Origin of the sequence: Streptomyces sp. NPDC006691, from assembly GCF_042869955.1 — a bacterium.
Classification (GTDB): domain Bacteria; phylum Actinomycetota; class Actinomycetes; order Streptomycetales; family Streptomycetaceae; genus Streptomyces.
The window spans coordinates 1-112,386 of the sequence record NZ_JBIAGW010000001.1; the positions used below are offsets into that span (position 1 = coordinate 1).

At 72.8% G+C, this 112,386-nt stretch carries 104 protein-coding genes, 2 pseudogenes and 1 CRISPR repeat array (1 of these 107 only partly in view); of the genes and pseudogenes, 50 read left to right on the forward strand and 56 right to left on the reverse strand.

What is annotated here, in order from left to right:
• Positions 1-499: 499 nt before the first annotated feature.
• From ACFYNP_RS00005 to ACFYNP_RS00015, 3 genes are all read left to right on the forward strand, one after another.
• Entirely contained in the window at positions 500-2,725 is a 2,226-nt protein-coding gene (locus ACFYNP_RS00005; RefSeq protein ID WP_388781102.1) for an acetate--CoA ligase family protein, read from the forward strand.
• A 125-nt stretch (positions 2,726-2,850) separates the two neighbouring features.
• A complete protein-coding gene (locus ACFYNP_RS00010) occupies positions 2,851-3,735 on the forward strand; it encodes an enoyl-CoA hydratase/isomerase family protein (protein ID WP_388781104.1) in 885 nt (294 codons plus the stop codon).
• Positions 3,736-3,833: 98 nt separating this feature from the next.
• Positions 3,834-4,424, forward strand: a complete 591-nt coding sequence (locus ACFYNP_RS00015) for a flavin reductase family protein (protein ID WP_388414932.1) — start codon at positions 3,834-3,836, stop codon at positions 4,422-4,424.
• 86 nt (positions 4,425-4,510) lie between these two features.
• On the opposite strand, the gene ACFYNP_RS00020 is transcribed toward ACFYNP_RS00015, so the two are convergent.
• The 3 genes from ACFYNP_RS00020 to ACFYNP_RS00030 all read right to left on the reverse strand — a co-directional run bounded on the left by ACFYNP_RS00020 (position 4,511) and on the right by ACFYNP_RS00030 (position 7,985).
• Positions 4,511-4,822 carry a hypothetical protein gene (locus ACFYNP_RS00020; RefSeq protein ID WP_388781105.1) on the reverse strand — a complete coding sequence of 104 codons (312 nt, stop codon included), beginning with the start codon at positions 4,820-4,822 and terminating at the stop codon, positions 4,511-4,513.
• 472 nt (positions 4,823-5,294) lie between these two features.
• Positions 5,295-6,605 (reverse strand): MFS transporter, encoded by a 1,311-nt coding sequence (locus tag ACFYNP_RS00025; protein WP_388781107.1) that lies wholly within the window; start codon positions 6,603-6,605, stop codon positions 5,295-5,297.
• A 48-nt stretch (positions 6,606-6,653) separates the two neighbouring features.
• Entirely contained in the window at positions 6,654-7,985 is a 1,332-nt protein-coding gene (locus ACFYNP_RS00030; protein WP_388781109.1) for an MFS transporter, read from the reverse strand.
• Between the two features lie 73 nt (positions 7,986-8,058).
• Here ACFYNP_RS00030 and ACFYNP_RS00035 point away from each other — a divergent pair, with 73 nt between their 5' ends.
• The gene (locus tag ACFYNP_RS00035) at positions 8,059-9,060 is read left to right on the forward strand and encodes a GlxA family transcriptional regulator (RefSeq protein WP_388781111.1); all 1,002 of its coding nucleotides are present in this window, start codon (positions 8,059-8,061) and stop codon (positions 9,058-9,060) included.
• A 25-nt stretch (positions 9,061-9,085) separates the two neighbouring features.
• Here the strand turns inward: ACFYNP_RS00035 and ACFYNP_RS00040 are convergent, their stop codons facing one another.
• The 3 genes from ACFYNP_RS00040 to ACFYNP_RS00050 form a co-directional block, all read right to left on the reverse strand.
• Positions 9,086-10,135 carry a Zn-dependent alcohol dehydrogenase gene (locus ACFYNP_RS00040; protein ID WP_388781113.1) on the reverse strand — a complete coding sequence of 350 codons (1,050 nt, stop codon included), beginning with the start codon at positions 10,133-10,135 and terminating at the stop codon, positions 9,086-9,088.
• Positions 10,132-11,289 carry an acyl-CoA dehydrogenase family protein gene (locus tag ACFYNP_RS00045; RefSeq protein ID WP_388781115.1) on the reverse strand — a complete coding sequence of 386 codons (1,158 nt, stop codon included), beginning with the start codon at positions 11,287-11,289 and terminating at the stop codon, positions 10,132-10,134. Before ACFYNP_RS00045 ends, ACFYNP_RS00040 begins: the two co-directional genes overlap by 4 nt.
• 90 nt (positions 11,290-11,379) lie before the next feature.
• Positions 11,380-11,576: a CRISPR direct-repeat array (repeat unit 21 nt; unit sequence TCGCGCAGTTCCCCGCGCCCC).
• 168 nt (positions 11,577-11,744) lie between these two features.
• Complete coding sequence (locus tag ACFYNP_RS00050; RefSeq protein WP_388781116.1) at positions 11,745-12,656, reverse strand: SDR family NAD(P)-dependent oxidoreductase; 912 nt, start codon at positions 12,654-12,656, stop codon at positions 11,745-11,747.
• Between the two features lie 87 nt (positions 12,657-12,743).
• Between ACFYNP_RS00050 and ACFYNP_RS00055 the strand changes: the two genes are divergently transcribed.
• Entirely contained in the window at positions 12,744-13,670 is a 927-nt protein-coding gene (locus ACFYNP_RS00055) for a cyclase family protein (protein ID WP_388781118.1), read from the forward strand.
• Positions 13,671-13,962: 292 nt separating this feature from the next.
• On the opposite strand, the gene ACFYNP_RS00060 is transcribed toward ACFYNP_RS00055, so the two are convergent.
• The 3 genes from ACFYNP_RS00060 to ACFYNP_RS00070 form a co-directional block, all read right to left on the reverse strand.
• Positions 13,963-14,484, reverse strand: a complete 522-nt coding sequence (locus ACFYNP_RS00060) for an ATP-binding protein (RefSeq protein ID WP_388414342.1) — start codon at positions 14,482-14,484, stop codon at positions 13,963-13,965.
• Positions 14,485-14,921: 437 nt separating this feature from the next.
• Entirely contained in the window at positions 14,922-15,782 is an 861-nt protein-coding gene (locus ACFYNP_RS00065; protein ID WP_388781120.1) for an acyl-CoA dehydrogenase family protein, read from the reverse strand.
• Positions 15,782-16,936, reverse strand: a complete 1,155-nt coding sequence (locus ACFYNP_RS00070; RefSeq protein WP_388781122.1) for an acyl-CoA dehydrogenase family protein — start codon at positions 16,934-16,936, stop codon at positions 15,782-15,784. Before ACFYNP_RS00070 ends, ACFYNP_RS00065 begins: the two co-directional genes overlap by 1 nt.
• A 240-nt stretch (positions 16,937-17,176) precedes the next feature.
• Between ACFYNP_RS00070 and ACFYNP_RS00075 the strand changes: the two genes are divergently transcribed.
• Together ACFYNP_RS00075 and ACFYNP_RS00080 are read left to right on the forward strand one after the other, a co-directional pair.
• Positions 17,177-18,712: a class I adenylate-forming enzyme family protein gene (locus tag ACFYNP_RS00075; protein ID WP_388781124.1), complete on the forward strand. Its 1,536-nt coding sequence runs from the start codon at positions 17,177-17,179 to the stop codon at positions 18,710-18,712.
• Between the two features lie 38 nt (positions 18,713-18,750).
• Positions 18,751-19,695: a phosphatidylinositol-specific phospholipase C gene (locus ACFYNP_RS00080; protein WP_388414353.1), complete on the forward strand. Its 945-nt coding sequence runs from the start codon at positions 18,751-18,753 to the stop codon at positions 19,693-19,695.
• An 18-nt stretch (positions 19,696-19,713) separates the two neighbouring features.
• Here the strand turns inward: ACFYNP_RS00080 and ACFYNP_RS00085 are convergent, their stop codons facing one another.
• Both ACFYNP_RS00085 and ACFYNP_RS00090 read right to left on the reverse strand, forming a co-directional pair.
• Positions 19,714-20,244 carry an EF-hand domain-containing protein gene (locus ACFYNP_RS00085; RefSeq protein WP_388414355.1) on the reverse strand — a complete coding sequence of 177 codons (531 nt, stop codon included), beginning with the start codon at positions 20,242-20,244 and terminating at the stop codon, positions 19,714-19,716.
• Positions 20,245-20,333: 89 nt separating this feature from the next.
• Positions 20,334-20,708 carry an STAS domain-containing protein gene (locus tag ACFYNP_RS00090; RefSeq protein WP_100573969.1) on the reverse strand — a complete coding sequence of 125 codons (375 nt, stop codon included), beginning with the start codon at positions 20,706-20,708 and terminating at the stop codon, positions 20,334-20,336.
• Between the two features lie 211 nt (positions 20,709-20,919).
• On the opposite strand from ACFYNP_RS00090, the gene ACFYNP_RS00095 reads away from it, so the two are divergent.
• Complete coding sequence (locus ACFYNP_RS00095; protein WP_388414357.1) at positions 20,920-21,501, forward strand: sigma-70 family RNA polymerase sigma factor; 582 nt, start codon at positions 20,920-20,922, stop codon at positions 21,499-21,501.
• An 8-nt stretch (positions 21,502-21,509) separates the two neighbouring features.
• A complete protein-coding gene (locus ACFYNP_RS00100) occupies positions 21,510-22,931 on the forward strand; it encodes a zf-HC2 domain-containing protein (RefSeq protein ID WP_388781126.1) in 1,422 nt (473 codons plus the stop codon).
• A gap of 97 nt (positions 22,932-23,028) precedes the next feature.
• Here the strand turns inward: ACFYNP_RS00100 and purU are convergent, their stop codons facing one another.
• Both purU and ACFYNP_RS00110 read right to left on the reverse strand, forming a co-directional pair.
• Entirely contained in the window at positions 23,029-23,880 is an 852-nt protein-coding gene (purU, locus tag ACFYNP_RS00105; protein ID WP_388781128.1) for a formyltetrahydrofolate deformylase, read from the reverse strand.
• Between the two features lie 56 nt (positions 23,881-23,936).
• Entirely contained in the window at positions 23,937-24,383 is a 447-nt protein-coding gene (locus tag ACFYNP_RS00110) for a hypothetical protein (RefSeq protein WP_388414935.1), read from the reverse strand.
• 173 nt (positions 24,384-24,556) lie between these two features.
• On the opposite strand from ACFYNP_RS00110, the gene ACFYNP_RS00115 reads away from it, so the two are divergent.
• Positions 24,557-25,918 carry an ABC transporter substrate-binding protein gene (locus ACFYNP_RS00115; RefSeq protein WP_388414364.1) on the forward strand — a complete coding sequence of 454 codons (1,362 nt, stop codon included), beginning with the start codon at positions 24,557-24,559 and terminating at the stop codon, positions 25,916-25,918.
• 23 nt (positions 25,919-25,941) lie between these two features.
• Here the strand turns inward: ACFYNP_RS00115 and ACFYNP_RS00120 are convergent, their stop codons facing one another.
• Both ACFYNP_RS00120 and ACFYNP_RS00125 read right to left on the reverse strand, forming a co-directional pair.
• Complete coding sequence (locus ACFYNP_RS00120) at positions 25,942-27,501, reverse strand: hypothetical protein (RefSeq protein WP_388414366.1); 1,560 nt, start codon at positions 27,499-27,501, stop codon at positions 25,942-25,944.
• A gap of 100 nt (positions 27,502-27,601) precedes the next feature.
• Positions 27,602-28,984 (reverse strand): transcriptional regulator, encoded by a 1,383-nt coding sequence (locus ACFYNP_RS00125; protein WP_388781130.1) that lies wholly within the window; start codon positions 28,982-28,984, stop codon positions 27,602-27,604.
• Positions 28,985-29,243: 259 nt separating this feature from the next.
• On the opposite strand from ACFYNP_RS00125, the gene ACFYNP_RS00130 reads away from it, so the two are divergent.
• From ACFYNP_RS00130 to ACFYNP_RS00140, 3 genes are all read left to right on the forward strand, one after another.
• On the forward strand, positions 29,244-29,933 hold the full coding sequence (locus ACFYNP_RS00130; RefSeq protein ID WP_388414371.1) for a bifunctional DNA primase/polymerase: 690 nt from the start codon (positions 29,244-29,246) through the stop codon (positions 29,931-29,933).
• Between the two features lie 133 nt (positions 29,934-30,066).
• A complete protein-coding gene (locus tag ACFYNP_RS00135) occupies positions 30,067-30,891 on the forward strand; it encodes an ABC transporter ATP-binding protein (protein WP_388414374.1) in 825 nt (274 codons plus the stop codon).
• Positions 30,888-32,516: a transporter gene (locus ACFYNP_RS00140; RefSeq protein ID WP_388781132.1), complete on the forward strand. Its 1,629-nt coding sequence runs from the start codon at positions 30,888-30,890 to the stop codon at positions 32,514-32,516. The genes ACFYNP_RS00135 and ACFYNP_RS00140 overlap by 4 nt, the downstream gene beginning before the upstream one ends.
• Positions 32,517-32,804: 288 nt before the next feature.
• On the opposite strand, the gene ACFYNP_RS00145 is transcribed toward ACFYNP_RS00140, so the two are convergent.
• The 3 genes and pseudogenes from ACFYNP_RS00145 to ACFYNP_RS00155 form a co-directional block, all read right to left on the reverse strand.
• Positions 32,805-33,668, reverse strand: a complete 864-nt coding sequence (locus tag ACFYNP_RS00145) for an alpha/beta fold hydrolase (protein WP_388414378.1) — start codon at positions 33,666-33,668, stop codon at positions 32,805-32,807.
• A gap of 414 nt (positions 33,669-34,082) precedes the next feature.
• A pseudogene (locus ACFYNP_RS00150) lies at positions 34,083-34,313 on the reverse strand (hypothetical protein); the annotation flags it as partial.
• 25 nt (positions 34,314-34,338) lie between these two features.
• Positions 34,339-35,031 carry a metal-dependent transcriptional regulator gene (locus ACFYNP_RS00155; RefSeq protein WP_100573958.1) on the reverse strand — a complete coding sequence of 231 codons (693 nt, stop codon included), beginning with the start codon at positions 35,029-35,031 and terminating at the stop codon, positions 34,339-34,341.
• A gap of 203 nt (positions 35,032-35,234) precedes the next feature.
• On the opposite strand from ACFYNP_RS00155, the gene ACFYNP_RS00160 reads away from it, so the two are divergent.
• A complete protein-coding gene (locus ACFYNP_RS00160) occupies positions 35,235-35,990 on the forward strand; it encodes an SIS domain-containing protein (protein WP_363030218.1) in 756 nt (251 codons plus the stop codon).
• Positions 35,991-36,264: 274 nt separating this feature from the next.
• Here the strand turns inward: ACFYNP_RS00160 and ACFYNP_RS00165 are convergent, their stop codons facing one another.
• Positions 36,265-37,629 carry a PAS domain-containing protein gene (locus ACFYNP_RS00165; RefSeq protein ID WP_388781135.1) on the reverse strand — a complete coding sequence of 455 codons (1,365 nt, stop codon included), beginning with the start codon at positions 37,627-37,629 and terminating at the stop codon, positions 36,265-36,267.
• Positions 37,630-37,750: 121 nt separating this feature from the next.
• Here ACFYNP_RS00165 and ACFYNP_RS00170 point away from each other — a divergent pair.
• Positions 37,751-37,981: pseudogene (locus tag ACFYNP_RS00170) on the forward strand (VOC family protein); the annotation flags it as partial.
• A 313-nt stretch (positions 37,982-38,294) separates the two neighbouring features.
• Here the strand turns inward: ACFYNP_RS00170 and pdxH are convergent.
• On the reverse strand, positions 38,295-38,951 hold the full coding sequence (pdxH, locus tag ACFYNP_RS00175) for a pyridoxamine 5'-phosphate oxidase (protein ID WP_388781137.1): 657 nt from the start codon (positions 38,949-38,951) through the stop codon (positions 38,295-38,297).
• A 277-nt stretch (positions 38,952-39,228) separates the two neighbouring features.
• Here pdxH and ACFYNP_RS00180 point away from each other — a divergent pair, with 277 nt between their 5' ends.
• The gene (locus ACFYNP_RS00180) at positions 39,229-40,338 is read left to right on the forward strand and encodes a citrate synthase 2 (protein WP_388414388.1); all 1,110 of its coding nucleotides are present in this window, start codon (positions 39,229-39,231) and stop codon (positions 40,336-40,338) included.
• Positions 40,339-40,461: 123 nt separating this feature from the next.
• Entirely contained in the window at positions 40,462-40,668 is a 207-nt protein-coding gene (locus tag ACFYNP_RS00185) for a hypothetical protein (RefSeq protein WP_159030244.1), read from the forward strand.
• 83 nt (positions 40,669-40,751) lie between these two features.
• On the opposite strand, the gene ACFYNP_RS00190 is transcribed toward ACFYNP_RS00185, so the two are convergent.
• From ACFYNP_RS00190 to ACFYNP_RS00200, 3 genes are all read right to left on the reverse strand, one after another.
• Positions 40,752-41,045 (reverse strand): hypothetical protein, encoded by a 294-nt coding sequence (locus tag ACFYNP_RS00190; protein WP_388414391.1) that lies wholly within the window; start codon positions 41,043-41,045, stop codon positions 40,752-40,754.
• Between the two features lie 265 nt (positions 41,046-41,310).
• Positions 41,311-41,943: a hypothetical protein gene (locus ACFYNP_RS00195; RefSeq protein ID WP_388781139.1), complete on the reverse strand. Its 633-nt coding sequence runs from the start codon at positions 41,941-41,943 to the stop codon at positions 41,311-41,313.
• Positions 41,944-41,987: 44 nt separating this feature from the next.
• Entirely contained in the window at positions 41,988-42,488 is a 501-nt protein-coding gene (locus tag ACFYNP_RS00200; protein ID WP_388414395.1) for a hypothetical protein, read from the reverse strand.
• 169 nt (positions 42,489-42,657) lie between these two features.
• Between ACFYNP_RS00200 and ACFYNP_RS00205 the strand changes: the two genes are divergently transcribed.
• From ACFYNP_RS00205 to ACFYNP_RS00230, 6 genes are all read left to right on the forward strand, one after another.
• Entirely contained in the window at positions 42,658-42,936 is a 279-nt protein-coding gene (locus ACFYNP_RS00205) for a hypothetical protein (RefSeq protein ID WP_100573950.1), read from the forward strand.
• 76 nt (positions 42,937-43,012) lie between these two features.
• Positions 43,013-44,293, forward strand: a complete 1,281-nt coding sequence (locus ACFYNP_RS00210; protein WP_388781141.1) for a cytochrome P450 — start codon at positions 43,013-43,015, stop codon at positions 44,291-44,293.
• A 49-nt stretch (positions 44,294-44,342) separates the two neighbouring features.
• Positions 44,343-44,576, forward strand: a complete 234-nt coding sequence (locus tag ACFYNP_RS00215) for a hypothetical protein (protein ID WP_388781143.1) — start codon at positions 44,343-44,345, stop codon at positions 44,574-44,576.
• 86 nt (positions 44,577-44,662) lie between these two features.
• Entirely contained in the window at positions 44,663-45,595 is a 933-nt protein-coding gene (locus ACFYNP_RS00220) for a glycoside hydrolase family 26 protein (protein ID WP_388781145.1), read from the forward strand.
• A 235-nt stretch (positions 45,596-45,830) separates the two neighbouring features.
• Positions 45,831-46,073: a hypothetical protein gene (locus ACFYNP_RS00225; RefSeq protein WP_388781147.1), complete on the forward strand. Its 243-nt coding sequence runs from the start codon at positions 45,831-45,833 to the stop codon at positions 46,071-46,073.
• A gap of 136 nt (positions 46,074-46,209) precedes the next feature.
• On the forward strand, positions 46,210-46,479 hold the full coding sequence (locus tag ACFYNP_RS00230; RefSeq protein ID WP_388414406.1) for a chaplin: 270 nt from the start codon (positions 46,210-46,212) through the stop codon (positions 46,477-46,479).
• 105 nt (positions 46,480-46,584) lie between these two features.
• Here ACFYNP_RS00230 and ACFYNP_RS00235 read toward each other — a convergent pair whose 3' ends face one another.
• The 9 genes from ACFYNP_RS00235 to ACFYNP_RS00275 all read right to left on the reverse strand — a co-directional run bounded on the left by ACFYNP_RS00235 (position 46,585) and on the right by ACFYNP_RS00275 (position 52,205).
• Positions 46,585-47,457, reverse strand: a complete 873-nt coding sequence (locus tag ACFYNP_RS00235) for a tyrosinase family protein (protein ID WP_388781149.1) — start codon at positions 47,455-47,457, stop codon at positions 46,585-46,587.
• Entirely contained in the window at positions 47,441-47,959 is a 519-nt protein-coding gene (locus ACFYNP_RS00240; RefSeq protein ID WP_388414411.1) for a tyrosinase family oxidase copper chaperone, read from the reverse strand. Before ACFYNP_RS00240 ends, ACFYNP_RS00235 begins: the two co-directional genes overlap by 17 nt.
• Before the next feature lie 309 nt (positions 47,960-48,268).
• Positions 48,269-48,922, reverse strand: a complete 654-nt coding sequence (locus ACFYNP_RS00245) for a vitamin K epoxide reductase family protein (RefSeq protein WP_388781151.1) — start codon at positions 48,920-48,922, stop codon at positions 48,269-48,271.
• Positions 48,923-48,961: 39 nt separating this feature from the next.
• Positions 48,962-49,462, reverse strand: a complete 501-nt coding sequence (locus ACFYNP_RS00250; protein WP_388414416.1) for a DUF5949 family protein — start codon at positions 49,460-49,462, stop codon at positions 48,962-48,964.
• 236 nt (positions 49,463-49,698) lie between these two features.
• Positions 49,699-49,941 (reverse strand): chaplin, encoded by a 243-nt coding sequence (locus tag ACFYNP_RS00255; protein WP_100574270.1) that lies wholly within the window; start codon positions 49,939-49,941, stop codon positions 49,699-49,701.
• Between the two features lie 158 nt (positions 49,942-50,099).
• Complete coding sequence (locus ACFYNP_RS00260) at positions 50,100-50,408, reverse strand: hypothetical protein (protein WP_388781153.1); 309 nt, start codon at positions 50,406-50,408, stop codon at positions 50,100-50,102.
• Positions 50,409-50,674: 266 nt separating this feature from the next.
• On the reverse strand, positions 50,675-51,304 hold the full coding sequence (locus ACFYNP_RS00265; protein ID WP_388781155.1) for a hypothetical protein: 630 nt from the start codon (positions 51,302-51,304) through the stop codon (positions 50,675-50,677).
• Between the two features lie 226 nt (positions 51,305-51,530).
• Complete coding sequence (locus ACFYNP_RS00270) at positions 51,531-51,770, reverse strand: chaplin (RefSeq protein ID WP_100573938.1); 240 nt, start codon at positions 51,768-51,770, stop codon at positions 51,531-51,533.
• Between the two features lie 195 nt (positions 51,771-51,965).
• Complete coding sequence (locus ACFYNP_RS00275) at positions 51,966-52,205, reverse strand: chaplin (protein WP_388414425.1); 240 nt, start codon at positions 52,203-52,205, stop codon at positions 51,966-51,968.
• A 298-nt stretch (positions 52,206-52,503) separates the two neighbouring features.
• On the opposite strand from ACFYNP_RS00275, the gene ACFYNP_RS00280 reads away from it, so the two are divergent.
• From ACFYNP_RS00280 to ACFYNP_RS00315, 8 genes are read left to right on the forward strand one after another with little or no spacing between them, the layout of a single operon-like run.
• On the forward strand, positions 52,504-53,670 hold the full coding sequence (locus tag ACFYNP_RS00280) for a glycosyltransferase family 4 protein (RefSeq protein WP_388414428.1): 1,167 nt from the start codon (positions 52,504-52,506) through the stop codon (positions 53,668-53,670).
• 50 nt (positions 53,671-53,720) lie between these two features.
• Positions 53,721-55,145: an exopolysaccharide biosynthesis polyprenyl glycosylphosphotransferase gene (locus ACFYNP_RS00285; RefSeq protein WP_388781157.1), complete on the forward strand. Its 1,425-nt coding sequence runs from the start codon at positions 53,721-53,723 to the stop codon at positions 55,143-55,145.
• Between the two features lie 2 nt (positions 55,146-55,147).
• The gene (locus ACFYNP_RS00290) at positions 55,148-56,467 is read left to right on the forward strand and encodes an O-antigen ligase family protein (protein ID WP_388781159.1); all 1,320 of its coding nucleotides are present in this window, start codon (positions 55,148-55,150) and stop codon (positions 56,465-56,467) included.
• Positions 56,464-58,080: a murein biosynthesis integral membrane protein MurJ gene (gene murJ, locus ACFYNP_RS00295; protein ID WP_388781161.1), complete on the forward strand. Its 1,617-nt coding sequence runs from the start codon at positions 56,464-56,466 to the stop codon at positions 58,078-58,080. The genes ACFYNP_RS00290 and murJ overlap by 4 nt, the downstream gene beginning before the upstream one ends.
• On the forward strand, positions 58,070-58,855 hold the full coding sequence (locus ACFYNP_RS00300) for a polysaccharide deacetylase family protein (protein ID WP_388781163.1): 786 nt from the start codon (positions 58,070-58,072) through the stop codon (positions 58,853-58,855). Before murJ ends, ACFYNP_RS00300 begins: the two co-directional genes overlap by 11 nt.
• Positions 58,852-60,132: a glycosyltransferase gene (locus tag ACFYNP_RS00305; RefSeq protein ID WP_388781165.1), complete on the forward strand. Its 1,281-nt coding sequence runs from the start codon at positions 58,852-58,854 to the stop codon at positions 60,130-60,132. Before ACFYNP_RS00300 ends, ACFYNP_RS00305 begins: the two co-directional genes overlap by 4 nt.
• Positions 60,129-60,809: a lipopolysaccharide biosynthesis protein gene (locus ACFYNP_RS00310; protein WP_388414444.1), complete on the forward strand. Its 681-nt coding sequence runs from the start codon at positions 60,129-60,131 to the stop codon at positions 60,807-60,809. Before ACFYNP_RS00305 ends, ACFYNP_RS00310 begins: the two co-directional genes overlap by 4 nt.
• Positions 60,809-61,948, forward strand: coding sequence for a GNAT family N-acetyltransferase (locus ACFYNP_RS00315; protein ID WP_388781167.1), 1,140 nt, complete (start codon positions 60,809-60,811; stop codon positions 61,946-61,948). The genes ACFYNP_RS00310 and ACFYNP_RS00315 overlap by 1 nt, the downstream gene beginning before the upstream one ends.
• Here ACFYNP_RS00315 and ACFYNP_RS00320 read toward each other — a convergent pair.
• The 4 genes from ACFYNP_RS00320 to ACFYNP_RS00335 form a co-directional block, all read right to left on the reverse strand.
• Positions 61,934-63,319 carry a glycoside hydrolase family 26 protein gene (locus tag ACFYNP_RS00320; protein WP_388781169.1) on the reverse strand — a complete coding sequence of 462 codons (1,386 nt, stop codon included), beginning with the start codon at positions 63,317-63,319 and terminating at the stop codon, positions 61,934-61,936. The genes ACFYNP_RS00315 and ACFYNP_RS00320 overlap by 15 nt on opposite strands.
• A 447-nt stretch (positions 63,320-63,766) precedes the next feature.
• Positions 63,767-65,335 carry a chaplin family protein gene (locus ACFYNP_RS00325; protein WP_388782189.1) on the reverse strand — a complete coding sequence of 523 codons (1,569 nt, stop codon included), beginning with the start codon at positions 65,333-65,335 and terminating at the stop codon, positions 63,767-63,769.
• A gap of 170 nt (positions 65,336-65,505) precedes the next feature.
• The gene (locus ACFYNP_RS00330) at positions 65,506-65,733 is read right to left on the reverse strand and encodes a chaplin (RefSeq protein ID WP_100574269.1); all 228 of its coding nucleotides are present in this window, start codon (positions 65,731-65,733) and stop codon (positions 65,506-65,508) included.
• A gap of 301 nt (positions 65,734-66,034) precedes the next feature.
• Positions 66,035-66,448 (reverse strand): rodlin, encoded by a 414-nt coding sequence (locus ACFYNP_RS00335; RefSeq protein WP_388414453.1) that lies wholly within the window; start codon positions 66,446-66,448, stop codon positions 66,035-66,037.
• A gap of 344 nt (positions 66,449-66,792) precedes the next feature.
• On the opposite strand from ACFYNP_RS00335, the gene ACFYNP_RS00340 reads away from it, so the two are divergent.
• Complete coding sequence (locus ACFYNP_RS00340; RefSeq protein ID WP_388414456.1) at positions 66,793-67,206, forward strand: rodlin; 414 nt, start codon at positions 66,793-66,795, stop codon at positions 67,204-67,206.
• 150 nt (positions 67,207-67,356) lie between these two features.
• Here the strand turns inward: ACFYNP_RS00340 and ACFYNP_RS00345 are convergent, their stop codons facing one another.
• Positions 67,357-67,551 carry a hypothetical protein gene (locus ACFYNP_RS00345; RefSeq protein ID WP_388414459.1) on the reverse strand — a complete coding sequence of 65 codons (195 nt, stop codon included), beginning with the start codon at positions 67,549-67,551 and terminating at the stop codon, positions 67,357-67,359.
• Positions 67,552-67,710: 159 nt separating this feature from the next.
• Here ACFYNP_RS00345 and ACFYNP_RS00350 point away from each other — a divergent pair, with 159 nt between their 5' ends.
• Complete coding sequence (locus ACFYNP_RS00350; RefSeq protein WP_388414461.1) at positions 67,711-68,121, forward strand: rodlin; 411 nt, start codon at positions 67,711-67,713, stop codon at positions 68,119-68,121.
• 160 nt (positions 68,122-68,281) lie between these two features.
• Here ACFYNP_RS00350 and ACFYNP_RS00355 read toward each other — a convergent pair whose 3' ends face one another.
• The 8 genes from ACFYNP_RS00355 to ACFYNP_RS00390 form a co-directional block, all read right to left on the reverse strand.
• The gene (locus ACFYNP_RS00355) at positions 68,282-68,869 is read right to left on the reverse strand and encodes a TetR/AcrR family transcriptional regulator (RefSeq protein ID WP_388414464.1); all 588 of its coding nucleotides are present in this window, start codon (positions 68,867-68,869) and stop codon (positions 68,282-68,284) included.
• Positions 68,857-69,591 (reverse strand): enoyl-CoA hydratase family protein, encoded by a 735-nt coding sequence (locus ACFYNP_RS00360; RefSeq protein ID WP_388781171.1) that lies wholly within the window; start codon positions 69,589-69,591, stop codon positions 68,857-68,859. The genes ACFYNP_RS00355 and ACFYNP_RS00360 overlap by 13 nt, the downstream gene beginning before the upstream one ends.
• Positions 69,592-69,628: 37 nt before the next feature.
• Positions 69,629-71,260, reverse strand: a complete 1,632-nt coding sequence (locus ACFYNP_RS00365; RefSeq protein WP_388781173.1) for a 4-coumarate--CoA ligase family protein — start codon at positions 71,258-71,260, stop codon at positions 69,629-69,631.
• A gap of 104 nt (positions 71,261-71,364) precedes the next feature.
• A complete protein-coding gene (locus ACFYNP_RS00370) occupies positions 71,365-72,498 on the reverse strand; it encodes an acyl-CoA dehydrogenase family protein (protein ID WP_388414470.1) in 1,134 nt (377 codons plus the stop codon).
• The gene (locus ACFYNP_RS00375; protein WP_388782192.1) at positions 72,495-74,405 is read right to left on the reverse strand and encodes an acetyl/propionyl/methylcrotonyl-CoA carboxylase subunit alpha; all 1,911 of its coding nucleotides are present in this window, start codon (positions 74,403-74,405) and stop codon (positions 72,495-72,497) included. The genes ACFYNP_RS00370 and ACFYNP_RS00375 overlap by 4 nt, the downstream gene beginning before the upstream one ends.
• A 47-nt stretch (positions 74,406-74,452) precedes the next feature.
• Entirely contained in the window at positions 74,453-76,054 is a 1,602-nt protein-coding gene (locus ACFYNP_RS00380; RefSeq protein WP_388781175.1) for an acyl-CoA carboxylase subunit beta, read from the reverse strand.
• Positions 76,055-76,547: 493 nt separating this feature from the next.
• On the reverse strand, positions 76,548-78,260 hold the full coding sequence (locus ACFYNP_RS00385; protein ID WP_388781177.1) for an acyclic terpene utilization AtuA family protein: 1,713 nt from the start codon (positions 78,258-78,260) through the stop codon (positions 76,548-76,550).
• Positions 78,257-79,081 (reverse strand): TIGR03084 family metal-binding protein, encoded by an 825-nt coding sequence (locus ACFYNP_RS00390; protein ID WP_388414478.1) that lies wholly within the window; start codon positions 79,079-79,081, stop codon positions 78,257-78,259. Before ACFYNP_RS00390 ends, ACFYNP_RS00385 begins: the two co-directional genes overlap by 4 nt.
• 431 nt (positions 79,082-79,512) lie before the next feature.
• On the opposite strand from ACFYNP_RS00390, the gene ACFYNP_RS00395 reads away from it, so the two are divergent.
• Complete coding sequence (locus tag ACFYNP_RS00395; protein ID WP_388781179.1) at positions 79,513-80,214, forward strand: DUF4232 domain-containing protein; 702 nt, start codon at positions 79,513-79,515, stop codon at positions 80,212-80,214.
• 738 nt (positions 80,215-80,952) lie between these two features.
• Here ACFYNP_RS00395 and ACFYNP_RS00400 read toward each other — a convergent pair.
• Both ACFYNP_RS00400 and ACFYNP_RS00405 read right to left on the reverse strand, forming a co-directional pair.
• Entirely contained in the window at positions 80,953-81,903 is a 951-nt protein-coding gene (locus ACFYNP_RS00400; RefSeq protein WP_388781181.1) for a DMT family transporter, read from the reverse strand.
• 171 nt (positions 81,904-82,074) lie between these two features.
• Positions 82,075-85,089: an FAD-binding and (Fe-S)-binding domain-containing protein gene (locus ACFYNP_RS00405; RefSeq protein ID WP_388781183.1), complete on the reverse strand. Its 3,015-nt coding sequence runs from the start codon at positions 85,087-85,089 to the stop codon at positions 82,075-82,077.
• Between the two features lie 239 nt (positions 85,090-85,328).
• On the opposite strand from ACFYNP_RS00405, the gene ACFYNP_RS00410 reads away from it, so the two are divergent.
• The 10 genes from ACFYNP_RS00410 to ACFYNP_RS00455 all read left to right on the forward strand — a co-directional run bounded on the left by ACFYNP_RS00410 (position 85,329) and on the right by ACFYNP_RS00455 (position 95,389).
• Positions 85,329-86,855, forward strand: coding sequence for a sensor histidine kinase (locus tag ACFYNP_RS00410; protein ID WP_388781185.1), 1,527 nt, complete (start codon positions 85,329-85,331; stop codon positions 86,853-86,855).
• Positions 86,852-87,253 (forward strand): roadblock/LC7 domain-containing protein, encoded by a 402-nt coding sequence (locus tag ACFYNP_RS00415; RefSeq protein WP_388414490.1) that lies wholly within the window; start codon positions 86,852-86,854, stop codon positions 87,251-87,253. Before ACFYNP_RS00410 ends, ACFYNP_RS00415 begins: the two co-directional genes overlap by 4 nt.
• Positions 87,250-87,597 carry a DUF742 domain-containing protein gene (locus tag ACFYNP_RS00420; protein WP_100573912.1) on the forward strand — a complete coding sequence of 116 codons (348 nt, stop codon included), beginning with the start codon at positions 87,250-87,252 and terminating at the stop codon, positions 87,595-87,597. The genes ACFYNP_RS00415 and ACFYNP_RS00420 overlap by 4 nt, the downstream gene beginning before the upstream one ends.
• Positions 87,578-88,177, forward strand: a complete 600-nt coding sequence (locus ACFYNP_RS00425) for an ATP/GTP-binding protein (RefSeq protein WP_388414493.1) — start codon at positions 87,578-87,580, stop codon at positions 88,175-88,177. The genes ACFYNP_RS00420 and ACFYNP_RS00425 overlap by 20 nt, the downstream gene beginning before the upstream one ends.
• A complete protein-coding gene (locus ACFYNP_RS00430; RefSeq protein ID WP_388781187.1) occupies positions 88,174-89,403 on the forward strand; it encodes a cytochrome P450 in 1,230 nt (409 codons plus the stop codon). The genes ACFYNP_RS00425 and ACFYNP_RS00430 overlap by 4 nt, the downstream gene beginning before the upstream one ends.
• On the forward strand, positions 89,400-90,677 hold the full coding sequence (locus tag ACFYNP_RS00435) for a cytochrome P450 (RefSeq protein WP_388414499.1): 1,278 nt from the start codon (positions 89,400-89,402) through the stop codon (positions 90,675-90,677). Before ACFYNP_RS00430 ends, ACFYNP_RS00435 begins: the two co-directional genes overlap by 4 nt.
• Positions 90,678-91,432: 755 nt before the next feature.
• Positions 91,433-92,551 (forward strand): phosphoserine transaminase, encoded by a 1,119-nt coding sequence (serC, locus tag ACFYNP_RS00440; protein ID WP_388781189.1) that lies wholly within the window; start codon positions 91,433-91,435, stop codon positions 92,549-92,551.
• 331 nt (positions 92,552-92,882) lie between these two features.
• Positions 92,883-93,614: a hypothetical protein gene (locus ACFYNP_RS00445; protein ID WP_388781191.1), complete on the forward strand. Its 732-nt coding sequence runs from the start codon at positions 92,883-92,885 to the stop codon at positions 93,612-93,614.
• Positions 93,615-93,618: 4 nt separating this feature from the next.
• On the forward strand, positions 93,619-94,278 hold the full coding sequence (locus tag ACFYNP_RS00450; protein WP_388781193.1) for a class F sortase: 660 nt from the start codon (positions 93,619-93,621) through the stop codon (positions 94,276-94,278).
• A gap of 451 nt (positions 94,279-94,729) precedes the next feature.
• Positions 94,730-95,389, forward strand: a complete 660-nt coding sequence (locus tag ACFYNP_RS00455) for a DUF4360 domain-containing protein (protein ID WP_388414509.1) — start codon at positions 94,730-94,732, stop codon at positions 95,387-95,389.
• 104 nt (positions 95,390-95,493) lie between these two features.
• Here the strand turns inward: ACFYNP_RS00455 and ACFYNP_RS00460 are convergent, their stop codons facing one another.
• Entirely contained in the window at positions 95,494-96,468 is a 975-nt protein-coding gene (locus ACFYNP_RS00460) for a WD40 repeat domain-containing protein (RefSeq protein ID WP_388781196.1), read from the reverse strand.
• A gap of 90 nt (positions 96,469-96,558) precedes the next feature.
• On the opposite strand from ACFYNP_RS00460, the gene ACFYNP_RS00465 reads away from it, so the two are divergent.
• Positions 96,559-97,239 carry a GDSL-type esterase/lipase family protein gene (locus ACFYNP_RS00465; RefSeq protein WP_388781199.1) on the forward strand — a complete coding sequence of 227 codons (681 nt, stop codon included), beginning with the start codon at positions 96,559-96,561 and terminating at the stop codon, positions 97,237-97,239.
• A 100-nt stretch (positions 97,240-97,339) separates the two neighbouring features.
• On the opposite strand, the gene ACFYNP_RS00470 is transcribed toward ACFYNP_RS00465, so the two are convergent.
• Complete coding sequence (locus ACFYNP_RS00470) at positions 97,340-98,266, reverse strand: MBL fold metallo-hydrolase (protein ID WP_388781202.1); 927 nt, start codon at positions 98,264-98,266, stop codon at positions 97,340-97,342.
• 139 nt (positions 98,267-98,405) lie between these two features.
• Between ACFYNP_RS00470 and ACFYNP_RS00475 the strand changes: the two genes are divergently transcribed.
• Complete coding sequence (locus ACFYNP_RS00475) at positions 98,406-99,320, forward strand: AraC family transcriptional regulator (RefSeq protein ID WP_388781204.1); 915 nt, start codon at positions 98,406-98,408, stop codon at positions 99,318-99,320.
• Here the strand turns inward: ACFYNP_RS00475 and ACFYNP_RS00480 are convergent.
• The gene (locus tag ACFYNP_RS00480; protein WP_388781207.1) at positions 99,310-100,218 is read right to left on the reverse strand and encodes an NADP-dependent oxidoreductase; all 909 of its coding nucleotides are present in this window, start codon (positions 100,216-100,218) and stop codon (positions 99,310-99,312) included. The two genes, ACFYNP_RS00475 and ACFYNP_RS00480, sit on opposite strands and share 11 nt — an antisense overlap.
• A 151-nt stretch (positions 100,219-100,369) precedes the next feature.
• Here ACFYNP_RS00480 and ACFYNP_RS00485 point away from each other — a divergent pair, with 151 nt between their 5' ends.
• Together ACFYNP_RS00485 and ACFYNP_RS00490 are read left to right on the forward strand one after the other, a co-directional pair.
• Complete coding sequence (locus tag ACFYNP_RS00485) at positions 100,370-101,998, forward strand: LuxR C-terminal-related transcriptional regulator (protein ID WP_388781210.1); 1,629 nt, start codon at positions 100,370-100,372, stop codon at positions 101,996-101,998.
• A 106-nt stretch (positions 101,999-102,104) separates the two neighbouring features.
• Positions 102,105-103,823, forward strand: a complete 1,719-nt coding sequence (locus tag ACFYNP_RS00490; RefSeq protein ID WP_388781213.1) for a bifunctional 3'-5' exonuclease/DNA polymerase — start codon at positions 102,105-102,107, stop codon at positions 103,821-103,823.
• A gap of 34 nt (positions 103,824-103,857) precedes the next feature.
• Here ACFYNP_RS00490 and ACFYNP_RS00495 read toward each other — a convergent pair whose 3' ends face one another.
• Positions 103,858-104,553 carry a histidine phosphatase family protein gene (locus tag ACFYNP_RS00495; protein ID WP_388781216.1) on the reverse strand — a complete coding sequence of 232 codons (696 nt, stop codon included), beginning with the start codon at positions 104,551-104,553 and terminating at the stop codon, positions 103,858-103,860.
• Between the two features lie 319 nt (positions 104,554-104,872).
• Here ACFYNP_RS00495 and ACFYNP_RS00500 point away from each other — a divergent pair, with 319 nt between their 5' ends.
• Both ACFYNP_RS00500 and ACFYNP_RS00505 read left to right on the forward strand, forming a co-directional pair.
• Entirely contained in the window at positions 104,873-106,285 is a 1,413-nt protein-coding gene (locus tag ACFYNP_RS00500; RefSeq protein WP_388781220.1) for a GH1 family beta-glucosidase, read from the forward strand.
• Between the two features lie 34 nt (positions 106,286-106,319).
• The gene (locus ACFYNP_RS00505) at positions 106,320-107,579 is read left to right on the forward strand and encodes an MFS transporter (protein WP_388781223.1); all 1,260 of its coding nucleotides are present in this window, start codon (positions 106,320-106,322) and stop codon (positions 107,577-107,579) included.
• Between the two features lie 154 nt (positions 107,580-107,733).
• Here the strand turns inward: ACFYNP_RS00505 and ACFYNP_RS00510 are convergent, their stop codons facing one another.
• From ACFYNP_RS00510 to ACFYNP_RS00530, 5 genes are all read right to left on the reverse strand, one after another.
• Complete coding sequence (locus tag ACFYNP_RS00510) at positions 107,734-108,165, reverse strand: DUF5994 family protein (RefSeq protein WP_388781226.1); 432 nt, start codon at positions 108,163-108,165, stop codon at positions 107,734-107,736.
• Positions 108,166-108,592: 427 nt separating this feature from the next.
• Entirely contained in the window at positions 108,593-109,222 is a 630-nt protein-coding gene (locus ACFYNP_RS00515; protein WP_388781228.1) for a DUF5994 family protein, read from the reverse strand.
• Positions 109,223-109,768: 546 nt separating this feature from the next.
• Positions 109,769-110,266, reverse strand: a complete 498-nt coding sequence (locus ACFYNP_RS00520) for a hypothetical protein (protein ID WP_388781231.1) — start codon at positions 110,264-110,266, stop codon at positions 109,769-109,771.
• Positions 110,267-110,694: 428 nt separating this feature from the next.
• Complete coding sequence (locus tag ACFYNP_RS00525; protein WP_388781234.1) at positions 110,695-111,129, reverse strand: hypothetical protein; 435 nt, start codon at positions 111,127-111,129, stop codon at positions 110,695-110,697.
• An 18-nt stretch (positions 111,130-111,147) separates the two neighbouring features.
• Positions 111,148-112,386, reverse strand: the 3' portion of a protein-coding gene (locus tag ACFYNP_RS00530) for a restriction endonuclease fold toxin-2 domain-containing protein (protein WP_388781236.1). Its footprint extends 378 nt past the window's final position; the window shows 1,239 of its 1,617 coding nt (coding positions 379-1,617); its start codon lies off the right edge, out of view — the gene reads right to left on this strand; the stop codon is at positions 111,148-111,150.

A 112,386-nucleotide genomic window follows, 5' to 3' on the forward strand; every position in this document is an offset into this window, starting at 1 on the left:
CAGGGGGCAGAGCCCCCGCAGGGGTCTGGGGCACAGCCCCAGGGCCCGAACCCATCAACCCCGCCGCACGGGCGGGAGGGCGGGCAAACCCCCAGGGGGCGCAGGGGGCAGAGCCCCCGCAGGGGGTCTGGGGCGCAGCCCCAGGGGCCGGAACCCATCAACCCGGCCGCACGGGCGGGAGGGTGGGCAAACCCCCCGGGGCCAGGGGCGGAGCCCCAGGGGGCCCGGAACCAACCAACCCCGGGCAACGGGCGGGCGGGTGGGCAAACCCCCCGATGGCCGATCGGAATGCGCCAGGGATCCGCCATGGGGGTTTGGGAGGGCCAGGGAAAGGGGGAGGCCCAGCCCACACCCCCCGACCCCCGCCCGCCCCGCAGGGTTCAGGCTTTGCCCGCAGAGCCATTCCTGACAGACCGTCAGGTCTGTAATCTGACTGTGCGTCAGTTAACACCGCGCACGGCTCAGTCAGGCAGGCCAACGACCAGGAGCGGGCGGAACGATGCTTGGATCGACTCACGGCACCCTCACCACCGACTTCCGCGCGCGCGTGGTCGCCTGCGGCGAGCAACCCGCCCCCGGCGCCGTCCACGGCAGAGCCGCGGGCGAGGGCGACCTGGACGTCAGCGGGCGCCCGCTGTACGCCGACGTACCCGACCTGGACCGCTTCTTCCGGCCCGAGTCCGTCGCCGTCATCGGCGCCTCCGACGCCGAGGGCCGCCCCAACACCGGCATCACCCGCCAGCTCCTGGACTGGGCCGAGCGCGTCGGCGCCCGTATCCACCCCGTCCACCCCACCCGGGACACCGTCTTCGGGCTGCCCTGCGTCGCCTCCGTCGCGGACCTGCCCGAACAGGTCGACCTGGCGGTGCTCCTGGTCGGCGACCCGATCCCCGTCATCGAGGAACTCGCCGAATCCAAGGTGAAGTTCGCCGTCGCCTTCGCCTCCGGCTTCGCCGAGACCGGCGAGCAGGGGGCCGCCGCACAGGAGCGGCTCGCCGCCGCCGTCAAGCGCTCCGGGCTGCGGCTGCTCGGCCCCAACACCAACCTCAACGCCTTCGAGCGCTTCCGCGACGACCTCGAAGGTCCCGCCATCGCGCTCATCACCCAGTCCGGCCACCAGGGCCGGCCCGTGTTCACGCTCCAGGAGCTGGGCGTGCGGCTCTCCCACTGGGCACCCACCGGCAACGAGGCGGACCTGGAGACCTCCGACTTCATCTCCTACTTCGCCGAGCGCCCCGAGGTCGGGGCCATCGCCTGCTACGTGGAGGGCCTCAAGGACGGCCGCGCCTTCCTGCTCGCCGCCGACCGCGCGGCCCGCGCCGGCGTCCCCGTAGTGGCCGTCAAGGTCGGCCGCACCGAGGCGGGCGCGCGCATGGCCGCCTCACACACCGGCAAGCTGACCGGCGCGGACGACGTCGTGGACGCCGCCATGCGCCAGTACGGCGTCATCCGCGTCGACGGCCTCGACCAACTCCAGGACACCGCAGCTCTGTTGGCCCGAGCGCGCAAACCGCAGGCGGACGGCGTCGTCGTGTATTCGATCTCCGGCGGCACCGGCGCGCACTTCTCGGACCTGGCCACCGCCGCCGGGCTGCGCCTGCCGCCCCTGTCCGCCGCCAAGCAGGCCGAGCTCCACGAGTGGATACCGCCCTACCTCAACGTCGCCAACCCCGTCGACAACGGCGGCCACCCCGTGGGCGACTGGCGCGGACGCAAGATCATCGACGCGATCCTCGCCGACCCGTCCGTCGGCGTCCTCATCTGTCCGATCACCGGCCCCTTCCCACCCATGAGCGACAAGCTGGCCCAAGACCTGGTGGACGCGGCGGAACGTACGGACAAGCTGGTATGCGTGGTGTGGGGCTCCCCGCTCGGCACCGAGGCGGCCTATCGCGAGACCCTGCTCGGCTCGGACCGCGTCGCCACGTTCCGTACGTTCGGCAACTGCATCGGCGCCGTCAAGGCCTACCTCTCCCACCACCGGTTCACCACCGGCTACCGCTCCCCCTTCGACGAGGCGCCCCGCGTCCCCTCCCCGTCCTTCCGCAAGGCGCAGGCCCTGATGCGCCCGGGCCAGCAGCTCAGCGAGCACGCGGCGAAGCAGCTCCTCCGGGCGTACGGGATCCGGGTGCCGCGCGAGCAGCTCGTGACCAGCGCGGCCGCCGCCGTGCGTGCGGCGGGGCTCGTCGGCTACCCCGTCGTCATGAAGGCCTCCGGCGCCCGCCTCGCCCACAAGACCGAACTCGGCCTGGTCAAGGTCGGGTTGACCTCGGCCAGCCAGATCCGGGACGCCTACCGCGAACTCACCGACATCGCCCGGTACGAGGGCGTCGACCTCGACGGCATCCTGGTCTGCCAAATGGTGGAGCGGGGCGTCGAGATGGTGGTCGGCGTCGGCCACGACTCGCTGTTCGGGCCGACCGTGACCGTCGGGCTCGGCGGTGTCCTGGTCGAGGTGCTCGGCGACGCGGCCGTCCGCGTGCCCCCCTTCGGCGAGGGCCAGGCCCGGGACATGCTGGGCGAGCTCCGGGGACGGGCGCTCCTCGACGGCGTACGCGGCGGACCCCCGCTGGACGTGGATGCCCTCGTCGAGGTCGTCCTGCGCGTCCAGCGCATGGCCCTCGAACTGGGCGACGAGCTCTCCGAGTTGGACATCAACCCGATCATGGTGCTGCCGCGCGGCCAGGGCGCCGTCGCGCTCGACGCGCTCGCGATCTGCCGCTGAGCCCCACCTCCGCCACCGTCCCCTCCGCCACCGTCCCTTCCGCCATCGTCCCGGCCGGCACCGTCCCAGCCGGCCCATCCGCCCCCTCCCCCGCACGCGCCCCCGCCGCAGCCCTGGAGCCCCGCATGGACCCCCTGGATTCAATGGACCCCCTCGACTCATGGGTACTGCACGCCACTGACAACGGCGTCTCCTGGATCACTCTCAACCGGCCCGACGCCATGAACGCCGTCACCTGGGACCAGCGGGAACGGATCATCTCGCTGCTCGCCGAAGCCTCCGCCGACCGCGCCGTCCGGGCCGTCGTGATCACCGCCACCGGCCGGGGCTTCTGCGCGGGCGCCGACCTGCGGGGCGCCCCCACGACCAGGACCGGTGCCGGTGCCGATACCGGTGCCGATGGCGGTGGCGGTGGCGGTGGCGGTGGCAGTGCCGATGGCGAGCGCGTCGCGGGCGACATCGCCCGCACCATCCGCCAGGGCGCCCAGCGGCTCATCACCGCCGTACTCGACTGCGAGAAACCGGTGATCGCGGCGGTCAACGGCACCGCCGCCGGCCTCGGCGTCCACCTCGCGCTCGCCTGCGACCTGGTGCTGGCCGCGGAGTCGGCCCGGTTCATCGAGGTGTTCGTCCGCCGGGGCCTGGTGCCCGACGGCGGGGGCGCCTATCTGCTGCCCCGCCTGGTGGGGCCGCAGCGCGCGAAGGAGCTGATGTTCTTCGGGGACGCGCTCGCGGCCACCGACGCCGAGCGCATGGGCCTGGTCAACCGGGTCGTCGCGAACGCCGAACTCGCCGCCACCGCGAAGGAGTGGGCCGAACGCCTCGCGGCCGGCCCGACCCGCGCGCTCGCCCTCACCAAACACCTGGTGAACGCCTCCCTGGACGCCGACCGCACCTCCGCCCTCGCCGCCGAGGCATGGGCCCAGGAGATCAACATGAGCACCCGGGACGCGAACGAGGGAGTGGCCAGCTTCGTCGAGCGCCGCACTCCCAAATACCGTGGCCTCTAGGCTGGTTGAGGCTCGCCCCGTCCGTACTGACCACCCTTCGAGGCTTCCTATCTGACATACCGTCAGGTTCAATGGATTACGTGATGGGACACGCAGGGATGGCGGCCACCGTCGTCCGATACCTCAGGTCCGTCGGCGCCGCCACGGCTGCCGAGCCCGTCGAATTCCTGCCCCGGCCGGACCTTCGGGCCGTACGGGACGACGAGCGGGCGCCGGTCGATCCGGGCGAGTTCCGGCGGGTGCTCGGAGCCTTCGCGAGCGGGGTCACCGTCATCACCGCCGAGGACGCGGCCGGGCCCACCGGCTTCGCCTGCCAGTCCTTCGCCTCGCTCTCCCTCGACCCGCCCCTGGTCGCCTTCATGGTGGCCCGCACCTCGACGACCTGGCCACGCATCGCGCGCGCCGGGGTGTTCTGCGTGAACGTCCTCGGCGCCGAACAGGGGCCGCTGTGCCGGGGGTTCGCGGTCAGCGGGGCCGACAAGTTCGCCGGGGTCACCCACGACGCGGCACCCGCGACCGGCTCGCCCCGGCTCGACGGCGCACCGGCGTGGATCGACTGCCGCATCCACGCCGTGCACACGGGAGGGGACCACCTCATCGTGGTCGGACGCGTCGAGGCCCTGGGCGCCACCGAGGGCGCGGATCCACTCCTCTTCCACCGGGGCAGGTTCGGCCGCTTCGGCGAATGACGCCGCCGGCCCGGAACCGTACGCACTGAATCGAGCCGTACGCACTGAACCCGAGCCGTCCGCACTGAACCCGAGCCGCGCCCGGGTCACCACGACCCGTCGACGACCAGACCCCCGCTGCGGGTCTCCACGCGGAGGGTGCCCCGGTCGTCGTACGCCGCGCGCCGCCAGTCGGCGAAGACCTCGGCGACCCTGCGGCCCTCCCAGTCGCTCCCGCCGGGCGGGACGACGAAGTTGACCGTCACCACGGCCCGTTCGGCCCCGCCGTGCCGCTCCTTGCGCATGCGTACCCCCACGATCGACGGCCACATCCCGTCGTCGGCCTTGGTCAGGTGCTGGGAGTAGTAGCCGACGAAGTCCCGCGTCAGGTCGAACCACCCGGCGGGAAGGCAGGGCATCGCGGACCCGTCGGTGGGCGGACCGGGCGTCCCGGGATCGGCGTCCGTGGGCGGACCGGGCGTCCCCGGATCGGCATCCGTAGGCGGACCAGGAGTCCCCGGATCGGCATCCGTGGGCGGACCGGGCGCCCCCGGATCGCCATCCGTAGGCGGACCGGGACTGCCGGGGCCGCCCGTCGTGGCCGACCCGTCGTCAGGGGTCGGCCCGTCCGCGTCGGTCGTATCGCCGCCGCACGCCCGTTCAGCCGTCGCGGACGGCTTCGCCGCCGGGGCCACGGACGCCGGGCCGCCCGCTCCGGCCGTGCCGCAACCGGTCACGGCGGCGCACAGCAGGGCCCCGACCAGCGCGGCGCGCGGCACCGCACCTCGTACGCCCCTCGCCCCGATGGCGTTCACGGCACTCCCCCTCCGCCCCCGGGCGGAACCCGGGCCCCACCCCGTACGGGCAGTTCCCCCGCACAGGAAGAGGGCATCAGGCGACCAGCGGTTCCCCCGCGGGGCTCCGGCGCCGGATGACCAGGGCCATCAGCGCCGCCGCCGCGCACATCGCGCCCGAGGCGTACCAGACGACGTCGTAACTGCCGAAGACATCCCGGGCCACCCCGCCGAGGAACGCGATGACGGCCGCGCCGACCTGGTGCGAGGCGAGCACCCAGCCGAAGACGATCGCGCTGTCCTCGCCGTAGTGCTGGCGGCACAGGGCGATGGTCGGCGGCACGGTGGCCACCCAGTCGAGCCCGTAGAAGACGATGAAGAAGATCATCGGCGGGTGGACGGTGGGCGCGAGCAGCATCGGCAGGAAGAGCAGCGAGATGCCGCGCAGCGCGTAGTACGTGGCCAGCAGCCGGCGGGACTCGAAGCGGTCGGTGAGCCAGCCGGAGAAGACCGTGCCGACGACGTCGAAGACGCCGACCACCGCGAGCAGCCCGGCCGCCGCCGTGACGGGCATGCCGTGGTCGTGCGCCGCCGGCACGAAGTGCGTCTGGACCAGGCCGTTGGTGGTGGCGCCGCAGATCGCGAAGGTGCCCGCGAGCAGCCAGAACGGTCCGGTGCGGGCGGCCTTCACGAGGACGGTGAGGGTGCGGCGGGCCGCGCCGACGACCGGGGGCGGCTTGGGGACGTGCGTGGTCGCGCCGTACGGCGTGAGGCCCACGTCCGCCGGGTGGTCGCGCAGCAGCAGCCACACGAACGGGACGACGGCGAGGGCGGCGAGGGCCACGGTGACGGCGGCGGGGCGCCAGCCGTGCGCCTCGACCATCCAGGAGAGCAGCGGCAGGAAGATCAGCTGGCCGGAGGCGGAGGCCGCGGTCAGGACGCCGGTGACCAGGCCGCGGCGTTCGGTGAACCAGCGGTTGGTGACGGTCGCGGCGAACGCGAGCGCCATCGAGCCACTGCCCATGCCCACCAACAGACCCCAGTAGAGCATGAGTTGCCAGGCGGAGTGCATGAAGACGGTGAGGCCGGAGCCCACCGCGATCACGGTCAGGGCGACCGCGACGACCTTGCGGATGCCGAAGCGGTCCATGAGGGCGGCGGCGAAGGGCGCGGTGAGGCCGTAGAGCGCGAGGTTCACCGAGACCGCGGCCCCGATCGTGCCGCGCGACCAGTGGAACTCGTTGTGCAGCGGGTCGATCAGGAGTCCGGGCAGCGAGCGGAAGGCCGCCGCGCCGATGATCGTGACGAAGGCGACGGCCGCCACGTACCACGCGCGGTGGATCCGGGGCGCGGCCGCGCGCCGCCGCGACGCGGGCCCGGCCTCGGGTCTGTTGGTTGTCTGGGTCACGTCATCAAGACTGGCCGGGCGCCCTCTCCCGTACGAGTGGCCCGGAGGTCACCCTTCGCAGGGATCGGGCCACGGCCCCGGCCGGATCCGGCGCAGCCGGCTGATCGCGGGGACCGCGAGCAGTACGGCCACCGCGACCACGTTGAGCCCGGCCCCCACGAGCAGCACCTTCTCCGCGCCGATCGCCTCGGCGACCGGCCCGGCGAGCGCGCGTCCGGCGGCGAGCATCAGCAGGGACCCGGCCACGTCGTAGGCGTGCAGGCGGTTCAGGGCCTCCGGCGGGATGTGGGTCTGGACGGTGGTGGACCACATGACGAGCCAGAAGGCGAAGGCCGCGCCGGTCGCGAACTGGCCGATCCCCAGGGCGAACACGGGCAGGTCGAGGCCGAGCGAGAGCAGCGCGAGCGAGACGCCGAGCAGGGCGAGCGCGCCCGTCGCGAGCGGCCGGGCGGGGCGCAGCCGCAGGGCGAGCAGTCCGCCCGCGACGCTGCCCGCGCCGTTCACCGCCATGAGCGCGCCGTACGTTCCGGCGCCGTGGCCCTCGGTCACCAGGACGGCGGTGAGCGGAGTGGCGGGGCCGAGCACGGTGAGTCCGTACACCGTCCAGATGGAGATGACGCCCCACAGCCAGGTGCGGGCCCTGAACTCCCGCCAGCCACCCACCAGTTCGGCGAAGAGGCCGCCCCTCCTCACTTCGCTCCCGGCGCCGCCGCGCAGCTTGAGCAGGAAGAGGCAGACGCCGCTGACGCCGAAGGTCGAGGCGTTCACCGCGAAGACGGCACCCGCGCCCCAGAACCCGGCGACGACCCCGGCGAAGGCGGGGCCCGCCATGCCCGTGAGCGCCTCGGAGACACCGAGCACGGCGTTGGCACGCTGCACGTCGGCGCAGATGCGCGGCACGGTCGAGGCGACACCGGGCTGGAAGAGCGCCGCGCCGACACCGGACACGGCGCTCAGGGCGTACACCTCCCCCAGCGGCGGCCCGCCCTCGATCACCAGGAACGACGCGGCGAGCACGCTCGCGCCGGCCAGGCGCAGTGCGTCCGCGATCACCATCATGCGCCGGGGTGTGAAGCGGTCGGCGAGCACGCCCCCGAACAGGACGAACGCGGCGAACGGCCCCATCCAGGCACCCAGCGCGTAGCCGACCGAGGAGGCGGACCGGCCAGCCCCGAGCAGCCCGGCGGCGAGTGCCACCGGAACCATGCCGTCGCCGAACAGGGCGACGGTGCGGGCGGCGAAGAAGAGCCGGAAGTCGTGGTTCCAGAGGGACGCCCCGGCCGGGGCCGGCCGCGGCGGAACCCGCGTGCCGAGAGCGGCCGGGGGGAGGATTTCGTGGGCGGCCTCGGGAATGCCCTGGCCTGTCGGGGACTTGTCCATCACAAGACGGAAGGTCTATCAGCATCACCGGCCGGTGGTCTATACCACCGGCCCTTTGTCGCGGAGGGACGAGATGAACCCGGACCACGGACGGGACGGCAGCCGGCTCCACCGGGTCGTCGTGCTCGCGCTCGACGGGCTGCTCCCGTTCGAACTCGGCATCCCCCAGCGCATCTTCGGCCGCGCCGTCGACCCCGTGCGCGGGCCGCTCTACGAGGTGGTGACGTGCTCGGTGCGCCCGCCCGGCCCGGTGCGTACCGACGCGGACTTCGCGATCCTGGTCGAGAACGGCCCCGAGGCGCTGGCCACCGCCGACACGGTCGTCGTCCCGGCCTCGTACGAGCTCGGGCCGGTCTTCGAGGAGGGCGTGCTCACTCCCGAACTCACCGCCGCGCTCGCCCTCGTACGCCCCGGGACGCGCCTGGTGTCCATCTGCACCGGCGGCTACGTCCTGGCGGCGGCCGGCTATCTGGACGGCCGCCCGGCCGCCACGCACTGGGCCTCCGCCGAGCACTTCCAGCGGCTCTTCCCGGCCGTCGCGGTGGACCCGGAGGTCCTGTTCATCGACGACGGGGACGTACTGACCTCGGCCGGGGTGGCCGCCGGGATCGACCTCTGCCTGCACATCGTGCGCCGCGACCACGGGACGGCCGTCGCCAACGACGTGGCCCGGCGTACCGTCGTGCCGCCGCACCGCCCCGGAGGTCAGGCGCAGTTCATCCAACGCCCGGTCCCCGAGCCGCAGTTGGCGACCACCACGGCCGCGCGCGCCTGGGCCCTCGGCCGGCTGCACGAGCCGATCCAGCTGCGCGACCTGGCCGAGCGGGAGGCGATGTCGGTCCGCACCTTCACCCGCCGCTTCCGCGAGGAGGTCGGCCTGAGCCCCGGCCAGTGGCTGACCCAGCAACGCGTCGAGCACGCACGCCAGTTGCTCGAATCCAGCGACCTCTCGGTGGACGCGATAGCCCGCGCGGCCGGCTTCGGCACGGCGACGTCCCTGCGCCAGCACCTCCAGTCCGCCCTCGGCGTCCCGCCGACCGCCTACCGGCGCGCGTTCCGGGCGGGGGCGTCCTGACGGGCCTCGCGCGTGCCGTACGGGGCTAGAAGGTCAGCACCCCCCGGGCCACCCGCCCGTGGTGCAGATCGTCCACCGCCTTGGCGAAGTCCTCGACCGGGTACGTCCGGGTGACCAGTTCGTCGAGGAGCAGGGCGCCCTCGCGGTACAGCTCGGCGTAGCGCGGGATGTCGCGCTGGGGGCGTGAACTCCCGTAGCGGCAGCCGAGGATGGACTTGTCCAGGAACAGCGCGGCGGGCAGGAAGGACGCCTCCACGGTGGGCGCGGTCATGCCGAGCAGGATCGCCTGGCCGTGCCGGTCCAGGAGGTCGACGGCCGCGCGCACCAGGGCGGGATGGCCCACGCACTCGAAGGCGTGGTCCGCGCCGGACGGCAGGATCTCGCGGACGCCTTCGGCCGAGGCCAGGAAGTGGGTCGCGCCGAACCGGCGGGCCAGCGGCTCCTTGGCCGGGTTGTTGTCGACAGCGACGATCACCGAGGCGCCCGCGATGCGCGCGCCCTGGATGACGTTGAGGCCGATGCCGCCGGTGCCGATGACCACGACCGTGTCACCGATGTCCACCCGGGCCCGGTTGAGTACCGCGCCCACCCCGGTCAGCACCCCGCATCCGATCAGCGCCGCCGAGGTCAGCGGTACGTCCTGGGGGATCCTCACCGCCTGCACGGCTTTGACCAGAGTGCGTTCCGCGAAGGCCGAGTTGGAGGCGAACTGGTACAGCGGGGAGCCGTCCCGCGAGAACGGGCGGCCCGGCATCCCGATCGCCTTGCGGCACATCGTGGGCCGGCCCCGGTCGCACTCCGCGCACGCCCCGCAGTTGGCGAGCGTGGACAGCGCGACGTGGTCGCCCGGCGCCACATGGCCGACGCCCGCGCCCACCGCCTCCACCACGCCCGCACCCTCGTGCCCGAGGACCACCGGCACCGGGAACGGGATCGTCCCGTCGATGACGGACAGATCGGAGTGGCACAGGCCCGCCGCCGCGACGGCCACGAGCACCTCCCCCGGCCCCGGGTCCCGTATCTCCAGATCGTCCACGACCTGGCTCTGCTTCCCGTCGAAAAGGACACCTCTCACGGAACGCGGACCTCCCTCGGCAGGCCGAGCACGCGCTCGGCGATGATGGTGCGCTGGATCTCGTCCGAGCCGCCGTAGATCGTGTCGGCCCGGCTGAACAGGAACAGGTGCTGGAGCGGATCGAGTGCGTACGGGCTCGCGCCGTCCCAGTCGTACGGTCCGACGGTGGCGGCCGCGCCCCGCACGGCCATCGCCAACTCGCCGAGCCGGCGGTGCCAGCCGCCCCACAGCAGTTTGGCCACACTGGGCGCGCCCGCGTCCCCCGAACTCCCCAGCGTGCGCAGGGCGTTCCAGCGCATGACCTTCAGCTCGGCCCACTGGGCGACGAGCCGGGCGCGGAGGGCGGGATCGAGGACCCCACCTCCGGCCCCCGACACCGCGAGTGCGACGACCCGCTCCAACTCGGCCGCGAAGCCGACCTGTTGGGCCAGCGTGGACACCCCGCGCTCCAGGGCCAGCAGGCTCATCGCCACCTGCCAGCCGTTGCCCTCGCCGCCGACGAGGTGCTCGGCACGGGCCTCGGCGCCGTCGAAGAACACCTCGTTGAACTCACTGGTCCCCGTCATCTGCCGGATCGGCCGGACCTCGATCCTGCCGGGCTGGTCCATCGGAACGAGCAGGAACGAAAGCCCACGGTGGCGCCGGGAGCCCTCCTCGGTGCGGGCGAGCACGAAGCACCAGTGGGCCTCGTGGGCCAGCGACGTCCAGACCTTCTGGCCCGTGACGCGGTACGTGTCGCCGTCGCGGCGGGCCACGGTACGGATGCCGGCCAGGTCGGAGCCCGCGCCGGGTTCGCTGTAGCCCTGGCACCACAACTCCTCGCCGCGGGCTATCGGGGGGAGGAAGCGCTGCTTCTGGGCGGGGGTGCCGTGGGCGATGAGGGTGGGGGCGAGGAGGTTCTCACCGATGTGGCTGGTGCGGGGCGGGGCTTTGGCGCGGGCGTACTCCTCGGCCCAGACGACCTGCTGGGTGAGGCCGGCGGTCCGGTTCCCGTAGGCTCCCTCCCCCTCCTCCCACCCGATCCCGATCCAGCCGCCTCGGCCCAACTCCCGCTCCCAGTCGCACGGTTGTGCATCATGCCGCACATGCTGGGCCAGCCAGGTACGGGCGTCCTCGCGAAACGCGGTGTCGGCGGGGCCGAAGCTGAAGTCCACGGTGCCTCCTGTTTTCGGGGGTGGGTTTTCCCCGCCCCGCCCCTTCCCGCAACCCTCCGGGGGAGAGTTCGCCGGGCGCGGACCGTGCGTGGTTGCTCGCGCAGTTCCTCGCGCCCCCAAAGCTCCGTTTTCGTCTGCGGGCCGCGGGGGCCGTTCGCGCAGTTCCCCGCGCCCCCAACCCCCTTCCGGGTGCGAACCGTGCCCGCTTCTCGCGCAGTTCCCCGCGCCCCTTGCCCCGCTTTCGTCTGGGGACCGTGGGTGGCTGGTCGCGCAGTTCCCCGCGCCCCTGTAGGTGGCCCCGATTGTCTTGGTACGGGCCGGCATCGGGCATTTCAGCCCGTCCGGCGTTTGAGGACGAGCGCCCTTAAGGCGCGATACGGGGTCCGGGGCGGAGCCCCGAACCGGGGGTGCAGGGGGCGCAGCCCCCTGCGGGGGTCCGAGGGGCACAGCCGGCCCTAGGCGTTCGGGCGGGACGCGTTCGCGGCCGCCGCCGCCATCGCCTCCAGCTGGGCCAGGAGGGGCATGGGGTCCACCCCCACCGTCCCGGGCAGGAAGTCCGCGATCCGCTCCGGCGTCCAGGCACCCTCCGCGTACCCCGCGCGAAGCTCCCGCGGCTGCGCCCACACCGCGATCTTCGGCCCGGCGATCGTGTACACCTGGCCGGTGATGCCCTCCTCCCGGGCCCGCGCGGACAGCAGGTAGACCACCAGCGCCGCCACATCCTCCGGCGAGCCGATCTCCTTCAGCTCCATGGGGACGTTCGCCGACATCCGGGTGCGGGCGACCGGCGCGACCGCGTTCGCCGTGACCCCGTACTTGTGCAGGCCGAGCGCCGCGCTGCGCACCAGCGAGATGATCCCCCCTTTCGCCGCGCTGTAGTTGGCCTGCGCCACGCTCCCCTGGTGGTTGCCGCTGGTGAAGCCGATCAGCGTGCCGGAGCCCTGCTTGCGCATGACCGCCGACGCCGCCCGGAACACGGTGAACGTGCCCTTCAGATGGGTGGCGACCACCGGGTCCCACTCCTCCTCGGACATGTTGAACAGCATCCGCTCGCGCAGGATCCCGGCAACGCACACCACCCCGTCGATCCGCCCGTACCGGGCGAGGGCCGTGTCGACGATGCGCTGGCCGCCCGCCATCGTCGAGATGTCGTCGGCGACGGCCACCGCCTCGCCGCCCGCCGCGACGATCTCCTTCACCACCGCGTCGGCGATCTCGCTGCTCGGCTCGCCGCCCTCGATCGAGACGCCGTAGTCGTTGACGACGACCTTCGCTCCCTCGGCGGCCGCGGCGAGCGCGACGGCCCGGCCGATGCCCCGTCCCGCCCCCGTCACGGCGACGACCTTGCCTGCCAAGAAGTTCCCCACGTCCGGCCCCTTCCCGCGGTTTCTGACGGACCGTTAGATTCTATGACCCGTCGGATGCTTCACCACAAGCCCCCGGGAGGGACGGGTATGTCACTGCCGCCCGAGTTCCACGAGATCGCCAAACGCGTCAACAATTGGGGCCGTTGGGGTGCCGACGACGAACGCGGCACGCTCAACCACATCAGCGACGAGGTGGTGCGGGAGGCGGCCGGCGAGATCCGCTCCGGACTCCGCGTTCCGCTCGCGCTGCCCCTCCAGCAGGACGGGGTGCAGACCGGGGTCATACCCGGGCGGGTCAATCCGCTGCACACCATGGTCCAGATCAACCAGGAGATCTTCGGCCCCGGCACCATCGCGTGCAGCGACGACGCGGTGACCTTCGGCCTCCAGTCGGCCACGCACTGGGACGCCCTGACCCACGTCTCGCACTCCGGGAAGATCTACAACGGCCGCCCGGCCGCCACCATCACCGCGCACGGCGGGGCCGAGTTCAGCGGCATCGACAAGCCCGGCCACATCGTCTCGCGCGGGGTCCTGCTGGACGTGGCCCGCGCCAAGGGCCTCGACCGCCTACCGGGCGGCCACGCGGTCACCCCGGAGGACCTGGCCGAGGCCGAGGAGTTCGCGGGGGTCACCGTGCGCGCCGGCGACATCGTCCTCGTACGCACCGGGCAGATCCAGGTCTATCTGGCCGGGGACAAGCACGGCTACGGCTATCCGTCGCCGGGCCTGTCCGTGCGGACGCCCGAGTGGTTCCACGCGCGGGACGTCGCGGCGGTCGCCAACGACACCCTGACCTTCGAGATCTTCCCGCCCGAGATCGAGGACCTGTGGCTGCCCGTGCACGCCCTGGACCTGGTGGAGATGGGCATGCTCCAGGGCCAGAACTGGAATCTGGAGGCCCTGTCCACCGCCTGCGCCGAGGCGTCGCGGTACGCGTTCCTGCTGAGCGCCATGCCGGAGCCGTTCGTCGGCGGCACCGGCACCCCCGTCGCCCCGGTGGCCGTCCTCTGACCCGGACCCCGGGCCGGACCCGGCCTCCAGGGCCCACCCGGTCCTGAACCCAGGGGTGGCGGCCACGCGTACGCGCCCCGAGCGCGACACCGTCGCCGCCACCCCGGCACCGGCGTACCGGCGCTGCTCCTCGGGTGCCCTGAGAGGAGCAGCGCCCTGCTGCTGCTGACGCCGTGCCGCGATCCGCACTCGCCGAGGCGTGCAGTTCCTCGGCGTCCCCTCGCGACGAATCGCTCATCCCAGGGTGATCAGGCAGACACCACGCGTCAACACCGCGTTAACCTTTCGCGCCTTATGCCGTATTGGTGACAGCGCGCGGGGGCTCATACGCCCCGTTCCCGTACGCCCCGCCCGTGCGCCCCGGACGCTCCTTGCGCCCCGAGTGATCCGAACGCTCCGGTGCGCAGGGCGCTGCGGGCGCGTCGCGGTCCACCTCGCACCAGATGGACTTGCCCGCGCCCTCGGCCCGCCAGCCCCAGCGATCCGCGAGCCCGTCGACGAGTTCCAGACCGCGCCCGTTGGTGTCGTCGCCCTGCGCGTGGCGGGGCTTGGGGGGACAACAGCTGCGGTCGGCCACCTCGACCCGTACGGTGCCGCCCTCGGCCGGGCCGAGCAGCATCCGCAGCACCGCCGGACAGCCCGTGTGCACCACGGCGTTGGTGACGAGCTCCGAGATCAACAGGATCAATGTCTCGGCGAGTGGCTCATCGAGCCCTATGCCGCAGCCGACCAGCCGCGAGCGTGCCCACTTCCGGGCCCGGCCCACCTCGGCGGGATCCGGCCCGACCTCCAACTGAACCTGAAGCACCTGCACCGTTCACACCATCCGAACCGGCGGACACATCGCCTCGCGCCTCACAGGGACCCTCATCGGGGTCACGGAACGTGATTCCCTTGGGAGACAGCATGGTTGACGTACAGTCACCGCAACAAGCGCTTCGGGCATATTCCAGCGCGAAGGAGTATGCGTGGTGCATACTGTGCGGCTCACCTTGCGAGAAACCGAACGGGAGCGCGTACGACGCCTCCGTGCGGTGCGAGCGGCATGCGGCCCAGGACCCGGAGCCACCGCACTGGCAACACCGGGAGAGCCGCTCCACACCACCACTCGCATCCCACGGAGAGTACCCGAGAGCGCCCCCCGCTCCGGCTCGCGGCGAATGCGCCGGGCCGCCGATATCGACGCATAGTGACCACCGCCGGCCCGGTCCAACTCCCCCGTTCTGCCCGGAGGGCCGCCCCGGGGAACGCCTAGAGCGCCGCCGCCAGCAGCTCGCACGCCTCCTCCGCCGACTGCCACTGCCCGGCCCGCACCCAGGCCCGTTTGAGGTGCAGATGCACATCGGCCTCCCAGGTGAACCCCATCCCGCCGTGCACCTGGAGGCAGTCCCGTGCGCCGCGCACGGCCGCCTCGTCGGCGAGCAGTTTGGCCCCGGCGATCTCGCGCGTGTCCCCCGTCACGGCCGCCGCGTACACCGCGACCCGCGCCACCTCGGTCCGTACCAGCATGTCGGCGCAGAGGTGCTTGACCGCCTGGAAGGATCCCACCGGCCGCCCGAACTGCTCTCGCTCCTGGGCGTGTTGAACCGCCATCTCCGTGCTGCGGGCCGCACTGCCGAGCTGTTCCGCCGCCGTCAGGAGGACGGCTTCGGGGGCTTCGGCCGTACGGGTTCCGTGGGTGCGGTGGAGGGGCGTCAGCGGGTCGACCGAGCGCAGCGGCGTCGCGCCCGAAGCATCTCCCTGGACGTGGTCGGCCTCCGCGAGCCAGCCGACGAGCCCGCCGTCGACCCGGGTCACGACCGTCTCGCCGCTCGCCGCGCCCTTCACCGCGCCGGCCGCCAGATGGGTGGCCACCAGCGGGCCGGGCAGCAGCGCCCGGCCCGCCTCCTCGAAGAGCAGCACCGCTTCGGGCAGTCCGAGCCCGACGCCGCCCTCGTCCTCGGGCAGCCGCAGCGCGAAGAACCCGGCCTCTCCCAAAGCCCGCCACAGCGCCCGGTCGAGCCCGGGCCGCTCGACCGCCGCCCGCAGCGCCGCGCGGTCGAACCGCGCCGCCAGCAGCTCCCGCATGCCCGCCTTCAACGCCTTTTGGTCAGAGGTGAGTTGGAAGTCCATCAGCGCCCCTTGGGCAGGCCGAGGATGCGCTCGGCGACGATGTTCCGCTGGATCTGCGAGGTGCCGGCGGCGATGGTGTACGACAGCGACGAGAGCCGGTCCAGGGCCAGATCCCGGTCGAGGTCGAGCGCGTCGGGGCCGAGGACCCGGGCGGCAGTGTCGAACAGCTCCTGACGTGCGTGCGAATAGCGCAGTTTGAAGACGGATCCGCCGACACCGGGCACCCCGCCGCCGCGCTGCGCCTCGCTCACGTTCCACTGGGTTAGTCGCCACAGTGCGGTGAACTCGGCGTTCAGCAAGCCGAGTTGGCGGCGCAGCGCGCTGTCGTCCCAGCTTCCGTTCGCCTTGGCCGTCTGCGCGAGTTCGGCGAGGGTGCGACGGCAGGCCACCACTTCTCCCACGAAAGCGGTACCCCGTTCGAAGGACAGCGTCACCATGGTGACCCGCCAGCCGTCGTTCTCCGCGCCGACCCGGTTGGCCACCGGCACCCGCACCCCGTCCAGGAACACCTCCGCGAACTCGGCGGACCCGGCCAGGGTGCGCAGCGGCCGGACGGTGATGCCGGGCGTGTCCATCGGCAGGGCCAGCCAGGTGATGCCCCGGTGCTTGGGCGCGTCCGGGTCGGTGCGCACCAACAGCTCGCACCAGTCGGCGACTTCGGCGTGCGAGGTCCAGATCTTCGAGCCGGTCACGACGTAGTCGTCGCCGTCCCGGACCGCCCGGGTGCGCAGGGCCGCGAGGTCGGAGCCGGCGTCCGGCTCACTGAAGCCCTGGCACCAGATCTCGTCGCCGCGCAGCACCGGCGGCAGCCAGCGGGCGCGCTGTCCGGGGGTGCCTTCGGCGGCGATGGTCGGGCCCGCGTGCAGCAGCCCGACGAAGTTGGCGCCCACGTAGGGCGCGCCCGCCTTCTCGGTCTCCTCCAGGTAGATGAGGTGCTGGGTGGGCGTGGCACCCCGGCCACCGGCCGCCTCGGGCCAGTGCAGGCCCGCATATCCGGCGTCGTACAGCATCCGCTGCCAGGTGGTGTCGTAGGCGCGCCGCCCCGGCCAGTCCAACGGATGCGGTTTCGGCGGCAGTTGGGGAAGGGCGCGGCTCAGCCAGGCGCGCAGCCCGGCCCGGAAGGCCTCTTCCTCCTCGGTGTACGTCAGATCCACCGGCACTCCCCGGGATGAGCGGCTTCCGCCGGCGGCCCCGGTCGGGGCCGGGCCTTCGGACGGCGCCGCCCGACGATCCGCGGCCGTTCGGTCATGGGCCCCTCCCATGCATCTGATGCTCCGTCAGATCGCAGGCTAGCGCCCGCACCTCTGGACCAGCAAGGACCGGGGGCCTACGCTCTCCGCCATACCTGACTGCCCGTCAGTTACGGAGCTCGGCAGGACCCCGGGGGGCTCGGCATGACCGACACCGCACACGCACTGGACTCCTCGGGCACGCTCTGGGAGCTGATCGCGCGCCGCGCCGACCTCACCCCGGACCGCCCGGTCCTGCTCCAGGGCGACCGCACCCTCACCTTCGGCGCCCTGCGCGAGCGCTGCGAGCGGGTGGCGGCGGGCCTGTACGCGATGGGGGTGCGGCCCGGGACCGTGGTCGCCTGGCAGCTGCCGACCCGCATCGAGACGGCCGTCCTGTCCTTCGCCCTGGCCCGGCTCGGCGCCGTCCAGTCGCCGGTGATCCCGTTCTACCGGGACCGCGAGGTGGGCTTCGCGCTGCGCGAGTCGAAGGCGGAGTTCTTCGCCGTACCGGGCGTGTGGCGGGGCTTCGACCACACCGCGATGGCCCGCCGCCTCGGCGCGCGCGGCATCTTCGAGGCGTACGACGAACTGCCCGACGGCGACCCGATGTTGCTGCCGCCACCGCCGTCCGACGGCACCTCCGTCCGCTGGATCTACTGGACGTCGGGCACCACCTCCGACCCCAAGGGCGTGCTGCACACCGACCGTTCGCTGATCGCGGGCGGCTCGTGCCTGGCGCACGCCCTGCACCTGTCGGACGCCGACGTCGGCTCGATGGCCTTCCCGTTCGCCCACATAGCCGGCCCCGACTACACGGTGATGCTGCTGCTCTACGGCTTCCCCGCGGTGATGTTCGAGCACTTCGCGCTGCCGGACGCCCTCGCGGAGTACCGGCGCCACGGCGTGACGGTGGCCGGCGGCTCGACCGCGTTCTACTCGATGTTCCTGGCCGAGCAGCGCAAGCGGCCCGGCCAGAAGGTCGTCCCCACCCTCCGGCTGCTCGCCGGCGGCGGGGCGCCGAAGCCGCCCGAGGTCTACCACGCGGTCGTCCGGGAGATGGGCGTCCAGCTCACCCACGGGTACGGCATGACCGAGGTACCGATGATCACGATGGGCGCCCCCGACGACACCCCCGAGCACCTGGCCACCACCGAGGGCTGCCCCCCGCCCGGCATGGAGATCCGCATCACCGACGAGTCGGGCGCGCCGCTGCCGTACGGGGTGGACGGCGAGGTGCGGCTGCGCGGCGAGGCGGTGTGCCAGGGGTATCTCGACCCGGCCCAGTCGAAGACCGTCTTCGACGCGGACGGGTTCCTGATCACCGGCGACGTGGGGCACGTACGCGAGAGCGGGCACCTCGTCCTGACCGGGCGCATCAAGGACATCATCATCCGCAAGGGCGAGAACATCTCCGCCAAGGAGATCGAGGACCTGCTCCACACCCATCCGGCCGTGGGCGACGCGGCCGTGGTCGGCCTGCCCGACCCCGAGCGCGGCGAGCTGGTCTGCGCGGTCGTCGAACAGCCGCCCGGGGCAGCCGGGTTGACGCTTCCGGAGCTCACCTCGTACCTGCGTTCCCAGGGGCTCTCGGTGCACAAGTTGCCCGAGCGGCTTGAGGTGGTGGAGGCGCTGCCGAGGAACGAGGCGCTGCGGAAGGTCCTGAAATACAAGTTGCGCGAGCGGTTCGGCGGGGCATGACCTCAGCGCCCCGCCACTCCCCCACGAGGACGTGACCGATGGAACTCTCCCGCCGCCGCCTCATACTCGGCGCCGCCGCCCTGTCCACCACGGCGCTGCTCCCGGCGACCGCCCACGCGGCCGTACCGCCGCGGGCGGGCGCGGACCCCGCGAACTGGATGGCCGCGCTGCCCGACAGCCGCTCCCTGCTGCGCATGACGATCCCCGGCACGCACGACTCCTGCTGTACGAACCCGAACAACGGCACCGAGTGGTCGCACACCCAGAACTGGGGTCTGACCCAGCAGTTGCAGCAGGGCATCCGCTTCTTCGACATCCGCGCCAACGGGCTCGAAGGCCATCTGAACGACGCGTTCGGGATCTACCACGCCGCCTTCTACCAGGGCATGACGTTCGGCGACGTCCTCACCCAGAGCGCGGCCTTCCTCGACAGCCACCCCGGCGAAGTCCTCCTGATGCGGCTCAAGAAGGAGAACGGGACCAACAACGACGTCGGCGCGAACTTCAAGAACGTGCTCAACGTGTACCTCGACCAGAAGGGCTGGCGCTCGCGCTTCCTGCTGACCGACCGGGTGCCCACCCTCGGCGAGGCACGCGGCAGGATCGTGCTCCTCGCCCAGTTCGACAACGACTGGCCGGTGCTCCAATGGCCCGGCGGCGACAACGACTTCCTGTCCAACCAGTACATCCGGCTCCAGGACATCTACCAGGGCCTGTCCTGGCCGTCGAAGAAGACGGCCAAGGTGACCCAGCAGTTCGACAACGCCTTCTACGACCAGGACTCGGCGCAGCTCTACATCAACTTCACCAGCTACGCGGGCGGCGGCTGGCCCAAGGTCAACGCGGACGCCATCATGCCGGGCGTCCAGAGCTATCTGAGCGCGCGCGTGAGCCAGCGGACCCACCTCGGCGTGGTGCCCATGGACTTCCCGGACTTCCACTCGGACACCCTGCGCACCCTGATCGACTGGAACTGGCACTGAGCGCCGGGCGGGCCCCGGCTACGGCATCGTCGTGAAGTAGGCGGCGAAGGCGGCGACCGCGTCCGGTTCCGTGATGCGGCCGTCGCCGTCCCGGTCCAGGGTCACGGCCGCTTCGGCCGCGGCCCGGGGCGAGACGCCGAGGGCCCGCAGCGCGCGCTCGCAGTCGGGCACGGCCACCGTGCCGACGCCGGCCGTGTCGGCCACCGCGAACGCGGCGTGCAGGAACGGGCGGGCGATCTCGGTGAACCCGGTGGTGCGGTCCCGCAGCCGTTTGAGGGCTCCGCCCACGAACTCCTGCCGGGTCACCCGCTGGTCCCCGTCCACATCGGCGATTCCCGCGAGGCCCTGCCACATCGCCTCCGCGCCGCCGTACAGCGCCTGCCCCCGGTCGCAGCGGGCGGTGGTGCCGAATTCGGCGAGCAACGCCTTGGCCGCCATCGAGAAGTCCTCGCGGTCGATCCAGCCGTTGCCGTCCTGGTCGAAGGAGGCGAACCGGGCGGCCACCCTGCGTTCGTATTCCGCACTCTCGGGACTGTCCATACTGTCCATGTCGGGAGCGTACGACTCGCGGCGCCCGTACGAGGGGGTTACGGCCAGGCGTGCCTCCGGGTGCGCGGCCGTGCCGGGCGGGTGCGCGACTATGCCGAGATCGGTTCGGCCAGGTCGTCGGCGGCCGAACCCACATCCCCGTACACCTCGAAGAGGCGGCGCACGCCGAGCGCGGCGAGCACCTTGTTCACATGGCTGCCGTCCAGGGCTCCGCGCGCGGGCAGGATGAGCCGCAGCCGGCCCTGGCAGGAGCGCATCAGGCGGCGCGACGCGATCAGCACGCCCACCCCGATGGAGTCGCAGAACAGCACCCCGGAGAGGTCGAGGACCAGATCGCGGCGGCCGTCGGCGACCACGGCGTGCACCTGGCGGCGCAGGCCGGGCGAGGTCACCAGGTCCAGCTCGCCACTGACCCGCAGCACCGTCCACGTGCCCTGTACGGACTCGTCCACTCTCAGCGTCACGCCACCGGTCCCTCTCTGTGCTGCCGTGCCCCCATCCTGCGCGGCTGCCCATGCCCACCCTCGCGAAACACCGCCCTTATCACCTGCCGAAGCGGCGGGGGCGTACTTGGTGCAAACCTCCGTGCATTGTCAGCCCGTCGCATTACATTCGTAGGTACGCAGAGACGGGCGCACAGGGGCACACACGGGGAACGACAGGGTGGGGGAGCCTATGCCGAAGGACGCACCACCTCGGTGGGACCGCCGGATGCAGCAGCGGCTCGCGCGCGGCGAGGCCGCCGCCCTCGGCGAGCTGTACGACCGGTTCGCCTCCCTGGTGCACAGCCTCGCGCACCGCGTGCTCAGCGACGAGGGCGCGGCGGACGCGATCACCCGCGAAGTCTTCGGCTACGTCTGGGAGAATCCGGACGCCTACGACCCCAAGCAGGGCTCGATGCGCTCCTGGGTCGCCAAGCTGACCCAGCGCCAGGCCGTGCAGCGGCTGCGCCAGGACGAGACGTCCTCGTACGAGGAGCGCGGCGGGGGCTCGACCGAGGAACTGGAGCAGAAGGTGCGCCGCGCCTCGGCGGCCGCCCGCGCCGACTACATCGTGACGTCGATGCCCGCCCCGCTGCGCGCCGCCCTGGAGCTGGCGTATTTCCAGCGCCGGGACTACCGCCAGGCCGCCGCCGACCTCAGCATCACCGAGGACGAGGCGCGCCGGCGTCTGCGGCTCGGCCTGCAACTGCTCTCCTCGGCCAACATCCGGCCGCCGGAGGGAGCCGCGCCGCCCGGATACGGGCGGGCCTGGTGACCGGGCCCATGGAGCAGGGCGAGCCGGCGCCCGACGACGAGAACACCCCGCGCATACCCTCGCCGCGCGCCGCGGGCGACGACCTGGCGGGCGGCCCGGGCGGCTCCGGCCCGTTCGTGCCCGCGCCGCGCGAGGGTAACCGTTTCGGCCCGCCGGACCCCGACCGCCGGGCCGGTCCGAACCCCGAGCCGGAGACCCCGCCCCCGCCGGACCCCGGACCGTCATCCACGTCGCCGTCGCCGCTGTCGCCGTCGCCGTCGTCAGCAGAACCGGAAGCCTCGGTGCCCGAACCCGTTCCACCAGACCGCGCGCCCGGTACGGAGCCGCCCTCGCACACCGTGCTCAAGTCGCTGCTCGGCGCCTGGGCGCTGGCCGCGTGCTCGGCCGAGGAGACCGACGCCGTCGAGGCGCACCTCACCGAGTGCGCGCCCTGTGCCGACGAGGCGCTGCGGCTGCGGGACGCGGTGGGTCTGCTGCACACCGAGCGCAGCCTCGATCTGGACCCGATGCTGCGCACCCGTGTCCTGGAGAACTGCCTCGGCCGTCGCCCGGCCCGCATCCCGGTGCCCGGGTGGGCTGCCCCGTACGACGCGGAGGCCGCGCGGCTCGACGCCCTGCTCAATGACTTCGGGGACGCCGAGTGGCACGCGCCGGTGCGCCTGAAGTGGTTCGAGGAGGAGCGGCGGGCCAGTCGCCGCACCACGGTCGCCGGGGTGATCGGGCATCTGATGGCCGTCGACGCACTGGTGGCGACCGCGCTCGGCCTCGACGAGCCGGTGCCGCTCGACCCCGAGGAGGCGGCGGGCGGCCCCACCGCACGCACCGAGGCCCTGTGGCGGGCCGGGCGTTACCCGCTGACGCGTACGGTCCGCGAGCCGTGGCGCGAGCAGTCCCACACCCTGATCCGCACGGTGTCGTTCGCGGGCCGCGGCGCGGCCGAACTCGCGGTGCCCTACGGGGAGTTCGCACTTCCGTTGCAGGACGCGATGCTCGACCGGGCCTTCGAGTGCTGGATCCACGCGGGCGACATCGCCGAGGCGGTGGACTACCCGTACGACCCGCCGTCCGGGACCCATCTGCACGGCATGATCGACCTGGCCGCCCGCATCCTGCCCGCCACCCTGGCCGGCCGTCGCCGGGCGGGGCTGGCCTCGCCGCCGCGCGGTCTGGTCACGGCGGGCTCACCGGGGCGCTCGCTGCGGCTGGAGATCGAGGGCGTGGGCGGCGGGGACTGGCTGATCGCGCTCGACTCGCCGGCCGCCCTCGCCTCGGCCGACCACGAGGTGGCCCATGTGGCCCTGGACGGCGTGGAGTTCTGCAAGCTGGCGGCGGGCCACGTCTCACCGCAGGAGGCGGCCGTCGGCCAGCTCGGCGACCGCGAGGCCATCAGCGATGTGCTGTTCGCGGCCGCGTCACTGAGCAGGCTGTGACCCCGAGGGGCTGTGGCCCCGAGAGGCCGTGACACCTGGAGGCGGTGAGACCGAGAGGCCGTGACACCGAAGCGGTGACGCCGCAGGGGCGTACGGGCTAGGCGAACACGACCGTGCGGCGCCCGTTGAGCAGGATGCGGTGTTCCGCGTGCCACTTCACGGCCCGCGCCAGCGCCTGGCACTCGACGTCCCGGCCGATCGCGACGAGCTGGGCCGGGGTGACGTCGTGGCCGACGCGCTCCACCTCCTGCTCGATGATCGGCCCCTCGTCGAGGTCGGCCGTCACGTAGTGGGCGGTCGCGCCGATCAACTTCACGCCGCGCGCGTGCGCCTGGTGGTAGGGCTTGGCGCCCTTGAAGCTCGGCAGGAACGAGTGGTGGATGTTGATGATCCGCCCGCTGAGCTCCTTGCACAGGTCGTCCGAGAGCACCTGCATGTACCGGGCGAGCACCACCAGTTCGACGCGCTCCTCGCGCACCAGCTCCAGCAGGCGCGCCTCGGCCTCGGCCTTGGTGTCCTTGGTGACCGGGATGTGGTGGAAGGGCACGTCGTAGGAGGCGACGAGCTCGGCGAAGTCGGTGTGGTTGGAGACGACCGCCGCGATCTCCACCGGCAGCGCGCCGGACCGGGAGCGGAACAGGAGGTCGTTCAGGCAGTGGCCGAACTTCGACACCAGCAGGACGATCCGCATCCGCTCCTCGGGGCGGTGGATCTGCCAGTCCATCTGGAAGGAGTCGCCGACGGCCGCGAAGCTGGCGCGCAGCTTGTCCACGGTCACCGGGGCCTCGGCCGAGAAGTGCACCCGCATGAAGAAGAGACCGGTGTCGCGGTCACCGAACTGCTGACTGTCCTCGATGTTGCAGCCCGTGATGAACAGATAGCTCGACACGGCATGCACGATGCCCTGTTTGTCCGGGCAGGAGAGCGTGAGGACGTACTGGTCGGTCATCCAGGCAGGATGCCACAACCGGGCGCCCCGGCGGCCCCCGGCCCAGGATCCGGACCTCAGGCCGTGCGGGTCAGGATGCTCAGCACCTCCAGGGAGCGCGGCGGCGCGTCCGGGTCCTCGCCGTCACTCTGCGCGAGCCGGACATGCGCTTCGCGCGCCGCTCGCACCGCCTCGGGCCAGGCGTGGTGGGCGAGGTAGGCGGAGACGGGGGCGTCGGCGCCGACCTGGTGCATGATGCGCAGCACCCGCAGCACCGCGAGGTCGACCAGGGCGGCCTCGCCGGAGTCCCGGAAGATCGTGCCGACGTATTTCTCGGCCGACCAGTTGTCCAGCCAGGTGTCCTCGACCAGGCGGTACACGGCGTCCGTGACGTCCCCGTACCCTTCGCGCCCGGCCACCCAGGTCTCCTCGTGGAAGACGGGGTCGGAGAGCATGTGCAGCGCGGACCGTACGTTCGTACGCCAGCGCCACCACGGCATGTCATTCAACGGCATGCCGCCCATGGTGGAGGAGCGACGGCCGCGACGGGAAGGGCTTGCTGAACCTTGCTGCACGTTTTCGATCGTACGTTCCCCAAGGCGGCCGCCCGACCGGCCCCCGCAATTCACTCGGCCGTCACCCTCAGTTGAAGCGTGCCCACTTCCCCGTTACCCGTGAGGCGGAAGTGTGTGGGCACATGACCGGTTACGGAGGGCAGCGTCCCCGGGGCTCGACCCGGCCCCGCCGCTCGATCAGTTCGATCAGCACGACGGCCACCGTGTTCGCCGCGTGTTCGGCGGTCGGAGCGAGCCTGCTGACCGGCTGCGGTGTGCTCCCTGGAGTCGCGGGGGGCTCCAGGGAGCCCATCACCGTCATGACCTGGGCGCCCGACGGCACCTCCGCGACCAACGTGCCCGGCATGCCCGCCATGGCCAAGGCGTTCGCCCGCTGGGTCAACGCGAGCGGTGGCATCGACGGCCACGAGCTGAACGTCCTGACCTGCAACGAGCACAACACCCCGGCCGGCGCCTCGGACTGCGCGCGGCGGGCGGTGAAGGAGAAGGCGGTCGCCGTCGTCGGCTCCTACAGCCAGTACGGCAGCGCCTTCCTGCCCCCGCTCGAAGTGGCCGGCATCCCCTATCTCGGCGGATACGGCATATCCGACCAGGAGTTCACCAGCGCCCTGTCCTACCCGGTCAACGGCGGCCAGGCCGCCCTGATCGCGGGCAGCGGCCGGCAGCTGGCCCAGGACTGCGCACAGGTCTCCCTGGTGCGGCCCGACACCATCGCGGGCGACGTCCTGCCGACCGTACTGAACGCCGGGCTGCTCGCCGCGCACCGCGGGCCGGTCGCCGACATCCGTACGACCGAGGACGCCGGCGACTACACGGCCGAGGCCCGGCGCGCACTCGCGGGGGCCGGGGCCGACCCCGCGCTGGTCGGCCGGATCGGGCCGAAGGCCGCGGCGCAGAAGGCCGGCAGGGGCTGTGTGACGGCCGTGCTCGGCGACCGCACCGAGACGTTCTTCGACTCCTTCCGGCGGGTCGAGAGCGACGAGCAGAAGGTGCGGGTCGCCTCCGTGATCGGCTCGATCGGCCAGCCGCTGATCGACCGCACCGGCGGCAAGGACGGCCCCTTCGAGGGCGCGTACGTCACCGGCTGGTATCCGGAGGGCGACGATCCGCGCTGGGACCCGATGAAGAAGGTCATCCGCGAGCAGGCCTTCGGGGACAACGCGATCGACGCGGCCGACGCGGCCGTACAGACCACATGGATCGCGTACACGGTCCTGAAGAAGCTCATCGAGTCGATCGGGCAGGACTCGGTCCGCGCGGTGGACGTGGTGCGCACCCTCAACAAGGGGGTGATCGTCAACACCGGCGGGCTGACGCCCGATCTGCGCTGGCGCTTCGAGGACATGCTGGCGGCGCCGGACTTCCCGCGCATCGTGAACCGTCAGGTCACCTTCCAGGTGGTGCGCGAGGGCCGCCTGGTCTCCCTCAAGAAGGGCTTCACGGACGTCGGTTCAACCCTGGAGACGTCCGCGGCCAACGGCTGACCCGGACGCTCCGGGACGGCCGCTCAGAGCTGGGTGGCCGCCCGCTTGGTCAGGCCGTACTTCGTCGCGATCGCGTTCCACAGACCGGACGCCTCCTGCTTGGACCTGGTCGCCTCTCCGCTGGCCTTGTCGCCGGCACCCGCGTCCTTGGTCCGCTTGGCGTGCCCGTCCTTGCAGTTCTTGCCCTTGTCCCCGGCCAGCGCGTCCGACCAGGCCGCGTAGTGGCTGTCGGCCGACGCCGAGGACTGCCAGGCCTTGGTGAGGGCACTGGAGAGCCGGTCGTGGTCGGGCAGTTTGTCGAGGCCGAGGCCGCCGAGCCGGGTCACCAGGTCGGCGCGCTGCTTGGCGGCGCCGCGCAGGGACGCGGAGGCCTGGTCGAGCTTGTCGCAGCGCCGTATGTCGGCGACCGCGCCGATCACCGTGTCCCGGCTGCTGCCGCTGTCGGCGAGGAGCTTGTCGAGCGCGTCGGCCTGCGCCTTGGCGGGGTCCGCCGCGGCGTCCTTCTTGTCGCCGCCGCCGTCACCGGTGGCGGGCGAACTGGCCGCCGCGGGCTGCTTGTCGTCCTTCTTGTCGTCACCGCCACCGCTGAGCAGCGCGCCCGCGCCGAGCCCGATCACCGCACAGCCCACCACCACGGCCGCGATGAGCCCGACCGGCGACTTGCGCCGCCGCGGCTCCGGCTCGTACCCGGACTGCTGCGCGGGCGGCTCCTGGTAGGGCGGCGGCGCCTGGAACTGCCCGGCCGTGCCCTGTCCCGACTGCGTCGGCTGGTACGGCTGCTGCTGGGAGCGGTTCAGCGGTACGGACGGCTGGAAGCGGGGCAACTGCGCGCTGCCGGTGGCCTGTTGGGGCCCGCCGTCGGCACGGAAGAGGCTGTCGAACTCGGCGGGCGGCGGCCGGTCCCCCGGCGCGCCCGGGCGTATCCCGTACGGGGCGTCCTGCGGGGCCGGGGGCACCGGCGGCAGCACCTGGGTGGGGTCGGCGTTCTGTCCGGGGCCCTGCGCCCCGGGGAAGCGGGCCGGCTCACCGGTGTGCTCGGGCGGCAGCGCGCCGGGCCCGCCGGTCACGGGCGCGATGTACTGGGTCGCCTCACTGCCGGAGTTCCCCGGGCCGCCGGGCGCGGCAGCCATGTACTGCGTAGCCTCGCTGCCGAAGCCCCCCGCACCGCCCGGCACGGGCGCGATGTACTGGGTCGCCTCACTGCCGGAGTTGCCCGGGCCGCCCGGCACCGGGGCGAGGTACTGGGTCGCGTCGGAGTCCCCGTTCCCGGCCGGTACCGGGGCCAGGTACTGGGTGGCCTCGCTGCCCGAGTGGCCCGGCACCGGCGCGATGTACTGGGTCGCCTCCGCGTCCCGGCCGTCGCTCTCGGGCGGCAGTGGCTGCCCGAAGGTGGCCGGGCCCTGCGGTGGCGCGGCCTGCCCCTGCGGGCCCCAGGGCTGCCCCCACGGCTGGGCTCCGGGCGGCGCCGGCAGCGGCTCCCCGGCGCGGGGGCCGCTTCCGTCGGCGGGCAGCACGACGCCCTCGTGCGCGGGCCGTACAGCCGGAAGCTGCGGCTCGTCACCCTGTCGGCTCTGCTGCGTCACCGGAACTCCTGTACGTGGACCTACGGAATCGTCGGTTCACGCTACCGGGTCCCCCCACGCCCTTGCCAAGCCCTCCCTCAACCCTCCACGTTCGGGCCGCTCAGGCCGCCTGGACCTCCAGACGCTCGCCGAACTCGCGGACCGCGGGCTCGTCCCCGTACGGCTCCAGGCGCGCCTGCAGGTCCTCCAGGTAGTCCGCGCCGCGGTGGGAGCGCAAGGTGGCCAGGAGCTCGACCGCCCGGGTGCCCGTCGCGCACGCCTCCTCGACCTCGCGCTGCTGGACCTGTGCGGTGGCGAGCAGGATGAGCCCGATGGCGCGGCGCCTGGCCCGGGTCTCGGGGTGCCCGGCCAGCGACTCCTCGGCCCGCCTGGACGCCGCCTCGGACTGGCCCAAGTCCCGGTGGCAGTGGGCGAGTTCGTCGGCTAGGTAGGCGTGGTCGAAGTGCGCGATCCAGCTGGGGTCGTCACCGGAGCCGGGGTCCGCCGCCTCCAGGGCGGTCAGCGCGCGGCCCGCCACCGCCTGGCAGGTCCGGGCGTCGCCGAGCAGGGCGTGGCCGCGCGCCTCGGCCGCGTAGAACATCGCCTCGGCGCGCGGGGTGACCCGGCCGCGGGCGCCTTCCTGTGCGGCGCGCGCCAGTTGGGCGATCTCGCGCGGGTTGCCGAGCTGGGCGGCGAGGTGGCTCATGGACGCGGCGAGCACATAGCCGCCGTATCCCCGGTCGTCGGCGGCCTGGGCGAGCCGCAGGGCCTGGATGTAGTAGCGCTGGGCCAGGCCCGGCTGGCCGGTGTCGACGGCCATGTATCCGGCGAGCTCGGTGAGCCGGGCCACCGCCGCGAACAACTGCCGCCCCACGGACTCCCGGTAGGACCCGGCGAGCAGCCCGGACACCACGCTGTTGAGGTAGTGCACGACGACGGGCCGCACATGGCCCGCCCCGAATTGGTGGTCGAGCCGCACCAGCGCGTCCGTCATCGCCTTGACGGCCTCGACGTCGGCGGCGCCGACCCGCTGCCCGGCGTTGCGCGCGACCTGCGCGTCGGCCCCGGTGATCAGCCAGTCCCGGCTGGGCTCGACGAGCGCGGAGGCGGCCACGGTGGACCCGGTGAGGAAGTCACGGCGGCCCACATCGCTGCGCCACAACTCACAGACCTGCTCGATCGCGCCGAGCACGGTGGGCGAGAACTGAAGGCCCACGCCCGACGCCAGGTTCTTGCCGTTGGCCATCCCGATCTCGTCGATCGTGACCGTGCGGCCCAGTTTTCGGCCGAGCGCCTCCGCGATGATCCCGGGCGCCCGCCCCCTCGGCTGCTGGCCGCGCAACCAGCGGGCGACGGACGTCTTGTCGTAGCGGAGGTCGAGACCGCGCTCCGCGCCGACCATGTTCACCCGACGGGCGAGCCCGGCATTGGAACACCCGGCTTCCTGAATGAGCGCCTGGAGCCTTTCATTGGGCTGGCGGGCGACGAGAGGCCTGGCTGCCATGTGAACCCCCTGGAGCGGCAGTGATCAGCACCCTGATCACTGCCCTGCGAATATGCAGAGAAACGAGCTTTATCCGGAATATGGCGGCATTGCCAGCATTCCTGTGTGCTTCCCCCGCATATGGCTACCCTGCCGCCGCAGCACAGCCGCACGCGCGCCCCCGCCCATGCACCCATGCGCCCCATATGCAGGACCGATACCGCCGATCCCACGGACGCCGCGCCCGTAACCGTCGGTGGTGGGCACAGTTGAGACCGTCGTGGAAGAAACCATCACAGGCACGGGCACGGACACGGAATCCGCACAGATCCCCAAGCAGCGGGGCGAACAACTCCTGGACAGCGCCGTCCGGTACGCGGAGGAGCGGCACTGGGACGTCTTCCCGGGCACGTCCCTGGAGGCCGACGAGGGGGTCGAGCGCTGCTCGTGCGGTGACACGGCGTGTCCGAAACCGGGTGCGCACCCCGCCCGGCCGGACTGGGCGACCCAGGCCACCGGCAGCGCGGTCGCCGCCCGCCGGCTGTGGTCCAAGAGCCCCCGGGCCTCGATCCTGCTTCCCACCGGGCGCACCTTCGACGCCATCGACGTACCGGAGTCGGCCGGGTTCCTGGCCCTCGCGCGCATGGAGCGGATGGAGCTCACGCTCGGCCCGGTCACCTGCACCCCCGACCGCCGGATGCTGTTCTTCGTGCTGCCGGGCGCGGGGGCCAAAGTGCCGGATCTGGTACGGAAGTTGGGGTGGGTGCCCGCCTCGGTGGACCTGATCACCCGGGGCGAGGGCGACTACGTGGCGGCCCCGCCGACCCGGATCGGCGGCTCGGGCGCGGTGCAGTGGGCCCGCCGCCCCACCCCCGCCAACCGCTGGCTGCCCGACGCGGAGGAGCTGATCAGCCCCCTCGCCTACGCCTGCGGCCGCGAGGCCGCCGACGCGAGGGACCGCCGCCCCTAGGTTCCGCCCGGCGGATCCCGCCCCGGGTTCCGCCTTGCGTATCCCGCACGGGACGCAAGGCCCTGGCGCGGCGCCCACCCCCGCCTCCTATGGTGTCCAGGTAGGCACCATCACGGGGATGAGAGGCACGGCCATGCCGGACCAGGCATTCGAAGGAACCGCGGACACGGCGGGCGGAGCGCGTACGGCGCCGCCCGCCGTCCGCGTACAGGGGCTGTGGAAGCGGTTCGGCGAGCAGATCGCCGTCGCGGGGATCGATCTGGAGCTGCCCGCGGGCAAGTTCATCGGTCTGGTCGGCCCGAACGGGGCGGGCAAGACCACGACCCTGTCCATGGTCACCGGGCTGCTCCGGCCCGACCAGGGCACGGTCGAGGTCGCCGGGCACGACGTGTGGCGCGACCCGGTCGCGGTGAAGTCCCGCATCGGTGTACTCCCGGAGGGACTGCGCCTGTTCGAGCGTCTGTCGGGGCGCGAACTGCTCGGCTACTCGGGCCGGCTGCGCGGGCTGCCCGGCGCCGAGGTCGACAAGCGGGCGTCCCAACTCCTGGACGTACTGGACCTCGCGGGCTCCCAGCACAAACTGGTCGTCGACTACTCGACCGGCATGCGCAAGAAGATCGGGCTCGCCGCGGCCCTGCTCCACAACCCCGAAGTCCTCTTCCTGGACGAGCCGTTCGAGGGCGTCGACCCGGTGTCCGCCCAGACCATCCGCGGCGTCCTGGAGCGCTACACCGCCTCCGGCGCCACCGTCGTCTTCTCCAGCCACGTCATGGAGCTCGTCGAGTCGCTGTGCGACTGGGTCGCCGTGATGGCGGCGGGCCGCATCCGCGCCCAGGGCACCCTGGCCGAGGTGCGCGGAGACGCGCCCTCGCTCCAGAACGCCTTCCTCGAACTCGTCGGCGCCGGCGGGCGCAGCACCGGGGACTCCCTGGACTGGCTCGGCGGCGGTGCCCGGTGACCGCGGCCTCCGGGAGCGCCCCGGCGACTTCTCCGAGCGCCTCCGTCCTGACCCCCGTCTTCGTACGCCTCAAGCTGTCGCTGCTCAGGAACGGGCTGCGGCAGTCGGGTGGGCGCCGGGCCGCCTACATCACCTCCGCGGTGATCGTGCTGCTCTTCGCGGCGCTGCAACTGCTCGGCCTGATCGCGCTGCGCGGCAACGCACACGCCGGCACCGTGGCGGTCCTCGTCGTGGCGCTGATGGCGATCGGCTGGACCGTGATGCCGCTGTTCTTCCCCAGCGGCGACGAGACGCTCGACCCGACCCGGCTCGTCATGCTGCCGCTGCGGCCCCGGCCGCTGGTCGGCGCGCTGCTGGTTGCCTCCCTCGTGGGCATCGGTCCGCTGTTCACGCTCTGCCTGGTCCTCGGCGCGGCGATCACCTCGGCCCACGGGACGGGCGCGGCCCTGGTCGCCGTGCTCGCCGTGCCGCTCGCGCTGCTCGTGTGCCTGGCACTGGCCCGCGCGGTCGCCGCCGCCAACACCCGCCTGCTGACCTCCCGCAAGGGCCGCGACCTCGCGGTCCTGAGCGGCCTGGTCATCGCGGTCGGCATCCAGTTCGTGAACTTCGGCGCCCAGCGGCTCGGCGACTCCGGCGGCCTGTCCGCGCTCGACCCGGTGGCGCGCGTGGTGCGCTGGCTGCCGCCGGCCTCCGCGATCGGCGCGGTGGACTCGGCGGGCGAGGGCGCGTACGGCCGCGCGATCGCCCAACTCCTGCTCAGCGCGGGCGCGTTGGGGCTTCTCCTGTACGCCTGGCAGCGCTCCCTCGTGAAGCTGATGACCACGCCGGACGGATCCACGCTCGCCGCGTCCGACGCCTCCCGCAAGGAGTCCTCCGGCAAGGGCCTCACCGCGCTGCTCCCCGAGGGCCGTACCGGCACCGTGATGCTGCGCACGCTGCGTTACGTCTGGCGGGATCCCAAGACCAAGGCGGCGTGGGTGACCTCACTGGCGATCGGCCTGATCGTGCCGGTGTTCAACGCCCTCCAGGGCAACGGCACCGTCTACTTCGCCTGCTTCGCCACCGGCATGCTCGGCGTGCAGATGTACAACCAGTTCGGGCAGGACACCTCGGCGTTCTGGATGGTGCTCCAGACGATCTCCTCGACCCGGGACGCCTATCTGGAGCTGCGCGCGCGGGCGTTCGCGCTGCTGCTCGTGACGCTTCCGTACACGCTGCTCGTGGCCGCCGTGACGGCCGGCATGCTCGGCGACTGGGCGAAACTGCCCGAGGTCATCGGGCTCGCCCTTTCGCTGCTCGGCGCGATGCTGGCGACGGGTTCGGTGGCGTCGGCGACGCTCGCGTACTCCATCCCGCAGGACAGCCGCAAGAACGTGGCGCCGGGGCAGGGCGGCATCGCGGCCCTGTCGATCTTCGGCGGGATGGTGTCGGGCGCGGTGCTCTGCGCGCCGATGATCGCCCTGGCGATCTGGCTGCACGTGTCCGGCCATCACGCGAGCCTGTGGCTGCTGTCTCCGCTGGGGGCGGTGTACGGGGCGCTCCTGTGCTGGGCGGGCCTGAAGGTGGCCGCGCCGCGTACGGCGGCCCGCCTGCCGGAAATCCTCTCGGCGGTCAGCTCGGCCTGAGCCGCAGGCGGGGCCGGGGTCGGCGGTTCGGGCTTCCTGGGGCTCGGCCCCGACCCCGTTCGCGCCTTGAGGGCGCTCGTCCTCAAACCCCCCAAGGCCTCACGGACCGGGGCTCCATGACGGGCTGACATGCCTGGTCCGGGCCCGCATCAGTGCCGCTGAGGGGCGCGGGGAACTGCGCGAACGGGCCCTACGGTCCGCACCCAGATACCGGCGGAGCCACGCCCTGGGGAACTGCGCGGGCAGCCACACTCGGCCCGCACCTCACAGTCCGGCGGAGCCGAGGGGTCACGGGGTGAGGACCCCGTCGAGGAACGGCTCGATCGCGGTGCGCCAGCCCTCGGGCTGGTCGTAGTGGACGAGGTGACCCGCGTCGGCCACCTCCGCGTACTGCCCGCGCGGCAGCACCCGCACCATCTCCTGGGCCTCCGCGCGGCCGAGCTCGCCGTCCAGGCCCCGCACCACCAGCGCGGGGCAGCCGACCAGGGCCAGCTCCTCCCAGTGCGCGTCGTACACCCACGTCTCGCGGGAGATCAGCATCTGGCGGCGGGAGAACACCGGGCGCCAGCCGTCGGCCCGCTCGGCCATGACCTCGGCGAAGAACTCGCCCCGGGCGGGGCTGGGCCGCTCGACCCAGGGGTCGTCCTCGCCGAACCACTTGCGTACGTCGGCGAGCGTGGCGAAGGGCAGCGGCCAGGCCTTGAACCAGTCCTGCCATTCGCGCTGGGAGGCCGCTCCGAGCGGGGAGGCCCGCATGTCGCAGATGACGAGCGCGCGGACCAGATCGGGCCGCTTCGCGGCGAGCTGCCAGGCGGTGAGGGCGCCCATGGAGTGGCCGATGAGGGTGACGGGAGCCAGGCCCAGCTGCTCGACGGCCGCCTCCGCGTCCGCCACATAGACCTCGCGGGTGAACGGGCCGTCCGCCGGCTTGTCGCTGCGGCCGTGGCCGCGCTGGTCCAGGGCGACCGCCCGGTGCTTCTCGGTGAGCCAGCGGGCGGTGGAGGCCCAGTGCGAGGCCCGGCCCATCAGACCGTGCAGGAGTAAGACCCCCGGGGCCGGTTCGACCTCCGCGCGGGCCTTGGGCTGCTCCGCGAACTCCCAGGCGGCGAGGCGAACCCCGCCGGTCCCCGTCACATCGATGCGTCGCACCATGCGCCCTGGCACCCCCTTCAGCCCCCGAGTGGTCGGTTCATGGCAGAGTATCGAACCCCTATTCGAAAACTCGCGTCTCTCGCGCAACACCCCTCGTTCGAGTGACCACGCTCAAGGATTGACGGAACGTGCCGAGGGGAGATCTTCTCCGGGAGGCGGGCCGCTCGGGGAAGACGGTCCGCGGGGGTCGACCCTGGGAGCTCGGGGCTCCGGGTCGACACCGGGGAGGACAGGCCCCGGCGCCGCGAGGCGCCGGGGCCCTGGTCTTCCCCAGGCACTTGGCGAAGCGCCCGCCGGAGCGGAGGCCGGGCGCGAGGGCCCGGACAGGGCGGGGTGCCGACGGTGGTGCGAGTGGTTCGAACGGCATCATGCTGCCGCCCCCTCCCGTGCCGCGGGCCTCTGCGGTCATATGCCTCAAGCCACAGCCTCGCACGCGATCCGCCCGGCCGCTGCTATTCCGCCCGGAAACCGGCCTTCCCCGCAAGCTTCCCTCGCCCTTGGCCCGGGAGTCCCAACTCCCCCAAGGGAAAAGGGCGATGACGTTCCGTCACCGCCCTTCGGCCGCGCGCCCGACCCGGTACTCGGCCCGACGCTCGGCCCCGCCCTCGGCCCGGCGCTCGGCCCCGCGCTCGGCTCAGCGCTCGGCGCGACGCTCGGCCCGACGCTCGGCTCAGCGCTTGGCGACGAAGACGTGCGAGGCGACGTCCGCGCCGAGCTCGGCGGCCTCGCCGCTGCTGCCCACCAGGACCCCGCCCGGCGACTGCGTCACGCTCACCACGGAGCCGGGCTGCACGCCCGCCCGTCGCAGCGTGTACATCAGCTGGGCGTCGGTCTGGATCGGCTCGCCGATGCGGCGCACGATCACCGTCTTGCCCTCGGGGCCCGGGTCGAGCTCACCCAGACTGATGATGCCGTCCTCCAGGAAGGCGTCCGCCTCGGCCTTCTCGCCGAGCTCTTCGAGGCCCGGGATCGGGTTGCCGTAGGGGGACTCGGTCGGATGGCGCAGGAGCTCCAGGACGCGGCGCTCCACCGCCTCGCTCATGACGTGCTCCCACCGGCAGGCCTCCGCGTGCACCTGCTCCCACTCCAGGCCGATCACGTCGACCAGCAGGCACTCGGCGAGCCGGTGCTTGCGCATGACGCGGGTCGCCAGGCGGCGGCCCTCGTCGGTCAGCTCCAGGTGGCGGTCGCCCGCCACCTGGACCAGGCCGTCGCGCTCCATGCGCGCGACCGTCTGGCTCACCGTCGGGCCGCTCTGGTCCAGGCGCTCGGCGATGCGGGCCCGCATGGGGACCACACCCTCCTCTTCCAGTTCGAGGATGGTGCGGAGATACATCTCCGTGGTGTCGATCAGTCCGGACATACGTGCCCCTCGATGCTGTGACATAAAACGTCGTACCGCTGGCCCTGCATCCAATTCTGACGCATAGCGCTGACAACCGTTCCTCGGCGGCCGTTCCCCATCTTGACCGAATGCCCGCGCGCCCCGTATTGACAGGGGAAAGGTCCAGACCGCACCGTGATCGGCGCACGGTCGTTACCCCACCCCGGAAAGGGTCCTCGGCGATGAGCGAGAGCAAGCTGGCCGGTCAGTTCTTCGACGCCGCGATCGGACTTCTGGGGCGGGTGCGGGACGAGGAGTCGCTGAACGTCGCGGCCGCGGGATCACTGATCGCCGACACGGTGGAGGCGGGCGGCCGGCTCTTCGCCTTCGGCGCCGGGCACTCCTCGCTCGCCGCCCAGGACGTGGTCTACCGGGCGGGCGGGTTCGCCCTGATGAACCTGCTCGCGGTGCCCGGGGTGGTCGGCGTCGACGTCATGCCCGCCACGCTCGGCTCCGCACTTGAGCGGGTCGACGGCCTCGCGGGCGCGGTGCTGGACTCCAGCCCCGCCAAGGCCGGGGACGTCCTCGTGATCATCTCCCTGTCCGGGCGCAACGCGCTGCCGGTGGAGATGGCGATGAACGCGCGGGCCCTCGGGCTCAAGGTCATCGGGGTCACGTCGGTGGCGTACGCCGAGGAGACCAGGTCCCGGCACGTGTCGGGGACGTTCCTGCGGGACCACTGCGACATCGTGCTCGACAGCAAGATCGCGGTGGGCGACGCCGAGCTGACCCACGACGGCATCGAGGCGCCCTTCGCGCCGGCGTCCACCGTGGTCACCAGCGCGCTGATGCAGGCCACGATGGCGGCGGCGGCCGAGTCCCTGGTCGCCCGGGGCATCGAGCCGCCGCTGCTTCGTTCGGGGAACGTCGACGGGGGCCACGAGTGGAACGGGCGGGTCATGGCGGAGTACGGCGACCGCATCTTCTTCCGGCACTGAGCCCCGGCCCCTCCCGGGGGGCTCCGCCCCCAGACCCCCGTTCGCGCCTGAACGGCGCTCGTCCTCAATCTCCCCCAAGGCCTTGAGGGCCAGGGGGGACCCCCATGACCGGCTGAAGGTGCCCCCGCACCGAGGCTTTCAGCGGGGCTGTGACATCGCGCGGCTTCCGCCGCGGTGGGCACGACCGGGGCTTCCGGGTCCCCTACAGGGGCGCGGGGAACTGCGCGACCAGCCACGCACGGTGGACCCGCACCCCACCCCGCACCGCGGCGGGTCAGGCGTTCAGGACCCGGGCGAGGTCCAGCACGCCCGCCACCCGCACCGCCACGCTCTCCGCGTACGCCGCGTCGGGCCGCTCGAAGGCGGGGCGGGCCGGGCCGCGCAGGAAGGTGAGGACGCCCAGGGTGCGGCCGCGGCTGCGCAGTACCGCGCACAGGGCGTGGGCCGCGTCCGGCGGCCACTGGCGCTCGGCCGCCCACTCCTCGTCCCCGGCGCCCGCGCTGGCCCGTACCGAGCCGATCCGGTCGACCGCCTGGAGCGCCGGGTGGCCCGCCGGATAGCGGACCGGGATGCCGCCGCCCGCCACCGTCGCGGCCGGGCCGGGGGCGCCGGCCGGAGTGGCCGTGACCCGTACGAGCCGCTCGCCCACCGCCAGGTCGACCAGGGCGTGGTCGGCGAAACCGGCCAGCGCGAAGTCCAGGTGCGAGGCCACCGCCTCCATCGGGTCCTCGCACTCGGCGGCGATCCGCGAGGCGCGGTGCAGCTGGTTGGAGCGGAAGCGGAGCCGGTCGGCGTCCTGTTCGGCGAGCCGGGCGTCCGTCACGTCCTGGAAGAGCCAGCCGACCCCGAGCGGAACGGGTTCCTCCGTCAGCGGGGACGAGAGCCGGAGGAAGCCGCTGCGCCAGCAGCGCCGACGCTCGCCCTCCGCCGTGCGCAGCGTCACCCACACCTCGGTGGGCGCGGTCGGGGCACCCTCGGCCAGGACGTGCTGGAGCGCGCCCTCCAGGTCCTCGACGCCCCGCACGATGAGCTCGCCGAGCGGGCGGCCGAGCAGGGTCGCGCGCCCGGTGCCGAGGGCGCGGGCGGCGTAGGCGTTGACGACGGTGGGCCGCAGGTCGACGTCGACCAGGACGACGCCCCAGCTCCCGTCCTCGGACAGGGCCTCGCTCAGCGCGATGGAACGTTCCAGGTCGATCTGCGCGTGGACTTCGCTGAACGCGCAGTAGACCCCGGCGGGGCTGCCGTCCGCGCCCCGCACCCCCGCCGACTGCGTACGCACCAGGACGCGGCTGCCGTCCTTGCGCAGCAGGGCGAACTCGTGCACCTGGCGGCCGGGCGCGTCCATGACGGCCATGATCCGGCCGCGCACCTCGTCCGCGTCGGCGGCCCGCACGGCCCAGCCCGCGAATCCGTGCCGCCCGACGGCCTCCTCGGCCGGCCAGCCGAGGATCCGCTCGGCCTCGCGGTTCCAGTGGGTGACCACGCCGTCCGCGTCGAACGCGCAGAGCGCCGCGTCCATCCCGTCGAGCAGCGCCGCGAGGAGGTCCCCGCCGGGCTCCGGCGCGGCCGCGCCGGCGGGCCCGCCGCCGGGTCCGTCCGGAACCGGAGCACTGGTGGTCTCACTCCGGGACGTACTCATCCTGGCACCCCCTGCAGGACGTGGTCGCCGCATGTGTCGCGGCTGACGCGCGGAACTGACGCACGTCGGATCATTCAACTCGAACGTGACGCATCCCACACCGACTTCGGGGAAATCCCTTCCGGCCAACGTCGGTTACCGGCCGCGTCTGGACGCCGCCATCCGGCGTCCCCAGGACCGCACCCGCGACGAGGAGGCCGACCGGCTCGTCGCCCTGGGCGCCACGCCGGTCGCCGACCACCGCCGCCCGGACGGCACGGGACGGCTTCTGCCGGCGGACATCGAGGGCAATGAATTCTGTGGGGAGCGCAGTGCCGGGGAGCGGGCCCGCACCGGGAAACAAATGGGTTGAGGGGTGCCGGGAGGGTGCCTAATGTGTGGTGCACACGAGAAGGGAGGTGGTTTGACAGATGTATGCAAACCGGACGCGTGAGGTGACTGCGGGCTAACGGCCTGCCAGTCGCACTCCAAGTGCCGTGCCGGCATGACGTCGGCCGAATTCCCAAGCAGTCACCGACCCGCGGGCTCGCCGGTACGTCCGGCCGGCTCCTCTCCGGAGGAACCCGAGCCCGCGGGTTTCTGCATGCCCGGTCCGGTCGGCCGGACCGGGCACCCGGGCCGGCGGTTCCGCGGGCCCGGACCCGCCGCCCACCGGCCCGTCCGGGTCAGGGCGCGAGCCGCTCCACGCGCCAGCCGCCGCCCTCCGCCGCGTACCGGAGCCGGTCGTGCAGCCGGTTCTCGTGGCCCTGCCAGAACTCGACGGCCTCGGGCGCGACCCGGAACCCGCCCCAGCCCTCGGGCACCGGAACGTCGCTGCCCTCCGGGTAGCGGGCCGCCAACTCCTCGTAGCGGACAGTCAGTTCGCCCCGGGAGGCGATCACCGAGGACTGCGCGCTGGCCCAGGCACCCAGCTGCGAGCCGTGCGGGCGGCTGCGGAAGTAGCGCTCGGTCTCGGCGCGCGGGACACGGGACGCGGTGCCCGTGACGATGACCTGGCGGGCCAGCTGGTGCCAGGGGAAGAGCAGCGAGGTGTACGGGTTCGCGGTGAGCTCGGCGGCCTTGCGCGAGGCGTAGTTGGTGAAGAAGACGAAGCCGTGCTCGTCGTAGGACTTCAGGAGCACCGTGCGGGTGGAGGGGCGCCCGTCGGGGGTGGCGGTGGCGACGACCATCGCGTTGGGCTCGTGCAGGCCGCCGGCCACGGCCTCCTTGAACCAGCGGGCGAACTGCCCCAGGGGCGTGGGGGCCAGCTCCTCCTCGGCGAGGAGGGTGGTGCGGTACTGCTCGCGCATCGCTGCGGGGTCCAGGTCGGTCACCCGGCCCATCCTGCCGCACCGGCGGCGGGGCCCGGGGCCGGGCGGCGGCGCAGTTTGCCCGCGACGGCGGGGCGTTAACCCTGCGCCGCCGAATTGGGGCAGTGTGCCGGATGTCACGCTTCCCCGCATCGGCGGAACCCGCCAAACTCTCGGCTGGGCCACTGTGGCCTCCATACACGCGTGAGCCCCCGGCGGGATTCCTGACCGCCGTACGGGGCATGACCGAGGGACCCGGGGCGGCACGGCCCGCCCGCAGCCCGTCGCACACATCCTGAGGAGCCGCCAGATGTCCGACTTCGTACCCGGACTTGAGGGAGTCGTCGCGTTCGAGACGGAGATCGCCGAGCCGGACAAGGAGGGCGGCGCCCTTCGCTACCGGGGCGTCGACATCGAGGACCTGGTCGGACACGTCTCGTTCGGGAACGTGTGGGGCCTGCTGGTGGACGGGGCGTTCAACCCCGGCCTGCCGCCGGCCGAGCCGTTCCCGATCCCGGTCCACTCCGGGGACATCCGGGTGGACGTGCAGTCCGCGCTCGCCATGCTGGCGCCGGTGTGGGGCCTCAAGCCGCTGCTGGACATCGACGAGGCCACCGCCCGCGACAACCTGGCACGCGCCGCGGTCATGGCACTCTCCTACGTCGCCCAGTCGGCGCGCGGGCAGGGCCTGCCGATGGTGCCGCAGGGGGAGATCGACAAGGCGGAGTCCGTCGTCGAGCGCTTCATGATCCGCTGGCGCGGCGAGCCTGATCCCAAGCACGTCAAGGCGGTGGACGCGTACTGGACGAGCGCCGCCGAGCACGGCATGAACGCCTCGACGTTCACCGCCCGGGTGATCGCCTCGACCGGCGCCGACGTCGCGGCCGCGCTGTCCGGCGCGGTCGGCGCGATGTCGGGCCCGCTGCACGGCGGGGCGCCCTCGCGGGTGCTGGGCATGATCGAGGAGATCGAGCGGACCGGGGACGCGACGGCGTACGTGAAGCAGGCCCTCGACAAGGGCGAGCGCCTGATGGGCTTCGGCCACCGCGTCTACCGCGCCGAGGACCCGCGCGCCCGGGTGCTGCGCCGCACCGCCAAGGAGCTGGCCGCGCCGCGCTTCGAGGTGGCGGAGGCCCTGGAGAAGGCCGCCCTTGAGGAGTTGCACGCGCGGCGGCCCGACCGGGTGCTCGCCACGAACGTGGAGTTCTGGGCGGCGATCGTCCTGGACTTCGCGGAGGTTCCGGCGCACATGTTCACGTCGATGTTCACGTGCGCGCGTACCGCGGGCTGGTCGGCGCACATCCTGGAGCAGAAGCGGACGGGTCGTCTGGTGCGGCCCTCCGCCCGCTATGTGGGCCCCGGTTCGCGCGAGCCGCAGGCCATCGAGGGATACGCGGACATCACCGACCTCGGGAAGTGACCGACGGGCGGCGAGCGGGGCACCCTCGCGTGGAGTAGCCGGGCGGTCACTCGGCGCGACAGGGTGCGGTGGTCGACCTAGCGTTCGGGGTGTCAGGTTTGTCCACCGACTGTGGAGTTCAACGTGAGCATCATCCGCCGCGCCGCCGTTGTGGCCGCGCTTTCCGCCGCCGTCATAGTTCCCGCCGCCGCGACCGCCCAGGCCGCCCCGCAGGCGACCCCGCGCGTCGCGGCGCACGACCGTGACGACGACGGTGGCCGCGAGCATCACCACCACCATCACCACTGGCACGACCACAGCCTGCTCGGCCTCGGTCTGCACCTGCTCTGACCGAAGCCAACCGCACGGGCACGCGCCCGGAACACCTCGTTCCGGGCGCGTGCCCGTGTCGCGTCGGGTCCGGCGGCGTACGGTCATTCCACCGCGGGCACGAGGCCCATCAACGGGGCGACCGGGTCGGTGAGCTGGGAGAGCTGGCCCAGGTCGTTGAGGTGGCTGAGCCCGGCCAGCTGGTTCTTGACCTTGGGCAGCTGGGCCGCGTACGGGGCCGGGATGTTGCTGGTCGCGAGGGTGTCGAGCTCGCTGACCGGGTTGATCGGCTTGACCAGGGTGTCGAGGGGGCCCGCGGCGCTCGCGGTCGTCGCGGCGATGCCCGAGACACCGGCGGCGACGGCAAGGACTGTGGCGATTCGTCGTGTTGAGATCACGCCTGCACAACGGGGAGCGGCAGCACCGGACACGGCCGACCCCCGCTCTCACCCGACAGGCCTACCTACTCGAACGGGCCCCCCGGACGGCCGGGCCGAAGGCAGCAGTTCCTGCCCGGGGGGAGTAGAGCCCCGGGCAGGAGCTGCCGGCGCACCGTCCGCGCCGCGACACGGATCCTGTTCCGCGCGGTCCCGCCGACGAACCGTGCGGAGAAGCGTTCTGGCGGGCGGCCGCCGCCCGTCGGCGCCGGCGGCCCGGGCCGTACTACAGGCCGTTCGACCAGGCGTAGGTCTTGGGGACCGGGTGCTTGTCCCCGTCCCGGGCGAAGACCAGGGCGATCTCGTCGTGCTCGCGCAGCACGAGCGCCGCGGGGTCCCCGGCGGCCCTGTGCCCGTTGACGTACGCCGAGAGATGCCGGCCGCCGCCCGCGTGCAGGCCGCCGATGCGCTTCGCGTCGAGCGGGACCCGCCATTCCGCCATGAACTGACCGAGGGTGAACGTGGCCCGCCGGGGCGACTCGACATGGATCACGCCGCTGGTGTCGTGGGTGTGCAGCGGGCTGATCCGGCGGCGCGGCTCGTCGATGCCGATGGCGGCGGGGACGGTGACGGGCCGGCCGTCGACGAGGACGTCCAGATGGGTGTGGGTGTGCTGCACCACGCCCTCGGCGGGGAGCATCTCAAGACCGGCCGCAGCGACCGCGGCCGACGCGTCCGCCGGCGCCGGCCACGGCGGCAGCGCGTCCCGACCCGCGTCCACGCCGTGCGGGTCGGGTCGTACGGACGCGGCCTTGGCGCCGCCGGCCGCGAGGGCCGTGACGGCCGCTACGGCGAGCAGCGCGGTGAGCGCCCGGCCGAGCGGGGCCACGGCGAGGACGTTCCTGGGCGGACGGGGCAATGCCAACTCCTGGGCGTGAGGGGCGAATCGGGGCCGGCCGGGGCTCAGAACGTCGCGGTGGCGGCGGGCGCGCCCTGGACGGCGGGGGCGGTCACTCCGGCCGCCGGCAGCACGACGGCGGGCAGCCCGAACAGGGCGGTGCGCGGCTCGCTGAGCGGGGCGCCGAGGTCCGCGCCCGGGGTGATGGCGTGCAGCGTGGTGTCCGGGCTGACCAGGGCGGGGGTGCCGAGGTTGCGGCCGCTCAGCGGGTCGGGCACGGGCGTGTCGATCTGGGTGTTCGGCAGCGCGGACTCGACGGGGATCGCGGGGACCATGTTGTGCGGCAGCAGGTTGCCCTTCACGTAGCGCGGCCCGTCCGGGGCGCCGGGGACGGGCAGCGGCATGCCGGTGTGCAGGGTGGGGGCGTCGAACGGCAGGACCGTGTTGAGGGTGCCGAGGGGGACGGTGACCGGCACGGCGGCTGCCGCGGCGGCCGGTGCCACGGCGGCCGCGGTCGCCATGCATGCCATGATGCCCGCCAGGCCCGCGCGCGAAGTGATTCCCATGGGTGTTCTCTTCCTTCCCTGGTGGCCTACTCGGCCGTGTCTTTCAGCAAGAACGATCCCGGCGGCGGTATCACTGCAAAGTTCCCCTGCTTGCAGCAACGCGGCCCCCGTGCGCGGCGCATGGCGGCACGGGGCGTGCCCTCCGCCCGGCTCGTGCGTTGTAGGCGGCATGAACGTACGTCGATACCTCGCGGCCGCCGCGGCCGGAACCGCCCTCGCCGCCGTCATCGCCCCCTCCGCGCACGCCTTCGACCTCGGCGGCACCCTCAGCGGTGCGGCGCGCACCACCAGCGCCGCCGGTGCCCAGCTCAAGCCCGCCGCCAACAGCGTCGTCGGGGACAAGGTGGGCCAGAAGGTGACCGCCGTGAAGGACGGCGTCAAGGCCGGCGGCGAGGCGGTGAAGGCCGCCAACGACGCGGTCAAGGCCGGTCACGCCCTGGTCGGCTGACAGCCCGTCACCACCTCGACTCCCCGTGTCCGACAGTGTTGTTCGACAGCCGCACGGCGGCCAGGACGGTGCGAGCGTGACCCACCCCCGGACGGTCCCGGCCCCCCGCGGCGCCGCCACCGACCTCGCCGATCCGGCGTTCTGGAAGCAGCCCCAGGCCCAACGCCTGGCGCGCTTCGCCGAGTTGAGGCAGGAGCCGCGCCCGGTGTTCTTCACCGAACGCCGGGCCGGCCGCCGCCGCCCCGAGCAGGGCTTCTACGCCCTGGTCCGGCACGCCGACGTACTGAAGGCGAGCCGCCTTCCGCGGGTGTTCGCGAGCGCGCCCGGCGTCACATCGCCCGAGCCGGCGCGCTGGGTGCGGGCCGTGTTCGGCGACTCGATGGTCAACCTCGACGGCGCCGACCACACGCGCCTGCGGCGCATCGTGCAGCAGGCGTTCACCCCGCGCCTGCTCGCCGCCACCGAGGTCAGCATCCGCGAGCTGGCCGTACGCATCGTGGACGACATGGTCGCCGAGCGGCCCGACGAGTTCGTCTCGGCGGTCGCCTCCCGGATGTCGTTCGAGGTCATCTGCGCGATGCTCGGCGTGCCCGACGCCCATCGCCGCCGCATCGCCCGCCAGATCGACCGGGCCTCCGAGCACGCCGGGGTGCGGCGCGGCATCGGCGCCCGCCTCCGGAGCCCCGGCAAGGGCCTGCGGGCGCTGGCCCGGATGCAGCTGACGGTGGCCCGCCTCGGGCGCGAGCGGCGCCGCAATCCGACCGGCGACCTCATCTCGGCACTGGTGTGCGCCGATGTGGACGGACAGCGGCTGACGTATCGTCAACTGGGTTCTTTCTTCTCCCTGTTGCTGGTGGCGGGCGTCGAGACGACCCGCAACGCCATCGCCCACGCCCTGTCCCTGCTGACCGACCACCCGGAGCAACTGAACTTGCTGCGCGCCGACTTCGAGCGGTACGCGGACGGCGCGGTCGACGAGATCGTCCGGCACTCCACGCCCATCATCCAGTTCCGCCGGACCGTCACCTCGCGCTACGTCCTGTCCGGCCACACCTTCCTGCCGGGCGACAAGGTGATGCTCCTGTACGCGTCGGCCAACCGGGACGCCGACGTCTTCACCGACCCGGACGCCTTCGACATCACCCGCGACCCCAACCCGCACCTCGGCTACGGCGGCGGCGGCCCGCACTACTGCCTGGGCGCGCATCTGGCCCGCCTGGAGATCAAGGCCGTACTGCGCGAGCTGCTGACCCGGCCGCTGGCCGTACGCACGCTCGGCGAGCCGGAGCTGGGCACGTCCAACTTCGACCACCGGGTGCGCAGGCAGCCCTTCGCCTTCGACCTGCCCACGGCGTGACCGCCCGCCCGCCGCGCACCCTCACCGGGCGCGCGGCGTTGTACCGGGCATGAACACTCACCACCGCCTCAAGGCCGCCACCGTCGCCGCGTCCCTCCTGCTCCTGGCCTCTCCCGGCATCGCCGCCGCCGCCGACGGGGTCGCCGGCCGCGCCAGCGTCAGCGAGTTCGGGCAGCCCAAGGTCCTCGGCGGCCGCGGCAAGATCGGCGAGACGCTGACCTCCGGGGTCGCCTCGCTGAGCGGGGCGCTCCAGCGCGGCGGCTCCCCGTCCGCGGGCCACTGACGCCCAGGACCCGCCGCACCCCCGCCGCCCGGGGCTCCGCGCACCCGCCACCCACCGCCCGCAGCGCGTGGAAGCCCGCGCTGTGCGTGCTGGCGCTGCTGTTCGCGGCCCTCGTGCCGCTCGCCTCCGACAGCGGGCGGCAGGGCCCGGTGCCTCCCCCGTCCGGCAACGCGGCGAGCATCTTCACGGGCTCGGACGGGGACGGCGTCGGCAGGCTCGCGGCGGCCGAGGAGTGGCGCGGCCGGGGTCCGCTGCGCGTGGCCCACACCTATCTGCCGGGCGGCACCTGGAGCGACATCGAGGGCTCCCCCGCCCTGCTCGCCCCGTGGGCCCGCTGGCGCCACCAGCGCGCGGACCGCAGCCTCGTCCTCAACGTACCGATGCTCGACCACAACGAGGACGGCGTGCCCGACGCGCGGGTCGCGGCCCTGCTCGGGCAGGGGGCGCGGGGGGCCTTCGACGCCCACTTCCGGGCCCTGGCCGAGCGCCTGACGGGTCTTCGACTCCCGGACACCGTCGTGGTGTTGGGCTGGGAGATGAACGGGATCACCTATACCCACCGGTGCGCTCCCGATCCCGCCGCGTGGCGGACGTACTGGCGGCGCGTCGTGACGGCGATGCGGTCGGTCCCCGGGCAGCGCTTCCGCTTCGACTTCGCGCCGAGCCGGGGGCGGGACGCGGTGCCGTGGACGGACTGCTATCCGGGCGACGCCTACGTGGACATCCTCGGCATGGACGCCTACGACCAGCCCGCCGGCATGCCGTTCGCCCAGCAGGTCGAGGAGCCGTACGGGCTGCGGGCCCAGGTGGACTTCGCCGCCCGCCACCACAAGCCGGTCTCGTACCCGGAGTGGGGTCTGTTCCGCAACGGGGACGATCCGGCGTACGTGCGCGGGATGGCCGCCTGGTTCCGCCGGTACCGGCCCGTCTACCAGACCCTGACCGACTACTGCCCGCACGGCCTGTGGGAGTGCGGCATGAATCCGCGGGCGGCCCGGGCCTATCTCGGCACCGGGTGAGGCGGCCCGCCTGCCCGGCCGCGCGCTGGGCCGTGCGGGGGCCGCGGGCTGCGCCGGACGGGTTGTCCGTCGGCCGCCGCGCGCGTGGCCGGGAGACCGGGGCGGGGCGGATACGACCCAATGCATTACGCGTATCAGCATCTGATTCCCCTCCTCCCACCGTTTCCCCCTCCCTCCCTTTGTTTCTCCCTCCCCCGAATCCCCTCCCCCGTCTTCCTTGTGAAGGGTCGCAGGCATGTACAAGTTCTCGGGTCCCGTGGCGCGGGGCGCCCTCGTCGCGGCTCTGGTCTCCGTGCTCGGCACGGGATACGCGGCGCACGCCGCCGGCCACCCTGCCCCGGCCCCGCCGCAGCTCGCCCACGCCGGTGCCGACTCGCGGGCCTCGCTGCTCGGCGCCCTGAGCGCGAGCGCGGTCGTCACGGGCACGGCGGCGGTCGCGCTCTCCCGGCGCGCCTCGCGCAGCCGCTACGGCAAGTAGCGGCGGGGCCCTGCGCCGATCGGCCGTGCAGAACCGTTTTGGGCGCAGGTGTCCGTTACTTATGCCCGCTCGGCACGTTGAAGTGAAATGACGACTGCGTGTCTGCGGTCGCGTGTCCATATCAAGGAGAACTTTGATGTCTCGTATCGCGAAGACGGCCGCCGTCGTCGCCGGAGCAGGCGCCATGGCGCTGGCCGGTGCGGGTATCGCCTCGGCCAACGCCGGCGCCGAGGCCGTCGCTGCGAACTCCCCCGGCGTCCTGTCCGGCAACCTGCTCCAGGTTCCGGTGCACGTCCCGGTCAACCTCTGCGGCAACTCGGTCAACGTCATCGGGCTGCTGAACCCCGCGTTCGGCAACACCTGCGTCAACGCCGACAGCCACCACGAGGGCGGCTACGGGGAGTAAGTACCCCCCGCTTCGGCCGGGCGCCCTCGCGGCGGCCCGGCCGGTCACGGCTCACAGCAGTACCGCGGCCTCCCGGACTTCTCCCCCCGGGAGGCCGTCGCCGTGTCAGGCGTACCGGTAGATCCCGGTGTGGTCGAGCAGCGCGGCCGGCGCCACGTTCCACGGCGGCATCGGCTCGTGGAGCGCCGCGATCCGGCCGTGCTGGGGGTCTGAGTCCGGGGGCGGCGTGCCCGGCAGATAGCGGGCGGACCGGGGGTGCGCGGCCTGCCAGCGCCCCCACAGGCTGTCGATGTAGGCGTGGTGCAGCCAGAACACCGGATCGTTGACGGAGGCCCCGCCCAGCATCACGCCGCCGACCCAGCGGTGCACCCGGTTGTGCATGCGGAAGCGGGCGCTGCCCGACAGGCCCGTCGTCCAGCCCTCAAGGCGGTTGCGGAACCCCGACTTGCTGGTGGAGTCCCAGGGCGCGGTGTCGTACACCGGGTCGGCGAGGGCCCGGGAGACATCGGCGGCCGTGGGCAGCGCGATCGGCTCCTTGGGGCGGCCCAGGTCCCGGGTCAGGAATCGGGCTTCGGTGACGTCGACCGCGAGCTCCCACTGGCCGTGCGCGTACGCGAAGGGCCCGGTCGTGACCTGGAGGTCGCCGCGTCGGCCGTTGCCGCCCATGAAGTCGTCGGACCAGAGCGAGGAGGCCGGCGAACTGTCCCGCGTCCAGTCCCAATAGGGCACTGTCACACGGGAGTCGACCTTTTGCAGGGCCCGCTCGAACTCCAGCAGGAACTGCCGGTGCCAGGGCAGGAACGACGGGGTCATGTGCGCGACCCGCAGCCCGTCGTCGCCGTCCGGGACGTAGAACTCGATGTGGGTGCGTACGAACTGGTCGTAGGCACCGCTGCGTTTGAGTTCGAGCACCGCGGTCACGAAGGCCCTGCGCTCGCCGCTCGTCAGGTTCCGCTGGTTCTTACGCGTGTACACCACGGCCCGCTCCCCCCTGGTGGCTGCCGTGCACGGGTACGGCGGCGAGGCGGGTGGCGCCCAGCTCGGCCGCGGCGGCGCGGGCCGCCTCGCGGGCGGTGGCGTACGACTCGTAGTGGTCGACGGAGCTGAGGTAGCTGCCGTCCGCGCGTCGCATCACGTCCAGTTGCCGGCCGTCCACGAACACGGCGAGCTCGGCGCGGCCCGCCCGCAGCGGCAGGCCCTGGATGCGGTGCCCGGCGTGCATCTCGTCGAAGCCGGCGCCCTCGTCGGGCTCCGGGCCCGGGGCGCCCGCGGGTTCGCCGTACGGGGTGGCGCCCGGGATGCGGGCGAGGGCGGCCGCGGTGAAGGCGACGGTCGCCGAGACGAACGCGGCCCGCAGCAGGCCCCGCCGGGCCAGGTGCCAGGCCGTACGGGGCGGCGGCCCGGCGGGTTCGGGGACGCGGCCCCGGAGACGGGTGCGCCCCGCCCGGTACGTGCGCCAGAAGTGCGTCGCGTCGTTCATCGGCGTCTCCCTCGTGCTCGCCGGGGCGGACGCGTCCGGCACACACGTGGGCCCCGGAAACCGTGCTGGTCCCGGGGCCCGTCCAAACGTCCGCTCCTTGTCCGATGCCGGGTTCAACGAGGCCCGGAGTCGCAGGAAACGGCCGCCGCCGTCGGCGCGCGGCAGCCGGCGCTCCCCGGGCCGGTACTGGATGCACGGCCCGGGGAGGCTTCAACCATGCGACTGGTCGGTGGGTCAACGCCGCCGGCCGGACGCCGTGGCGGCGGGAGCGGACGATTCACGCGGTCGGACCAACGTTTCCGCAGGGGCTCAAGCGGTCCAGAAGTCCCACCAGCGGGTCAGGATCAGCATCCCGACGACCCCGATGTGCAGCACCGGCACCGCCCAGCCGAACTCGGCGAACAGGCTCCTGGCCCAACTCGGCGCGGGCAGTGCCCCCTTGACGATGTTGAGGCCCGTCACGCCCCAGAACAGCACGATGGTCCCCACCCATGCCAGGCAGCACCACAGGCACAGCGCGTTGATCCGGTACAGCGACTCGAACTGCAGCCAGCCGACGAAGACGACCCCGGCGAGGGCCCCCGCGTTGAGGGTGCGCCAGTACCAGCGCCCGAACCGGCCGCCCCCGAGCAGGCTCATGCCCACGCAGCCGACGATGCCGTACGCGACCAGGCCGAGCATCGGGTTGGGGAAGCCGAAGACGGAGGCCTGGGCGCTCTTCATGATGTTGCCGCAGGAGATCACCGGGTTGAGGCTGCACCCGGGGACGAAGTCCGGGTTCCGCAGGAGTTCGAACTCGTCGAGGGTGATGACCCAGGAGGCGAGCAGCCCGGCCGCGCCGACGAGCACGACCAGCCAGGCGAAGGGCCGCCCGGCGCCGAACACGGTGGCGGACGCGGGCGGGGAGCCGGACGAGTCGGTGGCGGGTGCCTGCTGATGCGGGATCGTCCCGGGGAGGGCCATGGCGTGCGTCTCCGTTCTCGTCCGGCGGTGGGGGTGTGGTCAGCCGCGCAGGCGGCGGACGGGGAGCACGCAGTGACCCGCGGTGGAGATGGTGTCCTCGTCGCCCGCGAACGCCTTCAACTGCTCGTCGGTAACGGCGACTCCGGGCACGCCCTCGGGCCAGGACCGGGTCGCGAACATGAACTGGACGGTGCCGCGCGCCTCGGCGGCGGCCAGCCACTCGGGCGGCACCGGGCACTGGGCGTTGAGCGTCGGCATGGTGAGGACGGCCTGGCCGCCCTGGACGATGAGGGTCACCGGGAACGAGCCGCCCTGCGACTGGTCGACGACGCTGCCGGCCGGCATGCCGATCTCGTCGAGCAGCGACCGCGCCGCGGCCTCCGCACCCTCGGGGCCCTCGGCCCCGTCACCGAGGGAGTACGCCATGAGGAAGGGCACATCGCCGGACCCGTCGGGGGACTCACCGCTCCACGCGATGACGATGAGCGAGCCCAACAGGGCTGCCCTGGACGGCTGTACGGCACTGGTGGCTGAAGTCATGCCGGGACTCTAGGACATTCCGGGCCGAGCCCTTCGCAGCTGTCACCCATCTGGATGAAACGCCCTTCACCGGTCTTCGGGCCTTCGCCCGCGACCGTTCGGGCAGCTGTGCGCGGGCCTTCGTACACCTGCCCGCCACGGCGGGGTGCGGATACGGCGGAGCGGCTCCGGGATCCCCAACTCCACGAAGCCGCTCGCCCTGCACCGAACCGGGCCCGGTCTCAACCGGCCCTGGATCAGTCCGAGTTGACGCAGGTGTTGCCGAAGGCCGGGTTCAGACCACCGATGACGTCGACCGTGTTGCCGCAGAGGTTCACCGGGACGTGGACCGGGACCTGCGCCATGTTGCCGGACAGGACGCCGGGCGAGTGCGCGGCCACGCCCTGCGCGCCCGCGTCGGCGAAGGCGGCGCCGGAGGCGGCACCCGTGGCGAGACCGGCGGCGGCGAGGGCGAGAGCCGTCTTCTTCGCAGTGTTCATGATGGAACCTTCCATTCGGGGGTTGCCTCAGCGTAGGCAAATGGCCGTGAGCCGCCGGAAGCGAACACGCCGGGTTTATTGTCTTTCCCTCGTACAGCGCACGGGGGTGCCGTACGGCCCGTCAATTCGGCATACGGAAAGACCCGTTCGCCCGTGAGCTAACCGCCCAGCGGCATTCCGCCGAGGAGCTGGCCCGGATTGGGCGCCCCATTGGTCTTGTTCAGGTCGTGCGCGGTGCTGCCCACCGTGTGGAGCAGCGAGTCGTCCGACTTGGGGTCGAGCAGGTGGGTGCGCACCGGCGACGCGTCGACCGCGTTGGGAGCGGAGGACACGTTCTGGGCGATCGTGTCGAGGCCGCCGTTGAGGCTCATGGGCGGCAGGTCGCCGGCCGCGAAGGCCGGCGCCGCCGCACCCACGACCGCGAGGGATCCGGCGAGTGCCGCGGCAACCTTCATCGACTTCATCATCAATCCTTCCGCGGCGAGTTCCGTCGCCGAACGTACGTGTCCCTGAATGCATTGGGCTGCTTCGCCCTGGTAACGACTCGCTGACGCCCGGGAAACTCCTCGGTTCCGGATTCATGTCCGGATTCATGGGCCGCCACCCAATTGCGGGCCCCGCCGATACGCGTATGGGATTTCATGAAGGGCGCTCTGCGGTACGGGTGTTGCCGCCCCGGACGGCCGAGAGCGCCGGTCCCGTCGATGACGGCCCGGCGCTCTTCGGGTGCGGCTCAGGCGGGCAGTTTCGGCACGGCGTCCGTGGGCGCCTTGGGCAGGCCCGGCAGGTTGGGCACCGGCAGGCCGCCGCCGGTCACGGTGGTCAGGACGAGACCGACCAGGCCGGTGACCACCGAGGTCGCCGCGGGAAGGACGCCCCCGACATTGAGGCTCGTGACCGCCTTGACGAGGTCGTCGATGCCCTTCTTGACCGTCGCGACGGCATCGTCCTTGGCGGCCGCGAGCACGGCGTCCTGTTCCGGGCCGCCCAGGGGCACGGCCGCGGGACCCGCGGCGGCGGGCGGGGTGGCCGGCGCGGCCGGGGGCGCGACGGGGGCCGCCGGGGCCGTCTGCTTCACCGCGTCGAGGGCAGCGGTGGCCTTGCCGGCCAGCGCCGTGGTGTCGGCCGGCGACGCGCCCTTGAGCACGCCGGTCAGCAGGTCGGTGACCGGCGTGAGGACACCTCCGAGACCGTTCAGCTGCTGGGCCTGGCCGAGCAGTGCGTCGGCGCCCGGGACCGGCGCTTCGGCGCGGGCCGTACGCGGCGGCGGTGAGCTGGCGGCCATCGCGGTCCCGGCGGATCCGATGACGATCGCGGTCGACAGGGCCACTGCGGCCAGGCGCCGCGGTGTTCGTGCACGCATGAAACGGTTCTCCTTCGGTGAGGCGAGCGAGTTGCCCTCACCGTGCGCCCGCCCTTAACCCCTCGCAACCGCTTCGTCATCCTGAGTGATCATCAGATGTCCGCCACGCCGTGCCGAGCTGGCACAACCCCGCGCCCGGACGCCCCGGCGGCCTTCGGCCGTCCGGGGCAAGGCGAAAGCCCCGGCCCGCTCCCTGGAGAGGAGCGGCCGGGGCTTCGGCGAGGAACTACTTGTTGATGCAGGTGTTGCCGAACGCGGGGTTCAGCAGACCGATGACGTTCACGGTGTTGCCGCAGACGTTGACCGGGATGTGAACGGGGACCTGCGCCATGTTGCCGGACAGGACGCCGGGCGAGTTGGTGGCCGCGCCGTGCGCACCGGCGTCGGCGGCGGCGATGCCGGCCCCACCGGCGATGGCGGCAACGGCAGCGGTGGACAGGACCAGGGCCTTCGCGGTACGCGACATGGAGAAGCACTCCTAGATTGAGAAAGTCATTGACCGGGTGTTTGTCACTCGACCTACACCTCAACGCGGACCCGGCCCCCCGGTTTTGCCCCTAACGGGTGAACCAGGGTTTTGGGGACCGCGAAAACGTCCAGGGGCCCGTCCGGACCGAAACCGTGAACCGCGGCACCGGTCCGGCGACGTCACCCCTGGGGATTACTTGTTGACGCAGGTGTTGCCGAAGTTCGGGTTCAGCAGACCGATCACGTTCACGGTCAGGCCGCAGGCGTTGACCGGGACGTGCACGGGAACCTGGAGCAGGTTGCCCGACAGGACACCGGGGGAGTTGACGGCAGCGCCGTGCGCCCCCGCGTCGGCGCTGGCCATGCCCGCACCCAGCATCACGACAGCGGCGCCGGCACCGGCCGACACGACGGACTTCGCAATTCGATTCATGGCTTTTCCCTTTCGGATGGAGATGGGGCCACCGATACAACGACCGTGTCGTCAAGGGGATACGCACGATCGCTCGAAGGGGACACTCCGTCTCCACATTCATGACCGGACCGGGTTGTAAATACGGTTACAGTTGCCCCCCTCCGGGCCGCGCCACGTACGGGATCTTCGGCGGCCGGAGCGCCGCCCCGGCGGAATTCGAGGGCGGCGGACGCGGGGAGAGAACTCCGCAGCGTCTTAGTTCAGCAGCATCTTTGTTCAGCTTTCTTTTCGAGCGCCAGGACCGGAGTGACCGCGCATGCCGACGAGAGCGAACACCCTTGGCGGGCCCGAGGGACCGGGGTCCGCCGGGCAGTTGAGTGTCCTGCACCTGGTTCAGCCCGTTGATGGGGGCGTAGCCCGAGTCGTCACGGACTTGGTGCGGGACCAGCTGCGCAGTGGATTCCGGGTCACCGTGGCATGCCCCGAGGGAGGCCCGTTGAGCACCGAACTGACCCGTCTGGGTGCCCGGGTGCACCCCTGGCGGGCCACCCGCTCGCCCGGCCCCGCGCTGCTCGGCGAGACCCTGCGGGCGGGCCGCCTCATCCGGCGGGTACGCCCCGATGTGATCCACGCCCACAGCGCCAAGGCCGGGGTCGCCGCCCGGCTCGCGGCCCGCGGCAAGGTGCCCACCGTCTTCCAGCCGCACGCCTGGTCGTTCGAGGCCGTCGGCGGCGTCACCGCGCTGCTCTCCCGGGGCTGGGAGCGCGCCGCGGTGCGCTGGACCGCGCGGATCGTGTGCGTCAGCGAGGGCGAACGGGCCACCGGGGTGCGGGCCAAGGTGGTCGCGCCCTGCTCGGTGATCCCCAACGGGGTGGACCTGGACCACTACGCGGTGGCCGACGGGACCCCGCCCGCCCAGGGCGCGCCGCTGGTCGTGTGCGTGGGACGGCTGTGCCGGCAAAAGGGCCAGGACGTGCTGCTCGCCGCCTGGCAGCGGGTGCGCGAGGCCGTGCCCGACGCGCACCTCGTCCTGGTCGGCGACGGCCCGGACCTGGCGGCGCTGCGCGCGGCGGCGCCCGGCTCGGTGTCCTTCGTCGGCCCGGTCGGCGACACCGCCTTCTGGTACCGGGCCGCCGACCTGGTCGTGCTGCCCTCCCGCTGGGAGGGGATGGCGCTCGCGCCCCTGGAGGCGATGGCGTGCGGACGCCCGGTGGTGGTCACCGATGTCGGGGGCTCCGCCGAGAGCCTCCCGCCCGGCCAGGCCCCGCTCTGTCTCGTACCGCCGGACGCACCCGGCGAGTTGGCGCACGCGATGACGCGGCTGCTCGCCGACCCCGTCCTGCGCACCGAGCTGGCCCGCCAGGGCCACGCCCACGTAACCACCACCCATGACGTGCGGCAGACGGCCCGAAGCATCGCGGAGGTGTACCGCGACGTGGCCGCTCTGCCGCGCTCCGAGCACAGGGAACCCATCAGCCAGTGACCGCGGAAAGCATCGTCCCTTCCGCCGGGGGGCCGCCCCACGGGACCGGGATGTCATCGGGAACCGTTTCGGTGGTCACGCCCCGCGAGGCGCCGGACCACTTCTCCTTCGTGGCCCAGCGGCCGCGCACCGTACAGCCGTTCGTCGCCGTGCTGCTCGCGACGGACTGCGCGGCCGGGCTGCTCGGCCTGCTCGCGCTGCCGTACACCGGCCTCCCGCCGGGCCCCGCCGGGCTGCTCGTGGCCGCCGTGCTCGCGCTCAACGCCCAGGCCGGGCTCTACCGGCCGACGATGGCGCGCGGGGTGCTCGCCGACGTGCCGGCCCTGTTCGCACGCACCCTGCTCGCCTGGTGCCTGCTCGCCACCGTCCTCACCCACGAGGGCGCCCTGGTCCACGAGCCGAACGCCGCGCCCCTCACGGTCGCGGCCGTGGCGACGGGCTGCGCCCTGCACACCCTGGCGAGCTGCGCCGGGCGCGGCACAGCACTGTGGCTGCGCCGCCGCCAGGGCGCCCGCAGGCCCCGGCCCGCCCTGGTGGTGGGCCCGGCGGCCAGCGCCGCACGCGTCACGGCGGCGCTCGCGCGCCGCTCGGGCGGCGGCATCCGTCCGGTCGGGGTGGTCGTGCCGCCGGCCGAGACCTCCGTCGAGGCCGGGGTCCCGGTGCTGCGCAGCCTGGAGGAGGTCCAGCGCGCCGTCATCCAGAACGGGGTGCAGGACTGTCTGTTCACCTACGCCCCCGAGTCGTCAACTCCCGTACCCCCGGCCTTCCTTGAGGGCATGGGCTGCACGCTGTGGCAGCTGGACACGCGCGCGCCCGGGCAGAGCGCGCCCGGCCGGCAGGCGGACGAGCTGGCCGCCTTCCCCTGCCAGCCGCTGACCAGCGCCCCCGCCTCGGTCCCCGGCCTGTTCTTCAAGCGGGTCGCCGACCTCGCCCTCACCCTGCCCGCGCTGCTCCTCGCCGCCCCCGTCCTCGCGGTGTGCGCGCTGGTGCTCCGCCGCAGCGACGGGCCCGGGGTGCTGTTCCGGCAGGAGCGGATCGGGGCCGGCGGGCGGGCGTTCACGCTGCTCAAGTTCCGCACCCTGCGCCCCGACACCGCGCACGAGGCCGCGACCCGCTGGAACATCGCGGACGACACGCGGATGAGCCGGGCCGGCAACTTCATGCGGCGCACCTCCCTGGACGAGCTGCCCCAGCTGTGGAACGTGATCCGGGGTGACATGAGCCTGGTCGGCCCACGCCCCGAACGGCCCTTTTTCGTCGCCCAGTTCAGCCAGGCGCACCCCGGATACGCGGCCCGGCACCGGATGCCCGTCGGGCTCACCGGGCTCGCCCAGGTGCAGGGGCTGCGCGGGGACACCTCGATCGAGGACCGGGCTCGCTACGACAACTACTACATCGACCACTGGTCGCTCTGGCAGGACCTGTGCATCCTGCTGCGCACCGCCGTCTGCCTCGTCCGCCCGACGGGGAGCTGAGCGTGCACGCCGTCGCGGCCGCGCCGCCGCTGCCGATCCCCGCACCACCCCGCCGGACCCTGCGCCTACTGCCGCTGCTCGCCGTGATCACCCTGCTCGCCACTCCCCCGCTGGGCGGCGACGGCTCGGCCACCGCCGCGGACGCCGCCTGCGGGGTGCTCGTGGTGTGGGCGTTCCTGCGGGTCCTGCGCTCGGGCGAGCGGCCGCTGAGCCGCCGGGCCGCGATCGTCATGGGGCTTCCGGTGACCGGGATCTGCGTGGCCGCGATGGGCGCCGCCGACCCCGGCACCGCGATCGCCGGGCTCGGCCGCTACCTCCAGATCTTCGTCCTCGTACCGCTGGCCGTGCTGCTCCTGCTGCGCGAGCGCGACGACTTCCGGCTCGCGGCCTGGGCCGTGGTGGCGCTCGCCCTGTTCGAGGGCGGCGTCGGCGTCCAGCAGTACCTGACCCGCACCGGCGCCTCCTACATGGGCGAGGACATCCGGGCCGTCGGCACCTTCGGCGCCTCCGACATCATGGGCATGGCCACCGTGGTCTCCTGCGGACTGCTGTGTGCGCTCGGCCTCGCCCTCGACCCCGCCCCCGGCGCGAGCCGCACCCGGCGACGGGCCGCGCTCGGCTGCGCCGCCCTGCTGCTCCTGCCGCTCGCGGTGTCGTTCAGCCGGGGCGCCTGGATCGCGACGAGCATCGCCGCCCTCGCGCTGCTGCTGCTCTCCGGGATCCGCCGCGCGCTGGCCGTCCTCGCGGTCACCGCCGCCGCCACCGTCGTCCTGGTCGGCGTGAGCGGGTCCGGCACGCAGATGCTCCAGGAGCGGCTCGCCAGCATCACCCAGGTCGAGAGCGCCCCCGACCAGTCCGTGACCGACCGGTACACCATGTGGGCGGCGGCGGAACTGATGTGGCGTCAAAGCCCGCTCACCGGTGTCGGGTTGAAGGGATTTCCCGACCACCGCGACTCGAACTCCTCGCTCGCCCTGTCCTCCGGCAGCGACACCGCGGGCGCGGGCGCCGCCTTCAAGCGACAGCCGCTGCTCTCACCGCACAACATGTACCTCCTCGTCCTGAGCGAGCAGGGCCTCATCGGCGTCGTCACCCTCGTCGGCGGCTGGGCCGCCCTCCTGGTCAGCGGGGTCCGCCGACTGCACCGGGCCCGCAGGACGCGTACCGCGATGGACTGCGGTCTGGTCGCCACCGGGCTGCTGACCTGGCTGCTCGTCGACTTCTTCTACGGTGACATCGGCGGCCCCTCCACCGCCCTGACCGCGCTCGTCCTGGGCCTCGCCGCCTGGTGGGGGCTGGCACGAGGGGCGGCCCGCCCGTGACGGAGACCGTCCCGCCGCTGCTCCCCGCGCCCGCCGCGCCGCCCGAACCCGCCACCTCCGGGCGGCTGCTGGCGCGGGCCGCGTTCCTCACCGCCGTCCTCACGCTCGCGGGCGCCCTGCTCGGGCTGCTGCGCGACCAGGCCTTCGCGCACGTCTTCGGCGCCGACACCGACACCGATGCCTTCCTGGTCGCCTGGACGGTCCCGGAGGTCGCCGCGACCCTGCTGATCGAGGACGGCCTGGCGTTCGTCCTGGTGCCCGCGTTCAGCCTCGCCCTGGTCGCCCGGGGCCGGCGGCCCGGTCCCGATCCGGTACGCGCCCTGGTCGCGGCCACCCTGCCCCGGCTGATGCTCGCGCTCGCCGCGGGCGCCGCCGTGCTGATCGCGGCGGCCCCGGCCGTCGTCGCCGTCCTCGCGCCCGGGCTGCCCGCCACCGACCTGGCCGTCGACTGCACCCGCCTCACCGCGACCTGCGTGTTCAGCTTCGGGCTCACCGGCTACTGCAGCGCCGCCCTGCGCGGACACGGCCGCTTCCTCGCGCCCGCCTCGATCTACGTGGCGTACAACGTGGGCATCATCGGCCTGCTCCTGCTGCTCGGCCGGACGTGGGGAGTGCGGGCCGCGGCCGCCGGGGTCGCGCTCGGCGGCGTCCTCATGGTGGTCGTCCAGGTGCCGGCACTGTGGCGCAGCTGGCGGCAGCGGGAGGCGACCGTCGCGCTGCCCGAGCCGCGCGTGCCCGCCGGGCGGACGCCACGGGCGCTGCGGCTCGCGCTGGTCGCCCCGGTCGTGGTGTTCGCGCTCAGCCGCCAGACACAGGTCCTCATCGAACGCTTCCTCGCCGCGCCGCTGCCCGCCGGGGCCATCTCGCACCTGAACTACGCCCAGAAGGTGGCGCAGATGCCGATGGTGCTCTCCCTCATGCTGTGCACGGTCACCTTCCCCGTCATCGCGCGCGCCCTCGCGGCGGGCGACACCGAGCGGGCCAGGCGCCGGGTGGAGAGCGACCTGATCGTGGCCGGCACCATCGTGCTGCTCGGCGCCTCCGTGGTGGTGGCCTGCGCCCCCGAGATCATCCAAGTCCTGTTCCAGCGCGGCGCGTTCACCCTCCACGACACGGACGCGACCGCCGACGTCATGCGGGTGTACGCGCTCGGACTGCTCGGCCAGACCCTGGTCGGCGTACTCGCCCGCTCGTACTTCTCCGAGGCCCGCCCGCTGTGGTACCCGGCCTGCGCCATGCTGGCCGGCCTCGCCGCGACCGCCGTCGCGGGCGCGCTCGCCGTACCGGTGTGGGGCGCGCCCGGCATCGCCGCCGCCAACGCGCTCGGCATCACGCTGACCGCGCTGGCCCTGCTCTGGGGCAGCGGCCGGCGCCGCACCGCCCTGTCCGTGCGCTGGGTGGGCGGACAGCTCGCCCGGCTCGTCGCGGCGGGCGCTGCCGCCACCGCCGCCTGCCGGTGGGGGGCCACCCTCGCCCCAAGTCCGTTGTCCGCACTCGTCATTGGGTCCGCGCTCGCCGCCGTGGCGTTCACCGTCACGGCCGGGCTGCTGCGGGTCCGGGAGTTCTGTCTGCTGTTCCGTCCCGTCACACGAAAGCTCTGGCATGCCCGTTGACACGGCAGTCGGCGACCCGAGGGGTCCACTGACTGGTTCGAGACCGCGCCCCGCCGCACCGCTGTGGGTGGCCATGTACCACTCGGTGACCCACACCACGGACGATCCGTACCACATCACCGTCTCGCCGCCCCGCCTCGAACGCCAGCTGCGCTGGCTGCGCGGACACGGCCTGAGAGGGGTGAGCATGGCCGAACTCCTGCGCGCCCGCGCGGCCGGCACCGCCCGCGGCCTGGTCGGCCTCACCTTCGACGACGGCTACGCCGACTTCACCGCCGAGGCGCTGCCGCTGCTGCGCCGCCACGACTGCACGGCCACCGTGTTCGTGCTGCCGGGCCTGCTCGGCGGCACCAACGACTGGGACCCGCTGGGCCCGCGCAAGCCCCTGCTCGACGAGCGCGGCATCCAGCAGGCCGCCACCTGGGGCATGGAGGTCGCCTCGCACGGCCTGCGCCACCTCGATCTGACCCACGTCGACGAGGACACCCTGCACCGCGAGGTGCACGAGAGCCGCGAGCTGCTGCACGCCCTGACCGGGCACCAGGTGGCCGGCTTCTGCTATCCGTACGGTGCCGTCGACGTACGGGCCGTCGACGCGGTCCGCGCGGCCGGCTACGCGTACGCCTGCGCGATCGACCCGGGCCCGCTGACCGGCCGCTACGCGCTGCCGCGCGTCCACGTCGGCGAGCGCGACAACGGCTGGCGGCTGCACCTCAAGCGCAGCCTGCACCGCTGGCGCCGCGACGAGCCGGCCGACCTCCCGGAGGGCACGTGAAGGTCCTGCACGTCATCACCGGCCTCGGCGTGGGCGGCGCCGAGCAGCAACTGAGGCTGCTGCTGCGGCACTTGCCGTACGAGGCGGACGTGGTGACCCTCACCAACCCCGGCACCGTGGCCCGCGCGATCGTCCGCGAGGGCGGCCGGGTGCGCAACCTCGACATGGCGGGCAACCGCGACCTGGCCGCGCTGCCCCGGCTCACCAGACTGATCGCGCGCGGCCGCTACGACGTCGTCCACACCCATCTGTACCGGGCCTGCCTGTACGGCCGCCTCGCGGCGAAGCTCGCCCGGGTCCACACGATCGTGGCCACCGAGCACTCCCTGGGCGAGGCCCGCATCGAGGGGCGACCGCTCGGAGCCGGGGTGCGCCGGCTGTACCTCGCGAGCGAACGGCTCGGCACCACGACCGTCGCCGTCTCCCCCACCATCGCGCACCGCCTGGCCCGTTGGGGCGTGCCCGAGCGCCGCATCCAGGTCGTGCCGAACGGGGTCGACGCGGCCCAGTTCGCCTTCAGCGCCACCGCCCGTACGTCCGTCCGCCGTCAACTCGGCCTGCCCGATGGCGCGTTCGTGGTCGGCGCGGTCGGACGGCTCGCGGCGGGCAAGCGGTTCCACACCCTCGTCGACGCGATCGCCGAACTCCCCGACGCCTGGCTGGTGTTCGCGGGCGGCGGCGAGCAGGAACAGCCACTGCGGGCCCGTGCCGAACGGCTCGGGGTGGGCGCCCGGGTGGTGTTCGCGGGCGAATGCGTCCAGGACAACACCACCCCGGCGGGCCACCGCCCCAGCCTCGCCGGGGTGCTCTCGGCCGTGGACTGCCTGGCCTCGCCGTCCGGCGAGGAGGCGTTCGGCCTGGCCGTCGTGGAGGGCCTGGCGGCCGGGCTCCCGGTCGCGTACGTGACGTGCCCGGCGATCGACGACCTGCCGGCCGGCTCGGCGCCCGGCGCGCTGCGCACCGGCCGCACGGCCGCCGCGTTCGCCGCCACGCTCGGCGAACTCCGGCGCACGGCCCGCCCCCGCCTGCCCGTCCCCGACGCGGTACGCCGCTACTGCGTGACCGCGACCTCGGCCCAGCTGGTCCGGGTGTACGAGGCGGCCGCGGCCCGGGCGCCGCTGCCGCACCCCGCGTACGCCCCGGCACCGGACCCGGGGGCAACCGCCCCGGCGGGCCCCGCGCCGGCCGGCTCGCCGGCCGCGCCGACGCACCCCTCCCCGAAGAACACCGCGACGAACTCCCCGATGAACTCCTCGGAGAAAGAAGAGTCCAGATGAGCAGATTCTCCGGCCCGCGGCAGCGCCAGAGCGCCCGCGGCCCGCGCGCCCGGTCGCTGCCGCGCTGGTGGCCGCTGCCCGTGTGCGCGCTGCTCGGCGCGACGGCCGGCGGCGTGTACGGCGCGGTCAAGACACCGGAGTACAGCGCGACCAGCTATGTGGTGGTCACCCCCGGCGAGAAGTCGGACCCGTCGGTCGCCCTCGGCTTCGCCCAGGCCTACGGGCGGGTCGCGACCGAGGTCGCCGTCATCGGGGACGCCCAGATCTGGGCCGGGGTGAGCGCCACCACGCTCCGCGGCAGTGTGCAGACGGCGACCTCCCCCGACGCTCCGATGATCGCCATCACCGCCACCTCGGGCCGGGCCGCCGACGCGGCCGGCATGGCCAACGCGGTGGCCCGCGCGCTGACCCTGAACGGCACCCACACCCAGGCCGACACCGGGGTGCGCGTCGTGCAGTTCTCGCGCGCCATCAAGCCGCTCGCCCCCTCCTCCCCCTCGGCGGGCCTGACCGCCCTGGTGGGCGGCTGCGCGGGCGGTCTGCTCGGCGGCCTCGGCCTGCTCGCCCGGCCGCGCCGCCGCCCCGAGGACGCGCCCGAGGGCATGCCGGAGACCGAGCGCGCGGCCTCGGTACCGAGCCCGGCCGGTGCGGCATCCGTGCCGCAGGAGGTCGGCTAGTGTCCGGCCTCCGCGTGGAGCTGTGCACCGACGACCTGCGCTTCGCGGACCTCGCCGCCAACTGGCTTCAGCTGCACCGCAGTTGCAGCTCCGCGACCCCGTTCCAGAGCCACGCCTGGCTGCACTCGTGGTGGCTCTCGTACGGGGTTCGCGGACGGCTGCGGGTCCATCTCGCCTACTGGGACGGCCGGTTGGTGGGGGCGGCCCCGCTGATGCGGGTCCGGCGTCCACTCCCGGCGCTCGTCCCGCTGGGCGGCCCCATCTCCGACTTCACCGACGTCCTCCTGGCCGACGACTGCGCCGAGGAGGCCGCGGCCGCCCTCACCGGTGCGCTGATGCGCTCGGCCCGGGGCGCCCTGATCGACCTGGGCGAGGTGCGCCCGGGCGCCGGAGCCGAGCGCATTCACGCCAACTGGACCGCTCCCAAGCACCAGTTGACGGACTCGCGGTGTCTGGAGCTGCCCGTCGCCGACATGGACACCCTGCTGTCCCGGCTGCCCAACAACCGCGCGCAGCGCGCCCGCGCCAAGCTCCGCAAGATCGACGCGCTGGGCATCGAACAGCGCGACGTACCGCCCGACGAGGTGCCGGGTGCCCTGCGCACGCTGCTCGAACTGCACGGGCTCCAGTGGCAGGGGCGCGGGGTGACGCGCGAGCACCTGCGCCCCCGCTTCGAGCAGCATCTGGCGCGCGCGGTGGGCGAGATGACCCGGCAGGGCGACGCGGTGGTGACGGAGTTCCGCCTCGACGGCGAGGTCGTCGCGGCCGATCTGACCCTGCTCTCGCCGGCCCTGGCGGGCGGCTATCTGTACGGGGCCCACCCCGGCCTGCGCGGCCGCAAGGTGGACGTGGCCACGATGCTGCTGCGCGCCTGCGCCCAGCGGATCGACGGCAGCGGCCGGGGCGCGCTGAGCATGCTGCGCGGCAATGAACCGTACAAGCAGCACTGGCGGCCCGAGGTGCGGGTCAACCAGCGCTTCCTGCTGGCCCGGCGGCGGACCCTGCCGCTGCTCCGGGCCGCCGTCCTGCACGCGCGGCTGCGGCGCCGGGCGGGTGCCGCGCTGCGCGCACTGCGGCAGTGGCGGGACGACCGGAGCCGGCCCGCCACGGACGCCCCGGGACCGTCAGCTCCGGCGTGAGAACCAGTCGAGGCGCATGCAGAGCTTGCCGCCCATCCAGTACTCGACCCAGGGGCCGAAGTCGAGCGGCGAGCACTTGCCGTTCAACGCCGGAGCGACCGGGGTGACCGGGGTGGCCGGCTTCGGGCTCGGGCTCGGCGGGGTCGTCGTCGGGCTCGACGGGGTCGACGGGGTCGAGGGCTGGGTGCTGGTCGACGGGTTGGGGGACGCGGACGGGGCGGGGGACGTGGACGGGTTGGGGGACGTGGACGGGTTGGGGGACGTGGACGGCTGCGGGGTGGGCTCGGTGCGGCCATAGAGGAGCGTGCGGTAGAGCTCCGAGGCGCGCGGATTGTCCGAGCACCCCCACACCCCGTGCGGACAGTAGTCGGTGATGGTGTTGTAGACCGGCTTGTGCGCGTCCATCCAGGACAGCATGCGGCGCATGTACTCGGGGTTGTCCCCGTTGCGGAAGAGCCCCCACTCCGGGTACGAGATCGGCTTCTTGTGGGCGGCCGCGAAGTCGACGTGCTGCTGGAGCCCGTACGGCTCCTTGATCTGCTTGTCGAAGTCCACTCCGCGCGGCTGGTCGTAGGAGTCCATGCCGATGATGTCGACGAGGTCGTCACCCGGGTAGCACTCGGTCCACGGCACCGCGTCGCGCCCGCGGCTCGGCGTGAAGTCGAAGCGGAACTTCTGTCCCGGCACCGAACGCATCGCGGTGACCGCGTTCTTCCAGTACTTCTTCCACGACTCCGGGTCCGGCCCGCAGCGGTGGGTGTACGTGGTGCCGTTCATCTCCCAGCCGAGCACGACCACGGTGTCCGGGATCTTGAGGTCGACCAGGCGCTCGGCCAGCCGCTGGAAGTGCGCGTCGAAGTCGCCCTCGGCACCCTTCGCCAGCAGCTGGCGCACCCGGGCGTCCGGGATGCCGGCCTCGTTGAGCGCCTGCATCGGCACGTTGAGGACGAGGGTGCGGTCGGCACGCTCCCTGCGCCAGATGGCCCAGTCCTCCAGGAACCCGGCCCGGCCCTCGATGTCCGACCAGGTATTCCCGGGCAGATAGGTGTGCCCGACCTTGATGTCGGTCCCGCCGAGCCACTTCTGCAAGGCCGCGATGCGCCGCACACCGAGGGTGCCGGAGTCCAGAAAGGCACCGAAGTCCGAGGCGGCGGGGTGGGCGGGGGATGGCGCGGGCTGCGCGGGGGCGGGAGCGGCAGGGACCGGGGCGGCGGGGGCGGAGCCGGCCGGGGCGGAACCGGCGGGTGGAGGGTCGGCGCCGCCTCCCGGTCGCTGTACGTCGACACCGGGGGCCAGTGCCAGACTGCACAGGGCACCCGCCGCCAGAACACTCGTGGTGAAGGTGGCCGCTCTATGACGTCGCCGACGCATGTGCGCTCCCTTGGTTCTGAGGACCTCCCCGGATTCCCGGTTGGAAAATATTCTTATTGCGCCGATAGGGAAGATAAGCAACGAACGCGATATGCCGCCCGAAAGGGTGTATGCCGGATTCCTGCCCGTCACAGGGCCCCCTGAGGCCCCCTCAGATCCGTCTCGGGCGCCCGGGGCACGCCACTGCCCCCTCCCGTCCCCTCCCTCCCCCTCCCGTCCCGAGTGCGGGGGAAGCACCACCGTTCCGGGAGCGGCGGGTACGCCGAAGGGCCCGGCTCCTTCTCAGGAGCCGGGCCCTTCACAACAAGAGAAATACGCCCGAACGATCCCCGCACGACCCGCAACAGGCGTGTGCCTAGCGGCAGTTGAGCTGTCCCCGCCCGGCCCCCACCCCGAGCCCTCGGCCGTCACTTGCCGCGGGTGGGGGTCCTGGCGGACGCCTCGAAGTCAGGCCCGGGCCATCGCCCTACCGCGCCGGTAGAGCACCCCTCCCCCCAGCACGAGCCCAACGGCCCCCACCCCGGCCGCCATCAGAGCGGCCTCGTCCCCGGCCCCGGTAGCGGCCAGCTCCGGCCCGCCCGCCATGTGCGCGGCAGCAGGCGGCGCGACAACACGAGCCGCGAAGTGCTGCCCCACCCGAGCGGGCTGCACTTGCTGCACGGGGTACTGGTGCTGGGCGGGGGGTGCGTGGTGGACGGGGGGTGCGTGGCGGACGGGCGGAGCCTGGTGAACCGGGGGTTCATGGTGGACGGGCGGGGCCGCATGGACCGGAGGCGCGTGGTGAACCGGCGGAGCATGGTGCACGGGCGGGGCATGGCGGACCGGCGGGGCGGTCTGCACCGGGGGCGTGTGGTGAACCGGGGGTGCGTGGTGCACCGGGGGAGCCTCGTGAACCGGGGGTGCGTGGTGCACGGGCGGAGCCTCATGAACCGGAGGCGCGTGATGCACGGGCGGAGCCTCATGAACCGGAGGCGCGTGATGCACGGGCGGAGCCTCATGCACCGGAGGCGCGTGATGCACCGGAGGCACGTGATGCACCGGGGGTGCCTCATGGATCGGAGGTGCGTGGTGGACCGGCGGGGCCGCATGCACCGGCGGAGCCTGGTTCACGGGCGAGGCATGGCGGACCGGCGGGGCGGTCTGCACCGGGGTCACGTGATGGATAGGCGGAGCCTGGCGGACCGGGGGCGCGTGATGCACGGGCGGAGCCGCATGGACCGGAGGCACGTGATGCACGGGCGGAGCCGCATGGACCGGAGGCGCCTGGTGTACGGGAGGAGCCGCATGAACCGGAGGCGCCTGGTGTACGGGAGGAGCCTGGCGCACCGGCGGGGCGTGATGCACAGCCGGAGCGTGATGGGCCGGCGGGGCGTGCTGCACGTGCGGGGCATGGTGAGCCGGCGGAGTGTGGTGGGTCGCCGGAGTGTGGTGGGTCCGTGGTGCGTGGTGGGCCCGGGCCGGAGGCTCGGTCGTAGCGGGGCCGGAGTGGCAGCGGCCGCCCATCGCCGGGTTCATCAGACCCGCGGCCGTCGCCGTGTCCCCGCATGCCTGGACCGGCGCATCGACCGGCGCCCCCGCGGAGTTCCCCGTCAGCACGCCCGGCGAGCCGCTCGTCACCGAACTCGCCTGGCCGGCGGCACCCTGCCCGCCGTATCCGCGCCCGTACCCGTACCCGTACTCGTCTCCGTACGAGCCGCCGTCCGGACCCGGGCCACCGTACGAGCCCCCGTACGGACCCCCGTGCTCACCGTACGGACCGCCGGGGCCGCCCTCGTCCTCGCCCGCGCCGTCGGCCACCGCGTCCGCGGCGCGTTCCGCCGGGCTCTCCACGGCCGGCGACACCGTCTCGCAGTGGTTGCCGAAGGACGGGTTGAGCGCTCCTACGGGATCGACGGAGTTCCCGCACGCCTGGACCGGGACTTCCACCGGCGCCGAGATCGAGTTCCCCGACAGCAGGCCCGGCGAGCCCGTGGTCTCGCCGTCCGTGGTGGCGGCCTGGGCGTAACCGCCGCTCATGGAAAGGACACTTGTAGCTGCCACGGCAGTGAACAGGGTCTTGCTGATGGCCTGGCGCAATGGGCTGTCTTCCGTGTCGCAGGGAAAAGCTGAGGGAAAACGGAGAAAACCGATTTTGGGGCGTGCGGAGGGCACGCCCCAAAATCGGAGTGGAGAGTCCTGGTGCTACATCACTTGTTGATGCAGGTGTTGCCGAACGCCGGGTTCAGCAGCGCAATCACGTTGACGGTGTTGCCGCACAGGTTGATCGGCACGTGGACGGGGACCTGGAGCAGGTTGCCCGACAGGACACCGGGGCTGCCGACGGCCGCACCCTCGGCGCCGGCGTCCGCGAACGCCGGGGCGGCCGCGCCACCCGCGGCGATGACCAGACCGGTCAGAACCGTCGCAGCCTTCATGTACTTCACGTGGGTTTCCTTCCCTCAGTCAAAAAGTCGCGCAACCAGTCGTTGCTCACGGCGCGTTGCCAGAGCTTTCGCCCAAGGAGCCGCTGACAACGTGGTAACGACTGATCCCGGCAAAGGAAACCGAAGGGGAAGTGCCCTGCCGAGTTACTCACCCAAATGGCAGGAGGTAACGCCTTTCACTCTTACGCGCTTTCCCCGATTCGGAGATTCGCGGAAACGTCCGGGGCACAAAAAAACTCGGGCCACCGCGCCCCCGAAGGGACCGCGGTAGCCCGAGCGGCTCCGTACGGGATCAGCCGTTCGCGGCACCGTTGCCGGACAGGACCGGGATGTTGTCCAGGATGTGCGAGAGCTGCCCGTCACCCGTGGCCTGGGTGGAGTTCTCGGTGCACTGCTGGTTCTGCTGGTTCGAGAGGATCGGCACGTCCTGCAGAACGGTGACCGGCACGAGACCCACGATGGAGGCGAGGTTGGCCTTGACCGGAACACCGAGGCAGGGCTTGTTCAGGGAGCCCTGGACCAGGGACAGCTGGGGGCTCATGTCACCGTCGGTCTTCGAGTTGCCGAAGGCCTGCTTCGCGCCGTTGCCGCTGAGCGAGGTCGTGCTGCCGTGGTCACCGATGGCCATGGCCGGGGCGGCCAGCATGGCGGAGGCGCCGACGAGCGAAACGGTGGCAGCGGACGCGGCCATAACCTTCTTGAGCATGGTCTTCCCTTTTCTTGGTGGAGAGCACGTGCAGTACCGCGCTCTTATCCACTGCGCCGTACTACTGCCTGGTCAACTTCGCCGCACTGGTTTGGTTCCGGCGCTTCACCCGAACGGTTCCGCAAGGGGCGTCAGGATGCCGAACAATGTCCCGAACGCCACCCCGGACGCAGCACCTGAAAGCCGCGATCTGTTCTCCATATAATCCCAGCCTGGAATCGCCGCAGGAACCCGGAAGGTCGCATTTTCGTACGGCCGAAAGAGTGAAGGGCAGAAACCAATCCAGCATGGGACCGGTTGGGCAGGTGGCTCCGTACGGGGCATCCACCAGAAAGGGACCAGTCGTGATCAAGAAGGCTATGGCGGCAGCAGCCGTCGGCGTGTCCGTCGTCGGCGCCACCGCGGCGATGGCGCCCCAGGCGATGGCGATCGGCAATAGCGGCGGCACCAGCTCGGTCAGCGGCAACGGCGCGATGCAGGCGTACGGGAACTCCTCCACGTACGGCAACATGAGCCCGCAGATCGGCCTGATCCAGGGCTCGTTCAACAAGCCCTGCATCGCCCTGCCGGCCAAGGCCAACCTCGCCTCCATCGTGGGTCTCGTGCCGGTCACCGTGCTGCAGGACGTGCCGGTCCTCTCGACCCAGCAGAACCAGCAGTGCACCGAGAACTCCACCCAGGCCACGGGTGACGGGCCGCTCTCGCACATCCTGGACAACATCCCGGTCCTGTCCGGCAACGGCGCCGCGAACCACTGAGACCAGGGTTCCCAGGACAGCCGGACCGCTGTCAATCCCTTCGGCGGTCCGGCATCCTGATTGACAACGGCCGGATCACCGGTGAATTCCGGCGAGCCGGCCTTTTTCCATGCTTGTGCTTGGTGCCGCGCGGCGCAATTAAGGCCGCTTTCATGCCGGCCAGCAGGAACCGTTGACGAGTTCGTTCCATTCCCAGTCGGGGCGGCCAGGCACCGTACGCCCTTCTGCGGCCCAGGAACGCACCAGGCCCGCGTAGAGGGGTTCGGCCGCCGCCTCGCTCTCGAATCGTCGACGGGTGATCGGGATGAAAGTCTGCCGGCGCCAGGCACCCTGCGTCTCAGTCATGTTTCCTCACCATCGGTCGTGGTGACTGCCTAATACCACGGCCGGGCGGATTTGAATTCCGCGATGCTCTGTCCGGGGGACAGGGCGCAACTTAATAGAGATTCTTTCCGTTTCTCTTCACAGATCCCCGTCAGTGGAATCAGACCAACAGGAGTAGACATGCAGAAGTTGTGGTCGGCCGCAGCCGTCGCCGCAGCCGTTTCCGGTGTCGCGATGATGGCCGCGCCGCAGGCGATGGCGATCGGGAACGACGCCGGTACGACGTCGCTCAGCGGCAACGGCAGCGAGCAGGCCTTCGGCAACGCGAAGACCGACGGTGACATGAGCCCCCAGATGACCCTGGTCTCCGGCTCCCTGAACAAGCTCTGCGCCGGCGTCCCGGTCAAGGCCAACCTCGCCTCCATCGTGGGTCTCGTGCCGGTCACCGTTCTGCAGGACGTGCCGATCCTCTCGAACCAGCAGAACCAGGAGTGCACCGAGAACTCCACCCAGGCCACGGGTGACGGGCAGCTCTCGCACATCCTGGACAGCATCCCGGTCCTGTCCGGCAACGGTGTCGGCAACGGCTGAGCACCACCCGCCGGAAACGACGGCCGGTCCCGGGTCACCCGGGGCCGGCCGTTCGCCGTGTCAGGAGGCCGATCCGTGTCAGGCCAATCGGTGTCAGGCCGGCGCCCGTCCACCAGTCCTGCCGTGTCAGGCCGACGCCCGTCCAGCAGCCCAGTTCGCGTCAGGCCAGCACCTCGTCCAGCAGCACCGCCCATTGGGCCACCACCCGCTCCCGGCGGGCCGCGTCATCGGTGAGCAGATTCGCGAGGCCGAGGCCCCGGGCCATGTCGAGGAAGCCCTGCACCGTCTCCCGTACGCCCGGCACCGACTCGTCGGCGCCGAGGAGTTCCACCGCGATGCGGTGCGATTCGCGGCCCACCTTCGCCTCCAGGTCGGTCACCCGGGCGTGCAGCTGCGGCTCGTTGGCGGCCGCCACCCACAGGTGCAGCGCGGCCCGGAACAGCGGGCCCGTGTAGAGGCCGACGAGCCCGGCCACGACCTCCCGCCGGTCGCTCCGGTCCAACGCCCGCAGCGCGAAGGAGCGTTGCTCGGCGACGTATTCGACCGCCGCCGTGAACAGGTCCTCCCGGGTCGGGAAGTGGTGCTGGGCCGCGCCCCGCGAGACCCCGGCCCGCTCGGCGACCACGGACACCGTCGAGCCCGCCCATCCGTGCTCGGCCAGACACGAGACGGCGGCTTCCAGCAGGCGCTGCCGGGTGGCCCGGCTGCGGTCCTGCTTCGGGGTCTTCGGTGGGGTCACAACACCCATGCGGGGTCCCGTCGTTCGAGGAAGGCCGTCACTCCCTCCCGCGCCTCGGCGGAGGCGAAGAGGGACGCCGAGCGCGCGGTCAGCTCCTTCGACCAGCGGTCGAAGGTCTCCGACACGGTAGCCGTGACCAGAGCCTTCGATGCGGCCAGGCCCTCCGGCGAGGACCGCCGCAGCCCGTCGAGGACCGGTTCGAGTGCCGTGTCCACGTCGTCGGCGGCCACCGTCACGAGCCCGGTGCGGGCCGCCTCCGCCGCGTCGAACCGCTCGCCCGTGAGGTAGTAGCGGCTCGCGGCGCGCGGATCCATGCGGGGCAGGACCGGCATGGAGATCACCGCCGGGGCGAGCCCGAGCCGCGCCTCGGTGAACGCGTACGACGAGCCGGGCCCCGCGACCGCGATGTCGCAGGCCGCGAGCAGACCGAGGCCGCCCGCGCGGACGTGTCCCGTCACCCGTGCCACGACCGGCTTGCGCAGCTCGACCACCGTACGCATCAGGGCGACGAAGGCCGCCGGGTCCGGCGGCGCCTTCAGGTCGGCGCCCGCGCAGAAGGTGTTGCCGGTGTGGGTGAGCAGCACGGCCCGGACGCCCGGATCGCCGGCGCACCGCGCGAGTGCCGCGCCGAGCTCGGCCACCAGGGCCGCCGACAGGGCGTTGCGGTTGGCGGGCGAGTCGAGGGCGAGGGTGGTGATGCCCCGCTCGTGGGCCTCCCGGATGAGTGTCACGCCTGTCCTTTCCACCGCTGCCGTCGGGTGCGCCGGTTCATGCCCGGTCCTTCTCGCGCTGTCGCAGTTCACGCCGCAGGATCTTGCCGGACGCGGCCCGGGGCACGGTCTCGACGAACTCGACCCGGCGCACCTTCTTGTGCGGGGCGACGCGTTCGGCGACGTACGCCGTCACCTCCTCCGCGTTCAGGTCCGGCGCCCCCGCCTGGCGGACGACGAAGGCCTTGGGCACCTCGTTGCCGTCCGCGTCGTACACGCCGATGACGGCCGCGTCCGCTATGGCGGGGTGGGTGAGCAGGAGCGCTTCCAGGTCGGCGGGGGCCACTTGGAAGCCCTTGTACTTGATGAGTTCCTTGACCCGGTCGACGACGTACAGCCAGCCGTCCTCGTCCACCCGGCCGACGTCGCCGGTGTGCACCCAGCCGTCCGCGTCGATCATGCCGGCGGTCTCCCCCGGCCGGCCGAGGTAGCCCTTCATGACCTGGGGGCCGCGGATCGCGACCTCGCCCTCCTCGCCGGGCCCCGCGTCGCGGGCCGGGTCGTCCAGGCGCAGGATGCGCATCTCGGTGGACGGCAGGAGCTTGCCGACCGCGCCGGGCGGGGGGTTGCGGGTGGCCAGCGGGACGGTGTGGGTGGCGGGTGACAGCTCGGTCATGCCGTACGCCTGGCGCACCGGCGGCAGGCCGAGCCGGGCCGAACAGGCCATTGCCAGACGGGAGTCGAGCGGGGCCGCGGCGCTGACGATGTACTCCAGGGACGACAGGTCGTACTGGGCGACCGCCGGGTGCTTGGCCAGGGCGAGCACCACGGGAGGGGCGACGTACAGGCCGGTGATGCGGTGCTTCTCGATGGCGCCCAGGAACTGGTCGAGGTCGAAGCGCGGCAGCACCACGACGGTGGCACCGCAGCGCAGCGGCGCGTTCATGAGAGCGGTCATGCCGTATATGTGGAAGAACGGCAGGAAGGCCAGGATGCGGTCGCCGGGCACCATCGGGACCAGCGGGTGGAGCTGGGCGAGGTTGGTGGCGATGTTGCGGTGGGTGAGCATGACGCCCTTGGGGACGCCGGTGGTGCCCGACGAGTAGGGCAGTACGGCGATGTCCTCGGCCGGGTCGAAGGCCACGGCCGGCTCGGGGGCATCGGCGCCCAGCAGGTCGTGGACGACGGAACGGTGGCCCTCGGCCCGGTCGCAGACGAAGATCTCCTGTATACCGCCGGCGAGTTCGGCCGCGCGCCGGGCGCTCTCCAGGAGCGGGGAGACGGTCACGATCCAGCGTGCCGACGAGTCGCCGAGCTGCTTGGCGAACTCCTCGGGCGTGCTGAGCGGATGGACGGTGGTGACGGCGGCCCCGGCCCGGGTCGCCCCGTAGAACACCACCGGATAGAGGACCGAGTTGGGGCTGTGCAGGGCGAGCACATCGCCCTTGCGCAGCCCGGACGCGGCGAACGCGCCCGCCAACGCGCGGTGCCAGAGGTCGAGTTGGCCGTAGGTGATGGCGGTCGTGCCGCTCCGGTCCGTTCCGTCGACGAGGGCGACGGTGTCGGCGTGGGCGGCGGTCGAGCGGGCGAGGACCGCCTCGTGGATGGGCTCGTCGACGACGGCGACGTCGGCGTACTCGCTGTGGAAGACGCGGGGCGCGCTGGGCGCGGGAACGACGGGGGAGTCCATGGAGGGGTCTCCTAGTACGGCTGGGCTGACTTGTCGAGGACGACCGCGTCGAGCGGTACGCCGACGCCGCGAGGGAGCGGGACAGCACGCACCCCGCGGTGTGCCTAGTACGACTTGGGCAGGCCCAGGGACTGGTGGGACACGTAGTTGAGGATCATCTCGCGGCTGACCGGCGCGATCCTGGCCACCCGGGCGGCCGTGATGAGCGAGGCGAGCCCGTACTCGCGGGTCAGGCCGTTGCCGCCGAGGGTGTGGACGGCCTGATCGACGGCCTTCACACAGGCCTCGGCGGCCGCGTACTTGGCCATGTTGGCGGCCTCGCCCGCCCCGATGTCGTCGCCCGCGTCGTACAGCGCCGCCGCCTTCTGCATCATCAGGCGGGCCAGCTCCAGCTCGATGTGGGCCTGGGCGAGCGGGTGGGCGATGGCCTGGTGGCCGCCGATGGGCAGCTTCCACACCTGCCGGGTCGTGGCGTAGTCGACGGCCTTGGCCAGCGCGTAGCGGCCCATGCCGATCGCGAACGCGGCCGTCATGATCCGCTCGGGGTTGAGCCCCGCGAACAGCTGGAGCAGGCCCGCGTCCTCGTCGCCGACGAGGGACTCGGCGGGCAGCCGCACATCGTCGAGGACCAGCTCGAACTGCTTCTCCGCGGCCTGGAGTTCCATGTCGATCCGCGAGCGCTGGAAGCCGGGGGTGTCGCGCGGGACGATGAAGAGACAGGGCTTGAGGCTGCCGGTGCGCGCGTCTTCGGTGCGGCCGACGATGAGGGTCGCGTCCGCTATGTCGACGCCGGAGACGAAGACCTTGCGGCCGCTCAGGATCCAGCCGTCGCCGTCGCGCCGGGCGGTGGTGGTGATGCGGTGCGAGTTCGAGCCGGCGTCGGGCTCGGTGATGCCGAACGCCATGGTGAGCGTGCCGTCGGCGAGGCCCGGCAGCCAGGTCCGCTTCTGCTCCTCGGTGCCGAAGCGGGCGATGACCGTGCCGCAGATGGCGGGCGAGACCACCATCATCAGAAGCGGACAGCCCGCCGCCCCCAACTCCTCCAGAACGATGGAGAGTTCGGCCATGCCGCCGCCCCCGCCGCCGTACGCCTCGGGCAGGTTGACGCCGAGGTAGCCCAGCTTGGCGGCCTCCGACCACAGTGCCGCGCGGTCGAAGCCGCGGCCGTGCCGGGTGCCGAGCGCGGCGACGGCCGCCCGCAGGTCCTTGTTCTCCTGGCTTTCGATGACACCGCTCATGCTTCTTCGTCCTCCGATGCGACAACGGCGAGCAGGGCACCGACCTCGACCTGGCGGCCGGGGGCGGCGTGGAGCGCGGTGAGCGTGCCGGAGGCCGGAGCGACGACGCGGTGCTCCATCTTCATGGCCTCCAGCCAGAGCAGCGGCTGTCCCGCGCGGACGCGGCAGCCCTCCTCGACCCCGTCGGCGACCCGCACGACGACCCCCGGCATGGGGGCGAGCAGCGAGCCGGGTGCGACCACGTCGCTGGGGTCGGTGAAACGGGGGTGGGCGGTGAGGGCGTGGCAGCCGGAGGCGGTGTCGACGTAGACCGTGTCGCCGTACCGCGATACGGCGAACTCCCGTATCACGCCGTCGATTTCGAGGCGTACGCGCCCGGGTTCGGCGGCTTCGAGCCGCACCTGCCGACAGCCGTCGGCTTCGAGGCCGCGCCGGGTGAGCCGGTAGCGGACCTGGTGCTCGCCGTACCGTTTGACCTGCGGCTGCGACGGCACATTGCGCCAAGCGCCATCGAACCGGCCGCCCCGCGCCGCCGCGTCCGCCAGCGCCGCGGCGAGGGCCGCGTACTGCGCGCCGGGCAGCGGGGCGGTGAGACCGGGGAGGTTGCGGTCGTAGAAGCCGGTGTCCAGGCGGGCGGCGCCCAGGCCGGCGCCGTCGGGCCGGCCGCCGAAGTCCGCGAAGTCGGGGTGGCGCAGGGAGCGTACGAGCAGGTCGCGGTTGGTGGCCGGGCCGTGGATGCGGGCACGTTCGAGGGCGCGGGCCAGCTTGCGGACCGCTTCGGCGCGCGTGGGGGCATGGGCGACGGCCTTCGCGAGCAGGGGGTCGTACTGCACGCCGACGGTGTCGCCGGCCGCGTACCCCCGGTCCAACCGCACGCCGTCGACCACCAGTTGATGGATCGTGCCGATCTGCGGGGCCCAGCCGGCGGCCGGGTCCTCGGCGTAGAGGCGGGCCTCGATGGCGTGGCCCCGCGGGGCGGGCGGTTCGGGCGCGAGTGCCTCGCCCTCGGCGACGCGGAGCTGGAGGGCGACGAGGTCGAGGCCGAACACGGCCTCGGTGACGGGGTGTTCGACCTGGAGGCGGGTGTTCATCTCCAGGAAGTGGGCCCTGCCGTCGGCGACCAGGAACTCGACGGTCCCGGCCCCCCGGTAGTCGGTGGCCCGCGCGGCCCGCAGCGCCAGGGCGTGCAGTTCCTCGGCCACCTCGGGGCCGAGCCCGGGCGCCGGAGCCTCCTCGACGACCTTCTGGTGGCGGCGCTGGAGCGAACAGTCGCGGGTGCCGAGGACCCAGATCGTGCCGTGGGCGTCGGCGAGGATCTGCACCTCGACGTGGCGCCCGCCCTCGATGTACGGCTCGACGAACACGTCCCCGTCCCCGAAGGCACTGAGCGCCTCGGCACGGGCGGCCGTCAACTGCGCTTTTAGGTCGTCCAGTTGACGCACGACCCGCATGCCGCGCCCGCCGCCTCCCGCCGTGGCCTTGATCAGCAGCGGGAGGTCGGCCACGGTGACATCGGCGAGCTTCAGGGGCGGGAGACCCATGAGTTCCTTGGCGCGGGTCTTGGACGCCATCGCCTCGATGGCCTCGGGCGGCGGCCCGATCCAGACCAGACCGGCGCCGGTGACCGCCCGGGCGAAATCGGCGTTCTCGGAGAGGAAGCCGTACCCGGGATGCACCGCGTCGGCGCCGGCGGCGAGCGCGGCCTTCACGATGAGGTCCCCGCGCAGATACGTCTCGGCGGGCGTGGCCCCCGGCAGCCGTACGGCGGTGTCCGCCTCCCGTACGTGCAGGGCGCCCGCGTCCGCGTCCGAGAACACGGCGACCGTGGCGATGCCCAGCTCACGGCAGGTGCGGAAGACACGGCAGGCTATCTCGCCCCGGTTGGCGACAAGCACTGACCCGATCATGGTCCGCGAGGGGTCGGTGGCGGTGTCCGGCTTCTCGGTCATGGCCCTCACATCCGGAAGATGCCGAAGCCGCCACGGGCGCCTTCGACGGGAGCGGTGTGGATCGCCGACAGGCACAGGCCCAGGACGGTCCTGGTGTCACGGGGGTCGATGACCCCGTCGTCGTACAGCCGCCCGGACAGGAACATCGGCAGCGACTCGGCCTCGATCTGCTGCTCCACCATCGCGCGCAGACCGGCGTCCGCCTCGTCGTCGTACGGCTGCCCCTTGGCCTGCGCGGAGGCCCGGGCCACGATCGACAGGACGCCCGCGAGCTGCTGCGGCCCCATCACGGCCGACTTGGCGCTGGGCCAGGCGAACAGGAAGCGGGGCTCGTAGGCCCGTCCGCACATCCCGTAGTGCCCGGCCCCGTAGGAGGCCCCGATCAGCACGGACAGATGCGGCACCCTGGAGTTGGACACCGCGTTGATCATCATCGCGCCGTGTTTGATGATGCCGCCCTGCTCGTACTCCCTGCCGACCATGTAGCCGGTGGTGTTGTGGAGGAACAGGAGCGGGATGTCACGCTGGTTGGCGAGCTGGATGAACTGGGCCGCCTTCTGCGACTCGGCGGAGAACAGCACGCCCTGCGCGTTGGCGAGGATCCCGACGGGATAGCCGTGCAGCTCGGCCCAGCCGGTCACCAGGCTCGTCCCGTACAGCGGCTTGAACTCGTCGAAGTCGGAGCCGTCGACGATGCGGGCGATGACCTCGCGCGGGTCGAACGGCGTCTTCAGGTCCTCGGGGACGATGCCGAGCAGTTCCTCCTCGTCGTACTGGGGCGGCTCGGCGCGATGGGCCGGATCCGGGTGTGCCTTGCGGTGGTTGAGGCGGGCGACGATGCGGCGGGCCTGGCGGATCGCGTCCTGTTCGTCGACGGCGAAGTGGTCGGCGAGACCGGAGGTGCGGGCATGCATCTCGGCGCCGCCGAGCGACTCGTCGTCGCTCTCCTCCCCCGTCGCCATCTTGACCAGCGGCGGACCGCCGAGGAACACCTTGCTCCGCTCCCGGATCATCACCGTGTGGTCCGACATGCCGGGGACGTACGCGCCACCGGCCGTCGAGTTGCCGAAGACGACGGCGATGGTGGGGATCCCGGCGGCGGACAGCCGGGTGATGTCCCGGAAGATCGCACCGCCCGGAATGAAGATCTCCTTCTGTGAGGGGAGATCGGCGCCGCCGGACTCGACGAGGCTGATGCACGGGAGGCGGTTGGTGTACGCGATCTCGTTGGCGCGCAGGGCCTTCTTGAGCGTCCAGGGGTTGGAGGCGCCGCCGCGGACGGTCGGGTCGTTGGCGGTGATCAGGCACTCGACGCCCTCGACGGTGCCGATGCCGGTCACCATCGAGGCGCCCACGGGGTAGTCGCTGCCCCAGGCCGCGAGCGGGGACAGCTCCAGGAAGGGGGTGTCCTCGTCGAGCAGCAGCTCGATGCGCTCGCGGGGCAGCAGCTTGCCGCGCCGCCGGTGCCGTTCGGTGTACTTCTCACCACCCCCCGCGAGGGCCTTGGCGTGCTCCTCCTCCAGCTCGGCGAGCTTGCCGCGCATGGCGGCGGTGGCCTGCCGGTATTCGGGGGTGGCGGGGTCGAGGGTGGTGGGGAGGGTGGGCATGAGGCTCCTTGGGGGGTGGGGTGCCGTGGCGCGGGCGGGGTACGGGGGGCCGTGGTGCGCGTTGGGTGCGGGGTGCTGAGTGGGTGCGGGGAGCCGTGGTGCGGGTGGGGTGCGGGGAGCCGTGGTGCGGGTGGGGTGCGGGGAGCCGTGGTGCGGGTGGGGTGCGGGGAGCCGTGGTGCGGGTGGGGTGCGGGCCGTGCGGGTGGGGTGCGGGCCGTGCGGGGCTGGTCGCGCCCACGCGGCGGAGCCGCACAGGTGACAGCCCCTTCCCTGAAAGCCCTGGCCGGGCCCGCATGGGGGCCTTTTCAGCCCGCCACGCGGTCCCCCGGCCCTTGAGGCCTCGGAGACGTTGGAGGACGAGCGCCGTTCAGGCGCGATACGGGGCCCGGGGCGCATCCCCGGGAGGCGGCTCACCTACCCCCACACCCCGGAGGCCGCGCGGCGGAGGCGCAGCGTGCCACAGCGGGAAGGGGCGGGGCGGGGCGGGGGGATCTCACTCCAGCAGATCCACCGGCACCGCGACCATCCGCCCCCGCAACCACTCCCCCACCCCCTTCCCCTGAGGATCGAACCGCGCCTGCGAGGCGACCCCCTCCCCCAGCAACCCCTCCACCACGAAGTTCAACGCCCGCAGATTCGGCAGAACATGCCGAGTGACCGCCAAGTCCCTTGCTTCGGGCAGCAGTTTGCGCACGGTGTCGACGGTGAGCGCATGGGCCAGCCACGCCCACGCCGCGTCCGACCTCGCCCACACCCCCACGTTCACGTCCCCGCCCTTGTCCCCGCTCCGAGCCCCCACGACCGCCCCCAACGGCACCCGCCGCGTGGGCCCCGAGGCGTCGAACGGGGGAAGGGCCGGTTCCGGGACCGGGCCGAGCGGGGCGGTACGGGCTGCGGGCGGCACCAACTCCCTTACGCCGTCCGGGAGTACGGCCACCTGCTCAACCGCCCCCGCGTCCACGTACTCGGCCTCGAAGACCCCGTACGGCGCCCCCTTCGACGGCGGGGCCGTCACATGGAACCCGGGGTAGCTGCCCAGCGCCAGCTCGATCGCGGCACCGCTGACCACCCGGCCCACCGCCTCGGGACGCGCGTCCCGCACGACGAGCCGCAGCAACGCGCTCGCGCACTCCTCGCTCGGAGCGTCGGCGCGATCCGTACGCGACAGTTCCCAACTCACCGCCTCAGGGCGCGACTTGGCGCGCACGAAGGCGTCCTCCACTTGCGCCCGGACCAGGTCGGCCTTCGCCTCGATGTCGAGCCCGGTGAGCACGAACACGACCTCGTTGCGCCAACCGCCTATGCGGCTGATGCCCGCCTTGAGGGTGGGCGGCGGCGCCTCGCCCCGCACCCCGCTGATGCGCACCCGGTCGGGCCCGTCCGGGGCGAGCCGTACCGTGTCGAGCCGCGCGGTGACGTCCGGCCCGGCATACCGCGCGCCGGACGTCTCGTAGAGGAGCTGGGCCGTGACCGTCCCGGTGTCGACGAAGCCACCCGTGCCGGGGTGCTTGGTGATGACGGACGTGCCGTCGGCATGGATCTCGGCGAGGGGGAAGCCGGGGCGGGTCAGATCACGGCGCGGCTCCTCGGCGAAGAAGGCGTAGTTGCCGCCGGTCGCCTGCGTACCGCACTCCAGGACGTGCCCCGCGACGACCGCGCCCGCGAGCGCGTCGTACTCCTCGGGCCCCCAGCCGAACCACCACGCGGCGGGCCCGGTGACCAGGGCCGCGTCCGTGACCCGACCGGTGACGACGACCTCGGCCCCGCCGCGCAGACAGGCCGCGATCCCGGCGCCGCCGAGGTAGGCGTTGGCGGTCAGCGCACCCTCGGGCAGTGGCAGCGCGTCCCCCTCGACGTGCGCGACGCGTACCGGCACGCCCACACGCGTACCCAACTCCCTTATTTCCGCTGCCAGTCCGGCCGGGTTGAGCCCTCCGGCGTTGGTGACGATCCGCACCCCGCCCTCTTGGGCGAGCCCGAGGCACTCCTCCAGCTGCCGCAGGAACGTCTTGGCGTAGCCGAGCCGCGGGTCGCGCAATCGGTCGCGGCCGAGGATGAGCAGGGTGAGTTCGGCGAGATAGTCACCGGTCAGGACGTCGAGGGGGCCGCCGGTCAGCATGTCGCGCAAAGCGTCGAACCGGTCGCCGTAGAAGCCGGACGCGTTGCCGATCCGCAGTATTCGCCCGCCGGGCGCGCCCTCGGTCATCGGGCGTCCCGGGTCGACCGGGGCGGGCGGCCGGGTCCGGCGGGGCCCGCGAAGGCCTGGGCGATGTCGAGCCACCGGTCGGCGTCCGGGCCCTCGGCACGTACGGAGGTGTCGTCGCGGTGCAGCCGCTGGGTGACGAGGAGGCAGAACTCCAACGCCGCACCGCTGACGCGCTGTTGGGCGTTCTCCGGTCCGTACGCCCACAGGCCCTCGCCGTCCGGCGCGGTGAGCTCGACCCGGAATTCCTCGGCCGGGGGCGTCAACCCCCGTACGGAGAAGGCGTAGTCGCGGGCCCGCACGCCGATGCGGGCGACGTGGCGGAGCCGTTCGGTGGGGCGGCGGGTGCGACCGAGGGCGTCGAAGACGTCCTGGCCGTGCGCCCAGGTCTCCATCAGGCGTCCGGTCGCCATCGACGCGGTCGACATGGGCGGCCCGTACCAGGGAAACCGCGCCCCCGCGGGGGCCGCCCGCAGCGCGTCCTGGAGCTGTACGCGGCTGTCCCGCCACCAGGAGAGCAGTTCGGCGGGCGGCAGCAGGGCGCCCGCCTCGGCCCCGTCGTCGACGAAGGTGTCCGGCGAGGCGACGGCCTTCTCGACCTCGTCGGCGAAGGCGTCGGGATCGGTGACGGAGAGCAGGGCGGCGGTATCGGTCCACGCGAGGTGGGCGATCTGATGGGCAATGGTCCAGCCCGGCGCGGCAGTGGGCGTGGCCCACTGTGCGGGACTCAACTCGCCGATGAGAACGTCGAGTTCGCCGCCTTCGGCCCGCAGATCGTCAAGTACGGCTGGTACGGCGGCGGTTGGACCGGCCGGTTCGGACACGGTGCGCTCCCCTCCGGGACGGCGAACAGCGGACAGCGGACAGCGGCTGTGTCCCGGAGCATGGCAGCCGGCCATGAAACAAGCAAGCGTGCTTGCATGTATTTTCGGCCGCGGACAGGACGGTCCGCCCACCGTCAAGATCGACCGGGTTACGGCTCTGTCCCAGCCTCCACGGACGAGGAGTTGGCGACGGGGGAAGGCGGAAACCACCACCCCGACCGGGCCGCGGCGGGGCACCACGGCGGTGACCAGCAGGGAGAACGGCGGCGGAACGGCGCCTGTGAGGCACCTGTGCATGTAACAGGAATGTCTTGGGCGGCGGTCGGGAGGAACGGTTCGCCGGGCCGTGTGGTCCTGTTGGGCACAAGCGCTCGCTGGTACCGACCCGGACCGAGCGGCCCGTACAGCCAACCGATACTGAGGACGAATCGATGCGCGTTCGCAAGCTCACCTTCGCCGCCCTGGCCGTTGCCGCGGGGCTCTCGCTCACGGCCTGCCAGAGCGACGACGGCTCTCCCGCGCCGAGCGACTCCGCAGCCTCCAACGCGGCCTCCTCGGGCGGCGGTTCGAGCTCGACGGGCGCGAACGCGAGCACCGGTTCGGGTACGGGCTCGGACCAGGGCAGCGGCAAGGGCACCGGCGGGACGGGCGGCAAGGGCACGTCGGCCGGAACCGGCTCCAGCGGGTCCGGAAGCGCCAAGGGAAGCGGCGGCAAGTGCCGCACGAACGACCTGAACATCACGGCGGCGGACGCGACGGTCGGCGGCGACAAGGAACGCACCGTGGCCGTGGAGTTCACCAACACCAGCGGCCACGACTGCACGGTGTCCGGATTCGCGGGCGTCGACCTGAAGACCAACTCGGGCACCATCTCGGCCAAGCGGACGGGCGAGCCGGCCACTCCCTACACCCTGAAGAACGGCAAGTCCGTCTTCTTCGGCGTCACCTACCCGTCCAACGACACGGGCGGCTCCGGCATCCGCATCACGGGCCTCCTCGTGACCCCGCCCGGAGAGACGAAGACCGCCAGCCTGCCCTGGCCGGGCGCGTCCTCGCTCCCCATCACCGAGACCGGCGCCACCCCGGTCAAGGTCGGCCCCATCGGCAGCGCGGGCCAGGGCGGCGCGAGCTGACCCCGAACACCGCCCGAACGGCCCCGGCCCGCGCCGCTCGGCGCGGCCCGGGGCCAGGCGGGGGCTGAGCCACAGGGGGGCGCAGCCCCCGCCCTTGTGTTTGGGGGCGGGGCCCGGGTGGGGGACGGGGGGCGGAGCCCCCGGCGGGGGTGCGGGGGGGCGGAGCCCCCGGCGGGGTCCGAGGGGCGAAGCCCCTCAAGGGGGTCTGGGGCGCAGCCCCAGGGCCCGAACCCTTCAACCCCGCCGCACGGGCGGGCGGGCAAACCCCCAGGGGGTGCAGGGGGCAGAGCCCCCGCAGGGGGTCTGGGGCACAGCCCCAGGGCCCGAACCCATCAACCCCGCCGCACGGGCGGGCGGGCAAACCCCCAGGGGGTGCAGGGGGCAGAGCCCCCGCAGGGGGTCTGGGGCACAACCCCAGGGCCCGAACCCATCAACCCCGCCGCACGGGCGGGCGGGCAAACCCCCAGGGGGCGCAGGGGGCAGAGCCCCCGCAGGGGGTCTGGGGCACAGCCCCAGGGGCCGGAACCCATCAACCCCGCCGCACGGGCGGGCGGGTGGGCAAACCCCCCGGGGGTGCAGGGGGCAGAGCCCCCGCAGGGGTCTGGGGCACAGCCCCAGGGCCCGAACCCATCAACCCCGCCGCACGGGCGGGAGGGCGGGCAAACCCCCAGAGCCGAGCCCACGCACCCCCCACCGAGAACCCCCTCCGGCAAGGGAGCCACCCCGCCGCACCCCGAGCTAACCCGAAACCGCCCGAATCTGAGTCCGCACCGCCCCCATACTCGCCCCGATCACCAGCCCGATCGCCAGCGCCTGCGGCCAGGACAGCGCCTGGCTCAGGATGAGGAAGCCCGCCGTCGCCGCGATCGCCGGCTCCAGGCTCATCAGGATCGCGAAGGTCGACGCGGGCAGGCGGCGCAGGGCCAGGAGTTCCAGGGTGTAGGGCAGCACCGAGGACAGGATCGCCACGGCCGCGCCCAGCGCCATCGTGGAGGGGACCAGGAGCTTGCCCCCGGCCTGCGCGATGCCGATCGGCAGGAACAGGACCGCCGCCACCGCCATCGCGAGGGCGAGCCCGTCGGCCTGCGGGAACCTCCGGCCCGTACGCGCGCTGAACAGGATGTACACCGCCCAGCACGCGCCGGCCCCGAGTGCGTACGCCGCCCGCACCGCGTCCAGGCTCTGGAAGCCGCCCCCGCCGAGCAGCACCACGCCGGCCAGCGCGAGCGCGGCCCACAGGACGTTCACCAGGCGCCTGGACGCGAACACCGACAGGGACAGCGGACCGAGCACCTCAAGGGTGACCGCGACGCCGAGCGGGATCCGGTCGACGGCCTGGTAGAAGAGCCCGTTCATGCCCGCCATCGCCACCCCGAACGCGACGACCGTGCCCCAGTCCGCCCGCGAATGCCCCCGCAGCTTCGGACGGCACACCAGCATCAGCACGACCGCCGCCGCGACGAGCCGCAGCGTGACGACCCCGGCCGCCCCCGCCCTCGGCATCAGCGTCACGGCCACGGCGGCGCCGAACTGCACGGAGATGCCGCCGGCGACCACCAGCGCCACCGGCCCGAACGCCGCCCGGCGCCCGCCCCGGCCCGGCCCCTTCAGCGCACCGGCAGCCTCCGGTACGGCAACGGCGGCCGCCGCGACCGGCTCCGCCACGCCCGCACCCTGGACCGGATCCACCGGCAATCACCTCAATCAGCCCACAGAGGGCTAGTTCACTACACTGGACTTGGAGATTCAGTATTCTGCACCCACGCCTCACGCCGCAACCACCTTTTCGACGGCGCGCGGAATGACTCCCTCCATCCAATGTAAGCGCGTCGCGTAAGCGGCACCCCCGCCCAGTACCCCTCACCCCACGGCGTCCGGCCCCGCCCCGCGCCCCGCCCCGAGCCCTTCCGCGAGCACCTCCGCCAGATGCCTTGCCCGCCGGCCCGCCAGCTGGGCCAGCTGCGTACGGCAGGAATAGCCGTCGGCCAGGATCTCCGTGCCGGGGGCGGCGGCCCGCACCGACGGAAGCAGTTGGTCCTCCGCGCAGGCCAGCGACACCTCCCAGTGCCCCCGCTCGAACCCGAAGTTCCCCGCGAGCCCGCAGCACCCGCCGCTCAGCTCGCCCGCCAGGCCCGCCTTCTCGCGCAGCCGGCGCTCGGCGGCATCCCCCAGAACCGCGTGCTGGTGGCAGTGGGTCTGCCCGGCCACGGGCCGGTCCAGACGCGGCGGACTCCAATGGGGCGCACACTCCTCCAGCACCTCGGCGAAGGTACGGACGGACGCGGCGAGGCGGGCCGCACGGGGGTCGTCGGGGAGCAGCTCCGGCAGGTCCGTGCGCAGGGCGGCCGCACAGCTCGGCTCCAGTACGAGCACAGGACGGTCCGTCCCCTCCCCGGCACCCAGATCCGTCCCGCTCCCCGCGCCCGGATCCGTCCCCTTCCCCGCGCCTGGATCCGTCCCGCTCCCCGCGCCCAGATAGGGCTCGATCGTTTCCAGAGTGTGGTGCAGCACCACCTTCGCGCGGTCCAGCTGTCCGGTGGACACATAGGTGAGACCGCAGCAGACCCGCCCCGCCGGAAGCTCCGCCCCGATCCCCGCGTCCGCCAGCACGCGCAGTGCCGCCCGCCCCACCTCCGGGGAAAGGTGGTTGGTGAACGTGTCCGGCCACAGGATCACCGCCGGCCCACCCTGCGCCTCGACCCGCGACCCACCCAGTGCCGAGCGCAGCCCGCGCAGCAACGTACGCGGCGGCAGCGGCGGAATCGTCCGCTCCGGGGCGATCCCGGCAACCCGCTTCGCCAGCGCCGCGAGCGGACGGAACCGGGCCGCCGCGTTCAGCGGACGTGCCAGCGGGGCGGCGAGCCGCAACCACTCGGGGAGCCGGCCCAGGGCGTAGTGCGCGGCCGGACGCCGGCGGCCGGCATAGTGGTGGTGCAGGAACTCCGCCTTGTACGTGGCCATGTCCACACCCACCGGGCAGTCGCTCCGGCAGCCCTTGCAGGACAGACACAGATCGAGCGCGTCCCGCACCTCGCCCGAGCGCCAGCCGTCCGTGACCACCTCGCCCGCCAGCATCTCGTGGAGCAGCCGCGCCCGCCCCCGCGTCGAATGCTCCTCCTCGCCGGTCGCCCGGAAGGACGGGCACATCACCTCTCGCGAACCGACCTGCGCTGTACGGCATTTGGCGACCCCGACACATCTGCGGACCGCCGCCGAGAAGTCGCCGCCGTCGTCCGGGTAGCCGAACTCCACGTCCACCGGACGCCTCGGCAGCACCTCGAAGCGCAGGTTCTCGTCGAGCCGGGCCGGGCGGGCCAGGATGCCGGGGTTCAGGATTCCGTCCGGGTCCCAGAGGTCCTTGAACTCACCGAACAGGCCCACCAGTTCGGACCCGTACATCTTCGGCAGCAGCTCCGCCCGCGCCTGCCCGTCGCCGTGCTCGCCGCTCAGCGATCCGCCGTGGGCGACCACCAGGTCGGCCAGGTCCTCGGAGAACGCGCGGAAGCGCCCGATCCCGGCGGGGGTGAGCAGGTCGAAGTCGATGCGGACGTGGATGCAGCCGTCGCCGAAGTGCCCGTACGGTGCGCCGCGCAGGCCGTAGGAGGTCAGCAGCGCACGGAACTCCCGCAGGTACGGCCCCAGTTGGGCGGGTGGGACCGCGCAGTCCTCCCAGCCGGGCCACGCCTCGGTGCCGTCGGGCAGCCGGGTCGCGGTGCCCGCCGCGTCCTCGCGGATCCGCCACAGCGCGCGCATCCCGGCCGGTTCGCTCACCACGAGGGAGTCGAGCGGGCCCCCCGCTCGGGCCAACTCCCCTGCCCGCGACCGCGCTTCGGCCTCGTTCGCCCCGCCGGCCTCGACGAACAGCCACGCCCCGCCACGCGGCAGCCCCGCCCCAGCACGTTCCCGTACCCGTACGAGATCGGCGGCCATGCCCTCCACGGTCAGCGGGCCGTGCGGAAGCAGGGCGGGGGCCGCTTCGGCGGCCGCGCTCTCATCGGCGTAGCCGAGCACGGCCAGGGCGCGGGCGGGCGGAGCTTCCACCAGGCGTACGGTCGCCTCGGTGACCACGCCGAGCGTGCCCTCACTGCCGCAGAACGCCCTGGCCAGGTCCGGCCCGCGCTCGGGGAGCAGGGCGTCCATGGCGTAGCCGGAGATGCGGCGCGGGAGGTCCTGGGGGTAGCCGGTGCGCAGGGCTGACAGCTGACGGCTGACGAAATCGCGCAGTCCAACAGGCGAGGTCGATCGCTGCCAGCCCCGCGTCAGGTAGTGGCGCTCGCCCCCGGCGCCCACGACCGTCAGATCGCGGACGTTGTCCGCCGTCGTCCCCCACGCCACCGAATGCGCCCCGCACGCGTTGTTGCCGATCATCCCGCCGAGCGTGCAGCGGCTGTGCGTCGAGGGGTCGGGCCCGAAGGTGAGACCGTACGGCGCGACCGCGTCGCGCACGACGTCCAGGACAACCCCCGGCTGCACCACGGCCGTTCGGGCCCCGGCGTCGACCGAGACGAGCGAGCGCATGTGACGGGTGAAGTCGAGCACGATCCCGGCTCCGGTGGCCTGGCCCGCGATCGAGGTGCCGCCGCCGCGCGGCACGACCGGCACCCCGTACGTACGGCAGACGCCGAGGACCGCCGCCACGTCGTCGGCGTCGCGCGGGGCGACCACGCCGATCGGCACCCTGCGGTAGTTCGAGGCGTCCATCGTCGTGAGGGCGCGGGCGGTGACGCCGAGGTCCACCCGGCCCCGTACCACCCGCGACAACTCCCGCTCCAGCTCCCGCGAAAGCTCCCCCTCGCGTGCGCGCGAAAGCCTCCGGTCGCGTTCGCCCCGCGGCTTCGGACCCTGGCCCCTCGCGGTGTTCGCAGCATCTGCCATGGGGCCCAGGATGCCCTTGTCCGCACCTGTTGCGGGGGTGCCACCACGCCACCGAGCGCATGTCCTGAAACAGCCATGATGACCTGAATGCGACTGGTCAACGGTCCCAATGTGCGGGAATGTTCACCAAGAACTATCCAAATCGATCACCAACTCTCCTATAGTTGCCCCTCGTTCCCTGTGAGTCAGGAACGGCCCCTTCCCTTTCGCCCGCCATAAGCGCTGTAAGGCATTGATCGATGACGGCGTCGCCCTCCCCCGTTCGCCCCTCCGCGCTGGCCCTGCTGATCACCGCGGTGGTCACCGGCGCGTTCTGCACGGTGGCGGTGGTCTCGGCCGAGCCGGGCTCCCGTGCCGTACTCGGCTGGAGCCTCGGCATCGCCGCGGCCCTGCTGAGCGCCGGCGCGTACGCCGTGACGCACAGCGTGCTGCGCAACCGCGTCCTGCGTGAACGCCTCGCCGCGCTGAACGCCCAGATCAGCGCGCAGGAGGCCAACGCCGCCCGGCGCAGCGCCGACGCGGTGCGCCTGGACGCGGCCCACGCCGCGGACCGCAAGGCCCTGATCGCCGCCCACACCGCCGAGCTGCGCCGCGCCGAGTCCGCGCGTGCCGCTGCCCTCGCGGCCACCGCGAACGCGGCCGGCCGCATGCAGGCGCTGGCCACCGGCATGCTCGCCGACCTGCGCGACATGGAGCACCGGCACGCGGACGAGGAGGTGCTCGGCGACCTGCTGCACCTGGACCACCGCACCGCGCAGGCGGGCCGCCTCGCGGACTCCATCGCCGTGCTCACCGGCGCGCGTTCGGGCCGCCGCTGGGCCCGGCCCATCGTCATGGAGTCCATCCTGCGCGGCGCCATGGGCCGCATCGGCGGCTACCAGCGGGTCCGGCTGCACTCCACCAGTGACGCGGCCGTGGCCGGGCACGCGGCCGAGGGCGTCATGCACGCGCTCGCCGAACTCCTCGACAACGCCGCCAACTTCTCGCCGCCGACCGCCGAGGTCCACGTGTATGTGGAGGAGGTCCCGGCCGGGGTCATCATCACCGTCGAGGACAGCGGCCTGGTCATGAGCGACGTCCAGCTGCGCCGGGCCGAACAGGCCGTCTCCGGACGGCTTTCGGACCTCGCCGGGCTCTCCGGGACCCGGCTCGGCCTCGCGGTCGTCGGCCGGCTGGCCCGCAAGCACGGCCTGACGGTGTCGTTCCGGCCCTCCGCGCGCGGCGGTACCGGCGCCCTGATGCTGCTCCCGCACGAGCTGGTCACCCATGTCGCCGCCACGCCTGCCACGCCCCCGCTCGCGCCCGCCCTCGACGTACCGCAGGACCTGTTGCCCGCGGAGCCCGCCACGGCGGAGTCCAGGACCCCGGCCGCGGCAGCGACCCGGGCATCCGCGCAGGACAGGGAGCCGGAGGCCGCTCACGAACCGGCCGCCGAGCCCGCTTCCGGCATCGCCCGCCCCGCCCCCGCCCCTGCCCCTGCCCCTGCCCCTGCCACCACCCGATCGGCCACCGGATCGGCCACGGGATCGGCCACGGGATCGGCCACCGGCAGTGAAACCAGCGGGGAATTCCCGCAGTTCGGCGAGAGCGGGCTGCCCAAGCGCAAGCGCGGCCGAGCGCTCGCCGCAGCCCACCCCGAGGGCCCGGACGCCCCGGCGGCCCCGGCCCGCGCCACGACCGCGGCCTCGGACGCGGCCGCCCGCTTCAGCAGCTTCCGCCAGGCCGTACGCGCGAACTCCCCCACCCCGGAAGGCACCTCCGAATGACCGGCACCACCACCGACGAGAAGCTCAACTGGCTCCTGGAGAACCTGCTCCAGCGCACTCCCGGGGCCCGCCACGCGCTCGTCCTGTCCCGTGACGGCCTCAAGCTGTGCCGCACACCGGAGCTCTCCGTCGACCAGGCCGACCAGCTGGCCGCGATCGCCGCGGGCATCCAGAGCCTGTCGCACGGGGCGTCCATGGAGTTCGGCGACGGCAGCGGCGGGGTGCGCTCCGCGATGACCGAGTTCTACGGCGGCATCCTGTTCATCGTCGAGGCCGGCGAGGGCGCGCACCTCGCGGTGGTCGCCGCCGAGGACGCGGACGCCGGGCTCGTCGGGCACAACATGTCCGAGCTGGTGGAACAGCTCGGCGAATACCTCAGCGCCGAGCCGCGGGCATGAGCCGGCCGGGCCGGGACGACTCGCCGGACCGGCTCTACACCCTCACCGGCGGGCGCAGCCGCTCCGGCTCGGACGCCTTCGACCTGGTCACCCTGGTGGTCACCGAGTCGGAACCGGCACCGGGCATGCAGTCCGAGCACGCGGCGATCCTGCGCATGTGCCGCTTCCCGACCGCGGTCGTGGAGATCGCCGCCGAGCTCGGCCTGCCCGTCACGGTGGTCCGCATCCTGCTCGCCGACCTGCACGACACGGGCCGCATCAGCGCCCGCCACCCGCGCTCCGCCCACCGCCTTCCCGACCCCGACATCCTGGAGCAGGTGCTCGTTGGCCTCCGAAATCTCTGAACGGCCCGCTCTCGCGGGGACCGCCGACAACGGCCTGAAAATCGTGGTCGTCGGTGGTTTCGGCGTCGGAAAGACGACCATGGTGCGCTCGGTCAGCGAGATACGTCCGCTGAACACCGAGGAGACCATGACCAAGGCGGGCGAGGCGGTGGACGACCTCGACGGCGTCCGTACGAAGACGGCGACCACCGTCGCCTTCGACTTCGGCCGCATCACCCTGGACGCGCACAACGTCCTGTACCTGTTCGGCGCGCCCGGCCAGGAGCGCTTCTGGTTCCTGTGGGACCGCCTGTTCGCGGGCACGCTCGGCGCGGTCGTCCTCGTCGACACCCGGCGCCTGGCGGACTCCTGGTACGCCATCGACCGCCTGGAGCACCACGGGACGCCGTTCGTCGTGGCGTGCAACGACTTCGGCGGGCCCGCGCACACCGAGGCCCAGGTCCGCGAGGCGCTCGACCTGCCGGCCGAGGTGCCGCTGCTGCGCTGCGACGCGCGCGCCCGCCAGTCCAGCAAGACCGTCCTGATCGCCCTCGTGGAACACCTCGCACGCCTGCGACAAGCACCGGAGCTCATACCGTGACGTGCCCCATCCCCGCTCCCGTCCCGCTGAGCGGCCCCCGGTTCCAGACCGAGCCGAACGAGCTGTACCGCGACATGCGGCGCGACCACGGTGCCGTGGCACCCGTGGTCCTGGACGGCGACGTGCCGGCCTGGCTGGTGCTCGGCTATCGCGAACTGCACCAGGTCACCAGCGACCCCGCGCTGTTCTCGCGCGACTCCGACCTGTGGAACCAGTGGGACCGCATCCCGGCCGACTGGCCGCTGCTGCCGATGATCGGCCGCAAGCAGCCGTCGATCCTGTACACGGTCGGCGAGCGCCACCGCGAGCGGGCGGCGATGGTCTCCGACGCCCTGGAGGCCGTCGACCCCTTCGAACTGCGCGCCCACGCCGAGCGGTTCGCGGACGAGCTGATCGACGCGCTGTGCGGCGCGGGGAGCTGCGACATCGTCGGCCAGTACGCGATGCTCCTGCCGGTACGGGTCCTGGCCCGGCTCTACGGGTTCGCCGACGAGCAGGGTCCCGGCCTGGTCACCGCGATGAACGACATGATCAACGGCCGGGAGGGCGCGCTGGAGGGCCAGCGCCACCTCGCCGAGTCGATGTACGCGCTGCTGACCGCCAAGCAGGTCGAGCCGGGCGAGGACGTGGCGTCCCGGATGCTCGCCAACCCGTACGGCTTCACCGTCGAGGAGATCGGCCAGGACCTGATGGTGATGATGGCCGCCGGCCACCAGCCCACCGCCGACTGGATCGGCAACTCGCTGCGTCTGATGCTCACCGACGACCGGTTCGCGGCCTCGCTCGCGGGCGGGCGGCACAGCGTCGGCGAGGCGATGAACGAGGTGCTGTGGGAGGACACGCCGACGCAGAACGTGGCGGGCCGCTGGGCCGCCCGCGACACCCGCCTGGGCGGCCGGCACATCCGGGCCGGCGATCTGCTCCTGCTCGGCCTCGCCGCGGCCAACGGCGATCCCCAAGTACGCACCGAGGCAGGCGCGTTGACGGGCGGCAACAGCGCGTTCTTCTCCTTCGGGCACGGCGAGCACCGCTGCCCCTTCCCCGCGCAGGAGGTCGCCGAGGTCATCGCGCGGACCGGAATCGAGGTGCTGCTCGACCGGCTGCCGGACGTCGATCTCGCCTCCTCCGCCGCGGAGTTGACCCGTCGCCCGTCCCCGTGGCTGCGGGGCCTCACCGAGCTTCCCGTGTCGTTCACACCCACTCCTGCCCTTGGAGCAGTCAGATGAGCAGCCAGCCGAGCAGCCGGACGAGCAGTCCAACCAGCGGTCCGTCGCAGTGCCCCGTGGACCACAGCGGTGCCATCGCCCTCGACCCGTTCGTCGCCGACCTCGACGCCGAGAGCGCGGCGCTGCGCGCGGCCGGTCCGCTGGTACGGGTCGTGCTGCCGGGCGGGGTGGCCTGCTACTCGGTGACGCACCACGCGGAGGCCCGCAAGCTCCTGACCGACCCGCGTCTGGTCAAGGACATCGACGTGTGGGGTGCGTGGCGGCGCGGCGAGATCCCGCTGGACTGGCCGCTGATCGGGCTCGCCAACCCGGGCCGCTCGATGCTCACGGTGGACGGTGAGGAGCACCGCCGCCTGCGCGCGCTGGTCGCGCAGGCGCTGACCGTGCGCCGGGTCGAGCGGCTGCGGGCCGGCATCGAGACGCTGACGACGTCGATGCTGGACCGGCTCGCGGCCCTGCCCGAGGGTGAAGTCGTCGACCTGAAGGCCGAGTTCGCCTACCCCCTGCCCATGAACGTGGTCAGCGAGCTGATGGGTGTGGACGCGGCCGACCATCCGCGCCTGAAGTCCCTGTTCGAGAAGTTCTTCTCCACGCAGACTCCGCCGGAGGAGGTGCCGCAGATGATGGCGGACCTCGGGGAGCTGTTCGCGGGGATCGTCGAGTCCAAGCGGCGGGAGCCGGGCGACGACCTGACGAGCGCGCTGCTCGCCGCCTCCGAGGACGGCGACCACCTCAGCACGGAGGAGATCACCAACACCCTCCAGCTGATGATCGCGGCGGGGCACGAGACCACGATCAGTCTCATCGTGAACGCGGTGGTGGCCCTGGAGACGCACCCCGAGCAGCGCAAGCTGGTGCTCGACGGGGCGGTGCCGTGGGAGAACGTCATCGAGGAGACGCTGCGGTGGTCGACGCCGACCTCGCACGTCCTGTTCCGCTTCGCGACGGAGGACGTCGTGGTCGGGGACCGGGTGCTGCCGGCGGGTGAGGCGCTGATCGTCTCCTTCGGGGCGATCGGCCGTGACGAGGCGCAGCACGGCGCGACGGCGGGGGACTTCGACGTGACCCGCACGCCGAACCGCCACATCTCCTTCGGCCACGGCCCGCACGTCTGCCCCGGCGCGGCGCTGTCCCGCCTGGAGGCGGGGGTGGCGCTGCCGGCCCTGTACGCCCGCTTCCCCTCCCTGGCGTTGGCGGTCCCGCGATCCGCCCTCCGCAACAAGCCGATAGTCACCCAGAACGACCTCTTCGACCTCCCGGTCCGACTGACCTGATCCCCACCGGGTTGCGCCGCGCCGGGTGGGGTGGGCTGGGTTGAGCCCCCGCTGGGGTGGGCTGGGGTGGGCTGGGGTGGTTCGGGGTGCCTTGGTGCCCGGGTGGGCTGGGGTGGGTCGGGGTGCCTTGTGCGCGGGTGCCTTGTGCTCGGGTGCCTTGTGCGCGGGTGCTTGGTGCTCGGGGACACCCCGGGGCCCTGGGGTGCCCGGGAATGCCCCCGCGGGCTCGCCCCCGGGCCCTGTCGTAGCGTTCAGGTGCGCACCGTGCGCGGCCGTTCGCGCAGTTCCCCGCGCCCCCAACCCCCTGTCGGCCTCGCACCGTGCGGGGTTGCTCGCGCAGTTCCCCGCGCCCCCAAAACCCCGCTTTCGTCTGCGGGCCGTGCGTGGCCGTTCGCGCAGTTCCCCGCGCCCCTGTAGGTGACCCCGAATGCCTCGGTACGGGCCCGCATCGGGCACTTCAGCCCGTCCGGCGATTGAGGACGAGCGCCCTTAAGGCGCGATACGGGGTCCGGGGCGGAGCCCCGAACCGGGGGTGCAGGGGGCGCAGCCCCCTGCGGGGGTCCGAGGGGCACAGCCCCTCAAAGGGGGTCTGGGGCACAGCCCCAGGGCCCGAACCCATCAACCCGGCCGCACGGGCGGGTGGGCGGGCAAACCCCCCGGGGCCAGGGGCGCAGCCCCAGGGGGCCGGGGCCGGGGCCGTCTCACCGGGCGGACCCGGGGGACCGGGCGGGCCAGAACCGGATACGCTCCGCCACGTGGCTGAGATCCAGATTCCCGCTGACATGAAGCCCGCCGACGGCCGTTTCGGCGCGGGCCCCTCCAAGGTGCGTACGGAGGCGCTGGACGCCCTGGCCGCCACCGGCACCTCCCTCCTCGGCACCTCCCACCGCCAGGCCCCGGTCAAGAACCTGGTCGGCGAGGTGCGCCAGGGCATCCGCGACCTCTTCTCCCTCCCCGAGGGATACGAGGTGATCCTGGGCAACGGCGGCTCCACCGCGTTCTGGGACGTCGCGACGCACGGCCTGATCGAGAACAAGTCCCAGCACCTGAACTTCGGCGAGTTCTCGTCGAAGTTCGCCAAGGCGGCCAAGCTCGCCCCGTGGCTGGCCGAGCCGACCGTGATCAGCAGTGACCCGGGCACCCACCCGGACCCGAAGGCCGAGGCCGGCGTGGACGTGTACGCGTTCACGCACAACGAGACCTCGACCGGTGTCGCCGCCCCGATCAAGCGCGTGGCCGGCGCCGACGAGGGCGCCCTGGTCCTCGTGGACGCGACCTCCGGCGCCGGCGGCCTGCCCGTCGACATCACCGAGACGGACGTCTACTACTTCGCCCCGCAGAAGTCGTTCGCCTCCGACGGCGGCCTGTGGCTCGCCGCGTTCTCGCCCGCCGCCCTGGAGCGCGCCCAGCGCATCCACGCGAGCGGCCGTCACGTGCCCGAGTTCTTCTCGCTGCCGACCGCGATCGACAACTCGCTGAAGAACCAGACGTACAACACCCCCGCCCTGTCCACCCTGTTCCTGCTCAACGAGCAGCTGAAGTGGATCAACGGCCAGGGCGGTCTCGCCTGGTCGACGGCCCGTACGGCCGCGTCCTCGGGCGCCCTGTACGGCTGGGCCGAGGAGTCCAAGCACGCCTCCCCCTTCGTCACGGATCCGGCGAAGCGCTCGCAGGTCATCGGCACGATCGACTTCGCGGACGACATCGACGCCGCCGCGATCGCCAAGGTGCTGCGCGCCAATGGCATCGTCGACACCGAGCCGTACCGCAAGCTCGGCCGCAACCAGCTGCGCATCGCCATGTTCCCGGCGATCGACCCGGCCGACGTCGAGGCCCTGACGGCCTGCGTCGACTACGTCATCGAGCAGCTCTGAGCATCCCGCGACCGGCGCGGCACACCCGGTAGCGCGCAACCGTGAGCACGAGGGCCCGGCACCATCTCGGTGCCGGGCCCTTCCGCGTGTCCGGCGCCCAGGCGACCTGGGTGCCCGAATACCGGGATCCGCGCCGGGACCTACGTCCCAAAAATGGAAGTAAAGCGGGCGTATGGGGCAGGTCATCGACGCAGGGACCCGGCCGTTTTCCGGCCCGGGACCTTCGGCCGGGGCCGGCCCGCCACCCCCGTACCGGCGAAACCAAAACGCGCACAGTCACCTCCTTATCGGTGCATCCGGTGAACAGCCGGACAAACAGGGAGATTTGATTATGCGCAAGGCATTCACCGCTTCCGCCGTCGCCATAGCCTCGGCGCTCGCGCTCGCCGCTCCGGCCACCGCGTTCGCCGCCGGATCCGCGTCGGCGTCCCCGGGCAACTCCGCATCCCCGGGCAACTCCGCGTCCCCGACCGGCTCGGCCTCCCCCAGCTCCTCGGCCTCGCCCTCGGGTTCCCCGACGCCCACGCCCGCCGCACCGAGTGTGGCGCTGTCCTCGGACACCGGCCGCCCCGGCGACAAGATCACGGTCACCATCCGGCAGAGCGGCCACAAGGGCACCGCGTACGTCGTGTCCAAGGCCTTCGGCGGCCGGGTGAACCTGGCCCCGGACGCGAAGGCGACCGGGGTGTGGCACGGCACGGCGACCGTCGCCAACTACCCGCGCGACTACTTCGGCGTCCAGGCGTTCGTCGACGGCAAGCTCTTCGACACGGTCAAGTTCACCGTGGGCGAGCCGAAGGACGACCACAAGGACGGGCACAAGGACGAGCAGCACGGCAAGGGCGACGACCACGGCAGGACGCCCCCGCCCGGCCCGCACCACGACACGACGGCCCCGCGCCACCACACGGCCCCCAAGGGCGGTGTGAACACCGGTCTGGCGCCCGTTCCCGAGGACCACTCCGCGACGAACTCGGCGCTCGCCCTCGGCATCACCGGCATGGGCGCGACCGCCCTCGGCGGTGCGGGGCTGCTCAGCCGGCGCGGCAGGAAGCAGGACTGAGCGCATGACCGCCCGCATCCCCTCCCCCCGCCGGGCGGCCCGCGACCCCCGCCCCCGCCCCCGGTCCCGCCGGGGCGCCCGCGTCGCCGCCCTGGCGGGGGCCGCCGCCCTCACGGTGACCCTGGCCGCGACCGGCTGCTCGAAGGGCGACGACGGTACGGCGGGCTCGCGCGCGGTGGCGGACGTCACCCCCGTGTCGTCGCTCGCCGCCTCCGTCCCGGACCGCGTAGGCATCCCGGACATCAAGGTGGACGCCCCGCTGGGCGAGGTCGGCCTGGCGGCGGACGGCACCATGCAGACCCCGCCGTTCGACCGACCCAAGGAGGCCGACTGGTACAAGGAGGGCCCCACGCCGGGCGAGCGCGGACCGGCCACGATCGTGGGCCACATGGACACGGCCGAGACGCCCGAGGCGGTCTTCCACGACCTGGGCCGGCTCAAGGACGGCGAGCGGATCGAGGTGCACCGCAGGGACGGCAGCACCGCCGTGTTCGCCGTCGACTCGGTGGACACGTTCAAGAAGGACGCGTTCCCCACCCAGCGGGTCTACGGCGCCACCGGCCGGCCCGAGCTGCGCCTGATCACCTGCGGCGGATCGCTCACCAAGGACCGCCACTGGGACTCCAACGTCGTCGTCTTCGCCCACCTGACCGGCAAGGCCTGACGAGCACGGGCACGGGCCCGGTGGCCGGAGCCCGGCGGTCAAAACCCGGTGGCCCGGTGGCCCGGTGGCCAACGCCTTGTGATCCGGTGGGGCACGGCCCGGCGGCCCGGCGGGCGCCGGCGGGGCGCGGGTGACACCCCGCGCCCCGAAGCCATGCCCGCACGCCCGTATGCCGCCCGCTCGCCTCCCCCTACCCGCGGCCGATAACTGCCCTATTCCACCAGGGAGTTGGTCCCTACCATCCAAAGCGATCCGGCATGCACCACACCGCACCACACCGCTCCGCACCACACCGCACCACGGCCGGACCGGTCCGAAGGTTTGACATGTCCATGTCTCAACTATGTCTCTTCGAAGGCGCCCCGAAAGCGTTTCGACGGCATCGCGGGCATGGCCGCTCGGCTGGACTCCCCACATCCACGCAAGGCCACCGACAACCGATCGGAGCATCATGCCCGGTGCACTTCTCGCAGGCGGCGCGACGGCGGCGTTCCTCGCCTCCACGCTCTTCACCCAGGCGGCCCCGGCCGCACCCTCCTCCATCGTCGCGCCGCCCGACAAGATCGTGATCGAGGTCGCGACCGTCAACGGCTCGGGCTGCCCCATCAACACCGCCGCGGTCGCCGTCGCCCCGGACAACACCGCCTTCACCGTCACGTACAGCCAGTACCTGGCACAGGTGGGCGCCGGCGCCAAGCCGACCGACTTCCGCAAGAACTGCCAGCTCAACCTGATCGTGCACGTCCCCTCCGGCTTCACCTACGCGGTAGCGAGCGCCGACTACCGCGGCTTCGCCCACCTGGAGAAGGGCGCGAGCGCCACGCAGAAGGCCTCGTACTACTTCCAGGGTTCGCCCGACACCGCGAGCAGAACGCACCCGTTCAACGGCCCCTACAGCGACGACTGGCAGGCCACCGACTCCACCGACTGGGGCCAGTTGGTGTGGGCCCCCTGCGGCGTACAGCGCAACTTCAACATCAACACCGAACTGCGTGCGAGCCTCGGCAGCGCCGACCCGAAGACCAACAGCTTCATCGCCATGGACTCCACCGACGGTGACATCCAGACCGTCTACCACCTGGCCTGGAAGGAGTGCCCGCAGCAGCGCTGAGCCGCCGCTCCCGGGCCCGTACCGCCACCGCGCGCGGTACGGGCCCGCCGGCCCTCCGAACCCCGCACCCGAACCCCGCACCCGAGCCCCGCACCCGCGCCCCGTCACCCGGCCCGTCGCCGCAGTATCCGCTTGGCGCCCAGGCCGAGCGCGGTGGCGCCCGCCAGAACCATCGCGCCGAGCAGGAAGTTCCCGTCGCCCGCGCCACCACCCGAACGGGTGGAACCGCCGCCCGCCGAGGGCGACTTGGCGCCGTCCTCCTTGAGGGGGACGCGCACCACCCCGCTGTCGACGCCCTCCGAGCCGACCATCAGGGCGCTGCCGTCGAGGGTGTACGTCACCGATTCCGACTGCTGCTGCACGGGCGTGCCCGGTACCGCGTGCCAGTCGCCGAGGGGGTTTCCCGCGCCGCCCTTCCAGGCGTACTCGGCCAGCGCGAAGTACCCGCGCAGCGCCAGCTTCGTCCCGTCGGGAGAGAACGCGCCGTCGGTCACCCAGGGCACCTCGCCGACCCGGCGGAAGACGTTCGTACCGGTGGCGGACAGTTTCGCCGGTCCCTCGTAGAGGCCACCGCCGCTCTCGCGTTTGGAGGCGATGTAGACCCGGCCGGTCTTCGGGTGGACCATCAGCGCCTCGGCGTTGCGCGGCCCGTCGGCGTACTGGACGGTGTACTGCGTGGCCTTCACCGTCTGGTCCCTCAACTGGGCGGGCTCGTGGAAGCGGTAGATCCAGACGTGGCTCCAGGAGCCGTCGAGGTTGTCGCCGATGTCGCCGACGTACAGGTCGCCGTCGGGACCGATCGAGATCGCCTCCACATCGCGCGGGCGGCCGACGCCCTCCAGCGTGATCCGCGCGACGGTCCGCCCGGTCCGCGCATCGACGGCGTAGACGTACGGGCCGTCGCCGCTGTCGTTGTGCGTCCAGTAGACGCCGGGATGGGCGCGGCTCGCGGCGAGGCCGCTGGACTCCGTGATCCGGGGGTCCTTGATGGTGAACCCGCCGTCGTCGGCCACGGCCGGCCCCGCCGCACACACCACAACGAGCCCGGCCACCCCGCACACCCTCCACAGCGAACGCATGCCCCCAGTGTCCACAACCTCCTCCGGACCCCGTCGGGGTGTCCACCGTCACGTCGCCGCACGGCGTACCGATCGGTAATGATGACCCCCATGCGTTTTCTCTTCGTCGGCGACTCCATGACCATCGGATGCCCCGGCGACTTCACCTGGCGCTACCGCATGTGGCGCCACCTCGAAGCGTCCTTCGACGGCCCCTACGAGATCGTCGGCCCGCGCTCCGCGCTGTACGACCCGGCCGCCGGGGCCGCCGTCTCGCACGACTACGCCGCCCCCGAGTTCCCGCCGGCCGCCCGCCGCCACCTCGCGGGCTGGGGCGAGGGCTGGCTGCACATGGCGCCGGTGATCGGCCCGGCCGTCGCCGAGAGCCGGGCCGACGTGCTGCTCGTCTCGCTCGGCCTGATAGACCTCGGCTTCTACACGGACGCCGGCCAGACCGCCGCCAACGTGCGCGCGTTCGTCGAGAGCGCCCGCGAGGCCAATCCGCGGATCCGGATCGTGGCGCTGCCCGTCATCCCGAACATCCGGGCCGAACAGGACGCGCCGTTCGCCGCCGAGGTGGACCGGTTCAACGTGCTGCTCGCCAAGGCCGTCGCCGACCTCGGCACGGCCGCCTCGCCGCTGCTGCTCGCCACGGTCCCGGAGACGTACGACATCCACCGGGACACCTACGACGGTACGCACCCGGGCCCCGGCGGCGAGCACAAGCTGGCCGGCGCGTTCGCGGAAGCCCTGCACAGCGCCTGGGAGCTGGCCGGGCGCTACGCGCCGTAGGCCGCCCGGTCTCCGGCCCGCGCACGCAGGCCGCCCCATGTCCCAACTACGCGCCGCGTCCCGACTACGCGGCGTGTCCCAACTACGCCCCAGGTCCCAACTACGCGCCGTAGGCGGCCCAGCCGCGGACCGCGAACGTGCCTGCCGCGCGCCGGACTTCGAAGGCGCCGGGCCCGCCGAAGTGGGCCGGGACGACCAGTTCGCGCTCGTCGGCGGCCCGGCCCAGGATGCGGTGGCGGGTCTCGGCGGCTCCGGTCTCGTCCTCGCAGAAGCAGCTGTTGTGGGACGGGTGGGCGATCTGCACCGGGCTGTGCAGCAGATCGCCGACGAACACGGCCCGCTCGCCGCGGGATGCGAGCCGCAGCACCGACGAGCCGGGGGTGTGTCCGGGAGCCGCCTCCAGGACGAGGTTCTCGTCGATGCGGTGCTCGCCCTCCCACAGCACGGCCTGCCCGGCCGCCACCACCGGCGCCACACTGTCCTCGAACAGGGCCACGTCGTCCGGCCGCAGGGGCCGCCCGTTCGCCGGGTCGAAGTGGGCGTGGTCGGCGGCCGGCATCAGGTAGGTGGCGTTCGGGAACGCGGGCACCCATGTGCCGGGCCCCCGCCCCACCGTGTTCCAGCCGACGTGGTCGGCGTGCAGATGGGTGTTGACGACCACATCGACGTCCTCGGCCCGCACCCCTGCGGCCGCCAACTGGCCCAGGAAATCGGTGTTCCGGTGGTGGAACATCGGCATGCTGGGCCGCTCGCGGCCGTTGCCGACGTTGGTGTCCACCAGGACGGTCCGCCCGCCGCTGCGCAGCACCCAGGTCTGGAGCGCCCCGATCCACCGGTCGCTGTCGCGCTCCCAGAAGTCCGGCGCGAGCAGTTCCTCGTTCGCCTCCCACGTCTCGATCCCGGCCCCGGGCACGATCGTGCGGGCGGACCCGAAGGCGCCCTCCCACTCCACGACCCTGATGATCTCGACCTCGCCCAGGGTGATGCTGTTGCCCGTCCCGATGCCCATTCCCCTACCCGCGCTCATGCCCCGCCGCCCTTCGCTCGTACGCGTGCGTCCGGCTCGACTCTAGGCAGCCCGCAGTGAGCCCCTCAATGCTTTCCCGGCTCACTTGAATACGCGAACGCCTCATCGGCTCGGTGGAGGGGACGGCTAGGCTCCCGGCATGGACCTGGTGAGCGATGCGATCTCGGCGGTACGGGTGGGACGCCCGTCCTCCACCAGGCTCCGCGTGGGCGGCAGTTGGTGCGCGCGGCTCGACGCCTACGAGGGCGCGGGCTTCCACGTCGTCCTGGCGGGAAGCTGCTGGATGCTGACCGACGACGGCACCGCCCTCGCCCTCGACACCGGCGACGCCGTACTGCTCCCGCACGGCGGCGGGCACGTCATCGCCGACCGTCCGGCCTCCCCCGCCACCCTCGCCCGGGCCGTCGGCTTCACCGCCTGGGCCCGCACGGCCAAGGACACCAACTCCCCCACGGGCAGCGGCGACACGGAGCTCCTGTGCGGCAAGTACCGGCTCGACCGGCGCCACACCCACCCGCTCATGGCCGACCTCCCGGACGTCGTGCACATCTCCGGCCGGGCCGGCCGTCATGACGAACTGCGCGCCGCGATAAGCCTGTTGGGCCGCGAGGTCGACTCGACGCGCCCCGGCTCGGCGGTCGCCCTGCCGAGCCTGCTCGACCTGCTCCTCGTCTATCTCGTACGGGCCTGGATGGCCGACGGCACCACCTCGCGCTGGCCGGCCGCCCTGCACGACCCGGTGGTCGCGGCGGCCCTGCACGCCCTGCACGAGGATCCGGCGGCGCCCTGGAGCAACCAGCGCCTCGCCGCCCAAGTGGGCGTGTCCCGTGCCACGTTGGCGCGCCGCTTCACCGCCCTGGTCGGCCGCGCCCCGATGGCGTACCTCACCTGGTGGCGCCTCACCCGGGCCGCGGCGCTCCTTCGCACCACGCCGGACGCGCTCGGCGCCATCGCGGCGAGGGTCGGCTACAGCACCCCGTACGCCCTGTCGCACGCCTTCAGCAGGCAGTACGGCACGACGCCGGGGCGCTACCGGGCCGGACTCACGGCGTGAGGACCAGCTTGCCCCGGGTGTGGCCGCCCTCGCTCAGCTCCAGGGCCTTGGCGGCCCGCGCCAGCGGGAACGTCTCGGCGTGCCGGATGCGCAGCCTGCCCTCGACGGCGAGCCGGGCATGGGCCGTATACACGGGCACGGGGTCCGCCATCGCCTCACCGCTGAACGGGACGCCGTGCTCGGCGGCGTTCGCGTCGGCGATGGTGACGATGCGCGTGGCGGTGCCGCCGCGCAGTTCGATGGAGTCGGGCAGCGCGTCCTTGCCGGCCGCGTCGTACACCGCGTCGATGCCCTGCGGTGCCACCTCGCGCACCCGCTCCACCAGGCCGGGACCGTACGCCAGCGCAATCGCGCCCAGCTCGCGCAGGAAGGCGTGGTTGTCCGCGGACGCCGTTCCGATCACGGTCGCACCCCGCGCCACCGCGAGCTGCACGCCGACCGAGCCGACGACTCCCGCCGCGCCGTGCACCAACAGGGTCTCCCCCGCGGTCAGTTCGAGCTGGTTCAGGACCCGCTCGGAGGTCTCGCCCGCGACGGGCAGCGCGACGGCCTGCTCCCAGCCCAGCCCGGCCGGCTTGGCCACGACATGGGTGGCCAGCGCGTACTCGGCGTAGGCGCCGGTGTCGGAGTGCCCGAACACCTCGTCGCCGACCGCGAACTCCGTCACCCCCGCGCCGAGTTCATCCACGATCCCCGCCAGCTCCAGTCCAGGAATCGCCGGGAAGGTCACCGGGAAGGCGTGCTGCATCCAGCCGTTGCGGATGCGGTAGTCGACGGGGTTGACGCCCGCCGCGACCACCTTCACCCGGACCTGGCCGGGGCCGGGCCGGGGCTTGTCGGCCCGGCCCAGGGCCAGCACCTCGACGCCGCCGAACCGCTCGTACACGATCGCTTCCATCACAGCACTCCTCGTTCCGCTCCCCACGTCGTGGCCGCCGTGGTGAATCCAGCCTCCGCCGCCCCCCGCCCCAACCCGGCCCGCCTTACGGCCGGTTCGACCTGGCCACAAGGCGAGGCACGCGGGAAGGCGCCGACCGTACGCTGGGGCGATGGAGCCCCGCACGAGCCGCACCCCACCCCCCGGCACGCCCCCGGCCGCCCCCCGCACGCCCACCCCTGTCGCGTCCACCCCCGGCGCGCCCGCCCCCGCGGACGTCCCGACCACGACGGACGCGCGGCACACGGGGCTCACCACCCTGGGTTCGGCGCCCGACCCGGGCACGGGGCCCACCACCCTGGGTCCGGCGCCCGACCCGGGCGGCACCAGGCCCGCAACCGGCGTGGCTTCCGGCATTACGGGCACGGCGTCCGGCATCACGGGCACGGCATCCGCCACAGGTCTGACGTCCGCCGCGGGTCTGACGCCCGGCGCAGGCCTGACGCCCGGCACGGGCACGGCGGCGTCCGCCGCCTCCGTTCTCGCGCGGGCCGCGGAACTGGTGCGCGGGCCGCTCAACGAGATCCTGCCGACCCTCTCCGCGGCCCTCGCCCCGCTCGTCGCACACACGGTCGCAGCCGAGCTGTCGGGGCAGTGCGCGCACTCCCCGTTCAAGGTGCACAGGGCGCACGGAGACATGGGGACGGCCCCGCGGATCACCGTCGCCGACCTCCAGACGCTCGGCCCCCGCGTCACCCCCGGCCACCCCTGGCAGGGCACGGCCGTGTTCGGCGGCGAGGAGCGGGCCGTGCTGGCGCTCGCGAGCGAGGCCGCGCCGATGGCCGGGCAGCCGCCGCTGCTCGTCCTCGTCCGCAAGTCGCCCGGCGGCCTGCTCACGGCCGCCGACGCGGCGCTCGCGCAACAGCTGTGGGACCTGGCGACCGGGCATCGCGCCCGACTCACGTCCGAGGCCGTGCCGGGCGCCCTCGTGCAGTCCCGGTCCACCGCCGCGGAGCGGGCCCGGGTGATCGCCGAGCTGGGCGAGGCCCACGAGACCGCGCTCACCTCGCTGCTCGGCGTGCTGCGCAGCAGGAGCCTGGACGACCGGGAGGCCCGCGCCCGCGCCGTCGATCTCGCGGTGTCCGCCCTGGTCGCGGTGCGCGCCGAGGCCGACCGCAATCAGGAACTCACCGAGGAATCGGCCGCCGAGGCCTTCGCCCGGCTCGCCGACTCCCTCAAACCGCTGCTCCGGCACAGCGAGGTCGCCCTCGAATGCACGCCCCCGGAGGCGGAGACCGCCGAGACGTCCGTCGCGGCGGACGTCGCCCACCTCGCCCGGGCCGCCGTGCGCGCCGTGGTCCTCGCCATGGCCGGCCAGGACGGGGTGCGGCGCATCCACGTCCGCTGGCGGCTCGCCGACTGCCAACTGACCGCGTCCGTAAGGGACGACGGTCCCGGAAAGCTGCCGCGCGCGGCCCTCGAAACCCATCGCGTGGCCCAGCGCCTCGGCGCACTCGGCGGCACCCTCGCCGTGGACGCGCTGCCCGGCTGGGGCACCACGGTCACCGCGACCCTGCCCCTCGGCACCGCCCCCCGGCCGCGCCTGGACCCGCTGTCCGAGTTGCACCCGCGCGAGGCGGAGGTGCTCGGCCACCTCGCCCAGGGCCACCGCAACCGGACCATCGCCCAGGAGTTGCACATCAGCGAGTCGACGGTGAAGTTCCACGTCGCGAACATCCTGGCCAAGCTCGGTGTGAGCTCGCGCGGGGAGGCGGCGGCGATGCTGCACGCGGTGGCCTAAGCCGCAGTGCCTGCCGCGCTGCCGCGCCGTGTCAGCGGCAGACACGGGCGGCCGCGCCGGGGCGGCCGCGGGGCCGATGTCAGTGGCGGGTGCCAGACTCGATCGCGTGAACGAACGGTGGGCCGTCGAGGCGACCGAGGGCGGCGGAGCACGGCTCGTCCCCCTCGGGGACGACGGGCTGCCCCTGGGCGCGGTGCGCGAGGAGGCGGACCTGGTCGCGGCCGTCCGGAGCCGCCCCGAAGTCGGCCGCTGGGTGTGGCGCTCCACCGCCGGGATCTACCCCCGGCTGCTCGCCGCCGGCGTCCGCGTCGAGCGGTGCTACGACATCGAGGACGCCGAGCTGCTCCTGCTCGGCCACGAGGGCCGGTCCGGCGAGCCCCGCTCGGCGGCGGCCGCCTGGGCCCGCCTGCACCACCGCCCCGTACCGGCCGACCCGCCCCCGAGGGCCGCCGAACCGGGCTCGCAGTCCTCCCTCTTCGAGCCCCAGCACAGCACGGGCCTGCCCTTCGAAGCACTGTTGGAGGTGTACGCGGACCAGCAGCGCCGCCATGACCGCACCGAGCACCCCGGCAGGATGCGGCTGCTCACCGCGTCCGAGTCGGCGGGGATGCTGGTGGCCGCCGAGATGAACCGGGCGGGCCTGCCGTGGCGGGCCGACGTCCACCGCGCCCTGCTCCAGGGCCTGCTCGGCGAGCGCTACGCGAGCGGCTCCCCGCGCACCGGGGCCGGCGGCGAGCCGCGCCGCCTTGCCGAGCTCGCCGACCAGGTGTCGGCGGCGTTCGGGCGGCGGGTCAGACCCGATCTGCCCGCCGATGTGGTGAAGGCGTTCGGCGAGGCCGGCATCCGCCTCAGATCGACGCGGCGCTGGGAGCTCGCCGAGCTCGACCACCCCGCCGTGGAGCCCCTGATCGAGTACAAGAAGCTGTACCGGATCTGGACCGCGCACGGCTGGAGCTGGCTCCAGGACTGGGTGCGCGAGGGACGCTTCCGCCCCGAGTACACCCCGGGCGGCACGGTCAGCGGCCGCTGGACGACCAACGGCGGGGGCGCCCTCCAGATCCCCAAGGTGATACGGCAGGCCGTCGTCGCCGACGAGGGCTGGCGCCTGGTGGTCGCCGACGCCGACCAGATGGAACCGAGGGTGCTCGCCGCGATCTCCCGCGACCCCGGCCTGATGGAAGTGGCCGGACACGACGGCGACTTGTACACCTCGCTGTCCGACCGGGCGTTCTCCGGTGACCGCGAGCATGCCAAGCTCGCCCTGCTCGGCGCGATCTACGGCCAGACCTCGGGCGACGGCCTGAAGAACCTCGCCGCCCTGCGCAGACGTTTCCCGCTCGCCGTGGCGTACGTGGACGACGCGGCGAAGGCCGGCGAGGAGGGCCGTCTCGTCCGCACCTGGCTCGGCCGGACCAGCCCGCCCGCAGCGGGCGCCGCCGAGGCCGACGAGGCGGGCATCCCCCAGGAACCGGAGGGTCAACTCGGCTCCGCCGGAGGCGAGTTCACGCCGGGTTACGCCTCCAGCGACGCCCGGGCACGCGGCCGCTTCACCCGCAACTTCGTGGTGCAGGGCAGCGCCGCCGACTGGGCCCTGCTGCTGCTCGCCGCCCTGCGCCAGGCGATCAGCACGGCCGGGCTCCGGGCCGAGCTGGTCTTCTTCCAGCACGACGAGGTGATCGTGCACTGCCCCGCCGAGGAGGCCGACACCGTGGCGAAGACGATCCGCGACGCCGGCGAACTGGCCGGCCGCATCGCCTTCGGCACCACACCGGTCCGCTTCCCCTTCACCACGGCGGTGGTGGAGCGCTACTCCGACGCGAAGTAAGCGCGCCGGGTCCGCCGTGCCCCCCACCCCCGGCTCACACGGCGTACGCGCCGAACTCGGCCGCGTACTGCTTCGGGAACCCGGTCCACTTCAGCTCGGCCGGAAGATGCGCCATATCGTTGAGGAGCAGCACGGACGCGGGCCGTTGCGGGGCGTAGCGGATGACGGTCAGGGCGGCGTTGCCGGGGTTGAGCCCGATCCAGCGCCAGGCGGGCGCGTCGAGCGCGGCGCGCACCAGCCAGCCGATCAGGAAGCTGTGCGTGATGACCAGTTCATGGCGCGGGTCGGGCCCGTCGACGGGCCCGGTGCACTGAGCCGTCGCCTCGCGCGCCAGCCGGGGCCCGGCTTCCCGCTCCCCCGGCTCCGGGTCGCCGAGGAAGCCGAGGATGCCGTCGGCCTGGGCGGCGGGGAGTTCGGCCCGCTGCGGCCAGTACGGCACGTAGTCCCCGGCCCACTCCGCCTCCTGCGGCACCACACCGTCCAGCTCGGCGGCGACAAGGCGCGCGGTCTCGGCGGCCCGCCCCAGCGGCCCGTGATGCACGGCGTCCCACGGCACCCCGGCGAGCCGCCGCCCGAGCAGCCCGGCCTGCCTCCGCCCGACCTCACTGAGCACGGGCCCCTCGTGCCCGGCGTCACCGTGCCGGGCGAGATAGAGGTAGCGGGTGGCGGTGGGCGTGGGTGTGGGGGCGGGGGTAGGGGCGGGGGCGGCCGGAGTGGCGGGGTGGGACATGGCGCTGCTCCTCGGGGGTTGGAACGTGGACATCTGATAGCTGATTGCCGATTGCTGAGACCTGACCGTTGGAATCAGCCCGTTGGGATCAAACCGTTGAGGTGTGCCGGCCGGGATCCGACCGTCACGATCTGTCAGCCGGCGCCTGGATGGTGACGCCGCCCAGCCTCCATCGGTTCCGCACCCTTGTTCTGTTCCGCCCCTTGTTCTGTTCCGCCCCTTGTTCCGCTGTTCCGCACTCTCCGTCGCCCCCCAACCAAACATGAAAGTTGTTCACTTTCCATTGACAGCGCCCACCCCCGGGCCCAAAAGTTCCCCCATGACGCCGCCGCCCCTGCCGCCGCTGCCCGCCTTCCCCCGCGACTTCCTGTGGGGGGTCTCCACCTCCGCGTTCCAGATCGAGGGCGCGGTGGAAGCCGAGGGGCGGGGGCCGTCCGTCTGGGACGCGTTCACCCGCGAGTCCGGCCGGATCAAGGACGGCTCGCACGCGAAGGTCACCACCGATCACTATCACCGTTACCGCGAGGACGTCGCGCTGATGGCCCAACTGGGCGTTGGGGCCTACCGGTTCTCCATCTCCTGGTCCCGAGTGCAGCCATCCGGCAAGGGCCAGGTCAATCAGCGGGGGCTGGACTTCTACGACCGCCTGGTCGACGAACTGTGCGCCGCCGGGATCGCCCCCGTGCCCACCCTGTTCCACTGGGACACCCCGCTCGCCCTGGAGGAGGGCGGCGGCTGGCTCGACCGGGACACGGCGTACCGGTTCGCCTCGTACGCCTCGATCGTCGCCGAGCGGCTCGGGGACCGGGTGCCGCGCTGGATCACCCTCAACGAGCCCGCCGAGGTCACCCTGCTCGGTCACGGGATCGGCGAACACGCCCCGGGCAAGCGGCTGATCTTCGACGCGTTGCCGGTGGCCCACCACCAACTACTGGCGCATGGCTTGGGAGTTGAAGCTCTGCGTGCCGCCGGGGCGCGCGAGATCGGCATCGCCGCCTCGCACAGCCCGGTATGGCGGGCGGGGGACACCGACGAGGACCGTGCGGCGGCCGAGCTGTACGACACACTGATGAACCGGCTCTTCGCCGACCCGATCCTCACGGGCAACTACCCCGACGGATGGGCCGAGTTGATGCCGGGCCCGGTCGCCGACGATCTGCGGATGATCTCGGCACCGCTGGACTGGTACGGGATCAACTACTACAACCCGGCCCTGGTCGGCGCACCGAAGCCGGACGCCCTCACCAGCCTCGCCGGAATCGACCTGCCGCCGGACCTGCCCTTCGGTCTGCACGAGATCGAGGGCCACGAGCGCACCGACTTCGGCTGGCCGGTGGTCCCGGACGGCCTGCACGAGCTGCTGCTCACCTTCCGTACCCGGTACGGCGATTCACTTCCGCCGCTGATCATCACCGAGAACGGGTGCTCGTACGGGGACGCCCCCGACCCGGCGAACGGCGGCCGGGTGCCCGATGCCCGGCGGATCGCCTACCACGACGGTCATCTGCGCGCCCTGCACCGGGCGATGGCGGAGGGTGTCGACGTGCGCGGCTACTTCATCTGGTCGATCCTGGACAACTTCGAGTGGGCGGAGGGGTATCGGCAGCGCTTCGGCCTGGTCCACGTCGACTACGAGACGCTGACGCGCACGCCGAAGGACTCCTACGCCTGGTACCAGGACGTGATCCGGCACAGCCGCAGCCGTACGGACCCCGCCGCGGGCACCCGGTGACGGCGGACCGCGGAGCCCCCCACGGGGACGCCCGGTGACGGCGGAGCCCGGCGCCGAGGCCCTGGGCGCACCCGTGGGGGGCGTGGCGGGGGAACCCGGCGGGCGCTGGGTGGGGGCGCTGTCGCTGGCCAATCTGGGAGTGTGGGTGGGCTGGTTCGGGCCGCTGCAACTGCTCCTGGCCCGCCAGGCCGAACACTTCACCCCGGACGACAAGGCCTCAACCCTGGCTCTGGTGACGGGTCTTGGGGCCGCCGTCTCGATGGTGGCGAACCCGGTGTTCGGCGCGCTGTCCGACCGTACGACGGCACGGGTCGGGCGGCGCATCCCGTGGGTCGTGACGGGCGGCGTGGGCGGGGTCGCGGGGCTGCTGGTCCTGGCGTGGGCACCGGACGTGGCGGTGATGGCGGCGGGCTGGTGCCTGGTGCAGCTGGCTCTGAACGCCTCGTTCGCCGCGTTGACGGCCGCCGTGCCGGACCAGGTGCCGCACCGCCGGCGCGGCCTGGTGGGCGGCTGGCTCGGCGTGTCGCAGGTGGCCGGCATCCTGGTGGGCACGGCGCTGGCGACGGCGGCGGGCGGCATCGCCGCCGGCTATGGGGCGTGCGCGGCCTTCTCGCTCCTGGCGATCGTCCCGTACGTGCTGATGCGCAGGGACGCCCCGCTGCAAGCCGGCACCCAACCACCTTTCCACTGGCGGGAGTTCGTACGGGGCTTCTGGATCGACCCCCGCCGCTTCCCGGACTTCGGGTGGGCATGGCTGACCCGCTTCCTGATGAACCTGTCGTACTCCATCAGCACGATGTACCTGCTGTACTACCTGACCGACGCGGTGCACTACGCGGGCGACGCGGACACCGGCGTGCTGATCCTGACCGCCCTGGACGCGGTGACGCTGCTCGGCACGGTGGTGATCAGCGGCATCTGGTCGGACCGTACAGGGCGGCGCAAGGTGTTCGTCGTGTGGTCCGGGCTCGTCATCTCGGCGGCGACGCTGCTGCTGGCGGTGTGGCAGACGTGGACCGGCGCGGTGGTGGCCTCGCTGGTGCTCGGGGTCGGGTACGGGGTGTACACCTCGGTGGACTTCGCGCTGCTCACCGATGTGCTGCCGAGCGCCGCCGACCGGGGCCGGGACCTGGGCGTCATCAACGTGGCCAACGCCCTGCCCCAGGTCCTGGCCCCGGCCGTCGCGGCCCCGGTCGTCAGCCACCTCGGCGGGTACGGGGTCCTGTACGCGCTGGCGGGGGCTGTCGGGGTGGCCGGGTCGGTGCTGGTGGGGCGGATCCGTTCGGTGCGGTGAGGGGGTCCGTTCGGTGCGGTGAGGGGGATCCGTTCGGTGCGGTGAGCGGATCACTGACGGTCTGGCGGTAGGGGCAGGCGTATGGCGGTACGGGGGGTACGGGGGGTACGGGGGGTCAGACGGGGGTGACCGTACTCCCGGGTGGGGGCGGGGGTCAGCCCGCCGGCCGGTCGGCCCCGACGGCACTGGCCGGGACGACCCTCAGGTCCCATCTGCCTCTGCCGGGGGCGAGCAGGCAGATGGTGTCGGGGGCGTGCCGGGCGGTGGCGCGGTGCAGCTGGATGACGTGGTTGGCGAGCAGGATCCGGCCGGGGAAGGCGGACCACATGGCGGAGTTCACGGTGACGTGGGCGATCTGTGGCCAGCTGTGCGGCAACGCTCGTACCAGGAGCGGGAGTTCGGCGGTCAGGTCGTCGGAACGCGGCCACCAGACACCGTCGATGGGCTGCGGTCCCCCTGCGCCCGGCGTGAGCCGGAGCCGGGCCGAGCCGGACGCCGAGTCGGACGCCGAGTTGGGCGCCGCAGCGTGCGTGCGGCCTGGCGACGGAGCGGCCGGCGGCAGGGAGTGGAGCGGTGTCGTGGTCATGTTGGCGGTGCCTCCGGTACGGGCGGTGGTGCCGGGCCTTGCCGGGTTCAGGCACGGCGTACGTCCATGCGGTCGGGGTGGAGGTGGACAGGGTGAGGGCTCACGGCTTGGGCCCCGGGTACCCCGGCACGGTGGCCGGGGTCCAGGGCTGCGGGAGTTGGAGTCGGCGGGTAGGGCAGTGGGGCCCGGGGAACTGGTTCGCGCGCTACGGACCGGGGCGGCCCCGGTGGCGATCGTCGCGCGCGGGGTGTTGGGCGGGCTCGGGGTGTTGGGCGGGCTCGGGCTGGGCGTGCGGTCGCCGGATCGTATGAGCCGCTCCGACGACCAGAACAGGCCGCATGGTCAGAAGAAGCAGAACAAACAGAACAGTCAGGAGGGTGACACTCAGGTCCGGGCTGCTCATACCGATCGCAACCCCATGAGCCGATCACATCCCCATGATGAGACGGCTGGCCGGGACCGCGACGCCGGCCGAGGGGGCCTCACCCCCGGCCTCCCCCGGCGCCGGGGGCGTCACCGCCTCGTCCCCCGTAGCGGCGCCGAACCGGTCCGTTTCGCCCGCCATGAGCGCACTGGCGGTCAGCGGCGGCCCCGCGGGATCGCTCGCGGCGGCCATGAGGCGGGCGGCCGAGTCGGCGGGGGTGTCGGGCGGGATCACCAACAGGTCCCAGCGTCCAACGGTGTTGGAGAGCAGAAGCAGCTTGTGGGGGTCCTGCTCGGCCTTGAACCAGCCCACCTTCACCACGTGCCCGCGTACGGGCACCTTGCGCGGAACGACGGGCCAGTACCGCGGGTTCACGGCGATCCGGGTGACCCGCCCCCACAGGGGGTCGAGCACGTCGACGAGCGCGGGAAGTTCGGCGGCCAGATCTCGGGAGTACGGCCACCAGGCCCCGTCGAGGAGGCCCCGGGATCCGTCGCCGGCCTTCAGCGCGAGGCGAACGGCCCGCGGCTCGCCCTGCGACACCCGGGCATCGGGGCCAGGGCCGGGACCGGGGCGAATCTCGGGACCGGGGCCGGTATCGAGCGGGGGGCCGGTGTCGGTGGTCGCGGACATGGCGCGTACCCGTCTCCGGGCCGACGGGACGCGGCCCGGGGTTATTCGCTCTCACCGAGAACGACGCCGACGTGGCAGCCAGTGTGCGAAATGCCCTCGATAGGCCTCAGGCTACTCCCCCACCCGCCCGCCGGACCGCGAGAAGCCGCCACCAGCAGCAAGAGCCCCGGGCCGCGTTCGCTGTACGGTGCCTGGCCGCGCCGCTCGGCCGGCCTCAGCGTCTGGCGTGACGGATCTTCAACCGTCCGAACCCCATGGTTCCGGAGATCCGGATCTTCGGCCCGCCGGGGCGGGGGCTCCGCGGGGTCTTGTACAGCGCAGATCGACAGCACGGCCGGTGGGAACCGAGAGCGTCATGGATGTGACCGTAGCAGCGGGCCCGCTGGGTGAGGAGTGCGACGGATCAGCTGCCACCTAAAGCGACGTCCAAGTCCATGTTCTGGCGAGTGCGATCGGACTGCCCCAGAGTTCCCAGTGTCCGGGATGTCGATGTCGATCACCTGGAAGCGGGGAGCAAGATGAACTCACCCCGCCTCACTCCTCGCATCAGCTTCGGGAGCGGGCACGTAGCCAGCGCTCGGCGACTGTCGTGTTCATCGTGTAGTAGAACTCCGACTTCAGATCCGGCTCATTAGTGGGCGCCTCAGCCCACGTCATCGGCCAGTTGCGGCGCTGGTAGTGCTTACGCACGGCACGAGTGAATGCCGACAGGTTGCCCTGCAGGCTCCTCTTCTCCATGTCCAGGTGCTGCGCCAGAGAGGTGTAGCTGACCCGGGTGTCGGGCTGTTTGGCCAAAAGGTCGAGGACTCGGACGATCACCTGCACCGAGCTCAGCGGTTCGATCATCAGTCGACGGAAGTCTTCCACGGTCCATTCGACGACGGGGAGCTGGTCTCCGTCCTGCGAATTCATCGGCGGTACCGTGGAGACGGGGGGAGTAGTAGCCGTGGCTCCCGTCAACTCGGCGAGATACGCGTACACCTGCGTGACGTACTGAGTCGGTACGGGAACTGAGACGAACTGCGGCTGGGCTTCCTGCGTCATTCCTTCTCCCCACGACTGTCTGCTAGCGCCGAAGGCTGGCGCCGTAGGCGAGTCTGGCACGCAACTAGTCGCCATGTCTACGCGTTAGTACCGGTTACTCTCCTGGCGGTGCAGCGCAGGCGAGGAGGAGAACACAGCGACCGTTCACGAAGGAAGTTGCGCACCATGGATCTGGCTCACCGAGGACAAGGTTCGCCAGGTCGGGGGCACCAGCGATGACATCGCCGAACAGACCGGCGCACCCGGACCGCGCTGCACGGTGAGGGCCTCCTCCGTTTCTGCCCTTTGACTCCGAAGTCAGTCGCTGCCAATGAACACGGCGATGCGGGTGGGGGCGGTGGTCGCGGTGGTCTCCGGCAGGCGGGCCCTGGTTGAGGCCCACCTGCATGAGGCGGTCGCGAGGCTCGGCGCCGTAGTCGCGTTGCCCGTCAGCCGACGACGACCTGGATGTGGTGCTTGATCTCGTCTGCGATCCGCGCGTGGTCTCCGGTGGCTGGGATTCGCCAGTCGGTGTCGATCTCCCGCTCGTAGGCGAGTTCGGAGCTGAAGCGGATGAGGTCGGGTGCTGGGAGATACGAGTCGCGAAGCCACAGGATGAAGGTGGCGGCTTCGTCGACGGTGGTCGAGCTCAGTGCGATCGTGGCGCGGGATTCGTTGTCGGCGAATCCGTCGAACTCCTCGCCGTCCGCGGTCATGGCCCAGAACGACAGGCGGGCCGCGTGCCCCTCTTCCTGCTGGTAGCGCACCTCCGGGAAGGCGTCGTCGAGCGCCTGGCCGAATGCGGACAGGTCCAGGTTCCACCCTTGCGGGTTCTTCGCCGGCGCGTACAGGAGGTACGCGGTGTTGTACTCGTCGAAATCCACGGGGGTGCTTCCTCTCGGTTACGGGACGTACTGCGAGGTGCCCTTGACGCCCTGTTGCGCCATGAGCGTCTGCCAGTAGGCCGCCGCGTCCTTGTCGTTGGTGACGATCGACAGTCCACGGATTTCCTTGTGGGCGGTCATGGCGTCGCGGTACTGGCCGAGTTCACCCTCGTCCAGGCCCTTGAAGAAGGACCCTTTATTCCACTTCTTCTTGCCGTCGGCACCGTAGTTGTCTTCCAACTGGTCGAAGGTCTCCGGCTTGCGCCAGCAGTCCTTGCCGTCGTTCTTCACGTACTTGGAGTCGATCATGTAGCCGTCCACGGGCCGCATGCCGTCGGCCGCCTTGAAGGGGCGCTTGGACGTGGGCAGCAGCGGGATCTTGCGCTCGGGGTAACCGGCCGTCCTCAACTGGTAGGCATTCTCAGGCGAATTGGGGTCCTTCGCGTTGCTGCCCAGGCCGAGCGGTTTGAGGGTGTTGACGAAGGAGACGAACTCCTTCCGCTCGTCGATGCTCAGCAAGCGGGTCGTGCCCGGGACCGGGGGCACGGGGTCCTTGATGGGGATGCTCGGGTCGGGATTGACGTACGGCGCGGGCATGACGCCGGACACGCCGCCTTGATAGGAGGCGACAAGCACAGGAATGCCCTCCGGCAGCAGCCCGGGCACGAGCGGCAGCCCGGGGAGCAAGGGTTGGTTGTGCGAGCCGTCGGGCAGCTCCACCCGCGCTTCGGAGGTGTCGAGGGCGTGGGCGACGTCGCCGAGCTTGTGGATCCAGGGGTCGTCGAGGACCGCGTCCTTCAGCCCGCCGTCGTACCCGTTCCCACCGAACATCGGGGAGTCCCAGGGCATGTCCATGTGAAAGGGGTCCAGTTCGTGCTGCTGGATCTTCTTCTTCGCGTCCTCGACATGGTCGGCGTAGCGGTCGCACGCCTTCGCGAGCTGGCTGCAGGCAGCGACCAGATTCGCGACCAGGGTCTCGTCCGGATGCGCGTTGTCCGGCGGGGCGGCGAAGCCCACGAAGTTGTTGAAGTACTTGCGGAACGTGTCCGCGGCCTCGCCGCTGTGGGCCTTGTCCGCGGTATGCGCGCACGCCTGGGCATCCTCCAGAAAGCGCACCATCAGCTTCCCGCCCCGGCGCCATGACTCGGCGACATCACGGAGCTTCTCGGGAGAGCCCCGGAACCGGCTGCTCCTGCCTCCTGGCGCGTACTGGTCGAACCATGAGGTGTCCCCGACCACCCCTTGAAGCTCCTGGCC

Excerpts from the sequence above, each read along its gene's own strand:
- ACFYNP_RS00465 (WP_388781199.1), top strand. The coding sequence starts at position 96,559 with ATGCGTTTTCTCTTCGTCGGCGACTCCATGACCATCGGATGCCCCGGC.
- ACFYNP_RS00265 (WP_388781155.1), bottom strand. The coding sequence starts at position 51,304 with ATGCGTGCACGAACACCGCGGCGCCTGGCCGCAGTGGCCCTGTCGACC.
- ACFYNP_RS00350 (WP_388414461.1), top strand. The coding sequence starts at position 67,711 with ATGCAGAAGTTGTGGTCGGCCGCAGCCGTCGCCGCAGCCGTTTCCGGT.
- ACFYNP_RS00035 (WP_388781111.1), top strand. The coding sequence starts at position 8,059 with ATGAACCCGGACCACGGACGGGACGGCAGCCGGCTCCACCGGGTCGTC.
- ACFYNP_RS00260 (WP_388781153.1), bottom strand. The coding sequence starts at position 50,408 with ATGATGAAGTCGATGAAGGTTGCCGCGGCACTCGCCGGATCCCTCGCG.
- ACFYNP_RS00230 (WP_388414406.1), top strand. The coding sequence starts at position 46,210 with ATGTCTCGTATCGCGAAGACGGCCGCCGTCGTCGCCGGAGCAGGCGCC.
- purU (WP_388781128.1), bottom strand. The coding sequence starts at position 23,880 with ATGACCGACCAGTACGTCCTCACGCTCTCCTGCCCGGACAAACAGGGC.
- ACFYNP_RS00355 (WP_388414464.1), bottom strand. The coding sequence starts at position 68,869 with ATGGGTGTTGTGACCCCACCGAAGACCCCGAAGCAGGACCGCAGCCGG.
- ACFYNP_RS00475 (WP_388781204.1), top strand. The coding sequence starts at position 98,406 with ATGGACCTGGTGAGCGATGCGATCTCGGCGGTACGGGTGGGACGCCCG.
- ACFYNP_RS00155 (WP_100573958.1), bottom strand. The coding sequence starts at position 35,031 with ATGTCCGGACTGATCGACACCACGGAGATGTATCTCCGCACCATCCTC.
- ACFYNP_RS00005 (WP_388781102.1), top strand. The coding sequence starts at position 500 with ATGCTTGGATCGACTCACGGCACCCTCACCACCGACTTCCGCGCGCGC.
- ACFYNP_RS00065 (WP_388781120.1), bottom strand. The coding sequence starts at position 15,782 with ATGGACTTCCAACTCACCTCTGACCAAAAGGCGTTGAAGGCGGGCATG.
- ACFYNP_RS00480 (WP_388781207.1), bottom strand. The coding sequence starts at position 100,218 with ATGGAAGCGATCGTGTACGAGCGGTTCGGCGGCGTCGAGGTGCTGGCC.
- ACFYNP_RS00405 (WP_388781183.1), bottom strand. The coding sequence starts at position 85,089 with ATGGCAGATGCTGCGAACACCGCGAGGGGCCAGGGTCCGAAGCCGCGG.
- ACFYNP_RS00410 (WP_388781185.1), top strand. The coding sequence starts at position 85,329 with ATGACGGCGTCGCCCTCCCCCGTTCGCCCCTCCGCGCTGGCCCTGCTG.
- ACFYNP_RS00435 (WP_388414499.1), top strand. The coding sequence starts at position 89,400 with ATGAGCAGCCAGCCGAGCAGCCGGACGAGCAGTCCAACCAGCGGTCCG.
- ACFYNP_RS00455 (WP_388414509.1), top strand. The coding sequence starts at position 94,730 with ATGCCCGGTGCACTTCTCGCAGGCGGCGCGACGGCGGCGTTCCTCGCC.
- ACFYNP_RS00095 (WP_388414357.1), top strand. The coding sequence starts at position 20,920 with ATGCCGAAGGACGCACCACCTCGGTGGGACCGCCGGATGCAGCAGCGG.
- ACFYNP_RS00015 (WP_388414932.1), top strand. The coding sequence starts at position 3,834 with ATGGCGGCCACCGTCGTCCGATACCTCAGGTCCGTCGGCGCCGCCACG.
- ACFYNP_RS00385 (WP_388781177.1), bottom strand. The coding sequence starts at position 78,260 with ATGACCGAGGGCGCGCCCGGCGGGCGAATACTGCGGATCGGCAACGCG.
- ACFYNP_RS00160 (WP_363030218.1), top strand. The coding sequence starts at position 35,235 with ATGAGCGAGAGCAAGCTGGCCGGTCAGTTCTTCGACGCCGCGATCGGA.
- ACFYNP_RS00135 (WP_388414374.1), top strand. The coding sequence starts at position 30,067 with ATGCCGGACCAGGCATTCGAAGGAACCGCGGACACGGCGGGCGGAGCG.
- ACFYNP_RS00370 (WP_388414470.1), bottom strand. The coding sequence starts at position 72,498 with ATGAGCGGTGTCATCGAAAGCCAGGAGAACAAGGACCTGCGGGCGGCC.
- ACFYNP_RS00270 (WP_100573938.1), bottom strand. The coding sequence starts at position 51,770 with ATGTCGCGTACCGCGAAGGCCCTGGTCCTGTCCACCGCTGCCGTTGCC.
- ACFYNP_RS00100 (WP_388781126.1), top strand. The coding sequence starts at position 21,510 with ATGGAGCAGGGCGAGCCGGCGCCCGACGACGAGAACACCCCGCGCATA.
- ACFYNP_RS00415 (WP_388414490.1), top strand. The coding sequence starts at position 86,852 with ATGACCGGCACCACCACCGACGAGAAGCTCAACTGGCTCCTGGAGAAC.
- ACFYNP_RS00375 (WP_388782192.1), bottom strand. The coding sequence starts at position 74,405 with ATGATCGGGTCAGTGCTTGTCGCCAACCGGGGCGAGATAGCCTGCCGT.
- ACFYNP_RS00205 (WP_100573950.1), top strand. The coding sequence starts at position 42,658 with ATGAACGTACGTCGATACCTCGCGGCCGCCGCGGCCGGAACCGCCCTC.
- ACFYNP_RS00420 (WP_100573912.1), top strand. The coding sequence starts at position 87,250 with ATGAGCCGGCCGGGCCGGGACGACTCGCCGGACCGGCTCTACACCCTC.
- ACFYNP_RS00470 (WP_388781202.1), bottom strand. The coding sequence starts at position 98,266 with ATGAGCGCGGGTAGGGGAATGGGCATCGGGACGGGCAACAGCATCACC.
- ACFYNP_RS00300 (WP_388781163.1), top strand. The coding sequence starts at position 58,070 with ATGCCCGTTGACACGGCAGTCGGCGACCCGAGGGGTCCACTGACTGGT.
- ACFYNP_RS00110 (WP_388414935.1), bottom strand. The coding sequence starts at position 24,383 with ATGGGCGGCATGCCGTTGAATGACATGCCGTGGTGGCGCTGGCGTACG.
- ACFYNP_RS00345 (WP_388414459.1), bottom strand. The coding sequence starts at position 67,551 with ATGACTGAGACGCAGGGTGCCTGGCGCCGGCAGACTTTCATCCCGATC.
- ACFYNP_RS00245 (WP_388781151.1), bottom strand. The coding sequence starts at position 48,922 with ATGGCCCTCCCCGGGACGATCCCGCATCAGCAGGCACCCGCCACCGAC.
- ACFYNP_RS00240 (WP_388414411.1), bottom strand. The coding sequence starts at position 47,959 with ATGAACGACGCGACGCACTTCTGGCGCACGTACCGGGCGGGGCGCACC.
- ACFYNP_RS00225 (WP_388781147.1), top strand. The coding sequence starts at position 45,831 with ATGTACAAGTTCTCGGGTCCCGTGGCGCGGGGCGCCCTCGTCGCGGCT.
- ACFYNP_RS00055 (WP_388781118.1), top strand. The coding sequence starts at position 12,744 with ATGTCACTGCCGCCCGAGTTCCACGAGATCGCCAAACGCGTCAACAAT.
- ACFYNP_RS00515 (WP_388781228.1), bottom strand. The coding sequence starts at position 109,222 with ATGTCCGCGACCACCGACACCGGCCCCCCGCTCGATACCGGCCCCGGT.
- ACFYNP_RS00365 (WP_388781173.1), bottom strand. The coding sequence starts at position 71,260 with ATGGACTCCCCCGTCGTTCCCGCGCCCAGCGCGCCCCGCGTCTTCCAC.
- ACFYNP_RS00125 (WP_388781130.1), bottom strand. The coding sequence starts at position 28,984 with ATGGCAGCCAGGCCTCTCGTCGCCCGCCAGCCCAATGAAAGGCTCCAG.
- ACFYNP_RS00510 (WP_388781226.1), bottom strand. The coding sequence starts at position 108,165 with ATGACCACGACACCGCTCCACTCCCTGCCGCCGGCCGCTCCGTCGCCA.
- pdxH (WP_388781137.1), bottom strand. The coding sequence starts at position 38,951 with ATGGGCCGGGTGACCGACCTGGACCCCGCAGCGATGCGCGAGCAGTAC.
- ACFYNP_RS00080 (WP_388414353.1), top strand. The coding sequence starts at position 18,751 with ATGGAACTCTCCCGCCGCCGCCTCATACTCGGCGCCGCCGCCCTGTCC.
- ACFYNP_RS00500 (WP_388781220.1), top strand. The coding sequence starts at position 104,873 with ATGACGCCGCCGCCCCTGCCGCCGCTGCCCGCCTTCCCCCGCGACTTC.
- ACFYNP_RS00200 (WP_388414395.1), bottom strand. The coding sequence starts at position 42,488 with ATGGGAATCACTTCGCGCGCGGGCCTGGCGGGCATCATGGCATGCATG.
- ACFYNP_RS00030 (WP_388781109.1), bottom strand. The coding sequence starts at position 7,985 with ATGGACAAGTCCCCGACAGGCCAGGGCATTCCCGAGGCCGCCCACGAA.
- ACFYNP_RS00010 (WP_388781104.1), top strand. The coding sequence starts at position 2,851 with ATGGACCCCCTGGATTCAATGGACCCCCTCGACTCATGGGTACTGCAC.
- ACFYNP_RS00310 (WP_388414444.1), top strand. The coding sequence starts at position 60,129 with ATGAGCAGATTCTCCGGCCCGCGGCAGCGCCAGAGCGCCCGCGGCCCG.
- ACFYNP_RS00250 (WP_388414416.1), bottom strand. The coding sequence starts at position 49,462 with ATGACTTCAGCCACCAGTGCCGTACAGCCGTCCAGGGCAGCCCTGTTG.
- ACFYNP_RS00275 (WP_388414425.1), bottom strand. The coding sequence starts at position 52,205 with ATGAATCGAATTGCGAAGTCCGTCGTGTCGGCCGGTGCCGGCGCCGCT.
- ACFYNP_RS00380 (WP_388781175.1), bottom strand. The coding sequence starts at position 76,054 with ATGCCCACCCTCCCCACCACCCTCGACCCCGCCACCCCCGAATACCGG.
- ACFYNP_RS00325 (WP_388782189.1), bottom strand. The coding sequence starts at position 65,335 with ATGAGCGGCGGTTACGCCCAGGCCGCCACCACGGACGGCGAGACCACG.
- ACFYNP_RS00215 (WP_388781143.1), top strand. The coding sequence starts at position 44,343 with ATGAACACTCACCACCGCCTCAAGGCCGCCACCGTCGCCGCGTCCCTC.
- ACFYNP_RS00330 (WP_100574269.1), bottom strand. The coding sequence starts at position 65,733 with ATGAAGGCTGCGACGGTTCTGACCGGTCTGGTCATCGCCGCGGGTGGC.
- ACFYNP_RS00445 (WP_388781191.1), top strand. The coding sequence starts at position 92,883 with ATGCGCAAGGCATTCACCGCTTCCGCCGTCGCCATAGCCTCGGCGCTC.
- ACFYNP_RS00450 (WP_388781193.1), top strand. The coding sequence starts at position 93,619 with ATGACCGCCCGCATCCCCTCCCCCCGCCGGGCGGCCCGCGACCCCCGC.
- ACFYNP_RS00485 (WP_388781210.1), top strand. The coding sequence starts at position 100,370 with ATGGAGCCCCGCACGAGCCGCACCCCACCCCCCGGCACGCCCCCGGCC.
- ACFYNP_RS00285 (WP_388781157.1), top strand. The coding sequence starts at position 53,721 with ATGTCATCGGGAACCGTTTCGGTGGTCACGCCCCGCGAGGCGCCGGAC.
- ACFYNP_RS00165 (WP_388781135.1), bottom strand. The coding sequence starts at position 37,629 with ATGAGTACGTCCCGGAGTGAGACCACCAGTGCTCCGGTTCCGGACGGA.
- ACFYNP_RS00320 (WP_388781169.1), bottom strand. The coding sequence starts at position 63,319 with ATGCGTCGGCGACGTCATAGAGCGGCCACCTTCACCACGAGTGTTCTG.
- ACFYNP_RS00180 (WP_388414388.1), top strand. The coding sequence starts at position 39,229 with ATGTCCGACTTCGTACCCGGACTTGAGGGAGTCGTCGCGTTCGAGACG.
- ACFYNP_RS00115 (WP_388414364.1), top strand. The coding sequence starts at position 24,557 with ATGACCGGTTACGGAGGGCAGCGTCCCCGGGGCTCGACCCGGCCCCGC.
- ACFYNP_RS00075 (WP_388781124.1), top strand. The coding sequence starts at position 17,177 with ATGACCGACACCGCACACGCACTGGACTCCTCGGGCACGCTCTGGGAG.
- ACFYNP_RS00335 (WP_388414453.1), bottom strand. The coding sequence starts at position 66,448 with ATGCTCAAGAAGGTTATGGCCGCGTCCGCTGCCACCGTTTCGCTCGTC.
- ACFYNP_RS00145 (WP_388414378.1), bottom strand. The coding sequence starts at position 33,668 with ATGGTGCGACGCATCGATGTGACGGGGACCGGCGGGGTTCGCCTCGCC.
- ACFYNP_RS00020 (WP_388781105.1), bottom strand. The coding sequence starts at position 4,822 with ATGCCCTGCCTTCCCGCCGGGTGGTTCGACCTGACGCGGGACTTCGTC.
- ACFYNP_RS00460 (WP_388781196.1), bottom strand. The coding sequence starts at position 96,468 with ATGCGTTCGCTGTGGAGGGTGTGCGGGGTGGCCGGGCTCGTTGTGGTG.
- ACFYNP_RS00520 (WP_388781231.1), bottom strand. The coding sequence starts at position 110,266 with ATGACGCAGGAAGCCCAGCCGCAGTTCGTCTCAGTTCCCGTACCGACT.
- ACFYNP_RS00495 (WP_388781216.1), bottom strand. The coding sequence starts at position 104,553 with ATGTCCCACCCCGCCACTCCGGCCGCCCCCGCCCCTACCCCCGCCCCC.
- ACFYNP_RS00255 (WP_100574270.1), bottom strand. The coding sequence starts at position 49,941 with ATGAACACTGCGAAGAAGACGGCTCTCGCCCTCGCCGCCGCCGGTCTC.
- ACFYNP_RS00395 (WP_388781179.1), top strand. The coding sequence starts at position 79,513 with ATGCGCGTTCGCAAGCTCACCTTCGCCGCCCTGGCCGTTGCCGCGGGG.
- ACFYNP_RS00280 (WP_388414428.1), top strand. The coding sequence starts at position 52,504 with ATGCCGACGAGAGCGAACACCCTTGGCGGGCCCGAGGGACCGGGGTCC.
- ACFYNP_RS00085 (WP_388414355.1), bottom strand. The coding sequence starts at position 20,244 with ATGGACAGTATGGACAGTCCCGAGAGTGCGGAATACGAACGCAGGGTG.